The organism is Pseudomonas putida, assembly GCF_001976065.1.
Classification (GTDB): Bacteria; Pseudomonadota; Gammaproteobacteria; order Pseudomonadales; family Pseudomonadaceae; genus Aquipseudomonas; species Aquipseudomonas serbica.
In genome coordinates this window covers 112,800-225,852 of record NZ_MNAH01000009.1, presented here as the reverse complement: position 1 = coordinate 225,852, position 113,053 = coordinate 112,800, and the positions used below count along the sequence as shown (strand labels likewise).

Annotated in this window: 108 protein-coding genes, 4 tRNA genes and 2 pseudogenes (2 of these 114 only partly in view); 52 read left to right on the top strand and 62 right to left on the bottom strand. The window is 60.2% G+C overall.

Features of this window, described 5'->3' with window-relative positions:
• The 3 genes in view from BKX96_RS26310 to yacG are tightly spaced (each overlapping or abutting the next) and all read left to right on the top strand, a layout consistent with a single transcriptional unit that may run on beyond the window.
• Window positions 1-368 carry the end of a prepilin peptidase gene (locus tag BKX96_RS26310; protein WP_077185860.1) on the top strand. The gene continues 505 nt to the left of window position 1, outside the view, so 368 of the gene's 873 nt are visible here — the last part of the coding sequence; its start codon lies beyond the left edge, outside the window; it ends in the stop codon at window positions 366-368.
• Window positions 365-988, top strand: coding sequence for a dephospho-CoA kinase (gene coaE / locus BKX96_RS26305; protein ID WP_046815690.1), 624 nt, complete (start codon window positions 365-367; stop codon window positions 986-988). Before BKX96_RS26310 ends, coaE begins: the two co-directional genes overlap by 4 nt.
• Window positions 985-1,185: a DNA gyrase inhibitor YacG gene (yacG, locus tag BKX96_RS26300; RefSeq protein WP_007970539.1), complete on the top strand. Its 201-nt coding sequence runs from the start codon at window positions 985-987 to the stop codon at window positions 1,183-1,185. Before coaE ends, yacG begins: the two co-directional genes overlap by 4 nt.
• 37 nt (window positions 1,186-1,222) lie before the next feature.
• Here the strand turns inward: yacG and BKX96_RS26295 are convergent, their stop codons facing one another.
• Complete coding sequence (locus BKX96_RS26295) at window positions 1,223-1,912, bottom strand: energy-coupling factor ABC transporter permease (protein WP_077185859.1); 690 nt, start codon at window positions 1,910-1,912, stop codon at window positions 1,223-1,225.
• Between the two features lie 74 nt (window positions 1,913-1,986).
• Complete coding sequence (locus BKX96_RS26290; RefSeq protein WP_046815692.1) at window positions 1,987-2,919, bottom strand: LysR family transcriptional regulator; 933 nt, start codon at window positions 2,917-2,919, stop codon at window positions 1,987-1,989.
• A gap of 115 nt (window positions 2,920-3,034) precedes the next feature.
• On the opposite strand from BKX96_RS26290, the gene BKX96_RS26285 reads away from it, so the two are divergent.
• Window positions 3,035-3,277 (top strand): DUF2790 domain-containing protein, encoded by a 243-nt coding sequence (locus BKX96_RS26285; protein WP_046815693.1) that lies wholly within the window; start codon window positions 3,035-3,037, stop codon window positions 3,275-3,277.
• 13 nt (window positions 3,278-3,290) lie between these two features.
• Here the strand turns inward: BKX96_RS26285 and BKX96_RS26280 are convergent, their stop codons facing one another.
• The 3 genes from BKX96_RS26280 to BKX96_RS26270 are packed head-to-tail and all read right to left on the bottom strand — an operon-like array spanning window position 3,291 to window position 7,144.
• Window positions 3,291-4,559 carry an OprD family porin gene (locus tag BKX96_RS26280; protein WP_046815694.1) on the bottom strand — a complete coding sequence of 423 codons (1,269 nt, stop codon included), beginning with the start codon at window positions 4,557-4,559 and terminating at the stop codon, window positions 3,291-3,293.
• Between the two features lie 17 nt (window positions 4,560-4,576).
• Complete coding sequence (locus tag BKX96_RS26275) at window positions 4,577-5,797, bottom strand: benzoate/H(+) symporter BenE family transporter (RefSeq protein WP_077185858.1); 1,221 nt, start codon at window positions 5,795-5,797, stop codon at window positions 4,577-4,579.
• A 3-nt stretch (window positions 5,798-5,800) separates the two neighbouring features.
• On the bottom strand, window positions 5,801-7,144 hold the full coding sequence (locus tag BKX96_RS26270; protein ID WP_077185876.1) for an aromatic acid/H+ symport family MFS transporter: 1,344 nt from the start codon (window positions 7,142-7,144) through the stop codon (window positions 5,801-5,803).
• A gap of 220 nt (window positions 7,145-7,364) precedes the next feature.
• Here BKX96_RS26270 and BKX96_RS26265 point away from each other — a divergent pair, with 220 nt between their 5' ends.
• From BKX96_RS26265 to BKX96_RS26250, 4 genes are read left to right on the top strand one after another with little or no spacing between them, the layout of a single operon-like run.
• Window positions 7,365-7,991 carry a DUF1780 domain-containing protein gene (locus BKX96_RS26265; protein WP_007970534.1) on the top strand — a complete coding sequence of 209 codons (627 nt, stop codon included), beginning with the start codon at window positions 7,365-7,367 and terminating at the stop codon, window positions 7,989-7,991.
• Window positions 7,988-8,515, top strand: coding sequence for an MOSC domain-containing protein (locus BKX96_RS26260; RefSeq protein WP_077185857.1), 528 nt, complete (start codon window positions 7,988-7,990; stop codon window positions 8,513-8,515). Before BKX96_RS26265 ends, BKX96_RS26260 begins: the two co-directional genes overlap by 4 nt.
• A gap of 51 nt (window positions 8,516-8,566) precedes the next feature.
• A complete protein-coding gene (locus BKX96_RS26255; protein WP_007996394.1) occupies window positions 8,567-8,740 on the top strand; it encodes a DUF3094 family protein in 174 nt (57 codons plus the stop codon).
• Between the two features lie 60 nt (window positions 8,741-8,800).
• Window positions 8,801-10,099, top strand: a complete 1,299-nt coding sequence (locus BKX96_RS26250; protein ID WP_046815698.1) for an NAD(P)/FAD-dependent oxidoreductase — start codon at window positions 8,801-8,803, stop codon at window positions 10,097-10,099.
• A gap of 174 nt (window positions 10,100-10,273) precedes the next feature.
• Here BKX96_RS26250 and BKX96_RS26245 read toward each other — a convergent pair.
• The 7 genes from BKX96_RS26245 to rluD form a co-directional block, all read right to left on the bottom strand.
• Window positions 10,274-10,350 (bottom strand) — tRNA-Pro (locus BKX96_RS26245).
• Between the two features lie 95 nt (window positions 10,351-10,445).
• Window positions 10,446-10,521: transfer RNA gene (locus BKX96_RS26240), tRNA-Lys, on the bottom strand.
• A 5-nt stretch (window positions 10,522-10,526) separates the two neighbouring features.
• A tRNA-Pro gene (locus tag BKX96_RS26235) sits at window positions 10,527-10,603 on the bottom strand.
• A 9-nt stretch (window positions 10,604-10,612) separates the two neighbouring features.
• Window positions 10,613-10,688: transfer RNA gene (locus BKX96_RS26230), tRNA-Asn, on the bottom strand.
• 300 nt (window positions 10,689-10,988) lie between these two features.
• Window positions 10,989-13,553, bottom strand: a complete 2,565-nt coding sequence (gene clpB, locus BKX96_RS26225) for an ATP-dependent chaperone ClpB (RefSeq protein WP_046815699.1) — start codon at window positions 13,551-13,553, stop codon at window positions 10,989-10,991.
• A gap of 130 nt (window positions 13,554-13,683) precedes the next feature.
• Window positions 13,684-14,409, bottom strand: coding sequence for a peptidoglycan editing factor PgeF (gene pgeF / locus BKX96_RS26220; protein WP_077185856.1), 726 nt, complete (start codon window positions 14,407-14,409; stop codon window positions 13,684-13,686).
• Window positions 14,406-15,368 carry a 23S rRNA pseudouridine(1911/1915/1917) synthase RluD gene (rluD, locus tag BKX96_RS26215; protein WP_008058321.1) on the bottom strand — a complete coding sequence of 321 codons (963 nt, stop codon included), beginning with the start codon at window positions 15,366-15,368 and terminating at the stop codon, window positions 14,406-14,408. The genes pgeF and rluD overlap by 4 nt, the downstream gene beginning before the upstream one ends.
• A gap of 151 nt (window positions 15,369-15,519) precedes the next feature.
• Here rluD and BKX96_RS26210 point away from each other — a divergent pair, with 151 nt between their 5' ends.
• The 4 genes from BKX96_RS26210 (at window position 15,520) to BKX96_RS26195 (ending at window position 19,821) form a co-directional block, all read left to right on the top strand.
• Window positions 15,520-16,542, top strand: a complete 1,023-nt coding sequence (locus BKX96_RS26210) for an outer membrane protein assembly factor BamD (protein WP_046815701.1) — start codon at window positions 15,520-15,522, stop codon at window positions 16,540-16,542.
• Between the two features lie 135 nt (window positions 16,543-16,677).
• Window positions 16,678-16,911, top strand: coding sequence for a PP0621 family protein (locus BKX96_RS26205; protein WP_077185855.1), 234 nt, complete (start codon window positions 16,678-16,680; stop codon window positions 16,909-16,911).
• The gene (locus BKX96_RS26200; RefSeq protein WP_077185854.1) at window positions 16,901-18,487 is read left to right on the top strand and encodes a sensor histidine kinase; all 1,587 of its coding nucleotides are present in this window, start codon (window positions 16,901-16,903) and stop codon (window positions 18,485-18,487) included. The genes BKX96_RS26205 and BKX96_RS26200 overlap by 11 nt, the downstream gene beginning before the upstream one ends.
• Window positions 18,488-18,489: 2 nt before the next feature.
• On the top strand, window positions 18,490-19,821 hold the full coding sequence (locus BKX96_RS26195) for a sigma-54-dependent transcriptional regulator (RefSeq protein WP_077185853.1): 1,332 nt from the start codon (window positions 18,490-18,492) through the stop codon (window positions 19,819-19,821).
• A gap of 11 nt (window positions 19,822-19,832) precedes the next feature.
• Here the strand turns inward: BKX96_RS26195 and thiO are convergent, their stop codons facing one another.
• From thiO to BKX96_RS26160, 7 genes and pseudogenes are all read right to left on the bottom strand, one after another.
• Window positions 19,833-20,933 (bottom strand): glycine oxidase ThiO, encoded by a 1,101-nt coding sequence (gene thiO / locus BKX96_RS26190; RefSeq protein WP_046815704.1) that lies wholly within the window; start codon window positions 20,931-20,933, stop codon window positions 19,833-19,835.
• 55 nt (window positions 20,934-20,988) lie between these two features.
• Entirely contained in the window at window positions 20,989-21,390 is a 402-nt protein-coding gene (locus BKX96_RS26185) for a type IV pilin protein (protein WP_046815705.1), read from the bottom strand.
• A gap of 14 nt (window positions 21,391-21,404) precedes the next feature.
• Window positions 21,405-23,246 (bottom strand): annotated as a pseudogene (locus BKX96_RS26180) (pilus assembly protein); the annotation flags it as partial.
• A 97-nt stretch (window positions 23,247-23,343) separates the two neighbouring features.
• The gene (locus BKX96_RS26175) at window positions 23,344-23,814 is read right to left on the bottom strand and encodes a pilus assembly PilX family protein (RefSeq protein WP_046815707.1); all 471 of its coding nucleotides are present in this window, start codon (window positions 23,812-23,814) and stop codon (window positions 23,344-23,346) included.
• Window positions 23,815-23,825: 11 nt separating this feature from the next.
• Complete coding sequence (locus BKX96_RS26170; RefSeq protein ID WP_077185851.1) at window positions 23,826-24,539, bottom strand: PilW family protein; 714 nt, start codon at window positions 24,537-24,539, stop codon at window positions 23,826-23,828.
• Window positions 24,536-24,985, bottom strand: a complete 450-nt coding sequence (pilV, locus tag BKX96_RS26165) for a type IV pilus modification protein PilV (protein WP_046815709.1) — start codon at window positions 24,983-24,985, stop codon at window positions 24,536-24,538. The genes BKX96_RS26170 and pilV overlap by 4 nt, the downstream gene beginning before the upstream one ends.
• Complete coding sequence (locus BKX96_RS26160) at window positions 24,982-25,455, bottom strand: GspH/FimT family pseudopilin (protein ID WP_046815710.1); 474 nt, start codon at window positions 25,453-25,455, stop codon at window positions 24,982-24,984. Before BKX96_RS26160 ends, pilV begins: the two co-directional genes overlap by 4 nt.
• Window positions 25,456-25,540: 85 nt before the next feature.
• Here BKX96_RS26160 and BKX96_RS26155 point away from each other — a divergent pair, with 85 nt between their 5' ends.
• Entirely contained in the window at window positions 25,541-26,053 is a 513-nt protein-coding gene (locus BKX96_RS26155; RefSeq protein ID WP_046815711.1) for a GspH/FimT family pseudopilin, read from the top strand.
• A 4-nt stretch (window positions 26,054-26,057) separates the two neighbouring features.
• Here BKX96_RS26155 and ispH read toward each other — a convergent pair whose 3' ends face one another.
• The 6 genes from ispH to murJ form a co-directional block, all read right to left on the bottom strand.
• Window positions 26,058-27,005 carry a 4-hydroxy-3-methylbut-2-enyl diphosphate reductase gene (gene ispH, locus BKX96_RS26150; protein WP_046815712.1) on the bottom strand — a complete coding sequence of 316 codons (948 nt, stop codon included), beginning with the start codon at window positions 27,003-27,005 and terminating at the stop codon, window positions 26,058-26,060.
• A gap of 141 nt (window positions 27,006-27,146) precedes the next feature.
• Window positions 27,147-27,584, bottom strand: coding sequence for an FKBP-type peptidyl-prolyl cis-trans isomerase (gene fkpB, locus BKX96_RS26145; RefSeq protein ID WP_178134270.1), 438 nt, complete (start codon window positions 27,582-27,584; stop codon window positions 27,147-27,149).
• Between the two features lie 7 nt (window positions 27,585-27,591).
• The gene (gene lspA / locus BKX96_RS26140; protein ID WP_046815714.1) at window positions 27,592-28,104 is read right to left on the bottom strand and encodes a signal peptidase II; all 513 of its coding nucleotides are present in this window, start codon (window positions 28,102-28,104) and stop codon (window positions 27,592-27,594) included.
• Window positions 28,097-30,928, bottom strand: coding sequence for an isoleucine--tRNA ligase (ileS, locus tag BKX96_RS26135; protein ID WP_077185849.1), 2,832 nt, complete (start codon window positions 30,926-30,928; stop codon window positions 28,097-28,099). Before ileS ends, lspA begins: the two co-directional genes overlap by 8 nt.
• Window positions 30,929-31,879, bottom strand: a complete 951-nt coding sequence (gene ribF / locus BKX96_RS26130) for a bifunctional riboflavin kinase/FAD synthetase (protein WP_046815716.1) — start codon at window positions 31,877-31,879, stop codon at window positions 30,929-30,931.
• Window positions 31,880-32,008: 129 nt separating this feature from the next.
• The gene (gene murJ, locus BKX96_RS26125; protein WP_046815717.1) at window positions 32,009-33,547 is read right to left on the bottom strand and encodes a murein biosynthesis integral membrane protein MurJ; all 1,539 of its coding nucleotides are present in this window, start codon (window positions 33,545-33,547) and stop codon (window positions 32,009-32,011) included.
• Between the two features lie 252 nt (window positions 33,548-33,799).
• Here murJ and rpsT point away from each other — a divergent pair, with 252 nt between their 5' ends.
• A complete protein-coding gene (rpsT, locus tag BKX96_RS26120) occupies window positions 33,800-34,078 on the top strand; it encodes a 30S ribosomal protein S20 (protein WP_020798646.1) in 279 nt (92 codons plus the stop codon).
• 183 nt (window positions 34,079-34,261) lie between these two features.
• Here rpsT and BKX96_RS26115 read toward each other — a convergent pair whose 3' ends face one another.
• The 5 genes from BKX96_RS26115 to rplU all read right to left on the bottom strand — a co-directional run bounded on the left by BKX96_RS26115 (window position 34,262) and on the right by rplU (window position 38,020).
• Complete coding sequence (locus BKX96_RS26115; RefSeq protein ID WP_007970921.1) at window positions 34,262-34,726, bottom strand: CreA family protein; 465 nt, start codon at window positions 34,724-34,726, stop codon at window positions 34,262-34,264.
• Window positions 34,727-34,737: 11 nt separating this feature from the next.
• Complete coding sequence (proB, locus tag BKX96_RS26110; protein WP_033041014.1) at window positions 34,738-35,856, bottom strand: glutamate 5-kinase; 1,119 nt, start codon at window positions 35,854-35,856, stop codon at window positions 34,738-34,740.
• 137 nt (window positions 35,857-35,993) lie between these two features.
• Entirely contained in the window at window positions 35,994-37,217 is a 1,224-nt protein-coding gene (cgtA, locus tag BKX96_RS26105) for an Obg family GTPase CgtA (protein ID WP_077185848.1), read from the bottom strand.
• 195 nt (window positions 37,218-37,412) lie between these two features.
• On the bottom strand, window positions 37,413-37,670 hold the full coding sequence (gene rpmA, locus BKX96_RS26100; RefSeq protein WP_003281574.1) for a 50S ribosomal protein L27: 258 nt from the start codon (window positions 37,668-37,670) through the stop codon (window positions 37,413-37,415).
• 35 nt (window positions 37,671-37,705) lie between these two features.
• On the bottom strand, window positions 37,706-38,020 hold the full coding sequence (gene rplU, locus BKX96_RS26095) for a 50S ribosomal protein L21 (protein WP_003176051.1): 315 nt from the start codon (window positions 38,018-38,020) through the stop codon (window positions 37,706-37,708).
• Window positions 38,021-38,259: 239 nt separating this feature from the next.
• On the opposite strand from rplU, the gene BKX96_RS26090 reads away from it, so the two are divergent.
• The 3 genes from BKX96_RS26090 to BKX96_RS26080 all read left to right on the top strand — a co-directional run bounded on the left by BKX96_RS26090 (window position 38,260) and on the right by BKX96_RS26080 (window position 40,159).
• A complete protein-coding gene (locus BKX96_RS26090) occupies window positions 38,260-39,228 on the top strand; it encodes a polyprenyl synthetase family protein (protein WP_046815720.1) in 969 nt (322 codons plus the stop codon).
• Between the two features lie 125 nt (window positions 39,229-39,353).
• Window positions 39,354-39,695: a zinc ribbon domain-containing protein YjdM gene (locus BKX96_RS26085; RefSeq protein ID WP_046815721.1), complete on the top strand. Its 342-nt coding sequence runs from the start codon at window positions 39,354-39,356 to the stop codon at window positions 39,693-39,695.
• A gap of 206 nt (window positions 39,696-39,901) precedes the next feature.
• Window positions 39,902-40,159, top strand: a complete 258-nt coding sequence (locus BKX96_RS26080; protein WP_046815722.1) for a PA4570 family protein — start codon at window positions 39,902-39,904, stop codon at window positions 40,157-40,159.
• A 131-nt stretch (window positions 40,160-40,290) separates the two neighbouring features.
• Here the strand turns inward: BKX96_RS26080 and bamJ are convergent, their stop codons facing one another.
• The 3 genes from bamJ to BKX96_RS26065 form a co-directional block, all read right to left on the bottom strand.
• Window positions 40,291-40,908, bottom strand: a complete 618-nt coding sequence (gene bamJ / locus BKX96_RS26075) for a BamJ family beta-barrel-assembly machinery protein (RefSeq protein ID WP_077185847.1) — start codon at window positions 40,906-40,908, stop codon at window positions 40,291-40,293.
• Between the two features lie 120 nt (window positions 40,909-41,028).
• Window positions 41,029-41,319, bottom strand: a complete 291-nt coding sequence (locus BKX96_RS26070; RefSeq protein WP_046815724.1) for a DUF6482 family protein — start codon at window positions 41,317-41,319, stop codon at window positions 41,029-41,031.
• A gap of 136 nt (window positions 41,320-41,455) precedes the next feature.
• On the bottom strand, window positions 41,456-41,944 hold the full coding sequence (locus BKX96_RS26065) for a TIGR00645 family protein (protein WP_046815725.1): 489 nt from the start codon (window positions 41,942-41,944) through the stop codon (window positions 41,456-41,458).
• A 159-nt stretch (window positions 41,945-42,103) separates the two neighbouring features.
• Between BKX96_RS26065 and BKX96_RS26060 the strand changes: the two genes are divergently transcribed.
• Window positions 42,104-43,933 carry a hypothetical protein gene (locus BKX96_RS26060; protein WP_077185846.1) on the top strand — a complete coding sequence of 610 codons (1,830 nt, stop codon included), beginning with the start codon at window positions 42,104-42,106 and terminating at the stop codon, window positions 43,931-43,933.
• A gap of 5 nt (window positions 43,934-43,938) precedes the next feature.
• Here the strand turns inward: BKX96_RS26060 and BKX96_RS26055 are convergent, their stop codons facing one another.
• Complete coding sequence (locus BKX96_RS26055) at window positions 43,939-44,280, bottom strand: PA4575 family protein (protein ID WP_046815727.1); 342 nt, start codon at window positions 44,278-44,280, stop codon at window positions 43,939-43,941.
• Window positions 44,281-44,597: 317 nt separating this feature from the next.
• The gene (locus BKX96_RS26050; RefSeq protein ID WP_046815728.1) at window positions 44,598-47,036 is read right to left on the bottom strand and encodes a Lon protease family protein; all 2,439 of its coding nucleotides are present in this window, start codon (window positions 47,034-47,036) and stop codon (window positions 44,598-44,600) included.
• Between the two features lie 279 nt (window positions 47,037-47,315).
• On the opposite strand from BKX96_RS26050, the gene BKX96_RS26045 reads away from it, so the two are divergent.
• From BKX96_RS26045 to BKX96_RS26035, 3 genes are all read left to right on the top strand, one after another.
• On the top strand, window positions 47,316-47,804 hold the full coding sequence (locus BKX96_RS26045; protein ID WP_020798660.1) for a DUF3015 domain-containing protein: 489 nt from the start codon (window positions 47,316-47,318) through the stop codon (window positions 47,802-47,804).
• A gap of 95 nt (window positions 47,805-47,899) precedes the next feature.
• Complete coding sequence (locus BKX96_RS26040; protein ID WP_077185845.1) at window positions 47,900-49,753, top strand: Lnb N-terminal periplasmic domain-containing protein; 1,854 nt, start codon at window positions 47,900-47,902, stop codon at window positions 49,751-49,753.
• Window positions 49,754-49,862: 109 nt separating this feature from the next.
• Window positions 49,863-50,357, top strand: a complete 495-nt coding sequence (locus BKX96_RS26035; protein ID WP_077185844.1) for a GreA/GreB family elongation factor — start codon at window positions 49,863-49,865, stop codon at window positions 50,355-50,357.
• Here BKX96_RS26035 and gdhA read toward each other — a convergent pair.
• Together gdhA and ettA are read right to left on the bottom strand one after the other, a co-directional pair.
• Window positions 50,354-51,691, bottom strand: coding sequence for an NADP-specific glutamate dehydrogenase (gene gdhA / locus BKX96_RS26030; RefSeq protein ID WP_046815731.1), 1,338 nt, complete (start codon window positions 51,689-51,691; stop codon window positions 50,354-50,356). The two genes, BKX96_RS26035 and gdhA, sit on opposite strands and share 4 nt — an antisense overlap.
• 329 nt (window positions 51,692-52,020) lie before the next feature.
• Complete coding sequence (gene ettA, locus BKX96_RS26025; protein WP_046815732.1) at window positions 52,021-53,685, bottom strand: energy-dependent translational throttle protein EttA; 1,665 nt, start codon at window positions 53,683-53,685, stop codon at window positions 52,021-52,023.
• Window positions 53,686-54,030: 345 nt separating this feature from the next.
• On the opposite strand from ettA, the gene BKX96_RS26020 reads away from it, so the two are divergent.
• From BKX96_RS26020 to BKX96_RS25995, 6 genes are all read left to right on the top strand, one after another.
• Window positions 54,031-57,819 carry a sensor domain-containing protein gene (locus BKX96_RS26020; protein WP_143512476.1) on the top strand — a complete coding sequence of 1,263 codons (3,789 nt, stop codon included), beginning with the start codon at window positions 54,031-54,033 and terminating at the stop codon, window positions 57,817-57,819.
• A gap of 223 nt (window positions 57,820-58,042) precedes the next feature.
• Window positions 58,043-59,296 carry a serine hydroxymethyltransferase gene (gene glyA / locus BKX96_RS26015; RefSeq protein ID WP_077185842.1) on the top strand — a complete coding sequence of 418 codons (1,254 nt, stop codon included), beginning with the start codon at window positions 58,043-58,045 and terminating at the stop codon, window positions 59,294-59,296.
• Between the two features lie 192 nt (window positions 59,297-59,488).
• Entirely contained in the window at window positions 59,489-60,052 is a 564-nt protein-coding gene (locus BKX96_RS26010) for a hypothetical protein (protein WP_248686992.1), read from the top strand.
• Between the two features lie 253 nt (window positions 60,053-60,305).
• Window positions 60,306-61,619, top strand: coding sequence for a C4-dicarboxylate transporter DctA (locus BKX96_RS26005; RefSeq protein ID WP_046815736.1), 1,314 nt, complete (start codon window positions 60,306-60,308; stop codon window positions 61,617-61,619).
• A 64-nt stretch (window positions 61,620-61,683) separates the two neighbouring features.
• Complete coding sequence (locus BKX96_RS26000) at window positions 61,684-62,388, top strand: FadR/GntR family transcriptional regulator (protein ID WP_046815737.1); 705 nt, start codon at window positions 61,684-61,686, stop codon at window positions 62,386-62,388.
• Window positions 62,389-62,413: 25 nt separating this feature from the next.
• The gene (locus BKX96_RS25995) at window positions 62,414-63,103 is read left to right on the top strand and encodes a GntR family transcriptional regulator (protein WP_077185840.1); all 690 of its coding nucleotides are present in this window, start codon (window positions 62,414-62,416) and stop codon (window positions 63,101-63,103) included.
• Here BKX96_RS25995 and yjiA read toward each other — a convergent pair.
• The 3 genes from yjiA to BKX96_RS25980 form a co-directional block, all read right to left on the bottom strand.
• Window positions 63,100-64,071 carry a GTPase gene (gene yjiA / locus BKX96_RS25990; RefSeq protein ID WP_046815739.1) on the bottom strand — a complete coding sequence of 324 codons (972 nt, stop codon included), beginning with the start codon at window positions 64,069-64,071 and terminating at the stop codon, window positions 63,100-63,102. The two genes, BKX96_RS25995 and yjiA, sit on opposite strands and share 4 nt — an antisense overlap.
• A 122-nt stretch (window positions 64,072-64,193) precedes the next feature.
• Window positions 64,194-64,391 carry a YbdD/YjiX family protein gene (locus BKX96_RS25985; RefSeq protein ID WP_008052036.1) on the bottom strand — a complete coding sequence of 66 codons (198 nt, stop codon included), beginning with the start codon at window positions 64,389-64,391 and terminating at the stop codon, window positions 64,194-64,196.
• 15 nt (window positions 64,392-64,406) lie between these two features.
• A complete protein-coding gene (locus BKX96_RS25980; protein ID WP_077185839.1) occupies window positions 64,407-66,473 on the bottom strand; it encodes a carbon starvation CstA family protein in 2,067 nt (688 codons plus the stop codon).
• Between the two features lie 152 nt (window positions 66,474-66,625).
• Here BKX96_RS25980 and BKX96_RS25975 point away from each other — a divergent pair, with 152 nt between their 5' ends.
• Window positions 66,626-66,994 carry a PilZ domain-containing protein gene (locus tag BKX96_RS25975; RefSeq protein ID WP_046815740.1) on the top strand — a complete coding sequence of 123 codons (369 nt, stop codon included), beginning with the start codon at window positions 66,626-66,628 and terminating at the stop codon, window positions 66,992-66,994.
• 8 nt (window positions 66,995-67,002) lie between these two features.
• On the opposite strand, the gene radA is transcribed toward BKX96_RS25975, so the two are convergent.
• On the bottom strand, window positions 67,003-68,370 hold the full coding sequence (radA, locus tag BKX96_RS25970) for a DNA repair protein RadA (protein WP_046815741.1): 1,368 nt from the start codon (window positions 68,368-68,370) through the stop codon (window positions 67,003-67,005).
• A gap of 644 nt (window positions 68,371-69,014) precedes the next feature.
• On the opposite strand from radA, the gene mscL reads away from it, so the two are divergent.
• Complete coding sequence (mscL, locus tag BKX96_RS25965; RefSeq protein ID WP_046815742.1) at window positions 69,015-69,428, top strand: large-conductance mechanosensitive channel protein MscL; 414 nt, start codon at window positions 69,015-69,017, stop codon at window positions 69,426-69,428.
• Between the two features lie 33 nt (window positions 69,429-69,461).
• On the opposite strand, the gene BKX96_RS25960 is transcribed toward mscL, so the two are convergent.
• Complete coding sequence (locus BKX96_RS25960) at window positions 69,462-70,238, bottom strand: ferredoxin--NADP reductase (RefSeq protein WP_077185838.1); 777 nt, start codon at window positions 70,236-70,238, stop codon at window positions 69,462-69,464.
• Between the two features lie 341 nt (window positions 70,239-70,579).
• Between BKX96_RS25960 and BKX96_RS25955 the strand changes: the two genes are divergently transcribed.
• Both BKX96_RS25955 and BKX96_RS25950 read left to right on the top strand, forming a co-directional pair.
• On the top strand, window positions 70,580-71,311 hold the full coding sequence (locus BKX96_RS25955) for a helix-turn-helix transcriptional regulator (RefSeq protein WP_077185837.1): 732 nt from the start codon (window positions 70,580-70,582) through the stop codon (window positions 71,309-71,311).
• A 165-nt stretch (window positions 71,312-71,476) separates the two neighbouring features.
• Window positions 71,477-72,601, top strand: a complete 1,125-nt coding sequence (locus BKX96_RS25950; RefSeq protein WP_077185836.1) for a methyltransferase — start codon at window positions 71,477-71,479, stop codon at window positions 72,599-72,601.
• Window positions 72,602-72,664: 63 nt separating this feature from the next.
• On the opposite strand, the gene BKX96_RS25945 is transcribed toward BKX96_RS25950, so the two are convergent.
• The 3 genes from BKX96_RS25945 to BKX96_RS25935 all read right to left on the bottom strand — a co-directional run bounded on the left by BKX96_RS25945 (window position 72,665) and on the right by BKX96_RS25935 (window position 75,368).
• On the bottom strand, window positions 72,665-72,832 hold the full coding sequence (locus BKX96_RS25945; RefSeq protein ID WP_077185835.1) for a DUF2474 domain-containing protein: 168 nt from the start codon (window positions 72,830-72,832) through the stop codon (window positions 72,665-72,667).
• An 88-nt stretch (window positions 72,833-72,920) separates the two neighbouring features.
• Entirely contained in the window at window positions 72,921-73,928 is a 1,008-nt protein-coding gene (gene cydB, locus BKX96_RS25940) for a cytochrome d ubiquinol oxidase subunit II (RefSeq protein WP_046815746.1), read from the bottom strand.
• Window positions 73,929-73,931: 3 nt separating this feature from the next.
• Window positions 73,932-75,368 carry a cytochrome ubiquinol oxidase subunit I gene (locus BKX96_RS25935; protein WP_046815747.1) on the bottom strand — a complete coding sequence of 479 codons (1,437 nt, stop codon included), beginning with the start codon at window positions 75,366-75,368 and terminating at the stop codon, window positions 73,932-73,934.
• A 401-nt stretch (window positions 75,369-75,769) separates the two neighbouring features.
• Between BKX96_RS25935 and BKX96_RS25930 the strand changes: the two genes are divergently transcribed.
• The 3 genes from BKX96_RS25930 (at window position 75,770) to BKX96_RS25920 (ending at window position 77,672) form a co-directional block, all read left to right on the top strand.
• Window positions 75,770-77,008 carry an MFS transporter gene (locus tag BKX96_RS25930; RefSeq protein ID WP_046815748.1) on the top strand — a complete coding sequence of 413 codons (1,239 nt, stop codon included), beginning with the start codon at window positions 75,770-75,772 and terminating at the stop codon, window positions 77,006-77,008.
• A gap of 84 nt (window positions 77,009-77,092) precedes the next feature.
• Complete coding sequence (locus BKX96_RS25925) at window positions 77,093-77,371, top strand: type II toxin-antitoxin system RelE/ParE family toxin (protein ID WP_046815749.1); 279 nt, start codon at window positions 77,093-77,095, stop codon at window positions 77,369-77,371.
• 13 nt (window positions 77,372-77,384) lie between these two features.
• Window positions 77,385-77,672: a HigA family addiction module antitoxin gene (locus BKX96_RS25920; RefSeq protein ID WP_046815750.1), complete on the top strand. Its 288-nt coding sequence runs from the start codon at window positions 77,385-77,387 to the stop codon at window positions 77,670-77,672.
• A gap of 6 nt (window positions 77,673-77,678) precedes the next feature.
• Here the strand turns inward: BKX96_RS25920 and BKX96_RS25915 are convergent, their stop codons facing one another.
• Both BKX96_RS25915 and BKX96_RS25910 read right to left on the bottom strand, forming a co-directional pair.
• Window positions 77,679-78,230, bottom strand: coding sequence for a DJ-1 family glyoxalase III (locus tag BKX96_RS25915; RefSeq protein WP_046815751.1), 552 nt, complete (start codon window positions 78,228-78,230; stop codon window positions 77,679-77,681).
• 68 nt (window positions 78,231-78,298) lie between these two features.
• Window positions 78,299-78,748: a DUF4879 domain-containing protein gene (locus BKX96_RS25910; RefSeq protein WP_077185875.1), complete on the bottom strand. Its 450-nt coding sequence runs from the start codon at window positions 78,746-78,748 to the stop codon at window positions 78,299-78,301.
• 221 nt (window positions 78,749-78,969) lie between these two features.
• Between BKX96_RS25910 and BKX96_RS25905 the strand changes: the two genes are divergently transcribed.
• The 5 genes from BKX96_RS25905 (at window position 78,970) to BKX96_RS25885 (ending at window position 83,925) form a co-directional block, all read left to right on the top strand.
• Window positions 78,970-80,265, top strand: coding sequence for an NCS2 family permease (locus BKX96_RS25905; protein WP_046815752.1), 1,296 nt, complete (start codon window positions 78,970-78,972; stop codon window positions 80,263-80,265).
• Window positions 80,262-81,341, top strand: a complete 1,080-nt coding sequence (gene trmA / locus BKX96_RS25900) for a tRNA (uridine(54)-C5)-methyltransferase TrmA (RefSeq protein WP_077185834.1) — start codon at window positions 80,262-80,264, stop codon at window positions 81,339-81,341. The genes BKX96_RS25905 and trmA overlap by 4 nt, the downstream gene beginning before the upstream one ends.
• Before the next feature lie 234 nt (window positions 81,342-81,575).
• Window positions 81,576-82,487 (top strand): LysR family transcriptional regulator, encoded by a 912-nt coding sequence (locus tag BKX96_RS25895; RefSeq protein ID WP_077185833.1) that lies wholly within the window; start codon window positions 81,576-81,578, stop codon window positions 82,485-82,487.
• 137 nt (window positions 82,488-82,624) lie between these two features.
• Complete coding sequence (gene aroQ, locus BKX96_RS25890; RefSeq protein ID WP_046815755.1) at window positions 82,625-83,071, top strand: type II 3-dehydroquinate dehydratase; 447 nt, start codon at window positions 82,625-82,627, stop codon at window positions 83,069-83,071.
• Entirely contained in the window at window positions 83,071-83,925 is an 855-nt protein-coding gene (locus BKX96_RS25885) for a shikimate dehydrogenase (RefSeq protein WP_077185832.1), read from the top strand. Before aroQ ends, BKX96_RS25885 begins: the two co-directional genes overlap by 1 nt.
• A gap of 60 nt (window positions 83,926-83,985) precedes the next feature.
• On the opposite strand, the gene BKX96_RS25880 is transcribed toward BKX96_RS25885, so the two are convergent.
• Both BKX96_RS25880 and quiC read right to left on the bottom strand, forming a co-directional pair.
• The gene (locus BKX96_RS25880) at window positions 83,986-84,666 is read right to left on the bottom strand and encodes a TetR/AcrR family transcriptional regulator (protein ID WP_046815757.1); all 681 of its coding nucleotides are present in this window, start codon (window positions 84,664-84,666) and stop codon (window positions 83,986-83,988) included.
• 102 nt (window positions 84,667-84,768) lie between these two features.
• Entirely contained in the window at window positions 84,769-86,670 is a 1,902-nt protein-coding gene (gene quiC, locus BKX96_RS25875) for a 3-dehydroshikimate dehydratase QuiC (protein WP_077185831.1), read from the bottom strand.
• A gap of 577 nt (window positions 86,671-87,247) precedes the next feature.
• Here quiC and BKX96_RS25870 point away from each other — a divergent pair.
• Window positions 87,248-88,585, top strand: coding sequence for an MFS transporter (locus BKX96_RS25870; protein WP_046815759.1), 1,338 nt, complete (start codon window positions 87,248-87,250; stop codon window positions 88,583-88,585).
• Between the two features lie 203 nt (window positions 88,586-88,788).
• Window positions 88,789-88,861, top strand: a pseudogene (locus BKX96_RS33640) (hypothetical protein); the annotation flags it as partial.
• A gap of 164 nt (window positions 88,862-89,025) precedes the next feature.
• Here the strand turns inward: BKX96_RS33640 and BKX96_RS25855 are convergent.
• The 4 genes from BKX96_RS25855 to BKX96_RS25840 all read right to left on the bottom strand — a co-directional run bounded on the left by BKX96_RS25855 (window position 89,026) and on the right by BKX96_RS25840 (window position 92,824).
• Window positions 89,026-89,904, bottom strand: a complete 879-nt coding sequence (locus BKX96_RS25855; RefSeq protein WP_046815761.1) for a DMT family transporter — start codon at window positions 89,902-89,904, stop codon at window positions 89,026-89,028.
• Window positions 89,905-89,940: 36 nt separating this feature from the next.
• The gene (locus BKX96_RS25850) at window positions 89,941-90,759 is read right to left on the bottom strand and encodes a sugar phosphate isomerase/epimerase family protein (protein WP_046815762.1); all 819 of its coding nucleotides are present in this window, start codon (window positions 90,757-90,759) and stop codon (window positions 89,941-89,943) included.
• 2 nt (window positions 90,760-90,761) lie between these two features.
• Complete coding sequence (locus BKX96_RS25845) at window positions 90,762-91,817, bottom strand: Gfo/Idh/MocA family protein (RefSeq protein WP_046815763.1); 1,056 nt, start codon at window positions 91,815-91,817, stop codon at window positions 90,762-90,764.
• 230 nt (window positions 91,818-92,047) lie between these two features.
• Window positions 92,048-92,824, bottom strand: coding sequence for an IclR family transcriptional regulator (locus BKX96_RS25840; RefSeq protein WP_046815764.1), 777 nt, complete (start codon window positions 92,822-92,824; stop codon window positions 92,048-92,050).
• Between the two features lie 173 nt (window positions 92,825-92,997).
• Between BKX96_RS25840 and BKX96_RS25835 the strand changes: the two genes are divergently transcribed.
• The 5 genes from BKX96_RS25835 to BKX96_RS25815 all read left to right on the top strand — a co-directional run bounded on the left by BKX96_RS25835 (window position 92,998) and on the right by BKX96_RS25815 (window position 98,574).
• A complete protein-coding gene (locus BKX96_RS25835; protein ID WP_077185829.1) occupies window positions 92,998-94,740 on the top strand; it encodes an FAD-dependent oxidoreductase in 1,743 nt (580 codons plus the stop codon).
• Complete coding sequence (locus BKX96_RS25830) at window positions 94,724-95,557, top strand: aldo/keto reductase (protein WP_077185828.1); 834 nt, start codon at window positions 94,724-94,726, stop codon at window positions 95,555-95,557. Before BKX96_RS25835 ends, BKX96_RS25830 begins: the two co-directional genes overlap by 17 nt.
• 148 nt (window positions 95,558-95,705) lie before the next feature.
• Window positions 95,706-96,575 carry a KPN_02809 family neutral zinc metallopeptidase gene (gene ypfJ / locus BKX96_RS25825; protein ID WP_046815767.1) on the top strand — a complete coding sequence of 290 codons (870 nt, stop codon included), beginning with the start codon at window positions 95,706-95,708 and terminating at the stop codon, window positions 96,573-96,575.
• 148 nt (window positions 96,576-96,723) lie between these two features.
• Complete coding sequence (ypfJ, locus tag BKX96_RS25820) at window positions 96,724-97,617, top strand: KPN_02809 family neutral zinc metallopeptidase (protein WP_046815768.1); 894 nt, start codon at window positions 96,724-96,726, stop codon at window positions 97,615-97,617.
• On the top strand, window positions 97,618-98,574 hold the full coding sequence (locus tag BKX96_RS25815; RefSeq protein ID WP_077185827.1) for an alpha/beta fold hydrolase: 957 nt from the start codon (window positions 97,618-97,620) through the stop codon (window positions 98,572-98,574). It begins immediately after the preceding gene.
• Window positions 98,575-98,584: 10 nt separating this feature from the next.
• On the opposite strand, the gene BKX96_RS25810 is transcribed toward BKX96_RS25815, so the two are convergent.
• The 3 genes from BKX96_RS25810 to BKX96_RS25800 form a co-directional block, all read right to left on the bottom strand.
• Window positions 98,585-99,178 (bottom strand): HAD family hydrolase, encoded by a 594-nt coding sequence (locus BKX96_RS25810; protein ID WP_077185826.1) that lies wholly within the window; start codon window positions 99,176-99,178, stop codon window positions 98,585-98,587.
• On the bottom strand, window positions 99,175-100,044 hold the full coding sequence (tesB, locus tag BKX96_RS25805) for an acyl-CoA thioesterase II (protein ID WP_046815771.1): 870 nt from the start codon (window positions 100,042-100,044) through the stop codon (window positions 99,175-99,177). The genes BKX96_RS25810 and tesB overlap by 4 nt, the downstream gene beginning before the upstream one ends.
• A 106-nt stretch (window positions 100,045-100,150) precedes the next feature.
• On the bottom strand, window positions 100,151-100,720 hold the full coding sequence (locus BKX96_RS25800) for a GNAT family N-acetyltransferase (protein ID WP_046815915.1): 570 nt from the start codon (window positions 100,718-100,720) through the stop codon (window positions 100,151-100,153).
• Window positions 100,721-100,797: 77 nt separating this feature from the next.
• On the opposite strand from BKX96_RS25800, the gene BKX96_RS25795 reads away from it, so the two are divergent.
• Both BKX96_RS25795 and BKX96_RS25790 read left to right on the top strand, forming a co-directional pair.
• Entirely contained in the window at window positions 100,798-101,718 is a 921-nt protein-coding gene (locus BKX96_RS25795; protein WP_046815772.1) for a histone deacetylase family protein, read from the top strand.
• Between the two features lie 189 nt (window positions 101,719-101,907).
• Entirely contained in the window at window positions 101,908-103,149 is a 1,242-nt protein-coding gene (locus BKX96_RS25790) for a TIGR03862 family flavoprotein (RefSeq protein ID WP_179092182.1), read from the top strand.
• 117 nt (window positions 103,150-103,266) lie between these two features.
• Here the strand turns inward: BKX96_RS25790 and rhlE1 are convergent, their stop codons facing one another.
• Window positions 103,267-104,607 (bottom strand): RNA helicase RhlE1, encoded by a 1,341-nt coding sequence (gene rhlE1, locus BKX96_RS25785; RefSeq protein WP_077185824.1) that lies wholly within the window; start codon window positions 104,605-104,607, stop codon window positions 103,267-103,269.
• A gap of 78 nt (window positions 104,608-104,685) precedes the next feature.
• On the bottom strand, window positions 104,686-105,615 hold the full coding sequence (gene yedA, locus BKX96_RS25780; RefSeq protein WP_077185823.1) for a drug/metabolite exporter YedA: 930 nt from the start codon (window positions 105,613-105,615) through the stop codon (window positions 104,686-104,688).
• A gap of 164 nt (window positions 105,616-105,779) precedes the next feature.
• On the opposite strand from yedA, the gene BKX96_RS25775 reads away from it, so the two are divergent.
• Complete coding sequence (locus tag BKX96_RS25775) at window positions 105,780-106,232, top strand: Lrp/AsnC family transcriptional regulator (protein ID WP_046815776.1); 453 nt, start codon at window positions 105,780-105,782, stop codon at window positions 106,230-106,232.
• Between the two features lie 131 nt (window positions 106,233-106,363).
• Here the strand turns inward: BKX96_RS25775 and BKX96_RS25770 are convergent, their stop codons facing one another.
• From BKX96_RS25770 to BKX96_RS25760, 3 genes are all read right to left on the bottom strand, one after another.
• The gene (locus BKX96_RS25770) at window positions 106,364-106,975 is read right to left on the bottom strand and encodes a 3'-5' exonuclease (RefSeq protein WP_046815777.1); all 612 of its coding nucleotides are present in this window, start codon (window positions 106,973-106,975) and stop codon (window positions 106,364-106,366) included.
• Window positions 106,976-106,997: 22 nt separating this feature from the next.
• Window positions 106,998-107,489, bottom strand: a complete 492-nt coding sequence (locus tag BKX96_RS25765; protein WP_178134372.1) for a LabA-like NYN domain-containing protein — start codon at window positions 107,487-107,489, stop codon at window positions 106,998-107,000.
• Between the two features lie 116 nt (window positions 107,490-107,605).
• Window positions 107,606-108,373 (bottom strand): DUF2076 domain-containing protein, encoded by a 768-nt coding sequence (locus BKX96_RS25760; RefSeq protein ID WP_077185822.1) that lies wholly within the window; start codon window positions 108,371-108,373, stop codon window positions 107,606-107,608.
• A gap of 177 nt (window positions 108,374-108,550) precedes the next feature.
• Between BKX96_RS25760 and BKX96_RS25755 the strand changes: the two genes are divergently transcribed.
• Window positions 108,551-109,225: a YciC family protein gene (locus tag BKX96_RS25755; RefSeq protein WP_046815779.1), complete on the top strand. Its 675-nt coding sequence runs from the start codon at window positions 108,551-108,553 to the stop codon at window positions 109,223-109,225.
• Between the two features lie 66 nt (window positions 109,226-109,291).
• Window positions 109,292-110,368: an endonuclease/exonuclease/phosphatase family protein gene (locus BKX96_RS25750; protein ID WP_077185821.1), complete on the top strand. Its 1,077-nt coding sequence runs from the start codon at window positions 109,292-109,294 to the stop codon at window positions 110,366-110,368.
• Window positions 110,369-110,377: 9 nt separating this feature from the next.
• Here BKX96_RS25750 and hrpB read toward each other — a convergent pair whose 3' ends face one another.
• Window positions 110,378-112,897 (bottom strand): ATP-dependent helicase HrpB, encoded by a 2,520-nt coding sequence (gene hrpB / locus BKX96_RS25745; protein WP_077185820.1) that lies wholly within the window; start codon window positions 112,895-112,897, stop codon window positions 110,378-110,380.
• A gap of 109 nt (window positions 112,898-113,006) precedes the next feature.
• Between hrpB and pmcY the strand changes: the two genes are divergently transcribed.
• Window positions 113,007-113,053 carry the start of a periplasmic Zn2+ metallochaperone PmcY gene (gene pmcY, locus BKX96_RS25740; protein ID WP_077185819.1) on the top strand. It continues 373 nt past the right edge of the window, so 47 of the gene's 420 nt are visible here — the first part of the coding sequence; its start codon is at window positions 113,007-113,009; its stop codon lies off the right edge, out of view.

Here is a 113,053-nt window from a genome sequence, read left to right as displayed (position 1 = left end):
TCATCAACAGCCTCGATCTGTTCGTGCCATTGCCTGAGGCGTTGTGGGGCGCCATTGCCGGCTACATGGCCCTGTGGGCGGTGTTCTGGGTGTTCAAGCTGATCACCGGCAAGGACGGCATGGGTCATGGCGATTTCAAGCTGCTGGCGATGTTTGGCGCCTGGGGCGGCTGGCAGATCCTGCCGCTGACGATCGTCCTGTCGTCCCTGCTGGGCGCGATCATCGGTGTGATTTACCTGCGCCTGCACAAGGCGCAAACATCGACGCCAATCCCTTTCGGCCCCTATCTGGCCATTGCCGGCTGGATTGCCCTGCTCTGGGGTGGTCAAATAACCGACTTCTATTGGCAGTTTGTCGGTCTGAAATGAATACCCCTGTGGAAAAACCCTGGATTCTCGGCTTGACCGGCGGCATCGGCAGCGGCAAAAGCGCGGCGGCCCAACACTTCATCGACCTGGGCGTGCACGCGGTCGATGCCGATCATGCCGCTCGCTGGGTGGTGGAACCCGGTCGGCCGGCGCTGGCGAAGATTGCCGAACACTTCGGCCCAGGCGTGTTGCTGGCCGACGGGCAACTGGACCGCGCCGCATTGCGCAAACTGATCTTCGAAGTACCAGAGCAACGCCTCTGGCTGGAAGCCTTGCTACATCCGCTGATCGCCGAAGAGATTGCCCATCACCTGGCGCTGGCAAAATCACCTTATGCGATCCTGGTTTCGCCGCTCCTGATCGAATCCGGCCAGTACGCCATGACCCAACGGGTCCTGGTGATCGATGCCCCCGAACAGTTGCAGATCGAACGCACCCTGCAGCGCGACCAGACCAGCGAGCAGCAGGTCCAGGCGATCCTCAAGGCCCAGTCCAGCCGCCAGGATCGCATAAGCCATGCCGACGACGTGGTGGTCAACGACCGCGATCTCGCCTGGCTGCACAGCGAGGTCGAACGCCTGCATCACTTTTACCTTACTTTGCGTGGAGGCCAGTCATGAGCCAACCAACAACCGTCGAATGCCCAACCTGTGGTGCCCCCGTGGAGTGGACAGCCGAGAGCAAATTCCGGCCATTCTGCTCTGATCGCTGCAAACTGATCGACCTGGGCGCCTGGGCGTCCGAAGAACACAAGATCCCAGTGGCTCCCGATGCCGAGGACGAGATGTTCAGCGGCGACTTCGACCCGCGTCACTGATTCACGATGGCGTCGACGATCTCAAGCATGCGCTGCATCAAGGCTTGGGATCGTCGTCTTTCCAGGGCGCCGACAGATAACGCGTACGGTTGAAGGTCTCCAGCCATTCCGGGCAGAACACCACCAACGCGCTGACGACCATGCCGTTGATGAACGCCTCGGGAAAAATGATCAGCCACAGGTAACCGACAAAATCCTCCAGCCAGTACGGCATGGCGAATCGTTCGTCGTACCACAACAACGTCAGCGCCAGCACCAGGCACAGCAACGCTGAAAGGGCTGCGGCAAAGAAACCGGAAACGAAGATGTACACGAAGAGATTTCGTGGCTGCGCGCGCTCCACCAGAATCGCACAGCATTCGGTGATCAACACTGGCAACAAAATGAACAGCGCGCCATTGACCCCCATGGCCATCAGGTCCTGACGGCCCAGCAGCACCAGGCCTGTTTGCGCCACCAGACCGCCGACGATCGCCAGCGGCCAGTCCAGCAACAGCGTCACCGCCGTCATGCCGATAAAGTGATAGGACACGCCGGTATCAAAGTCCCGACGCACCAGCCACAGCATGAACAGCGCAAACACCGTACCGAACAGCAGATGCTGGCGACGACTGTCGGTGAACAACTCGACCCAGGGTGCGCGCACAACGGCCCAGAGCAATACCGGTAGGTAGATCAACCACCCCACGTTCAGGGTCTGGGATGACAACAGCTCGACACCGATCATGGCTGGGCGCACTCCCTGTCTTGCCGAAAGAGAAAGAACCTCAGTCTACACCGCACTTCGCCGGCCCTTCGACCTCATGCCCAATGCCGTGGATCGTTCATCACCGCGTCATGTTCGGCAAACATTTTTGGAAGCTCTGCCTTGAGAAAATCCACCCAGGTACGCACCTTGGCATCGAGAAAACGCCGCGACGGATACAGCGCATAGACATTGCGCTCACGCAGGCGCCAGGCCGGCAGTACACGCAACAAGGTGCCATCGCTCAAGGGCCGAGTGGCGGTGTGGAACGGCAGCAGGCTGATGCCCATGCCAGCCTCCGAGGCCTTGACCATCGACTCGGCGACATTGCACTGGAAGGTCTTGGCCGGACTGATGGCATGTTCGCCGTGTTCGTCCTGGAATATCCACGGGTCGCCATACATGGGATCAAGCAGGCGCAGGCATTGATGCTCGTTCAGCGCCAGCGGCTGCTGCGGAATACCCCTGCGCCGCAGGTAATCCGCTGAGGCGCAAGGTACGCTGTAGATCTGCCCGATGGCCTGGGCGACCAATTGCGAGTCGGCCAGTTCGGGGGCGATCGAAATCACCACGTCGTGCCCTTCCTCCAGGGGATCGGGATTGCGCTGCGACAAAGTCAGTTCGAACACCACTTCGGGATAAAGCTCACTGTAGCGGGCGATCAGCGGCGTAATCAGCACGCCCAGGCCAGTCATGCTATGCACCCGCAGACGCCCGGCCGGGTTGATATGTGCGCCTCGGGCCTCGGCCGTCGCCTCGTCCATTTCTTCGACAATCTGCCGGCTGCGCAACAGGAAGCGCTCGCCCGCTTCCGTCAGGCTCAACCGTCGCGTGGTGCGTTGCAGCAGGCGTGCCTGTAGATGTACTTCCAGATCCGCGACCAATCGGGACACCTGTGCCGTCGACAGGTCCAGCGTGTCGGCCGCGGCGGTGAAACTGGCGCAGTCCACCACACGGATGAACACGCGCAAGTTGTTAAGCAAATCCATAATCCCCCCTCGGACTATTACATTATCCGTAACGCTGCATCAGCCGCTGGCCCCTTTATCCCCGGGTGGCGAAGACTAAAATCAATACATCAAAAACCACCCGGAGCACGCCAGCATGAAAACGTTGATCAGCCTGTTTCTGACCGTCATCGCCACCTCGGCGATGGCCGCTGACAACGAGCCGCTCGCTGTCTTGTACAACCCGGCGCAGCCGCTGGACATCGCCAAGGTGGTGTCTGTGTCGGACACCGCGACCGCCTGCGGGGTTGTGCCGGCGACCATGGTGTATGTGGATCATCAGGGCCAGACCCGCCGCGTGACGTACAACGTGATCGGCGATTGCACCAGCAACCTGTAATTGGCCGCTGCACTCACAGCAGGGTCCAGGTGTAACTGAGGATCAGGCGGTTTTCATCGATATCACTGCGGTAATTGGACCGCGCCATCGCGTTACGCACGCGGATGCCCAGGCCTTTGAGGCTGCCGCTTTGCAGCACATAGCCGATGTCCAGGTCACGCTCACGATCCTTGCCCTCATACCCCTTGCCGGTATCGACATTGTTGCCGCGGATGTAGCGCAGGGTACTGGTCAAGCCCGGTACACCCAGGGCCGCGAAGTCGTAGTCGTAACGCGCCTGCCAGGAACGCTCATCGGTGTAGGCGAACTCGTAGGTCGGCACCTCGTTACCCAGTGGTGAGATGTTGGCGAATACCCGCGGGAACGCGCTGTCGCCGAACATCCCCTGATAGCCGACATAAAAAGTGTGACCACCACGTTTGGCCGATAACAACGAATAGAACGCCTGGTTGTCGATGTTGCCCAGCAGTTTTTTGCCGTCTTCGCGCGAATCGAAGTACCCGAGGTTGGCGCCCAGGACCCAGTCACCCAAGGGTTCGCTGTGTTTAAGGCCCAGAAAGCGCTGGTTGTAGATGTCCTCCAGTTGCCCGTACCAGGCGCTGACCGAGGTGCGCTTGTCGTTGAAGGCATAATCGCCACCGGCAAAATTGAACCCGTCACTGCTGACCTGGCGCTGCGGCACATGCCCGAGCATGGCCTGCATTTTTTCGTCGCCAGCCTCGTTGCGCAGGCTGGTTGAACTCAAGTGTCCGCCCTGCAAGGTCAGGCCATTGATCTCGCTGGAGCTGATGCTCGCCCCCTGGTAACTCGGCGGCAGCAGGCGAATGTCACTGAACACCAGCACCGGCAGATTGGGTTGCAACTCGCCGACTTTCAGCTCGGTTTTCGAGTAACGCATCTTCAACGCGCCTTCCAGACGGCTGTAATTGTCCGCCGCGCGACCGTCATCCTGCACCGGCAGCAAACCGGTATTGACCCGGTCCGGGCTGCTGTCGAGCTTGAGGCCGAGCAAGCCGATGACATCCACACCAAAACCGACGGCACCCTGGGTGTAACCGGACTTCACGTTGAGGATGAAACCTTGGGCCCACTCCTGCGCCTTCGATTGTTGGTTGGCGCCGACGATGTCGGAATAGTCGCGGCTGAAGTAGTAATTGCGCGCCTGCAACGTCGCGGTGGTGTCTTCGATAAATCCACTCTCGGCGGCCATTGCGCCGGTGGAAAAACCCGAGACGACAGCCAGGGACAACGCCGAACCGGTTGTTGGAAGAATCTGTTTCATCGGTTTTTCTCTTATTGTTATTGATCGACAGGTTGAACAACTTCAGTCGCAGTGGATGTGTGAAGGGGAACGGGCCGACGCGCGTTTAACAGCACATGGGTGACCATGCCGAAAATCAGACCCCAGAAGGCAGCGGACAAGCCGAACAGCGACATGCCCGAAGCCGTGATCAGAAATGTCACCAGAGCGGCTTCACGGTCGCTCGGCACCGCCATCGCCCCCGTCAGCGCCCCGGCGATGGCGGCAAACAGCGCCAGCCCTGCCAACGCCGCAATCAGCTCCTTGGGGAATGCCGAAAACAGCGAAACCAGGGTGGCGCCGAAGATGCCCAGGACCAGGTAGCACAGGCCCCCTACCACGCCTGCGACGTAGCGTTTGCGCGGATCCTCGTGGGCTTCCCGACCGGTGCAGATGGCCGCCGTGATCGCGGCCAGGTTCAGCCCATGACAACCAAAGGGGGCCAGTAGCGCAGTGCCCAATGCACTGCTGGCGATGATCGGGCTCGCGGGCGTCGGGTAACCGCTGGCGCGCAGCACGGCCATGCCGGGCACGAACTGGCCGGTCAGCGCCACCATCACCAGTGGCAAGGCGATGTTCAGCGTCGCGCCCAGGCTGAACTCGGGCGTGATCCACACCGGAGTAGCCAGGCCGATCACCAATTCCTCGCGATGCAAATCACCGCTGAGTGCGGCAATCGAACAGCCCGTCAGCAGCACCAGCAACACCGCGTAACGCGGCATCAGCCGTTTGCCGATCAGATAGACAGCAAACATCGCCAGCACCAGCAACGGCTTGTGTTGCATGGAGACGAACAACCCGGTGCCGAAGCTGAACAGGATCCCGGCCAGCATCGCCGCCGCAATCGCGGCGGGAAGCTTGCTGATGATCCGGTCAAAAGCCCCCGAGACCCCAACCACAAAGATGATCAGGCTGCTGACCAGATAAGCCCCCACCGCTTCTGCCATGGAAATATCAGGCAACAACGCCACCAGCAACGCCGAGCCCGGTGCCGACCAGGCGATGATCACCGGTACCCGATAGCGCAGGCTCAAACCGATGCCCAGCACCGCGCTGCCGATGGAGATCGCCCAGATCCAGGACGACAGCAGTTCCCGCGGCAGATGGGCCGCTTGCGCCGCCTGAAAGATGATCACCAACGGCCCGGCATAGGAAATCACCGTGGCGATAAATCCGGCGACAGCGGCTGACAGGGAGAAGTCCTGGAAAAAAGCCCTCATGGCTCAGGCGCCCGTTGGCGACAGCGCCGGGCTGACGGCCATGGCGCTGCGTCGGTTGCTGATGGCGAACACCGTCATGGCGATGGCCGCTACGGCACCGGGCAAGGCGAATGCCATGAAGTTCAGTTGCAGCGGCAGGCTGATGCCAAGCAAGGCGCCGCCCAGCAGAGGACCGACGATGGCACCGTTGCGTCCGATGCCCGACGCCCAGCCAAGGCCAGTGGAGCGAATGGTCATGGAGTAGAACTGGGCGGCGCAGGCGTACAGCAGAATCTGCGAGCCGATGGTGGTGGCGCCAGCGATGGCAATCAGCAGGTACAGCACCGGCATCGGGCTGTTGAAGCCCAACAGGGTGATCGACACTGCCGCCATGGCGAAGAACACCGACAGCACACGCGGCAGGTTGAGCTTGTCACCCAGCACACCGCCGCCGACTGCACCGAAGATCGCCCCGAAGTTCAGCACCAGCAGGAACGACAGGCTGGAGCCCAGGCTGTAGCCGGCGTTGGCCATCAGTTTGGGCAACCAGGAACTCAAGGCGTAGACCATCAGCAGGCAGCAGAAAAACGCCAGCCACAACATCAGCGTGCGCAGTGCACGCCCCTCGCGAAACAACTGCAGCACCGGGGTGCCCGTGCCCTTCACTTCACTCATGTGCAACTGATCATCGGCCTGCGCGACATACACCGGGTCAATCCGCTGGAGAATGTTGCGGGCTTCTTCATTGCGCCCCTGGCGCAGCATGAAACCCACCGACTCGGGCAGGAAGTACATGATCAGCGGCAACAGCAGCAGTGGCAGGGCCGCCACGTAGAACACCGACTGCCAGCCGAAACTCGGAATCAGTACGATGCCCAGCCCGGCAGACAGCATGCCGCCCACCGAGTAGCCGCTGAACATGATTGCCACCAAGGTGCTGCGGATTTTTTTCGGCGCATATTCGTTCATCAACGCCACGACATTGGGCATCACACCACCAATGCCCAGGCCGGCAACGAAACGACAAAGACCAAATTCGGTGGGGTTGCGAGCGAAACCGTTGAGCACGGTGAAACCGCTGAAGAGCATCACGCAGATCGTGATGGCTTTCTTGCGTCCGATCTTGTCCGACAGCGGTCCGAAGAACAGTGCACCGAACATCATGCCGAACAGCGCATAGCTGCCCAGTGCTCCGGCTTGCAGAGGACTGAGCCCCCACTCTTTCATCAGCATCGGCAAGACCACGCCGTAGATCACCAGGTCGTAACCATCGAAAATGATGATCAGGGCACACCAGAACAGCACCATCCAGTGAAAGCGGTTGAACCGAGCGTTGTCGATAACCTCGTGTACGTCGATCTTGCGCATGGCATTCATCTCTTGTTGTTGTTTTTCCAGGAGCAGCGGTAGCACGGCTTACGTCCGTACAGCCGAGGGTAGAGTCACCAGGCGCGGGCCAATATCCGCATTGCGCAGACCACTATCCGTTTTGTGCAGCGCTCTGAATCGGGCTGGGGAGCGAGAGGTTTTGCCCCTCTCCGATAAACTGTCTTCTTTGCAATCACATTTGAGCGCTAAGCTTGGGCGTATGGATGATTCAGATTACTTACGCCTGCTGACCATTGCGGCCGAGCAAGCCAACGCGTTCCTTTCCAATGCCCGCAAATGGGAGCGGGAGCGTTGGGTTTGCCAACGCCTGCTGCAAGGCTTGAACATTCCCTACCGCGCCGACGAATTCGCCCCGGCCGGTGAGCCGCCGGACGTGTTGTTTCGCGACGCCAGTTTCGAGGTCTTCTTCGTGCTCGACGAAGGCCGCCGCCTCAATGATGAATGGCGCGACGAACTGCAGAGGCGGCGCAGCGCGTTTTCCTTGAGCCAGCTGGTACGGCGCGAGGCCAAGCCCCGGCGCATACCGGCCAACGAGTTCTTGCTGCGCCTGGCGCCGACCTTGCGTAAAAAAGCGCACAACTACAAAGAACGCGGCATGGATCTGGGCGAGCTGGACATCATTGCCTTCGCCAGCCTCAAGCGCGAAGTGCTGGACCTCAACAGTCATTTCCCGCCGCCCACCGAATACCTGCGCCAAGGCTGGCGCTCGCTGTCGCTGGTGGGCCCGACCTTCGCCCGCGTGCTGTTCGCGCATCCCGATGCACCGGACTTCCTGCGCAGTAACCTGGGACGCAGCATCGTGTTCGACGTCGGGATCAGCCTGTGAGCCCATTGCAGGAACTGATTGCCGAAGTCCCGCAAACCGGCCGCGTACGCTGGATCGGCGTGCGCCCGGAACGTCACGTGGCAATGATCGAACTGGATGCCGTGGAAGCGCGGCTCGAGGCCGGCCTGACGGGCGATCGTGCCCGACCCGGCATTCGCAATGCGCGTCAGGTAACACTGATTCAGTGGGAGCACCTGGCAGTGATCAGTTCGCTGATGGGCCGCCCGGACGATCAACCGGTCAAGCCTGAAGATTTGCGCCGCAATCTCGTTATCAGTGGGATCAATCTGTTCAGCCTCAAGGGCCGGCGCTTTCGCATCGGCAAGGCGATTTTCGAAACCACCGGCTGGTGCCAACCCTGCGCACGGCTGCAAGCCAACCTGGGTCCCGGAACGTTTCAGGCGGTGCGTGGACATGGCGGAATCACCGCCCGGGTGTTACAAAGTGGCATCATTCGCCTGGACGACACGGTGAGCGTCGAGCCCATTCCGGACAGCGGCTATGCTCCGTTCAACGTTCGTTGAATCAGCCTGTAGCTTCAACACCTTCAGCAACGTCTACCTGACGAGGCCTTTATGACCAGCCGCCTGAACCCCGACGACCAAAAGCATGTCGAAGAGTACCTGCAGTTGTCCCAGCACCGAGTCGAGCGCCGGCCTTTCCGGCCGTGGATGCTCCTGGTGCTGGTATTGGCAGTGACCATTGGTCTTGGCCTGTTGAGCCGACTTATCAGTTACCTGACGCTATGAGCTGCCTCGCGCTCGCTTGGGTAACCACATCGATTTCCTTTAGCCTTGCGAGTTATCCCCATGTCCCATCGTATTGTCATTGTCGGCGGCGGCGCCGGCGGTCTGGAGTTGGCTACCCGTCTGGGTAAGACTCTGGGCAAACGCGGCACGGCCAGCGTGATGTTGGTCGACGCTAACCTGACCCACATCTGGAAACCGCTGTTGCACGAAGTCGCTGCCGGGTCGTTGAACTCGTCCGAAGACGAACTCAACTATGTTGCCCAGGCCAAATGGAACCACTTCGAGTTCCAACTGGGACGCATGAGCGGGCTTGATCGCGCCAATAAAAAAATCCAGCTGGCCGCCACTTATGATGAAGCAGGCCTGGAACTGGTGCCCGCCCGGGAAGTGCCATACGACTCACTGGTGATTTCCGTCGGCAGCACCACCAACGATTTCGGCACCCTGGGCGCGGCGCAGCACTGCCTGTTCCTCGATACCCGCAAACAGGCCGAGCGCTTCCATCAGCAGTTGCTCAACCACTACTTGCGCGCGCACGCCGGGCAGACCGACAAGATCGAGCAGATCAGCGTCGCCATCGTCGGTGCCGGTGCCACCGGGGTCGAACTGGCCGCCGAGCTGCATAACGCCGCCCATGAACTGGCGGCCTACGGGCTGGACCGGATCAAACCGGAAAACATGCACATCACCCTGATCGAAGCCGGTCCACGGGTGCTGCCGGCCCTGCCGGAACGGATTGGCGGGCCTGTGCATAAAACCCTGGAAAAACTCGGGGTCAACGTCATGACCAATGCTGCGGTCAGCGAGGTGACCGCAGACAGCCTGATCACCGCGGATGGCAAAGTGATCAACGCCAGCCTGAAAGTCTGGGCTGCCGGGATTCGTGCACCGGCGTTCCTCAAGGACATCGATGGCCTGGAAACCAACCGCATCAATCAACTGCAAGTGCTGCCGACCCTGCAAACCACCCGTGACGAGAATATCTTCGCTTTCGGTGACTGCGCGGCCTGTCCGCAACCAGGCACTGACCGCAATGTGCCGCCGCGCGCCCAGGCTGCGCATCAGCAGGCGTCGTTGCTCGCAAAATCGCTGAAACTGCGGATCGAAGGCAAGGCGCTGCCGGAGTACAAGTACACCGACTACGGTTCGCTGATCTCGCTGTCGCGCTTTTCGGCTGTGGGTAACTTGATGGGTAACCTGACCGGGAGCGTCATGCTGGAAGGCTGGCTGGCGCGGATGTTCTATGTGTCGTTGTACCGGATGCACCAGATGGCCCTGTACGGGCCGTTTCGCACGGCGATGCTGATGCTGGGCAGCAAGATTGGTCGCGGCACCGAGCCGCGCCTGAAGCTGCACTGATGTAAAAACCTGTGGGAGCGGGCTTGCTCGCGAAAGCGGTGTGTCATTCAACTTTTATGTCGACTGACACACCGCTTTCGCGAGCAAGCCCGCTCCCACATTGGTTTTGCGCTATTGCAGGTTTCTCGCGGGCAAAAAAAATCCCCGTATCTTTCGACACGAGGATTTTTAATATGGTCGGGGTAAGGGGATTCGAACTCCTGACATCCTGCTCCCAAAGCAGGCGCGCTACCGGACTGCGCTATACCCCGGTAAAAAAAAGGCACCTTTTAAAGGCGCCTTCTGCGAACAGAGCTTTTGGCGTCTGATCTTAAGATTCGATTCCAGCGTTAACTGGTTTCAAAAATGGTGGGTCGTGTGGGATTCGAACCTACGACCAATTGGTTAAAAGCCAACTGCTCTACCAACTGAGCTAACGACCCAAAAATGGTCGGGGTAAGGGGATTCGAACTCCTGACATCCTGCTCCCAAAGCAGGCGCGCTACCGGACTGCGCTATACCCCGGCTTGAAATTGGCTCCGTGACCAGGACTCGAACCTGGGACCCAATGATTAACAGTCATTTGCTCTACCGACTGAGCTATCACGGAACTACACATTTCAATTTACAACTTTGTAGCTTTACTGCGTTCTCTTCGACCCGTTCGCATCGCTGCGTTCGTGTGTCTGAGGCGCGCTATTCTACAATTTCTACAACCTCTGTCAACCCCCTAATTTGCTTTCAAGTTAATGATTTGCAACTTATTTTAGATTCCTGCTTGTTAGCAGAAACCCTGGCGGGTGACTTACTGCGGGGCGCACTTTACAAGCCTTTTCCTTTGAGTTCAACAGCCTGAATGAAAAAAAGGCCTCGCAATGCGAGGCCTTTTCGATTTTGCTGTTGTTATGGCTCAGACGAAGACGATTTCGTCGTTCTCCACCACGCCATGAGCGGTGTCGCCCGGCATGAATCGACCCGAAAGGATCAACTGCGCCAACGGGTTCTCGATCCAGCGCTGTATGGCCCTCTTGAGCGGCCGTGCGCCGTATACCGGGTCGTAACCGACCGCGATCAGCTTGTCCATGGCCTCGGGGCTCAGTTCCAGCTTCAGTTCCCGCTCGGTCAGGCGACTGCGCAGGCGGCCCAACTGGATCTCGGTGATGCCAGCGATCTGATCCCGCGCCAATGGCTCGAAGATCACCACTTCGTCGACCCGGTTGATGAACTCCGGCCGGAAGTGGGTGGAGATCGCATCCATCACCGCCGCGCGCTGTGCCTCACGATCACCCACCAACTCCTGGATCTGCACCGACCCCAGGTTGGAGGTCATGACAATCACGGTATTCTTGAAGTCCACCGTGCGGCCGTGGCTGTCGGTCAGGCGACCGTCTTCCAGCACTTGCAGCAAGACGTTGAAGACATCCGGGTGCGCCTTTTCGACTTCGTCCATGAGGATCACCGAGTAAGGCTTGCGACGTACCGCCTCGGTCAGGTAACCGCCCTCTTCGTAACCGACGTAGCCTGGTGGTGCACCGATCAGGCGAGCCACGGAATGTTTCTCCATGAACTCGGACATGTCGATCCGCACCATCGCCTCTTCGGTATCGAAGAGGAATTCAGCCAGCGCCTTGCACAGCTCGGTTTTACCGACACCGGTCGGGCCGAGGAACATGAACGAGCCGCTCGGGCGATTCGGGTCGGACAAGCCGGCACGGGAGCGCCGTACCGCATTGGAAACGGCCACCACCGCTTCGTCCTGGCCGATCACACGCTGGTGCAACAGGCTTTCCATCTTCATCAATTTTTCGCGCTCGCCTTCGAGCATTTTCGACACTGGAATACCGGTCCACTTCGAAACGACTTCGGCGATCTCTTCTTCAGTCACCTTGCTGCGCAGCAACTGGTTTTCGGGTTTGCCATGCTGATCGACCATTTGCAGGCTGCGCTCCAGGTCCGGGATCACCCCGTACTGCAACTCGGCCATGCGGTTCAGGTCACCTTTGCGGCGAGCGGTTTCCAGCTCCTGGCGTGACTGCTCGATCTTCTGCTGGATTTGGGCAGAACCCTGCACCTCGGCTTTTTCCGAGTTCCAGATTTCTTCCAGGTCCGAGTACTCACGCTCAAGACGGGCGATTTCTTCCTGGAGTTTTTCCAGGCGTTTCTTCGCCGCGTCGTCGCTTTCTTTCTTCAGCGCCTGGGACTCAACCTTCAGTTGGATCAAGCGACGTTCCAGGCGGTCCAGTACTTCCGGCTTGGAGTCGATCTCCATACGGATGCGGCTGGCAGCCTCGTCGATCAGGTCGATGGCCTTGTCGGGCAACTGGCGGTCAGTGATATAGCGATGGCTGAGCTTGGCCGCCGCAATGATCGCGCCGTCGGTGATCGCCACTTTGTGGTGGACCTCGTAACGCTCTTTCAGGCCACGCAGAATGGCGATGGTGTCTTCTTCGCTCGGCTCGTCCACCAGGACTTTCTGGAAGCGTCGCTCAAGGGCGGCGTCCTTCTCAATGTATTGGCGGTACTCGTTGAGCGTAGTGGCACCGACGCAGTGCAGCTCGCCACGTGCCAAGGCCGGCTTGAGCATATTGCCCGCATCCATCGAGCCCTCGCCTTTACCGGCGCCGACCATGGTGTGCAGTTCGTCGATGAACAGAATGATCTGCCCTTCCTGCTTCGACAATTCATTGAGCAGGGATTTCAGGCGCTCCTCGAACTCGCCACGGTACTTGGCACCGGCAATCAACGCCCCCATGTCCAGGGAGAGCAAGCGCTTGCCCTTGAGGCCGTCCGGCACTTCGCCGTTGATGATGCGCTGGGCCAGGCCTTCGGCGATGGCGGTTTTACCAACGCCAGGCTCGCCGATCAGTACCGGGTTGTTCTTGGTGCGGCGTTGCAGCACCTGGATGGTCCGGCGAATTTCATCGTCGCGGCCGATCACCGGATCGAGCTTGCCGTCTTCGGCACGCTTGGTCAGGTCGACGGTGTATTTATCCAATGCCTGGCGCGCTTCCTCGTGGTTAGGGTCATTGACCGCCTCACCGCCACGCAGGTTGTTGATCGCGTTTTCCAGGGCTTTCTTGCTCACGCCCTGACCGAGCAACAGTTTGCCGAGCTTGCTGTTCTCGTCCATGGCGGCGAGCAGCACCAGTTCGCTGGAAATGAACTGGTCGCCCTTTTGCTGGGCCAGGCGATCGGCCTGGTTGAGCAGGCGCGCCAGATCCTGCGACATATTTACGTCGCCGGTCGGGTTCTGGATCTTCGGTAGCTGGTCAAGTTCTTTGGTCAGCTCTTTTCGCAGGCTGTTGACGTCGAAGCCCACCTGCATCAGCAGGGGCTTGATCGAGCCACCCTGTTGCTCGAGCAGGGCTTGCATCAAGTGCGCCGGTTCAATGGCCGGATGATCGAGACCGACGGCCAGGGATTGGGCATCGGACAACGCTAACTGCAATTTGCTGGTTAAACGGTCTATACGCATGGGTCACCTTCCTTTTGAGCAGGCCGGACCTATAAAACATCCTGAATGAAGAAACCTGCCAGATAGCACAATAGATGTGGTCGATTCTGGGAGTTTCAAGCGTCGAGAGGTTGATGCAGATCAGACAAGTCTAGCGTTCGAGCCAGATAAGGGAGGCAAATCGGCCAGTGCGGGAGGCACGGCGATAGGAAAAGAAGCGTGGATCGGAGACGGTGCAGAATCCGCCGCCATAAACAGCGGTTACACCCTGAGCTGCCAGACGCAAGCGCGCCAGCATATAAATGTCCGCCATGAACTTGCCGGGGTTTTGACTCGGCGCAAAAGCCTGAGCAGCTCCAGGCAGTTGCTCGACGAAGGTTTCCCGTACTTCGGGGCCCACTTCAAAGGCTTGCGGGCCAATCGCCGGGCCGAGCCAGACCAAAACCTCGGCAGGTGGCACCGCCAGGCTGTCAAGGGTTGCTTCCAGCACGCCCGCCGCCAACCCGCGCCAACCGGCATGGGCCGCCGCGACACGAGTACCGGCACGGTCGCAAAACAGCACAGGCAGGCAATCGGCAGTCATCGCCGCACAGGCAATGCCCGGCGTAGAAGTCCAACTGGCATCGGCAATGTCCACCCGGCTCGGGTCGGCATGCGCCACGACGATGCCGTGAACCTGCTGCAACCAGGCCGGCTGTATCGAAAAATGGTCAGTCAGACGCCGGCGATTCTCGGCGACGGCCTCAGGGCTGTCGTCGACGTGATCGCCAAGATTGAGGCTGTCGAACGGCGCCAGGCTGACGCCGCCCGCACGGGTGGTGACGCAGGCTTTGACCCCGGCCGGCGCGGGCCAGTCAGGAATCAGCCAGTCACTCATCCGACAAATGCCTCACGGTCTTGCTTGAGCAGGGTCAGCAACCAGACGAAGTCTTCCGGCAGCGGCGATTCCCAGCTCATGCGAACACCGGTGGTCGGATGATCCAGCTCGAGGAACCGCGCATGCAGTGCCTGGCGCGGGAAGTTCTTCAGCGATTCAACCATGGTCGGGTTGGCTGCCGGCGGAATCCGGAAACGACCACCATAGGCAGGATCTCCGACCAACGGGAAGTTGATGTGCGCCATGTGCACACGAATCTGGTGTGTACGACCGGTTTCCAGCTTCACCCGCACGTGGGTGTGGGAACGGAAACGCTCGAGCACGCGGTAGTGGCTGACGGCTTGCTTGCCACCTTCCATCACGGCCATGCGCTGGCGTTGCTGGCCGTGACGACCGATCGGCGCATTGATCTTGCCGCCAGCGGTTACCACGCCGATCACGATGCACTCGTAGATCCGGCTGACGCTGCGGCTCTGCAACTGAGTCACCAGCTGTGTCTGCGCCTGAATGGTCTTGGCCACCACCATCAGACCGGTGGTGTCCTTGTCCAGGCGATGCACGATGCCGGCGCGGGGCACATTGATGATGTCCGGCACGTGGTGCAGCAAGGCGTTGAGCAAAGTGCCATCAGCGTGGCCGGCAGCCGGGTGAACCACCAGGCCCGCGGGCTTGTTGATCACCAGGATGTCGTCGTCTTCATAGACGATGTCCAGGGCGATGTCTTGAGCGACCCATTCGCCCTGAGCTTCCTGCTCGGCAGTGAGTTCAAGAATGGCGCCACCGTGAACGATGTCTCGCGGGCGGACAACCGCCCCATCCACAGTCAGGCGGCCGTCTTTGATCCAGGCGGAAAGGCGCGAGCGCGAGTGCTCAGCGAATAATTGTGCGGCGACTTGATCGAGGCGTTGGCCGCCCAATTCGGACGGCACCTCTGCGCGGAGTTCAATTTTATCGGACATGCTCAGACTAGGCGTCGGCACAGCTTTTGGTTTCGGCTGCGCGCTTGTGGTTAAATACGGCGTCTTTTGCCCCGAGGCTATTCAACGGGGCGCTCATCATAACAGGACGGCCTCGCCCAAGACAGCGGCCGTCATAGGGACGCAAGCCGCCATGCAAGTGAAACACCTGCTGCTGATCGCCATCCTCGCATTGACCGCTGCTTGCTCTTCGAAGGAAGTCGTAGACGAAAACCTGAGCGAAGTCGAGTTGTACCAACAGGCTCAAGCCGATCTGGACAATAATAGCTACACCAGCGCCACTGCCAAGCTGAAGGCTCTGGAATCACGCTATCCGTTCGGCCGCTATGCCGATCAGGCCCAGTTGGAGCTGATCTACGCCAACTACAAGAACGCCGAACCGGAAGCCGCCAAGGCTGCTGCCGAGCGCTTCATTCGCCTGCACCCACAACACCCGAACGTCGACTACGCCTACTACCTCAAGGGCCTGACTTCTTTCGACCAGGACGTTGGCCTGCTGTCGCGTTTCCTGCCGCTGGACATGACCAAGCGTGACCCGGGTGCCGCTCGCGACTCCTACAACGAGTTCGCCCAGCTGACCAGCCGCTTCCCCAACAGCCGTTACGCGCCGGACGCCAAGCAGCGCATGATCTACTTGCGCAACCTGCTGGCGGCCTATGAAATCCATGTGGCCGACTATTACCTGACCCGTCAGGCCTACGTCGCCGCCGCGAACCGCGGTCGCTACGTGGTGGAAAACTTCCAGGAAACCCCTTCGGTCGGCGACGGCCTGGCGGTGATGACCGAGGCCTACCAGCGCCTGCACCTGGACGAACTGGCTGCCACCAGCCTCGAAACCCTGAAGCTCAACTACCCGAACCACCCAAGCCTGGTGGACGGTCAGTTCGAGCCATCGGTGGCTGAAGCCGACAACCGGTCGTGGCTGAGCAAGGCCACCCTGGGCCTGATCGAATCCCGTCCACCGCTGCCACCGGGAGAAACCCGCGCCAACCAGGACGTGCAGAAGCAGTTCCAGGAAGCCAAGGACGCGATTCCGAGCGAGCTCAAGCCTAAGGACAGCGACGGCGATGTGATCGAAGAAGAGGATCACGAGGCCGAAGGCAACAATGAAGACCGCTCGTGGTTCAGCTACATGACCTTCGGCGTGTTCGACTGATACGACCGTATTGCAGAAAGGGAGACGCTTGAGTCTCCCTTTTTTATTGCGCCATTTTTAAGCAGCGCGAATACGCTGTGCGGCTGTCATGTCCTTGGCTAAACTGGCGGCTCATCCGTCATAAAGCAGCCCGCCATGCTTCGTTTATTATTCTGGATCGCAGTGATTGCCGCCGCTGTTTGGTTATGGCGCAAGTACAAGGGCCAGGTTTCCGCACCCAAGTCCTCCGCCGAGCGGGAAGCGGCGCCCATGGTCCGCTGCGCCCATTGCGGCGTGCACCTGCCCCGCGATCGTGCGCTGAGCCTCCAACAACAGTGGTATTGCAGCCAGGCTCACCTTGAGCAAGGCCCAGGTTCCAGTGGTCGCTGAGACGTCCAGTCCCGGCGACAAACAGGCCCAGCGACTGCTGCGCCTCTATCACCTCTACCGTTTGAGCATCGGCATCACCCTGGTGCTGCTGATTTCCAGCAACCTGGACAACCGGTTGCTGACGTCCGCCAATGACGACCTGCTGCGCTACGGCAGCGGGTTGTACCTGGTGCTGAACATCCTGCTGGTGGTGTTCTTCCAGAACACCCGCCGCCCAGCCCAACTGTTCAGCCTGGCACTGGTCGACGTCGCGCTGCTTTGCGTGATGTTCTACGCAGGTGGCGGAGTGGCCAGCGCCATTGGCAACCTGCTGATCGTATCGGTGGCCATCAGCAATACCTTGCTGCGAAGACGCATCGGCCTGCTGATTGCTGCCATTAGCGTGCTGGGCATCCTGGGTTCGAGTTTCCTGCTGAATGTCAGCCATCCCGCCAGCCCCAATGATTACTTGCAGGTCGGCACGCTCGGCGTCCTGTGTTTCGCCGCCGCATTGCTGGTCCAGGTCCTGGTCAGACGACTGGAAGTCAGCCAGACCCTGGTGGAGCAGAAGGCCAGCGAAGTCATGGGCCTGGAAGCCCTCAACGCACTGATCCTGCAACGCATGCGCACCGGCATCCTGGTGCTTGACGACCAACGGCGTGTGCAACTGGCCAATCACAGCGCCTTGACCCTGCTCGGCTGCGAGCATCTCGAAGGCCGACGGATTGACGAACATGCCCCGGCCTTGGTCGAAGACCTGCAACTGTGGATCGAAAACCCGATGCGGCGCCCGCCAAGCCTGAGAATCGCCAGCAGCGGCCTAGAACTGCAGCCGAGCTTCATTGCCCTGGCCCCTGGCCCGCATCACCAGACCCTGGTTTTTCTCGAAGACCTCGCCCAGATCACCCAACAGGCTCAACAACTGAAACTTGCCGCCCTGGGCCGCTTGACCGCCGGTATTGCCCATGAAATCCGCAATCCATTGGGCGCCATCAGTCACGCAGCGCAGCTATTGCGAGAGTCGGAGGAACTGAATGCCGCGGACCGACGTCTGACGCAGATTATTCAAGACCACTCTCAGCGAATGAATCGGGTTATCGAAAACGTCCTGCAACTGTCCCGTCGCCAGCAAACCGCAACGCAACGTCTCGACCTGAAGCTGTGGCTGGAACAGTTTGTGACAGATATCCGCGAGCAGGCGACCGAGCGCCAAAAGATCCATCTGCGCATTGCTCCCGGTGACTACAGCACCTTGATGGACCCGAATCAGCTGGAGCAGATTCTCGACAACCTGATACGCAATGCATGGCGCCATAGCGCCCTTGACCACGACCAGGCACAGGTCTGGCTCGAGTTGTTCACCGATCCCGACAGTCAGCTACCGACCCTCGAGATCCTCGACGACGGCCCCGGCGTGGCCCCGGACCATCAAGCGCAATTGTTCGAGCCTTTCTTCACCACCAGCCACCAGGGCACTGGCCTGGGGCTCTACCTGTCCCGCGAGCTGTGCGAATGCAACCAGGCCCGCCTGGACTTCAGATCACGCCAGGGCGGCTGCTTTCGCATCACCTTTGCTCACGGACGAAAACAAGGTTGAACATGAGCCCACGGTCAAAAGTCCTGATCGTCGACGACGAGCCGGACATCCGCGAACTCCTGGAAATCACCCTGGGACGGATGAAGCTCGATACCTACTGCGCCCGCAACGCTGGCGAGGCCCTGGCCCTGCTCCAGCGCGAGCCATTCGACCTGTGCCTGACCGACATGCGCCTGCCGGACGGCAGCGGCCTGGAGCTGGTGCTACACATCCAGCAACACTACCCACAAGTCCCGGTAGCCATGATCACGGCTTTCGGCAGCCTCGACACAGCAATCAATGCGCTGAAGGCCGGTGCGTTCGATTTCCTGACCAAACCGGTGGACCTGACCCGATTGCGAGAACTGGTGACCAGCGCCTTGCTGCTACCCGTTCCTGGTAGCGCCATCGATCGTCGCTTGCTGGGCGAGTCACCGCCCATGCGCGATCTGCGCAAACAGATCGAAAAACTGGCTCGCAGCCAGGCACCTGTGTACATCAGTGGCGAGTCTGGCAGTGGCAAGGAGCTGGTCGCCCGCCTGATTCATGAGCGAGGACCACGGGCCAGCCAACCTTTTGTCCCGGTCAATTGCGGTGCGATTCCAACTGAACTGATGGAAAGCGAGTTTTTCGGCCATCGAAAGGGCAGCTTCAGCGGCGCCATCGAAGATAAACCCGGTTTGTTCCAGGCGGCGCACGGCGGCACCCTGTTTCTCGACGAAGTGGCAGACTTGCCTCTGCCGATGCAGGTCAAATTGCTGCGAGCCATCCAGGAGAAAGCGGTACGCAGCGTCGGTGGGCAACAGGAGGTGGTGGTCGATGTGCGGATACTCTGCGCCACCCACAAGGACCTTGGCGCCGAAGTCGCTGCCGAACGCTTTCGCCAGGATCTGTACTACCGCCTGAACGTGATCGAGCTGCGGGTTCCGCCGTTGCGCGAGCGCCGTGACGACATCGAGCCTCTGGCCAGCCACATGCTCAAGCGCCTGGCTGCAGACAGCGGGCAGCCCGCAGCAAAACTCCACCCGAATGCGCTCGACACCCTGAAAAACTACCGTTTCCCGGGCAATGTGCGCGAACTGGAGAACATGCTCGAACGGGCTCATACGTTATGCGAAAACAAGCTGATCGAGGCCAGCGACCTGCGCCTTGCCGAGGGTAACTGTGCTGCCGAAGGGGGCGCGCCGGACCTCACGCAGATCGATAACCTGGAGGCGTACCTGGAAAACGTTGAACGCCAACTGCTTCTCCAGGCACTGGAAGAGACCCGCTGGAACCGCACGGCAGCGGCTCAGCGGTTGAATCTTTCATTCCGGTCGATGCGTTATCGACTCAAGAAGCTGGGCCTGGATTGAGGAAACTGGTTTCAGATCCGCCCGGTTGGCGCATACGGCGCCGGATCGATGATCGGCGCCCTGCCCAGCATCACATCGGCAAACAACTGGCACGACGCAGGCGCCAGCACCAACCCATTACGGTAGTGCCCGCAGTTGAGCCAGAGCCCATCAAAACCTGGCACCGGCCCAATATAGGGAATGCCCTGCGGCGAGCCTGGCCGCAAACCGGCCCAATGCCCCACCACCTCGGCGTCGGCCAGCGCCGGAATCAACTCCACGGCCGAGGCCTTGAGGCTTTCCAGGGCCGAATCGGTAGGCGTCTTGTCGTAGCCTTCATGCTCCAGGGTACTGCCAATCAGGATGTGCCCATCGCGCCGCGGAATGGCATAACGCCCCTTGGCCAGGACCATGCTCGGCAGGAAGTCCGCTGCGCACTTGTAGAGGATCATCTGCCCCTTTACCGGTTCGACCGGCAACTCAAGGCCCAGGCTCTTGAGCAGATCACCGCTCCAGGCGCCGGCGGTCAGCACCACTTGATCGCCTTGGATCGCACCTGTGGAGGTCTGCACGCCGACTATTTTTTCGTCTTGCCGAATAAACCCGCTGACTTCGCACTGCTCATGAATCGTCACGTTCGCCAGCGCCTGCAATGCCGCCTTGAGCGACTTCACCAGACGCGGATTGCGCACGTTGGCCACGTCGGCCATGTAGATCGCCCGGGAAAAACCACCGCCCAGCACCGGCACCGCATCGTGGGCCGCCGAGATATCCACAGCCCGCAGCGGCCGGCCCTCGCGCGCGGCCCAGGCCAGCGCCTCGGCCTCATCGTCCAGGTCCAGCCAGTACAGGCCGGTGGTATGCACCTCGGGATCGATTCCGGTGGCCGCAAACAAGCGCTCGCCCAGCTGTGGATAAAAATCCTGGGACCAATGCGCCAGCGCGGTCACCGCCGGGCTGTAACGCCAGGGATAGAGCGGCGAAACGATGCCACCACCGGCCCAGGACGATTCCTGGCCGACGTTCGATCGATCCAGCAGCACCACACTCTGCACCTGGGACGCGAGATTGAATGCGGTCAGCAGCCCGATTACCCCACCACCGACGATCACCACTTGCTGTTGCCTGGTCATGTTCTGATCCAACCGTTCAATAGACAGGGGCGCAAAGGGCGCCCGAAAAGGAAACTCAGCGACCCCAGCAATCCTTGGTGGTCAGGCCGTCCGCCGCATTGACCATGCTTCTGACGCCGGTGTTGGTAAGGGTGAAATCACCACACTTGTCCGTGGCCATGCCCGTGCCAGGTTTGCGCACTGCCGTCAGCAGGAAGGTCTGATCCGTCAGGGTCGGGGAAATGCTGTAGTAATCATTGCCGGCACTCAGGTCGGTGGCATTGGTGTAGACGTTATTCTTTGAATAGAAGCGCTCGAGGATCTGCGCCTGTTCCGAGAGCAGACCGGCGACTTCAGTGCGACGCCCCTTGTTCACGTACTCGGTGAGGCTCGGATAGCCAATGGTGATGACGATCCCGATGATCGCAATCACGATCATGATTTCAATCAGGGTAAAACCGCGGTTGGATCTGCGCATGCCTAAACTCTCACTTACTGTATTTGTCGCCACATGATGCGACGGCTGCCGCCGCCGGATTTTTCCACCAGCGTGGAGATACCGCCACTGGAATCGTTCACGATCTTGCGTGTCGCGCCATTGACGATGGCGTTCAGGGTCGGCATCCCGCCGGTAAAGACCACGCCGCTGGACAGCGTGTCGGTGCTGTCGACCACGGCGTCGCCGTTGGTGTCGAGCACTGCGTAATTGAGCATCTTACCGCTGAACGCATCGAGTTCGACCAGTTTGCCGCTACCGAAGCCGGCGCAAGGGTCGGAGGTGTCCACGCTGGCCGTGGTAAACACGATCCGTCCGAGCACCAGGCTGGCCTGGCTGATCACCCGCTCACCGGTCAGCGCGTTGTTATACCGCAGTGGCAAATACCAACCCTTTTGCGTCGGGTAGGTCACCTCGTTCTGGCTGGTGGTGATGGACTGCCCCGATTCTCCCGAAACCACCCCGGTCACTGCCTGGGCCTGCAGGCTGGAGGGAGTGATCTGTCCGGAGCCACCCTCCGCGTCCCACACCGCGTAGAACGCTTGCAGCTCCTTGTTGGTCCTGTCCGTCGTCTCGTTGAATTTACCGGTGCCGAAAAACACCATCTTGCCACCCCGGGCGTTGTCTGCCAGCAATGGCTGTGCGGTGATGGGCTGGGTAGCGCCGCCGGCGGTGGTGAACAATGGCTGGCCGGAGAATGCGATGCCCCAGGCGTTCGGGGTGGCGCCACTGAGGTCAAACTTCCAGAGCCGCCCCTTGAGGTCGCCGCCATAGGCGGCCTGCACCACATTCTGCGAGTTCACCCTGAGCTTCACCGAAGACAAACCGTTAGTGGTTTCGCTGCTGTCGACCACGACTTTCTTGATCAGGCTGCCGTCGCGAATGTCCACCACGTACAACGCCGCCACCCCGGAGTAACTGCCATAGCCGTTGGCAATGAACGCAGCCCAGCGCCCATCCGCCAAGCGTGCCACCTCCGGACGGGCGTAGGCATAACCCAGGTCATTAAAAGCGTTCGCTGCACTGGCAGAGGCCGGCGCGCTGATTTCCCACAGGGCCTTCACAGCATTGCCCGCCGATGCGTCGAACAACTGCAGTGCATAGAAGGTTCGCCCGCCCGCCCCCGTTCCGCCCAGGGCGAGGGTCTTCCAGGCACTGTTCAGCTGGGCATCGAACACGCCCACCTGCCCATCCACCAGGAACTTGTGGCCGACGCCGTTGATGTACGCGGGATCGGCGATGTAATGCAAGGACGGCAGCACACTGGCAGGCATGTAGGCGTAGCGCCGGGCACCGTTGGCGGTATTGATGATGCTGACGAAACCGTCGTTGGCGTTGACCACGAGGCTGGCATGCATATTGGCTGCCTTGGTCGCCAGGTACGTGCTGTAGGAGGTATCCCCCGACAAATCCGCTGCGGTTTGATCCGAAGGCGCCGCCAGCACCAGCGGCGAGTTGACGATGTCGCCCAGCAATACAGGGCGCACTTTCAGGCCGGCCTTGTTGCTGCCCTTGCTCCACTCCAGCAAATCGCTGCCCGTAAGGCCGCTGGGCAAGCCCAGGCTGAGAACGCTTTGCTGGTCCGCAGACACGTTGGCGAAGGCCAATGTCACGGCGCTGTGGGTCTGGCTGTTCCATGATTGATAGGCCGGTGCCGTAGCGCCCAGCACGATCGCCGTATCGGTGGACCACAGCACCGAGGCGGTATCGACCGCGCCACTGGCGGTGAAGCCGTAAGCCTTGATGGTGCCACGCCAGTCCTTGGGGTCGTAGCTGGTCTGGAAATAACGCGTGGCGCTGGCGACACCACTGCCGCCGGAGCCGGACTTGGTGCACAACAAGGGCGAATCCGCAGGCGTGAAGGCATAGGCTGGAGCGGCCAGGAACAAGGTGCAAACGGCCCTGCTCAACAACCGCCAGCGCTGCGTGCGGCGTTCAATATTTCGCATAAATGCTCTCCACCACACTGCGCGAGCTGCCCGCAATGCCCACGGCGGTGATCCGGTACAAAGTCGCCGAGGTGTTGCTCGGCACGTTCACCGCTGCCACGCTGGTGCCAATGTTCTGCACGCCATAGAACCCGTTGCCGGATGCGATCCAGGTCACCCCTGAGTTGGAATTGAACCCGGCCGCCTTGAGGGTCGCCGATTCGGCAGGCGGGGCGCACCGGGCAGTGCCGCTGCACACGGGCAACGAATAACTATCGAGCTGCACCGCGCTTTCACCTACGCGCAACACCGCTTCGGCAAGCTGGAACGACTGATTGCGCAAACCCAGGCTACCGGCCATTTTTTCCTGCAGGGTGGCGTTTTGCATCGATGAAATGCCGATCAGCGTCAGCAGCAACAGGAACACCAGGCTGACCAGCAGCGCCATGCCGCGCTGGGCGCAAGGTGCAACGCTCATAGACCCACTTTTCATGGCAAGCGGTTGCGCAAAGCGGCAACCACATTGAAGGTCTGGTCGCTCACCCGATTGTTCGGGTCAGTGAGGCTCAGGCTCAGGCGTACGCTGCGGATGCGTGTCGGGTCCGACGGGTTGCTGCTGTAACTGGACACCGCCGAATCGGCAGCCGAGCTGGCGAGGCCGAAGCTGACGTCGAAAGCACTGACGTTATCCACCAGCACTTGCTCGAGCGGCTGATCCCTGCCGACACCCATCTTCAGCTCACCGTTCTTCAAGCTGTAGATCAAACGGCGGATGGGAAATGCCAGTTGCCCCGCAGCAGGTGCATGCCAGTCGGAATACGCCGTCGCGCTGCTTCGGCAATCGGACACCACTGTCCAGGCCGGCGTCCCGCCATTACTGCCGATGTCCGCCGTAACCAGGGTCAACTTGCGACCGGCGTTGTCCCAGCTGATCGGCGTTAGATGGCTGGCATTGAAGTCACCCGCTTTGCTGGCATCGGTGATAGGCCCCAGGCAGCCGAACATGCCGACCATGCGGATTTCCTGGATCATTTTGCTCAGCACGAAACGCGCGTCCTCCTGCATGGCTGCCGCGGCGTTCTGGCTGATGTAAGTATTTTTTGCGGCAATGAACACCTGCACCACCCCCAGCACCACGACCAGGCTCAAGGCCAGGGCGATCAGCAACTCGACCAGGCCGAAGCCGCGGTTGGAGCGGCTCATGGCCTCGCCACCGGGTCGACGGTCGCGCGGCTGGTGAGGACGAAACTGCGCCGTGAGTCTGCAGCGTTGGCGGCCCGCGAGTCGTCCCAGGTGATGGTGATGGTGTACACCCGCTGGTTCAGGGAGATGCTGCCGGTCGCCGTTTCGCCACCAAAACCGGCAATGTTACGGGTGAAATCGTAGAGGTCCTGGTCCCGGGCGACTTTCGGATTGCCCGAGGTAGGCGGTGTCACGGTGTAGTCGGCGGCAGCATTGGCGCGTATGCGATCCATCATGTCGTAGGCGATAAAACTGGCCTGGCTGGTCATGCGCGCACTGTCGGTGTACTTCAAGGCATTCAATTGAATCGCCGCCGCGCCCAATAGCGCCACGCCCAGGAGCAGCAACGCCACCAGTACCTCGATCAGCGTCATGCCCTCCTGGGCACGCTTGCTCCATGGTCTCATCCGCAACTTCCACCCAATAGAATTCGTCCGTTCAAACACACATTCAGCGTCCTGCTTTGTGTTCCGAGCACATAGCTGATCACCACTGCCGTGGAGGGTGACGACAGCCCGCCCAGGTTATTGAAATCGATGGCCGTCACTCCGGAGGGTAGCGTCAGAGTCGCCCCGCTGCTCATCGGTGGAACAACCCGCAACACATTGGCCGGGGTGTCCGTACCGTCATACACCGACAACTCCCCGGTCCACACACTCGCGCCCGCCGTGGGTCGCAGCCGCGTGGTCAGGCCTCGGTCGATGGCTTCCATTCGGGCATAGTTCAGGGCACGTCGCAGATCACCCATCTCGGTGTCGGCCCTGGTGCCTTGTGTCGATCGGATGAACGCCGGGACCGCCAGGGTGATCAGGACCAGGAAGATCGCCAACCCCACCAGCAACTCAATCAGCGTGAAACCTTTTGAACGATGATCCACCGTTGCCCTTCGTTGCCGTCGGCTATACCTGCTTCTACTGGCGCAGGGATCGCGCGAGGCAGCATATTCCAGGGAGGGAGATTTCATGCGTGAGCAAGGTTTCAGTCTGATCGAATTGCTTATGGGACTCGCGATTGTCGGGATTGTTCTGCTCCTGGTCAGTCCGGCCTATGCAGGACTTAAAGAATCGAACCATCGCGAGGAGTCAGCCAAGTCACTCGTCAGCGGTTTGCGCAGTGCAAGGAGTGAAGCGATAGCCCGCGGCCAGGTCGTGATCATTCACGCCATCGAGGACGACTGGAGCCAGGGCTGGCGGATCATTCTGGATGTCAGCGGCAAGGGCCATGAGGACCCCGACAATCCGCTGCTGATTGAGCGCCGTAGCAGCATGGGCGTGGCGATCATCGGCAATCTGTATGTCGGGACGGCCGTACGCTTCGGCCCACTGGGTGGGCCGGTGGCCGGTGGTTTTCAAGCAGGGACATTGCATGTGTGCGCGGCACGCGAAGCGCAGAGCCAGCACCAGGTGGTACTGGCTTCGAACGGTCGCATCAGCCTGCGCAGCAAACGGACCGCGCAGGCCTTATGCCCGGGGTGAAGGCTCAGAGCAGCGAACGGACCCGCAGTTCCTTGGGCATGGAGAACGTGATGTTCTCTTCACGACCGGCCAACTCATCGGCACCGGTAGCGCCCCAGGCCTGCAATTGCTGGATCACGCCACGCACCAGGACTTCCGGAGCGGAAGCGCCGGCGGTGATGCCGATGCGCTCGACGCCGTCGAACCAGCTTTTTTCCAGGTCTTCGGCACCATCGATCAGGTAGGCCGGGGTCGACATGCGTTCTGCCAGTTCGCGCAGGCGATTGGAGTTGGAGCTGTTCGGACTGCCCACCACCAGCACCACATCGCACTCGTCGGCCAGTTGCTTGACCGCGTCCTGGCGGTTTTGCGTGGCATAGCAGATGTCGTCCTTGCGCGGGCCACCGATGGCCGGGAAACGCGTACGCAAGGCGTCAATGACGCGACTGGTATCGTCCATGGACAAAGTGGTCTGAGTGACGAACGCCAGTTTTTCCGGGTTGTGCACCTGCAGTTCGGCGACATCCTTTTCGTCTTCGACCAGATAGATCGCACCACCGTTGCTGCCATCGTACTGGCCCATGGTGCCTTCGACTTCCGGGTGACCGGCGTGGCCAATGAGGATGCATTCGCGGCCGTCGCGGCTGTATCGGGCGACTTCGATGTGCACCTTGGTCACCAGCGGACAGGTGGCGTCGAACACTTTCAGGCCACGGCCGGCGGCTTCGGTACGTACGGCCTGGGACACACCGTGGGCACTGAAGATCACGATCACGTCGTCCGGCACCTGATCCAGTTCTTCGACGAAGATCGCCCCGCGGTTACGCAGGTCTTCGACGACGAATTTGTTGTGGACCACTTCGTGGCGGACATAGATCGGCGGCCCGAACACTTCCAGGGCGCGGTTGACGATTTCGATCGCCCGGTCCACACCGGCGCAGAAGCCACGGGGATTGGCGAGTTTAATTTGCATGCTGTGCCTCGTGTCTTGCGCGCGAAATTTCAGATCGTTACAACTCACTGTAGGAGCTGGCTTGCCAGCGATGAGGCACTTGGACTCACAGCAAGGCTTGAAGGCCTCTTCGCCGGCAAGCCGGCTCCTACAGAAAGGCGATTACAGCGCTTTGACTTCGATGATCTCTACGTCAAAGGTCAGCGTCTTGCCAGCCAGCGGATGGTTGAAGTCGATGGTCACTTGCGCATCATCGAACTCTTTGACCACACCCGGCAATTCAGTATTGGCCGCATCGTTGAAGATCACCAGCAAACCGGGCGACAGCTCCATGTCCTGGAACTGCGAACGCGGGATGATCTGCACGTTTTGCGGGTTTGGCTGGCCGAAAGCGTTTTCCGGCTCGATGCTCAGAGTACGCTTGTCGCCGGCCTTGAAACCGAACAGCGCCGCTTCGAAACCTGGCAACAGGTTGCCATCACCGACCTTGAAGGTCGCCGGGGCCTTGTCGAAGGTGCTGTCCACCGTGTCGCCGTTCTCCAGGCGCAATGCGAAATGCAAGGTGACTTCCGTGTTCTGGCCGATGCGTTGCTCAGCCAATACCTGTTCAGTCATGAACGGCTTCTCCGGTTTTTTTACTTTTGAACATATCCAGTGCCAGCATGACAGCGCCTACAGTGATTGCGCTGTCGGCAAAATTGAACGCCGGGAAGTGGTGGCGGTTCTGCCAGTGCACCAGGATGAAATCGATCACATGGCCCAGGGCAATGCGGTCATACAGGTTGCCCAGCGCGCCGCCGAGCACCAGTGCCAGCGCAACCGCCAGCCAGGTCTCGTTACGCCCCAGACGCTTGAGCCAGACCACCAGCACCGCGCTGACCACAATTGCAATCAGGGCAAACAACCAGCGCTGCCAGCCGGAGCTGTCAGCCAGGAAGCTGAATGCAGCGCCGGTGTTGTAGGCCAGGGTCCAGCTGAAGTAGTCGGGGATCACCACGATCTGCTGGTACATCTCGAGCTTGCCTTCGAAGTAGAACTTGCTGGCCTGGTCGATGACCAGAACCAGCAGGCTCAACCAGAGCCAGCCCAGCCGCCCGAAGCGGCCAACGGCATTAGGCATAGTGACGAACCTCGCCAGCGCCGCTGATGTTGTCGACGCAACGACCGCAGATTTCCGGATGCTCAGGGTTCACACCGACATCTTCACGGCAGTGCCAGCAACGGGCGCACTTGGCGTAGGCCGACTTGACGATCTTCAGCTTCAGGCCGCTGACTTCGGTAACTACCGCGTCGGCAGGAGCCTGTACAAACGGCGCAACGCTGGCGGTCGAAGTGATCAGCACGAAGCGCAGTTCGTTGCTCAGCTTGGCCAGGTCGGCGCTCAGGGCGTCTTCGGCGAACAGCGTCACTTCGGCTTGCAGGTTGCCACCGACGGCCTTGGCCGCGCGCTGGATTTCCATCTCCTTGTTGACCGCAACTTTCACTTCCATGATGCGATCCCAGTAGGCGCGACCCAGCTCGAAACCTTCCGGCAATTCGGTCAGGCCTTCGTACCAGGTGTTGAGCATGACGGATTCGTTACGCTCGCCCGGCAGGTACTGCCACAATTCGTCAGCGGTGAAGGCCAGGATCGGCGCGATCCAGCGCACCAGCGCCTCGGAGATGTGGAACAGCGCGGTCTGGCACGAACGGCGAGCCTTGCTGTCGGCGCCAGTGGTGTACTGGCGGTCCTTGATGATGTCGAGGTAGAAACCACCCAGCTCCTGCACGCAGAAGTTGTGGATCTTCGAGTAGACGTTCCAGAAGCGGTATTCACCGTAGTGCTCTTGCAGCTCGCGTTGCAGCAGCAGGGTGCGGTCTACAGCCCAACGGTCCAGTGCCAGCATTTCTTCGGCTGGCAGCAGGTCGGTGGCCGGGTTGAAGCCGGTCAGGTTCGAGAGCAGGAAGCGCGCGGTGTTACGGATACGCCGGTAGGCGTCCGCACTGCGTTGCAGGATCTGCTCGGACACCGCCATTTCGCCGGAGTAGTCGGTCGACGCGACCCACAGACGCATGATGTCGGCGCCCAGGGTGTCGTTGACTTTCTGCGGAGCAATGACGTTGCCCAGCGATTTGGACATCTTGCGGCCAGACTCGTCCACGGTGAAACCGTGGGTCAGGAGCTCGCGGTACGGCGCGTGGTTGTCGATGGCGCAACCGGTCAGCAGCGACGAGTGGAACCAGCCACGGTGCTGGTCGGAACCTTCCAGGTACAGGTCGGCACGCGGACCGCTCTCGTGGCCCATCGGGTGCGAACCGCGCAGGACGTGCCAGTGCGTGGTGCCCGAATCAAACCAGACGTCCAGGGTGTCACTGATCTTGTCGTACTGCGGCGCTTCAGCGCCAAGCAGTTCGGCCGCGTCCAGCTTGAACCAGGCTTCGATGCCTTCGACTTCGACGCGCTTGGCAACTTCTTCCATCAGTTCGACGGTACGCGGGTGCAGCTCGCCGCTTTCCTTGTTCAGGAAGAACGGGATCGGCACACCCCAGTTGCGCTGGCGGGAAATGCACCAGTCCGGACGGTTGGCGATCATCGAGTGCAGGCGTGCCTGGCCCCAGGCCGGAACGAACTTGGTGTCTTCGATGGCCTTGAGCGAGCGCACACGCAGGGTGTCACCCGTGGTCGGCTGCTTGTCCATGCCGATGAACCACTGCGCGGTGGCGCGGTAGATCAGCGGGGTCTTGTGGCGCCAGCAATGCATGTAGCTGTGTTCGATGACGGTGGTGTGCATCAGCGCACCGACTTCGGTCAGCTTGTCGACGATGGCCGGGTTGGCCTTCCAGATGAACTGGCCGCCGAAGAATTCCAGCGAAGTCGCGTAGACGCCGTTGCTTTGCACAGGATTGAGGATGTCGTCGTTGACCATGCCGTATTTCTTGCAGGTCACGAAGTCGTCCACGCCGTAGGCCGGGGCAGAGTGAACCACACCGGTGCCGGCGCCCAGCTCGACGTAGTCAGCCAGGTACACAGGCGACAGGCGATCGTAGAACGGGTGACGGAAGTTGATCAGTTCCAGTTCTTTACCGGTGGTAGTCGCGATGACCGAACCTTCAACGCCATAGCGCGTCAGGCAGGCTTCAACCAGCTCTTCAGCCAGCACCAGCAGCTTGTCGCCAATATCAACCAGGGCGTAGTTGAATTCCGGGTGGACGTTCAGCGCCTGGTTGGCCGGGATGGTCCACGGGGTGGTGGTCCAGATCACGATCGAGGCAGGCTTGCCCAGCGATGGCAGACCGAACGCGGCGGTCAGCTTGGCCTCGTCAGCGATCGGGAAGGCCACGTCGATGGTCGAGGACTTCTTGTTCTCGTACTCCACTTCCGCTTCGGCCAGGGCCGAACCGCAGTCGAAGCACCAGTTCACCGGCTTCAAGCCCTTGAACACGAAACCGCCCTTGACGATTTCGGCGAGCGCGCGGATTTCACCGGCCTCGTTCTTGAAATCCATGGTCTTGTACGGGTTGGCGAAGTCGCCCAGCACGCCCAGACGGATGAATTCGGACTTCTGCCCTTCGATCTGTTCGGTGGCGTAGGCTCGGCACAGTTCGCGGGTCTTGTCCGCGCCCAGGTTCTTGCCGTGGGTCACTTCGACTTTGTGTTCGATCGGCAGGCCATGGCAGTCCCAGCCCGGAACATAAGGCGCGTCGAAGCCCGACAGGGTCTTCGATCGGATGATCATGTCCTTGAGAATCTTGTTCAGTGCGTGACCGATGTGAATCGTGCCGTTGGCGTACGGAGGACCGTCGTGCAGGACGAACTTCGGACGATCCTTGCCAATTTCGCGCAACTTTCCGTACAGGCCAATGCTGTCCCAGCGCTGCAGAATCTGCGGTTCGCGCTGAGGCAGGCCGGCCTTCATTGGGAAGGCGGTGTCCGGAAGGTTTAGCGTGGCTTTATAGTCGGTCATTTAAGGCTCTTCATTAGCGATTGGCGCTAGGTGCGACAGGGCACGGGCGGCGGCGACATCCGCATTGATCGCCGTCTTAAGCGCCTCCAGAGAGGCGAAACGCTGCTCTTCACGCAGCTTGTGGTGGAAAACCACCGTCAAACGCCGGTCATACAGATCGCCGGCAAAATCTAAAAGATGGACTTCGAGGTGGGCTTTGCCATCTCCCTGGACCGTGGGGCGAACGCCGATATTGGCGACGCCTGGCCAGGTCTTGCCGTCGATGTCGACGTTGACCAGGTAAACCCCGGTCAGCGGCACGCGACGACGCTTGAGTTGAATGTTGGCGGTGGGCGTACCCAACTGCCGCGCCAGCTTCTGGCCGTGCAGCACGCGACCGGCGATCCGGTACGGGCGACCCAGCAGCCGCTCGGCGAGGGCAAAGTCAGCAGCGGCCAGCGCATTACGCACCTGGGTGCTGCTGACGCGAATGCCATCGAGCTCGACGGTCTGCGCCGCTTCCACGGTAAAGCCCTGCATCACGCCAGCCTGTTGCAGGAAATCGAAATCCCCTACCCGGTCACAGCCGAAACGGAAGTCGTCGCCGACTTCAAGGTGTTGCACGCCGAGCCCATCAACCAGGATGGTATCGACAAATTCACTGGCGCTGAGCTTGCTCAGGCGCTGGTTGAAGGCCAGGCAAAGGACCCGGTCGACCCCTTCGGCGGCCAACAGCTGCAATTTGTCACGCAACCGGGCCAGACGGGCCGGTGCCGTGTCCGGGGCGAAGAATTCCCGTGGCTGCGGCTCGAAAATCACCACGCAGCTGGGCACACCCAACTCGAGTGCACGCTCGCGCAGCCGCGCCAGGATAGCCTGGTGACCACGGTGCACACCGTCAAAGTTGCCAATAGTGGCGACACAGCCCCGATGCTGGGGGCGCAGATTGTGGAGGCCTCGAACCAGCTGCATAACGCGCTTCTTGCTCATAAAGTGGTCGATTATAACCACACCCGGCGGCCGACGACAGGCAACACCGTATCCCAAAGTCATCGAGCCGACAAAAACGCCGACTCGCCCGTGTTTATCACTGCCCCGGCCTCAGCCAAGCGTCCTGCGGTTAAAGTCGCGCAACCGAAAGCCCATCAACACTAACATGCCGAAATACGCCACCACACCGGCAATCACCAAAGCGCCCAGGCGCAGGAAACGCTCAAGCATCTGGCCATCGCCCCAAGCAGGCATGAAGTGCATCCCGGCCAGCAATACCGCGGACATCACCGCGACCGCGACCACCAACTTGGCGCCGAACTTCGCCCAGCCCGGTTGCGGCTGATACATCTGTTGCTTGCGCAGTTGATAGAAGAGCAGCCCGGCATTGAGGCAGGCCCCGGCACTGATGGCAAGCGCAAGGCCGGCATGGGCCAGCGGGCCGATCAAGAGCAAGTTGAACAACTGGGTGACCACCAGGGTAAAAATCGCAATCTTCACTGGCGTGCGGATGTTTTGTTGCGCATAAAAGCCCGGCGCCAGCACTTTGATCACGATAATCCCGAGCAAACCGACCGAATAGGCAATCAGAGCACGCTGGGTCATGGCCGCATCATGGGCATCGAATTGACCATACTGGAACAGTGAAACCGTCAGCGGCTCGGCCAGGATTCCCAACGCCAGGGCACAAGGCAATACCAGCACGAAACACAGGCGCAGGCCCCAATCGAGGATTCGCGAATATTCCTGGCGATCCTTGCTGGCGTAGGTCTTGGCCAGGGTCGGCAGCAAAATCGTGCCCAGGGCCACGCCCAGCACACCGGACGGCAACTCCATCAGGCGATCGGCGTAGTACATCCAGGACACCGAGCCGGCCACCAGGAACGAGGCAAAGATGGTGTTGATGATCAGCGAGATCTGACTCACCGACACCCCGAGAATCGCTGGCAGCATCTGTTTCATCACCCGCCAGACGCCGCTGTCGCGCAGATTCAGGCGCGGCAGAACCAGCATGCCGATTTTTTTCAGATGCGGCAGCTGGTAGAGCAATTGCGCCAGACCACCCGCCAATACCGCCCATCCCAGGGCCATCACCGGTGGATCGAAGTACGGCGTCAGGAACAGCGCAAAAATGATCATGCTGACGTTGAGCAGGGTCGGCACAAAGGCCGGCACCGAAAAGCGATTCCAGGTATTGAGGATCGCTCCAGCCAACGAAGACAGGGAAATCAGCAGGATGTAAGGAAAGGTCACGCGCAGCAGACTCGTGGTCAGCTCGAACTTTTCCGGTGTATCGGCGAAACCCGGTGCAGTCACCCAGATCACCCAAGGTGCGGCCAGGATGCCCAACGCCGTGACAAACGCCAGCACCAGCGTCAGCAGGCCAGAAACGTAGGCAATGAAGGTTCGCGTCGCCTCATCGCCCTTCTGACTCTTGTATTCGGCAAGAATCGGCACGAATGCCTGGGAAAACGCCCCCTCGGCAAAAATCCGCCGCAACAGATTGGGCAGTTTAAAGGCGATGAAGAAGGCGTCGGTCGCCATTCCCGCACCGAATGCACGCGCAATGAGGGTGTCACGAACAAACCCCAGAATCCGGGAAAGCATCGTGATAGAGCTGACGGCGGCCAACGATTTGAGCAGATTCATTGAAAGAGTTTGTGCCTGTCGATAAACAGCAGGCGAACTACGCGCCTACTTATGCGATACTCCGCGCCGCAACAGCACAGAGCCAAAGCTCGCGAGTTTACAGGTCGCACGCTGGAAAGAAATATCCAGAGGTGTAGTACCTACCACTTAGCGGAACGTCTCAACCGCCCTTGACAAGACCTCAACTCATCGGCATGATTCGCGGCCTATTTTGTTTGCTATTTCCTAAAAAGTCTTTCGAGGAGCTCGACGGTGGCCAACTCACCTTCCGCCAAAAAACGTGCAAAACAGGCTGAGAAGCGTCGCAGCCACAACGCCAGCCTGCGTTCCATGGTTCGTACCTACATCAAGAATGTAGTTAAGGCCATCGACGCAAAAGACGCTGAAAAAGCTCAAGCTGCATACGTTCTGGCTGTGCCAGTTATCGACCGTATGGCCGATAAAGGCATCATCCACAAGAACAAGGCTGCTCGCCATAAGAGCCGCCTGAATGGCCACGTAAAGGCCCTGAACGTTGCCGCTGCTGCCTAAGCGACTCGTTCATTAAAAAGCCGACCTCAGGGTCGGTTTTTTATTGCCCACGATTTGATGGGCACGCAAAAAAAACTGCGGGAGTGGGCTTGCTCGCGAATGCGCAGCGTCAGTCGACCTCAATATTGACCGACACGCCGCCTTCGCGAGCAAGCCCGCTCCCACAGTTCTGATTGTGTGAAATTACTGAGCGTGAGCCCACGGCAAGATTGGAATCGCCGTCACCGCGTTCTGCGGACTGCCCTCGATCAAGCGATCGCTGTAGACCAGATACACCAGCGTATTGCGCTTCTTGTCGAGGAACCGCACCACCTGCATGGTCTTGAATACCAGGGACGTACGCTCCTTGAACACCTCGTCGCCGTCCTTGAGCTCACCCTTGAAGCTGATGGGCCCGACCTGGCGACAGGCGATGGACGCCTCGGCGCGATCCTCGGCCAATCCAAGCCCACCCTTCACGCCACCGGTCTTGGCCCGCGACAGGTAGCACGTCACTCCCTCGACCTTGGGATCATCAAAGGCCTCGACCACGATGCGATCGTTCGGGCCGACAAACTTGAACACCGTCGACACCTGGCCAATTTCCTCGGCCGATACCAGCAACGGCATCGCCAACAGCAACCCCAATAATCCTTTTGCCACGCGCATCAGGTATTCCTTCAGACCAGGATCAGGTTATCGCGATGAACCAGTTCCGGCTCCGCCATATAACCCAAGAGACCGACAATCGCCTCAGACGACTGACCGATGATTTTTTGTGCTTCCAGCGCACTGTAGTTGGCCAGCCCACGGGCAATTTCACGACCGTCGGGCGCCACGCAGACCACCATTTCGCCGCGACGGAAGCTGCCTTGGACCAATTTGACCCCAACCGGCAGCAGGCTCTTGTTGCCCTGGGACAACGCCGTCACCGCCCCCGCATCCAGCACCAGGGTGCCACGGGTTTGCAGATGCCCGGCCAGCCATTGTTTGCGCGCCGCCAGCATGCCGCGCTCAGGCGAGAGCAAGGTGCCGATGCGCTCACCCGCCTTGAGGCGATCCAGTACACGCTCCAGGCGACCACCGACGATGATCGTATGCGCACCGGACCGCGCCGCCAGGCGCGCCGCCCGCAGCTTGGTCTGCATGCCGCCACGCCCCAGCGCACCGCCGGTACCACCGGCCACCGCATCGAGCGCCGGATCATCGGCGCGCGCTTCGTAGATCAGCTGGGCATCAGGGTTATTGCGCGGATCAGCATCAAACATGCCATCGCGATCCGTCAGGATCACCAGCAGGTCAGCCTCGACCAGATTGGCCACCAGTGCCGCAAGCGTATCGTTGTCGCCGAAACGGATTTCGTCGGTAACCACGGTGTCGTTCTCGTTGATCACCGGGATGACCTTCAACTCGACCAGCGCGCGCAAGGTGCTGCGCGCATTCAGGTAGCGCTTGCGATCAGACAGGTCATCGTGGGTGAGGAGAATCTGCGCAGTGTGCCGGCCATGCTCGGCAAAGCTCGATTCCCAGGCCTGCACCAAGCCCATCTGGCCGATTGCAGCAGCGGCCTGGAGCTCGTGCATCGCACTGGGTCGAGCAGTCCAGCCCAGACGGCTCATGCCGGCCGCCACCGCCCCGGAGGACACCAGCACCAGCTCGACACCCGCCTCATGCAAGGCCACCATCTGTTCAACCCAGACACCCATTGCCGCGCGATCCAGGCCCTTGCCGTCCGCCGTCAGCAAAGCGCTGCCGATCTTCACGACCCAACGCTGCGCACCTGTCACCTTGCTCCGCATCATCTTCAACCTTAGCTTGAGGGCAGCGCGACCTGGCACTGCCCATGACGTTATTCGTGGTTATTCGTGACCAACGATCGATTTCCGGATACTAAAACGCCGCTCGATTGAGCGGCGCTTAAGTCTATCGCAACGAATCAGTCACGCACGTAAATGATTTCCGGACCGTCTTCGTCATCCACATCTTCTTCATCCCAATCATCGTCACCGATGTCGTGGACCGACTTCACGCCGCTGCGACGCAGTGCACGCTGATCGTCCAGCGCCTGCAACTGGGCACGGGCTTCATCCTCGATACGCTGATCGAGGTCAGCCAACTCTTCCTTGTAAGCCGGGTCGTTAGCCAGTCGATCAGCACGATCTTCCAGGTAACGCATGATGTCATGACACAGGCGCTCGGTGTTCTGCTTGGCGATGGCCGAGATCACATAGACTGGACCGGTCCACTCGAGGCGTTCGACGATTTCCTTGACGCGCTCGTCGTGCTCTTCCTCGAGGATCTGGTCGCACTTGTTCAGGATCAACCAACGATCGCGCTCAGCCAGGGACGGGCTGAACTTGGTCAGCTCGTTGACGATGACTTCGGCAGCGTCCGGAGCACTGGTATCGTCCAGCGGGGCCATGTCGACGAGGTGCAGCAGCAGGCGGGTACGCGACAAGTGCTTGAGGAAGCGAATCCCCAGGCCGGCGCCGTCGGAAGCGCCTTCGATCAACCCCGGAATGTCCGCGACCACGAAGCTTTTCCAGCGATCGACACTGACCACACCCAGGTTCGGCACCAGGGTGGTGAACGGATAATCGGCGACTTTCGGCTTGGCGGCCGAGACCGAACGAATGAAGGTGCTTTTACCCGCGTTCGGCAAGCCCAGCAGACCCACGTCCGCCAGCACTTTCATTTCCAGCTTGAGGTCACGCTGCTCGCCCGGCTTGCCCGGCGTGGTCTGGCGTGGCGCACGGTTGGTACTGGATTTGAAACGAGTGTTACCCAGACCGTGCCAGCCACCATGAGCCACCAGCAGTTTCTGGCCAGCCTTGGTCAGGTCGCCAATCACTTCCTGGGTGGCAGAGTCAATCACTGTGGTACCAACCGGCACACGCAGGATCAGATCCTCACCCTTCTTGCCGGTGCAGTCGGTGCTGCCGCCGTTGGAGCCACGCTCGGCATCGAAGTGCCGGGTGTAACGGTAGTCGACCAGGGTGTTGAGGTTCTCGTCGGCCATCATATAGATGGAACCGCCATCACCACCATCACCGCCGTTAGGACCACCGTTTTCGATGAATTTTTCGCGACGGAAGCTCATGCAACCGTTGCCGCCGTCACCGGCTTTTACTCGAATCGATACTTCATCAACAAACTTCATAACAAACGCCTCTCGCCATACGGACGAGCCGAAAAACAATCAAGACATAAGACTCTTGCAAAAATGAGCGCAGCGACCCCAAACCACGATACCTACATCGTACGCCGACAGCCCATACAAACAGCTTTGCAAGAGACTCACCCCACAAACGAAAAAGCCCCGTCGCGAGACAGGGCTTTTCCAGCGATCGCGCAATTAAGCCGCGACTACGCTCACGTAACGACGACCGAAGGCGCCTTTTACTTCGAACTTGATCACGCCTTCGACTTTAGCGAAGAGAGTGTGATCTTTACCCATGCCAACGCCGTAGCCAGCGTGGAATTGGGTGCCGCGCTGACGCACGATGATGTTGCCTGCTTTGATAGCCTGGCCGCCATACATCTTCACGCCAAGGCGTTTGGCTTCTGAGTCGCGACCGTTACGGGTACTACCACCAGCTTTTTTGTGTGCCATGAGTTCAATTCTCCTAGTGAGGAATTAGGCTGTAATTAAGCCTGAATACCGGTGATTTTGATCTCGGTGTACCACTGGCGGTGGCCCATACGCTTCATGTGGTGCTTACGGCGACGGAACTTGATGATGCGGACTTTATCGTGACGACCTTGGGAGATCACTTCAGCCACAACGGTAGCGCCAGCAACAACTGGAGCGCCGATATTCACGTCGTCGCCATTGGCAACCAACAGAACGCGATCAAAGGTAACGGATTCGCCGGTAGCGATTTCCAGTTTTTCGATCTTCAGGTATTCACCTGGGGCGACTTTGTACTGCTTGCCGCCAGTAACGATTACTGCATAAGACATGGTATTTCTCCGATAATCCTGCTCACCCAGCTCTTTATAAGAAGAGGTATTGGCTGGCATGGCTGCATGGGGCTGGAGGCCCACTTGCAATTGCGTAAGGCAGGTGCTGCCCAGGAAGTTCAGGGTGCGCGATTGTACGCAAGGCACGAGCGCCTTGCAATAGGCCGTCCATCGCGCCTTGACACCTGCAGGCGTGGGTCCTAGCATGCCGCGCAACCCTTCTGGAGCAACTGTCGCTGATGCAACCCCAAGCTTTCTACCGCGCGGTGGCGGACGATTTTAGCGCCGTCGACGGCATCATCAAGAAGCAGCTGACTTCCCGAGTGCCGCTGGTATCGAAAATCGGCGATTACATTACCTCGGCCGGCGGTAAACGCCTGCGTCCATTGTTAGTGCTGCTGTGTGGCAAGGCCCTTGGCCGTGAAGGCGACGACCTGCGCCTGTTGGCCGCGACCATCGAATTCCTGCACACCGCCACCCTGCTGCATGACGACGTGGTCGACATGTCCGGCATGCGCCGTGGCCGCTCGACCGCCAATGCCATGTGGGGCAATGCGCCGAGCGTGCTGGTGGGCGACTTCCTGTATTCGCGTTCCTTCGAAATGATGGTCGAGCTGGGCTCCATGCCGGTGATGAAAATCCTTTCGCAAGCCACGCGCATCATCGCCGAAGGCGAGGTATTGCAGCTGTCGAAGGTCCGCGACGCCAGCACCACCGAAGAAACCTACATGGAAGTCATCCGCGGCAAGACCGCGATGCTCTTCGAGGCCTCGACCCACAGTGCGGCCGCCCTGGCCGGTGCGACGCCTGAGCAGTGCGAAGCGTTGCGCACCTTCGGTGACCATCTGGGGGTGGCCTTCCAACTGGTCGACGACCTGCTGGACTACAAAGGCGATGCCGAGACCCTGGGCAAGAACGTCGGTGACGACCTGGCCGAAGGCAAGCCGACCCTGCCGCTGATCTACACCATGCGCGAAGGTACGTCGGAGCAGGCTGCACTGGTGCGCAAGGCAATCCAGAAAGGCGGCATCGAGGACCTGGAGAACATCCGCGAAGCCGTGGAAGCCTCCGGCTCGCTGGAATACACCGCGCAACTGGCCCGTGATTACGTGGCCCGTGCGATCAAATGCCTCGATGCGCTGCCTGCCAGCGAGTATCGCGATGCATTGGTCGAACTCAGCGAGTTCGCAGTAGCCCGCACCCACTGACAACGAACTTCCCCTGTGGGAGCGGGCTTGCTCGCTCCCACAGGTTTGTCAGCACTACGCCCTCTCCCGCCTAAAACCCTATATAATGTGCGCTTTTTAGCGATCCTGAATCCAAAGGAGCCTTAGTGAGCACGTTGCCACCCTGCCCGAAATGCAATTCCGAATACACCTACGAAGACGGCGCCCAACTGATCTGCCCCGAGTGCGCCCACGAATGGTCCGCCAGCGGTGAAGCCGAAGCCGTGGCCGATGACGCCGTGAAAAAGGATTCGGTCGGCAATGTCCTGCAGGACGGTGACACCATCACCGTGATCAAGGATCTCAAGGTCAAGGGCACGTCGCTGGTGGTCAAGGTCGGCACCAAGGTCAAGAACATCCGCCTGTGCGACGGCGATCACGACATCGACTGCAAGATCGACGGCATCGGCCCGATGAAGCTCAAATCCGAATTCGTCAGAAAAGTCTGATTCAGCTGTATGCCAGCCCACGCCTTGTCGCGGGCTGGCGCTACACCCTACCCCGCCTCCCCGGACACCTCCCCGCAATAGCCAAACGCCAGCCGTTTTGACCTTACGCAATCTTTACCCTGAAAAAAGCCCAAAGCGGTCATAGGCCCTTGCTATTTATTGAATAGGAATTATTCTCATCAATCTCAATCAACGGAGATGAGAACATGACTTATTTGATCGATGCCTGGCTGGACCGCCCACACCCCTACCTCAGGATCCTGCATCGGGAAACCGGGGAAGTCTGTGCCGTGCTGGAAGAGGAAGCCTTGAACGAACTGCAGGATCAAGGTGACCTGGACGTCAATGGGTTGAGTTCCAGCGAGCCGGTAGTGCTCAAGGAAGTGGTGCGCAACCTGTTCCTGTTCTGCTATGCCCGGGCGTTGCGCCCGACCAATGAGCTGCAGCACAAGATCGAAATATGAAAATCGTTAAACCTGCAGGAGCGGGCTTGCCAGCGAAAGCGGTGTGTCAGGCAACGTATTTGTCGACTGAACCAACGCCATCGCGAGCAAGCCCGCTCCCACATTAGCCCGAGGTCATATCGGGCCGGGCATTACAGAACGTCCAGCAGCTCGACGTCGAACACCAGTACGCTGTGCGGCGGAATGCTGCCAACGCCTTGAGCGCCGTAAGCCAGTTCGCTCGGCACGTACAGGCGCCATTTGCTGCCGGCATTCATCAGTTGCAGGGCTTCGGTCCAGCCAGCGATCACGCCACCAACCGGGAATTCCGCAGGCTGGCCACGCTCGTAGGAGCTGTCGAACACAGTGCCGTCGATCAGGGTGCCGTGGTAGTGGGTACGCACGGTGTCTTCAGGGGATGGCTTGGCGCCTTCACCGGCAGTCAGTACTTCGAACTGCAGGCCGGAAGCCAGGGTGGTGATGCCCTCACGCTTGGCATTTTCAGCCAGGAACGCCAGGCCTTCGCCAGCGGCCGCTTCAGCCTTGGCTGCAGCTTCGGCCTGCATGATTTCGCGAATTACCTTGAAGCTCGCGGACATTTCTTCCTGGCCAACACGGCTTGGCTGACCGGCAAACGCGTCGGTCAAGCCTGCCAGGATGGCGTCCAGGCTAACGCCCGGTGGCGGGTTGTCGCGCAGCTGGTCGCCCAGCTGACGGCCAATGCCGTAGCTGACGCGGGTTTCGTCGGTGGACAGATTTACTTCGGACATGACACTGCTCCGCTGTGCGGACGCCTCGAAACAGGCCGTGCGTGCACAGCGCGTCCCGGAGCGCCCGAAACCAAAAGGGCCAGCAGACTAGCACAGTTGTCGTGGCGTTGATCAGAGGCGTCAGGCGATCGGCACCTTCAGGTTTTCCTCAAGATCGGCAACCAACCCGCACATTTCGTCATGAACCACGGTATGCACCAGGTTGAAGTGCAACTTTGGAAAGGAACGCAGCACATCCCGGGCATGCTCCACGGAGCGCAGACTCATCGTTTGGCCATGCGCATCGTTCAATGGATACGCCGCGCCATGCATACGCGCCTCCAGCAGGTAGATCCCCCCCTCCATCGAGATCAGGTTCAGCTCATCGACCTTTCCGGCGACGGCATAGGCATTCAACTCTTGCAGGTTCATGAACGCACCTCACACAGTGGCGAGCCAACACCTTTACAGGGATATGCCTCGGCGCCTCAAAGCACAAGCCATAAACAACGCCGCCCGTCTGTTTTGCAACAGACGGGCGGCGTGCGAGGTACAGGTCAGCCGTGGCTTAGTGCTTGGTCAATTTATCCAGGTAACCCATGGCGAATGCCGACACTACAAAGGTCATGTGGATGATGACATACCACTGCAAATGCTCGGGATCGACGTTCTTGGCGTCCATGAAGATGCGCAGCAGGTGAATGGACGAGATCGCTACGATCGAGGCGGCCACCTTCATTTTCAGCGACGACGAGTCCATGGTGCCCAACCAGTTGAGCTTCTCCTTGTTGTCGTCGATGTCCAGTTGAGAAACGAAGTTCTCATAACCGGAAATCATCACCATCACCAGCAAACCGCCTACCAGCGCCATGTCAATGAGCGACAGCAGCACCAGGATCAGGTCCGATTCGGCCATCGAGAAGACGTTGGGAATGACGTGGAAGACTTCCTGGAAGAATTTCAGCGCCAGTGCCAACAGCCCCAGAGACAAGCCGAAGTAAATCGGCGCCAGCAGCCAGCGCGAGGCGTACATTGCATTTTCGATAAAGCGTTCCATTAAATCTCACATATGGACTGGAAATGGCCGCAAGTATAACAGCGGCTTGTAACACTCAGAAACCATCGGTAAATCCGCAACCTGCGCGTGTGTGTCAATTTTTTTCTGCTAGTGTCCAAACCATTGACAGCAAAATGACATCGGACAGGAAGACGGGAAATGGATGGGCGATTGCCTTTAACGAGTGCCGGGATTTGCCTGGCTTTGCTACTCAGCGCGTGCTCGCCCAGCGACGAGAAGCGTCAGGTCAGCCTTGAAGAAAAGACTGCGCAGTTCGAGAAGTCCCTGGACGCCATCGAGGACCCGAAGCTCAAGGATGCGGTAGCCCAGCTGGGTGGCTCGTTGCTGTTACTCGAGCGTGCACAACTCAAACTCGACAGCAAACCTGTGGAAACCGAATACGGCGAAGACGCCCTCGCCGTGCTCAAGCACTACCCAACGCCACAGGCCTTGGTCGACACCTACATCAATGGCCTGTTCGTCCTGCACAAGGAATCCAGCTCCGACTACCTGACTGACCTGCAGCCGGTGTTCCCCTTCAACTTCAGCATCCCGGCGGCGTTCCTGTTTCCCCATGGCCTGCAATGGCAGTCGGTTACCCTGAGCAACAAACGGGTCATCGCCTTCCAACCGGAATGGTCGGAAACCGACCCCGGCATTCAACTGAGCCCGTCGAGCTCAAACCTGACCAACCCTGACGACCTGACGGTGACCTATCCGTTCATCGAAGGCCTGGACGTCGATATCAAGAACCAGCCACGACCGGTGAGCCTGCAAGGCCAGGTGGAAGTCATTGCGCCGCGCCGGCTCTACAGCTTCGACCTAACGAAAAAGGACATCGGCCAAACCCGCACCAACGACAACCTGAGCGTCACCTTGGTGAATCTGGCGGAGAACTACGCCGAAATCGAGTTCAGCAACAGCGCGCCGCTGGCGCCCGAAATCGCAGAAACACCGCTAAACCCGCTGATTGTCCAGGCCAGGGACGCCACCGGGCAGTTTCTCTCGCGCTCAGGCTCGATCAATGAGACCGCCGCACAAATTGCCTTCTACCAGAAACAACTGGCGAAGATGCAGCAACAGAAGCTCTGGAGCGAGTCGCTGGAAAAACAGCTCGATGAAGAGCAACAAAACTTCGAGAAACAACAGAAACGCCACTACTCCAAGGTTTATTTCAACGGGCCGATCGAAACTCTTGAGGTCAGCCTGCTGGATTTCTCGAGCGTTACGGTAACCCGCAAGGACTTGAACCTGCCGGTCCTGCGCTTCGACCGACGCACCACGGCGAAAACCATCCAGCCGCTGAACTTGCCGGTGGTGGTCTATGACGACAACGCCCCGACCTGGCTCAAGGGTGCGACGCTGACAGAGGAACAGCTGAAAAAAGGCGTCAGGATCAATCAATCGGTCGAGGACCCAAGCGCTGCACGCGTCGAGTTCACTCACCTGCGCACCTTCAATGATGAACTGCTCGGCACCTCTTTCAACCCTGGCGACAGCCCGGTCAGCTTCTTCACCGAAGACAGTAGCGGCAAGCGCGATGAGCCGATCGAATTGCCACCAGAGGCTTATGAGGTCGACCCCCTGCGCGGCACCATCACCTACGATCTGAATCTGTTTCCACAAACGCCTGCCTTTGTGGTCGGTTCCATCCCATTGTTTCTGGCCACCGTCGACAAGCAGACAGTCGAAGCCCATCACTTGCCCAAAGGTCTTGAACTCAAGGGCAATGCACTGGTGGTGGATTCCAAAGTATTTCCCGATCAGGACTGGCGTTTCTTCGCCAAGGATGACAGCGGCAATTACCTGAAGGAAATTCTTGCGGTCAGCCATGACGCGAGCACAGAAGGCCCTGCGTTATTCGCCGTGCATTACTTCTACGGGCAACCCACGCGCCTGGAAACCTATCAACGAACAGACCTCGCCACCGTGCAATACGGTTTCGAGGTCAAACTCGACAAGGCAGACATGTCCAGCCAGCCCCAATAGCGTTGTCAGTGCTCAGGCCGGAACTCGAAGCCACCCACGTTACGACAACGGCCACCATTGATTTCCCGTAACTGGGCTTGCAGATGCAGGCACCAGATCTGCGGGTCATCGGCCAGTTCATAGCCATGCAGGGTCAGGCTTTCAACGATGGTATCGAGGATGGACTCGGCCACGAAAGGGCCATGAAACGGGCCTTGGGCTTTGATGGCTGAAGGCTGTTCACCGGCCATTCCGGCGGCGAAGAGCAAGGTCCACATGCCCGTATCGCCAGCCAACGGCTTGATGGCGCATTCGATACGGGTCACAAGACCCAGGCATTGACGGGTGAGACAGAGGTTGCGCGACATGGCGGCGACCCTCGGTAGATCCGGTATTCAGCCTCCACGGGAAGGCTGTCTCGATCCAGTGATACTGTCGATATCCTTGAGCAGAGAATAGAGGAAAAGTCTGACTAGCACGTCAAGTAAGACCAGAAGGCGCCGAATGGTCATAGTGTGAATATTGGCGCCAGAGTGATGGCACTTTATTGAAATTCACAGAAGCAAATGTGGGAGCGGGCGTGCTCGTGAAAGCGTCGTGCCAGACAACATCAATGTTGAATGTCAGACCGCCTTCGCGAGCAAGCCCGCTCCCACAGTGGATCGGGTGAAGCCTCAGTTTGGTGTCAGGCCGGCTTGGCCTCCACCAGCGCCTCGACCGCCATTTCCTTTTCGGCCTCTTTCAGATCCTCCTCGCTGATCATCTCCGCGATCACCCGCAGGCGCTCCACCACCCGTGCGTTGACGCTGCCTTCAGGGAACTCGCCATTCTCATCGGGTTCGCCCGCCGGCTCGCCCACCAAAAGGCTCAGCGCCTCGTCAGCCTGGCGCACGGCATAGACATGGAACTGACCGGCGCGCACCGCCGCCAGCACCTTCTCATCGAGCATCAGCGTGGCGACGTTGGCATGAGGAATGATCGCGCCCTGCTCGCCAGTCAACCCGCGGGCTTCACAGAGCCGGAAGAAGCCTTCGATCTTCTCGTTGACGCCACCCACGGCCTGCACTTCACCAAACTGGTTGATCGAGCCGGTAATTGCAAAACACTGCTTGAGCGGAGTTTTCGACAAGGCCGATATCAAAGTGCACGCCTCGCCCAGGGAAGCACTGTCACCATCGACGTAGCCGTAGGACTGCTCCAGCGCGATACTCGCGGAGATGGCCAGCGGAAACTCCTGGGCATAACGACTGCCCAGGTAACCGGTGAGGATCATCACCCCTTTGGAGTGGATCGGCTGGCCGAGGTTGACCTCACGCTCGATGTCGACGATGCCGCTGCCGCCCGGATACACCGTGGCGGAAATCCGCGCCGGTACACCGAAGGCCGAGTCGCCGACTTCCAGCACGGTCAGGCCGTTGCACTTGCCGACCGCCGCGCCTGCGGTGTCGATCAGGATGATCCCCGCCAGCATGTCGTCGAGAATCCGCGCCGACACGCGCCCGGTACGGGTGGCCTTGGCCTTGAGCGCACGCTCGATGTGACCGGCGTCGGTCATTTCATCCGAGGCCAGGTGACGAATGAAGTCCGCCTCGCTGACCAGCTGGAACAGATCGCCGATGCGCGCCGACAACCGTCCCTGGTGCTCGGCCAGGCGTGCGCTGTAGGTCGCCAGGCGTGCCACCGCATCGGCCGTCAACGGCGCCATGCCCTCCTCGGAAGTACGGGTCTTGAGCAACTGGGCGAACTGCTCCAGGCTCTCGTCGACCATCGGGATGTCTTCATCGAAATCCACCAGGACGCGAAACATTTCCTGGAAGTCCGGATCGAGGTCTTGCAGCGTGTAGTAGAGCTGGCGGGCACCGATGATGACGACCTTGACCTGCAAAGGAATGTGCTGCGGCGTCAGGGTGACGGTAGCAAAACGGCCCATCTCGCCCAGGGGCGATTCCATTTTCAGTTTGCGCGATTGCAGGGCGCGCTTCAGCGCATCCCACACGAACGGCTCGCTGAGCATTTTATCCGCTTCAAGGATCAGGAAGCCGCCGTTGGCCCGGTGCAACGCACCCGGTCGCAGTTGCCGATAGGTGGTGTAGAGCGCGCCCTGATCGGTGGTGTACTCGATACGACCAAACAGATTTTCGTAGGTCGGGTGCGGCTCAAAGACCACTGGCGCACCGCCGCTGAACGGATGACCGACCACCAGGCTCGGCGCGTATTGCTCCTCCAGCAGCTTGCGGGCGACAGCATCGGTCTTGCTGTCGTCGACCAGTTGCTCGACCACGGTCTTGAGCAAATACACTTGCATCGCTTGCAGGTAGCCGCACACCGCAGCGTTCTCGGCGTATTTCTCCGACAACGGCGACAGCAATGGCTGCAGGGCCAGGGTAATGGTTTCCTCGTTGAGATGGCGCAGTTGATTGCTCGACTCACGCTTCCATTGCGGCAGGCTGGCGAGCTCCTCGTTCAGACGCTCTTCGAGGTTGGATATATCCTCGTGAAAGCGCTCGCGCTCGGCTTCCGGCAACTGGGCGAATTCCGCCTCGTCCAGCGCCTTGCCTTCGAGCATCGGCGTGAAGGCAATGTTGCTGCTGTCGCGGTACAACGCGACCTCTTTTTCCAGCGCCAGCCGCTCGATCACGTCCAGCGCCTTGTCGTAGCGCTGGTTGAACGCTCGGTCGATGGCGCTTTTTTTCTGCTGGTAGGACGGGTGCTCGAACACCGCCGGAAAGGTCGCCAGCAGGTTGTCGATCAAACCGTTGATGTCGCCGATGAAGGCACCGGCGGTGCCCGATGGCAACTCCAGGGCGCGGGGTTCGCGCGGCTCATCGAAATTATTGACGTAGACCCAGTCCGCCGGGGTCTGCAGGCGCTTGCCTTCGGCCTTCAGGTAACGTTTGACGAACGAGAAGCGACCGGTGCCAGGCTCGCCCATGACGAATACGTTGTAACCGGGGCGTGGCATGGCCACACCGAACTGCAAGGCTTCGACCGCACGTTCCTGGCCAAGCACACCGCGAAAGGGCTCCAGATCATTGGTGGTAGAGAAGCTGAACTGTTCAGCGGAAAACGGACGGGTCAGCGCTTCAGGCGCTAGACGCAAGCTGGCAGCAACAGGATCAGGCATCGGGCTTCCTTAACAATCAGGCGGGGCAGATAGCGGCATTCTGGCGCTGCCCATACCTCACTTGCAAGGCGCGCCTCATGGCAAAGCATAGACAAACCATCTGAGCCAGGCGGGCCGGGGTCAAATCAAGGTTTGCACTGAATATTCAGCAAAAAATCACGGAACCCCGGGAACGTGCCTAAACTCCAAACTGCGCGGCTGGACTAATAACCGGCCCAACTGGCATCAGATAGGCGCCAGCACCCTTGTCCATTGGTATGCACACAAGAGAATAAAGCTATGAAACGGATTCTTCTCGGTACTCTCTTCACCGCTGTATCCATCAACGCCATGGCTCAGGCGCCAGGCGGCCCGGATTGCGGTTGGGGCAACATGCTGTTCGAAGGCCAGCGTGGCACCCCGGCTCACTTCCTGGCATCCACCACCAACGGCACCTCCGGCAACGCAACGTTCGGTATGACTTCTGGTACCAACGGTTGCTCGACCAACGCGTCGCTGACCTATGGCGGCAAATCCTGGTTTGCCATGAATGGCATGATGAACGAGCTGTCCGAAGACATGGCTAAAGGTCAGGGCGAAGCGCTGACCACCTACGCCGTGGTACTGGGCGTGGCGCCGGAAGACCGCGCGCACTTCGCCGCCGTCACTCACGAGCACTTCCAGCAGATCTTCAGCAAGGCTGACGTGACCGCGGAAGATGTGCATACCAACACTCTGGCCGTTCTGAAGAGCGATCCTCGTCTGGCCAAGTACGCCACTCAGGCATAAGCTCGACCCGCCCGCTTCTTTCGGGAAGCGGGTTTTTATTTTTTTGACCCCGCCCTGCCTTGGGTCTTTGTTTCTTTCGACTTAAGTTGCCACTTATGCTCAAACGCCTTTCCTGGCTGGCGCTCTGTGTCTGCGCCCCGCTGTCCGCCGCGCCTCATATCGATCCTCAACGTTTGCAGCAGCTGGCCAACGACCCCTTCTGGATTTCCCTGGGTCATTACGAAACCGCCAAGCTCGGTGGCTGGCGCAGCTATGTCAGCGACAAAAAATTCTTTCTCGCCGCCGATGGCAACGAACGTCCAGACCATGAACTGGCGGCCACCGTGCAGGCGTTGTATGCCCCGGCCAGTGCAGGTGAACAGCATGCACAGTGCGTCTACCCGGCACGAACCCGCTGGCTGAAATCGCAGCTCAACCTGACCGACCTGCCGGCGCTTCCCTGCGCCGAGTTCAAGCAATGGTTCAAGGACGTCTCGCCCCACAGCGCGGTGATGATCTTTCCGGCGGCCTACCTGAACAGCCCGTCATCGATGTTCGGCCACACCCTGCTGCGCATCGATCAGGCCGATGTACAGAGCGACAAGACCTCGCTGCTCAGTTACGCGATCAATTTCGGCGCCTACATCGAGGGCTCGGACAACAGCATCCTGTACGCCTGGAAAGGCTTGATGGGTGGCTATCCGGGACTGTTTGCGCTGGTGCCCTACCAGGAAAAACTCTCGGAATACCGCAGCCTCGAAAACCGCGACTTGTGGGAATACCGCCTGAACCTGACCCAGCAGGAAACGGCGCGCATGGTCGAGCATGTCTGGGAACTGAAGCAGATTCAGTTCGACTATTTCTTCTTCGACGAAAACTGCTCCTACCGCCTGCTGGAACTGCTGCAAGTGGCGCGCCCGAGCCTGCGCCTGACCGAGCAGTTCCCCCTGACCGCCATCCCCACTGACACTGTAAAAGCCGTGAAAGAAGCCGGGCTGGTGGAGTCCATCCAGTACCGTCCTTCGCGCGAACGCGAACTGCTAAGCCGTGCCGAGCCCCTGACCGATGAAGAACAGCAGTGGGTACTGAAAGTCAGCGCCGACCAGAAACAACTGCAAACAGCCGAGTTCAAGGCACAGCCCCGCGATCGCCAAGCACTGATCATCGATGCGGCCTATCGCCTGGAACGTTACCGCGCCAACGGTCAGGAGCGTGATCCGCAACGGGCGCAGCGCAGCTTTGAATTGCTTCGGGCGATCAACCAGAACCCCGCACCGGAACTGGACATCCCGCAGCCTGGCCTGCCCGAGGATGGCCACGAATCGCGGACCTGGCAGGCCGGTCTCGGCACCCGCGGCGACCGTGCCTTTGGCGAGTACGGCCTGCGCATGGCCTATCACGACCTCAACGATAACGCCGAAAGCTTTCCTCTCGGCGCACAGATCGAAATCCTGCAGCTGAAACTGCGCCAGTACGAAGGCAATGACTGGCAAGTGCAGCAATTGGACCTGGCGACGATACGTTCCCTGACCCCGCGCAACGAGCTGCTGCAACCGCTGTCCTGGCAGGTCACCGGTGGCCTGGAGCGGGTGCCGGGCAAGCATGACGATGAAACCCTGGTCAGCCACGTCAATGGCGGCGGCGGTGGCACCTGGCAACTGGCCGACGACACGCTCGGTTTTGCCTTGGGCACCGTGCGCGTGGAGCACAACAATGACTTCGCCGAGTTCATCTCGCCGGCGGCGGGTTTCAACACAGGCCTGCTGTGGAAAAACCCGCTGGGCAATTTGAGCCTGGAGGCAAAGGGCGACTTCTTCACCAACGGTGAAGTGCGCCGCAGCCTGAGCTTGAACCAGCAGTGGGAACTGTCGCGCAACCTCGGTCTGCGCCTGAGTGCCCAGCGCGAATTCAGCCACCTGGCCACGCCCGAAAATGAAGTGATGCTTGAGCTGAAGTGGTATCACTACTGACGCCTGTAGGAGCCGCGAGAGGCCTATCGCTCGCAATAGGTCGCTTCCAGACATCCAGTGAAACCAAATGCCTGCCAGCATGGCCAAAACCCTATTACGGGAGAAAACCATGAGCCGGGCATTCGTCAATGAAGATAACGCCGCTGCGCAAGCCGATCAGCCGGTCGAGCGGCAGGTCAGCACGCAGCCCAACTATGTCACTCCATCCGGCCTGAGCCAGTTGCAGGACAAAGTCGTCGAGTTGCAAACCCTGCATGCCGAGCAATTGGCCAAGGGCGACCAGGCAGACAAGCAGCGCCTGGCCGACCTCGAACGTGACTTGCGCTACTTCAAGCAGCGACTGAGCAGCGCCCAGGTGGTGCCCGCCGCCACTTCGACCGAGACCGTGCAGATCGGTAGCTGGGTGACTTTCGTCGATGAGAATGGCACCGAACACCGAGTGCAACTGGTGGGTGAGGATCAGGCCGATGCAGCCCGTGGCCTGATCAACTGGAGCTCACCGCTGGGTCGGGCATTGCTGGGCGCACATCGGCACGATGAAGTGCTCTGGCAACGCCCCGCCGGCAATCAACGGATAGAAGTGATGCGCATCGAAGCGGCTTAAACCACGCCCTGGGCAAGCATGGCGTCGGCAACCTTGACGAAACCGGCGATGTTGGCACCCTTGACGTAGTTGACCTGACCGTTTTCTTCCCCGTAGTGCACGCAAGCATGGTGGATCGACTGCATGATCGCGTGCAGCTTGCTGTCCACTTCACCACCGGTCCAAAGCAGGCGCATGGCGTTCTGCGACATCTCCAGGCCGCTGACGGCAACTCCACCGGCATTGGACGCCTTGCCCGGCGCGAACAGGATGCCGGCCTCGATGAACAGGTCGACGGCTTCGAGGGTGGTCGGCATGTTCGCGCCTTCCGCCACACAGATGCAGCCATTGCGCAGCAATGCCCGTGCGGCATCGGCATCCAGTTCGTTCTGCGTGGCGCACGGCAGCGCGATGTCGCAGCTCAGCCCCCAAGGGTGCTGGCCGGCCAGGAACTCCAGGCCAAAACGACCTGCCAGTTCACTGATGCGTCCGCGCTGGACGTTTTTCAGTTCCAGCACGGCCTGCCATTGCGCCTCGGTCAGCCCGCTTTCGCAATATAGCGTGCCTTCGGAGTCAGACAGCGAAATCACTTTACCGCCCAGGTCCATGACCTTGCGCGCGGCGTATTGCGCAACATTACCGGAACCGGAGATCGCCACGCGCTTGCCTTCGACGGTGGCACCGCGACGCTTGAGCATTTCCTCGGCGAAGTACACGCAACCGAAGCCGGTGGCCTCAGGACGAATCAGGCTGCCGCCGTAGCTCGGGCCCTTGCCGGTCAACACGCTGGTGAACTGGTTGCTCAGGCGCTTGTACTGACCGAACAGGAAGCCGATCTCACGGGCACCGACACCGATGTCGCCAGCCGGCACGTCGACATCGGCGCCGATGTGACGGTACAGCTCGCTCATGAAAGCCTGGCAGAAGCGCATGACTTCGGCGTCGCTCTTGCCTTTGGGGTCGAAATCCGAACCACCCTTGCCACCGCCCATGGGCAGGGACGTCAGCGAGTTCTTGAAGGTTTGCTCGAAGGCGAGGAACTTCAAGACTCCCAGATTCACCGACGGATGGAAACGCAGCCCACCCTTGTACGGGCCGATGGCGCTGTTCATCTGGATACGGAAACCGCGATTGACCTGGACCTTGCCGTGATCGTCGACCCAGGACACGCGGAACACGACGGCCCGCTCAGGCTCGCAGATGCGCTCAAGAATGCCGGAGCTCAGGTAATGCGGATTGGCTTCAAGAAAGGGCCACAGGCTACGCAGCACTTCTTCGACGGCCTGATGAAATTCAGGCTGGTCCGGGTCGCGTTTTTTCAGGCGGGCAAGGAAGGAGTCGACGGATTCGATCATGGAAAAAGTCTCGGCAAATTTATTGTCGTTGGAATAATTGAGCCGGACTTTAACAAACCAATCGCGCACAGGAACAGCGCAGAATGTCGCATTTGTGAAATTAAATGGTGCACAGGATATAAATCAACCCTGTTTTCGCGGTGTTTTTGCACCCAAACAGGGATGCCAAATTCGAGTTTTGCACCATCAGTTAGCCCGCTTCCACAGGGGAACGCATTTCAAATGTGGGAGCGGGCTTGCTCGCGAAGGACGCGACTCGGTGTCACTGAATAGACGCACACAAAAAACGGAGCCCGAAGGCTCCGCTTTTTCATGCAACCAACCTAAAATCAGGCCAGTTTCTTGTGGCGTACCCGGTGCGGCTGGGCAGCAGCTTCGCCAAGACGCTTTTTGCGATCGGCTTCGTACTCGGTGTAGTTACCTTCGAAGAACACCGCTTGCGAGTCGTCTTCGTACGCCAGGATGTGAGTCGCGACGCGGTCAAGGAACCACCGATCGTGGGAGATCACAATGGCGGCGCCCGGGAAGTCGAGCAGGGCTTCTTCCAGGGAACGCAAGGTTTCGACATCGAGGTCGTTGGACGGTTCGTCGAGCAGCAGGACGTTGCCGCCCTCTTTCAGGGTCAGGGCCAGGTGCAAGCGACCCCGCTCACCACCGGACAGGTCCTTGACGAACTTCTGCTGGTCGCCACCCTTGAAGTTGAAGCGACCCACGTAGGTGCGCGACGGAATCTCGTAGTTGCCGATGCGGATCTGGTCCGAACCGTCGGAGATCTGCTGGAATACGGTCTTGCTGCCGTCCAGGTCTTCGCGGCTCTGGTCGACGCAGGCCAACTGCACGGTTTCGCCGACTTCGATGCTGCCCGAATCCGGTGTTTCCTTGCCCATCAGCATGCGGAACAGGGTCGATTTACCCGCACCGTTACCGCCGATCACACCCACGATGGCGCCTTTAGGCATGGAGAACGACAGGTTGTCGATCAACACGCGATCGCCGTAGCCCTTGCTGACGTTCTTGAACTCGATGACCTTGTCGCCCAGGCGCGGACCGGCCGGGATGTAGATCTCGTTGGTTTCGCTGCGCTTCTGGAATTCCTGCGATTGCATTTCTTCGAAGCGTTGCAGACGTGCCTTGGATTTCGACTGGCGGGCCTTGGCGCCTTTGCGCACCCACTCCAGTTCTTCCTTCATGGCTTTTTCGTGGGCCGACTGCTGCTTGGATTCCTGGGCCAGACGATCGGACTTGGCTTCCAGCCAACCCGAGTAGTTGCCCTCGTAAGGAATGCCAGCGCCGCGGTCGAGTTCCAGGATCCAGCCAGCGACGTTGTCCAGGAAGTAACGGTCGTGCGTGATCGCTACCACGGTGCCCGGGAAGTCGTGCAGGAAGTGCTCCAGCCATGCAACGGAATCGGCGTCCAGGTGGTTGGTCGGCTCGTCGAGCAGCAGCATGTCGGGTGCGGACAGCAGCAGACGGCACAGGGCCACACGACGCTTTTCACCACCGGAGAGGTGTTCGACCTTGGCATCCCAGGCCGGCAGGCGCAGCGCGTCGGCGGCAACTTCCAGCTGACGCTCCAGGTTGTGGCCGTCGCTGGCTTGCAGGATGGCTTCGAGCTTGGCCTGTTCGGCCGCCAGCTTGTCGAAGTCGGCATCCGGGTCGGCGTAGGCCGCGTAGACCTCGTCCAGGCGCGCCTGGGCGTCCTTGATCACGCTGACCGCTTCCTCGACCACTTCACGCACGGTCTTGGTCGGGTCCAATTGTGGTTCTTGCGGCAGGTAGCCGATGTTCAGGTCCGGCATCGGACGGGCTTCACCGTCGAACTCGGTGTCGACGCCGGCCATGATTTTCAGCAGGGTGGACTTACCCGAACCGTTGAGGCCGAGCACGCCGATCTTGGCGCCCGGGAAGAACGACAAGGAGATGTTTTTCAGGATTTCCCGCTTCGGCGGAACAACTTTACCCAGCCGATGCATGGTGAATACGTATTGAGCCATGGAGAACCTAGGGTCAGTGACTGATGAATGATTAGGGTGCAGGCGATGCCTGGCCAGACTGTGCGCGTCGTCCGCTTGAATTGCTTCAATGCGTGCGCGCTGAAAAAGCCTGATTCTAGGAGCTGGAACGCTCCCGCGTAACCGGCAAAGCTACCTTAATGACAGATGGCAGTCCAGCCGAGCGGGACTGGCACTTTGCCACAACTCAAGGCATGCTAGCCGCCCTTCGGGCGTCCGGCTTATAGTGCACGTCGCGCCAGTCCAGCCAAACCGCAGGATTACAGTTTGTCCAGTGTCCCTCCGTCCCTGATCACCCGTGCACCGACTGTTGCACCTGGCTCGCCCATGCGCGGCACACTCAAGGGCGCGTTGGCGATGCTCGTGTTACTGCTATTGGCATTGCTGTTCTGGCAACTCCTGGATCAATTGCGCGAAACCCAGAAGAACCAGCGCCAGACCACCATCGACTACACCGCCGACCTCGCCGCGCAAGTCAGCCTGAACATGGCGCTCAACGCGCAGATCGCGCTCAACCTGCTACCGATTGTCGAGCAGCCGCAAAGCACCGACGAGCTGCAGGACCTGCAGCGCAAACTGCAAAAGTCCCTGCCCGACCTGCTGAGCCTGGCACTGCTCAGCCCCTCGGGAAGAATCCTCAGTGACACCGCCAGCGCCAGCGACGATGCCAACTATCTGGGGGAACTGGTCCGCCGCAGCCGCGCCCAGCCTCACTATTACAGCAACGCCATCGACGGCTCGCGGGTGGATCTGCTGTTGCATCAAACCAGCGGCAGCAACCGCGGCTATTGGGCTTTGCGCTTCAAGCCGACGTTCTTCGCATCGTTGACCCAGCTGAACGATTCAGGGAATGCTCCGCTGTGGCTGGTGGAAAATCGCATCAATCACCAGATCATCAGCCGCGATAAGGCGCTGCCGCAGGTCAACCCGGGCACCTTGACCCAGGACGATGTGGCCAACAGCGTGCTGACCGTTGCGCTGAGTGGCAGCGACTGGCAACTGCGCGGGTTGTTCGATCGCCAGCGAGTGCTCGAAGAACTGCTGCCGGCCTTCATCGGCAAATGCCTGCTGGGCCTGGCCTTCTCCATGCTGCCGTTCATCGTCCTACTGAACATGCGTCGTCGTCAGCGCCAGCTGCACGAGGGTCGCCGACGCTACCAGGAGATATTCGAAGGCACCGGCGTGGCCCTGTGCGTACTCGACATGTCGGGACTGCGCAGCCTGTTCGACAAGGCCCAGCTGCGGCACGACGAGCAACTGCAAGCATGCCTGACGAACCCGGAACAACGCCGGCAGTTATTGCAGGAGTTGCGCATCACCGAGATCAATCAGGTCGCCTTGCAACTGCTTAACGTCAATACCTGCGACCAAGTCTGGAACCTGCTGATCGATGGCAACCCGGTTGAGGGCAGCGCCATCGGCAATCAGGTACTCGAAGCAGTGCACAGGCAACAGCAACAGCTTGAGCTGGAAATCAAACTCCAGGACGCCAGTGGTCGTGACCAGCACCTGTGGCTGGTGTTGCGCCTGCCGCAAAACCCTGACGACTTCAAGGCAGTGATCCTGAGCATCACCGATATCACCAGCCGCAAGCTCATCGAGCTGTCGCTGCAGGAGCGCGAAAGCTTCTGGTCCGACGTCGTGCGGACCGTGCCCGATCACCTTTACGTGCAAGACGTGATCAGCCAGCGAATGATCTTCAGCAACCACCATCTGGGCCAGACACTGGGCTACAACCGTACCGAACTGCAGCAGATGGGCGAGTACTTCTGGGAAATCCTCCTGCACCCTGAAGATGCCGACTACTACCGCCGTTCACGCAAGAGCCAGCGGCAAGACGGCTACAGCCAGTTGATGCAGTGCCAGCTGCGCTTTCGCCACCGTGACGGCGAATGGCGGCGTTTCGACATTCGCGAGCAGGCACTGGCCAGGGACAAGCACGACCAGGTCACCCGCATCATCGGCGTGGCCAAGGACGTGACCGAGCAGATCGAAGCCAGTGAGTCGCTGCGCGATAGCGAGCAGCGCTACAGGATGCTCGCCGAAAGCATCAGCGATGTGATTTTCTCCACCGACAGTCGCATGGTGCTCAACTATGTCAGCCCTTCCGTGCAGTCGGTGCTGGGCTACGAAGTCGAGTGGATTTTCCAGAACGGCTGGCAATCGACCATCGCCAATCCGCAACAGTTGAGCGGCATTTACCTCCTGATGGATCGCGTCAGCAAGGCGCTCGATAAACCCGAACAACTGGCCCTGTTACGCAGCCAGGTGCAGACCCAACTGTTCCTGTTCGACTGCCTGCGGGCCGACGGACGCAAGATTCCTATCGAACTGCGACTGGTCTTGGTCTGGGACGAGCACGGCGCGTTCGAAGGCGTGTTGGGGGTAGGTCGCGACATCAGCCAGCAACGCCGGGCCGAGAAAGACCTGCGAATGGCCGCCACGGTATTCGAACACTCGACCTCGGCGATCCTGATCACCGACCCGGCCGGCTATATCGTCCAGGCCAACGAAGCCTTCAGCCGTGTCAGCGGTTATGCCGTGGAACAGGTACTCGACCAGTTGCCGAACATGCTCACCGTCGATGAGCAGCAGGAAGCCCACTTGCGCTACGTGCTCAAGCAGTTGAACCAGCACAGCACCTGGGAAGGCGAAGTATGGCTCAGGCGCCGCAACGGCGAGCATTATCCGGCCTGGGTCGGCATTACTGCGGTACTGGACGACGAAGGCGACCTGGCCAGTTACGTGTGTTTCTTCAGTGACATCAGCGAACGCAAGGCCAGTGAGCAACGGATCCACCGCCTGGCTTATTACGACGCCCTGACCCACCTGCCCAACCGCACGTTGTTCCAGGATCGCCTGCACACGGCGTTGCAAGCGGCCGAGCGACAGAAGTCCTGGGTGGTATTGATGTTCCTCGACCTGGACCGCTTCAAGCCGATCAACGATTCCCTGGGCCATGCCGCGGGTGATCGCATGCTCAAGGAAATGGCCACGCGCCTGCTCGGCTGCGTCGACGACGACGACACCGTGGCGCGCATGGGCGGCGATGAGTTCACCCTGCTCCTGCAACCGCGGGCCAACCGTGAAATCGCCCTGAACCGCGCCATTCACGTGGCTGAGCAGATTCTCGCCAGCCTGGTAAAACCCTTCGTGCTCGAAGGTCGCGAGTTCTTCGTCACGGCCAGTATCGGCATCGCGCTGAGCCCTCAGGATGGCAATGAACTGAGCCAGTTGATGAAAAATGCCGATACCGCGATGTACCACGCCAAGGAGCGCGGCAAGAACAACTTCCAGTTCTATCAGGCAGACATGAACGCCAGCGCCCTGGAGCGCCTGGAACTGGAAAGCGACTTGCGACATGCCCTGGAACAGAACGAATTCGTGCTGTATTACCAGCCGCAGTTCAGCGGCGATGGCAAACGCCTGACCGGCACCGAAGCCTTGCTGCGTTGGCGTCATCCGCGCCGCGGCCTGGTACCGCCGGGGGATTTCATCCCGGTGCTCGAAGAGCTCGGCCTGGTAGTGGATGTCGGCGACTGGGTGATCAGCGAGGCCTGCCGGCAGCTCAAGACCTGGCACCAGGCCAAGGTGCGCGTGCCGAAGGTATCGGTGAACATCTCCGCCCGGCAGTTTTCCGACGGCCAACTCGGCACACGGATCGCCACCATCCTCAAGGAAACCGGCCTGCCGCCGGCGTGCCTGGAACTGGAACTGACCGAAAGTATCCTGATGCGCGAAGTCAGCGAAGCCATGCAGATTCTCGCCGGGTTGAAAAACCTTGGCCTGAGCATCGCGGTCGATGACTTCGGCACGGGCTACTCATCGCTCAACTACCTCAAGCAATTCCCGATCGACGTCCTGAAGATCGACCGCACCTTCGTCGACGGTTTGCCGTCGGGTGAACAGGATGCGCAGATCGCCCGGGCGATCATCGCCATGGCCCACAGCCTCAACCTGGCGGTGATCGCCGAGGGTGTGGAAACCCAGGAGCAGCTGGATTTCCTGCGTGAACATGGTTGCGACGAGGTTCAGGGGTACCTGTTCGGTCGGCCGATGCCGGCCGACACCTTTGAAGCGCAGTTCAGCAATGATGCGTTGTTCATGTTTGACTGAAATCTTCAGGTGAAGCGAGCGACGCCTTCGCGAGCAAGCCCGCTCCCACAGGGGACCGTATTTCAAATGTGGGAGCCGGCTTGCTCGCGAAGGCGCCGGCACAATCACCGCTGATCCCGTCATGAAGCCCACTTGTCTGCGACATGATGTCGTTTCATATGCCTTCCAAAACCCATTGGGTTAGAATGCCCCCCTTTTCCGCCCCCGATCCTTGAGGACCGCCATGTTCAGCCGTGATTTGACTATTGCCAAGTACGACGCCGATCTCTTTGCCGCCATGGAGCAAGAAGCTCAGCGCCAGGAAGAGCACATTGAGCTGATCGCTTCGGAAAACTACACCAGCCCTGCGGTGATGGAAGCTCAAGGCTCGGTACTGACCAACAAGTACGCCGAAGGCTACCCGGGCAAGCGCTACTACGGTGGCTGCGAGTACGTTGACGTCGTTGAGCAGCTTGCAATTGATCGTGCAAAAGAACTGTTCGGCGCTGATTACGCCAACGTTCAGCCACACGCCGGTTCGCAAGCCAACAGCGCCGTTTACCTGGCCCTGCTGTCGGCTGGCGACACCATCCTGGGCATGAGCCTGGCCCACGGCGGTCACCTGACCCACGGCGCCAGCGTTTCGTCCTCGGGCAAGCTGTACAACGCCATCCAGTACGGCATCGACGCCAACGGCCTGATCGACTACGACGAAGTCGAACGCCTGGCCGTTGAGCACAAGCCAAAAATGATCGTGGCCGGTTTCTCTGCCTATTCGCAGATCCTCGACTTCCCGCGCTTCCGCGAAATCGCTGACAAGGTCGGCGCGTACCTGTTCGTCGACATGGCCCACGTGGCCGGTCTGGTCGCCGCTGGCGTCTACCCGAACCCGGTTCCATTCGCTGACGTGGTGACCACCACCACCCACAAGACCCTGCGTGGTCCACGTGGCGGCCTGATCCTGGCTCGCGCCAACGCCGACATCGAGAAGAAGCTGAACTCCGCAGTATTCCCTGGCGCCCAGGGTGGCCCGCTGGAGCACGTGATCGCCGCCAAAGCGATCTGCTTCAAGGAAGCGCTGCAGCCTGAGTTCAAGGCTTACCAGCAACAAGTGGTGAAAAACGCCAAGGCCATGGCCGGCGTATTCATCGAGCGCGGTTTTGACGTGGTTTCCGGCGGTACTGAAAACCACCTGTTCCTGCTGTCGCTGATCAAGCAGGAAATCTCCGGTAAAGATGCCGACGCCGCCCTGGGCAAGGCGTTCATCACCGTGAACAAGAACTCCGTGCCAAACGACCCACGCTCCCCGTTCGTCACTTCCGGCCTGCGCTTCGGCACCCCGGCTGTGACCACTCGCGGCTTCAAGGAAGCAGAGTGCAAGGAACTGGCCGGCTGGATCTGCGACATCCTGGCTGACCTGAACAACGAAGCGGTGATCGACGCCGTTCGCGAGAAGGTCAAGGCGATCTGCAAGAAGCTGCCGGTATACGGCGCTTAATCAGCCCGCTAAACCGTAGTTAAAAAACCGGCCAGCGATGGCCGGTTTTTTTTCGCCTGGATTAATTGCCCACTGCTACGCCCGCTCAAACTCTTGCAACACAGACAAACATCAACTAACCAAAAAATCACTTAACCTGAAGCCGACTCCATTGCGCGAGTTACTAAATAAATAAACGAAAAGGACTTCAGCGTGAACAGTGATATTGAAAAATCTTTTACCGCCACACTTCAAATGTTTGACCACAAACTCAATCTGCTTGAACTGCTCCACGAAAAACCGGCGATGGCCACCGTGGGCCTGTTCAGCGGCGGTTTCTTTACCGGCAGACCGCAAACCTTCGACCACTCACACCTGCTTGGCATCCGCCCCAATGCGCAGGCCGGCGTGGTCAAGCCCTTGAAACTGCACTTTCGGCACACGGCGGATGGTTATCTACTGTCAATCAAGAACCCCGGCGAATATTACAATCGCTTGATAAGTCAAAGTTGGCAGGAAGTGTTGGGGGCCATGAATTCAGGCATTGATGATCCGACAGTTTTTACCCTGATCAATCATCAGGGCAACCCGGTAACGCTCGCCGACATCGCCTCCCAACACTCGCCCATCTCGCTCATGACTGAAGACAAACGTTACTTGGGTGGACGTAAAGTAAAGAGCTCGCCTTATATCTATCTTGCGAAGACCGAAGAACGTTCAAAAATCACTTTCATCCTGAGTATTCTCGAACGGAAAGTTGCGCACACGACGAAATGATCCAAAAAGCGCGTCGGCTTGCTCATCGGAGCCGATGCGTTTTTTTCGATAACCCTCTAACCGCTCAAGATCGGGCCTCGCCCCTCAACTGGTATGACCGGTCATGCCAATTCTCAATTTTTTACTTGCGATCACCCAAAAACAGCGCCTAGACTGCGCCTGCACTGGACATACCGGTAAGACCACAATAATTAAGTCCTGAATCTGATGCGCGCAGCGCACGGCAGCCAGGACACCGACCAGGATTCCTCCCATGCTCAGATGGTGCTCGCGTTCAATCTTCCTCCAAGTGGTTCTCGGACTGGTGCTCGGCATCGTCTGCGGGCTGACCCTTCCCGAATACTCCGCTCAGCTCAAACCCCTCGGTGACGGGTTTATCAAGCTGATCAAAATGCTGATTGGCCTGATCGTGTTCTGCGTGGTGGTCAGCGGCATCAGCGGTGCCGGTGACCTGAAAAAGGTCGGTCGCATCGGTCTTAAATCAGTGATTTATTTCGAAATCCTGACCACCATCGCCCTGGTGATCGGCCTGGTGTTCGCCTTCAGCACCGGTATCGGCAGTGGCGCGAACATTCATCTGGAACAGCTTTCCGCAGCCGACATGGGCGATATCGCCCAGCGCGGCCAGCACATGCACACCACCACGCAGTTCCTGATGGATTTGATTCCGACCTCGGTGATCGGCGCATTTGCCGATAACAACATCCTGCAAGTCCTGCTGTTTTCGGTGCTGTTCGGCAGCGCCCTGAACCTGGTGGGTGAGGCGGCGTCGGGCATTTCCCGACTGATCAACGAACTCAGCCATGTGATCTTCCGCATCATGGGCATGATCGTGCGCCTGGCACCGATCGGGGTATTCGGCGCCATCGCCTTTACCACCAGCAAATACGGCCTCGACTCGCTGCAGCATCTGGGCAGTCTGGTCGGCCTGTTTTACCTGACCTGCGTAGCCTTCGTAGCGCTGATTCTCGGCCTGGTCATGCGTCTTTCGGGCCTGAAGATGTGGCCGTTGCTCAAGTACCTGCGCGAAGAACTGCTGATCGTCATGGGCACCGCCTCGTCCGACGCCGTGCTGCCACAAATCATGCGCAAGCTTGAGCATCTGGGCATCGGCAGCTCGACGGTCGGCTTGGTGATTCCCACCGGCTACTCGTTCAACCTCGACGGTTTCTCGATCTACCTGACCCTGGCCATCGTGTTCATCGCCAATGCCACCGGCACGCCGCTGGCCATGACCGATCTGCTGACGATTCTGTTGGTGTCGTTGATCACCTCCAAAGGCGCGCACGGCATCCCGGGATCGGCCCTGGTGATTCTGGCGGCCACCCTGACGGCGATCCCGGCGATTCCAGTGGTCGGCCTGGTGCTGGTGTTGGCCGTGGACTGGTTCATGGGAATCGGCCGGGCCCTGACCAACCTGATCGGCAACTGCGTGGCAACCGTGGCGATCGCTCGCTGGGAAAAAGACATCGATGTGGAGCGGGCGAACAAGGTGCTTTCCGGCCAGGTGGGTTATACCTTCCAGCCGAGAAAACCCGTGGCCCCGGCCCATCAGCAGGAATTTTGAATGAACGCCGTGCCTGCTCCCGGGCAGGCACGGCCAACAACGTTTAAAGCTCATGGAGCGAACAGTGATTACCTCGTCGACCGTTGTAAATTCAGTCGTAGAAAAACTTCGGGCCGCGCTGGCCCGCGGTCAGTGGCGTTCCGGCGACATGCTGCCGGGGCAACGCGAGCTGGCCGAACAATTGGGCATCAGCCGCCCCAGCCTGCGTGAAGCCGTCACCGTGCTCGAAACCCTCGGCCTGGTGCGTTCCATGCCCGGTAAGGGCGTGGTGGTGCTGGAGGCCAATCTTGCCGACAGCCAACAGCACGACAGCGCGGTGGCCGCGGCAAGCCTGGAAGATGTTCTGCAGCTGCGCTACACCCTTGAGCCGTTCATCGTGGGCTTGGTGGCGCAATCGATCAGCAGCAAGGAAGTCGGGCAACTGCGCCTGACCCTGATGGACATGCGCGAAGCCCTGGAGGCCAACGACAGTGAAGCCGGAGTGAGCGCCTACATCGCGTTCCACGAAGAACTCTTCACCCTGACCTCGAACCCGATCTTCCAGAGCGTGGTCCAGCAGACCAGCAATGCCCTCAAGCAAAGCGCCCAAGTGCTGCGCAACTCCCCGGAGCATCTGGCTGAACGCCTGGAAGAAAATGAAGCGGTGGTACGGGCGATCCGCAGCAAGAACAGCGCCCAGGCCAGTGCCGAGATGCGTCGGCACATTCTTCGCGAAGGCCAGCGGATGGGCATTGAACTGAACATCCCGGAAGACAACCTCGGCAGTTGAACCCTCTTTGAACCGGAGAAAGGCCATGAACAGCTTCGTTTCAGCGCAAACGCTTACCACCCTGCCCTTTCCACCGGCGGCGGATGATCTGTACTCGCGGGTCCTCGACGCCATTCTTGAACAGCGCATCCATGAAGCCAGTCGTTTTACCGAGGAAAGCCTGGCGCAAATGTTCGGTGCCCGACGCAGCGACATTCGCAACGTGCTGACGCGACTGTCCCATCAGCAGATCATTATTTTGCGGATCAATCATCGTCCCCGCGTCGCGGCGCTCGGTGTCGATCAGGTTCGGCAAACGCTGCATGCCCGGCGACTGACCGAACTCATGCTGGTGAGGCTGACCTGCCAGAGGCCCTGCACGCATGCCTTGAAGCGCCTGCGCACGCTGGTCGATAGTGAGCGTCAATGCGCCGAGCGTGGCCGGGCGATTCGTCTGTCGGGGGAGTTTCACCTGCAGCTGGCAGAAATGGCGGGCAACGCTCCGTTGGCGCATTTTCTCGGCAGTCTCGTGCCTCTGACCTCCTTGGCGATTGCGCAGTTTGATGCATGCGTAGAGAACAATTGCGGCTGGCAACTTCACGAGAAAATAGTGGACGCGATAACGCGCATGGATACCGCGATGGCCTTGGCACTACTGAATCGTCATCTGGACCATCTGGAGGCGGCGTTGCTGAGCGCTCGACCGCTACCCCGTCAGGATCGTATTGCCGGTTAGCTCGCTGCCACTCGGGCGAACCCCTGGCGAATCTTGTCCTGCGGCAAATCATCGGCAATGAACACAATCACGCTTTCACGGGTTTCATCGGCAGCCCACTCCGTGTCCCAGTCGAAACCGTAGAGCTTCAGCACCCCCTGGAACACCATGCGGCGCGGCTCGCCGAGAATGTTCAATACACCTTTGTAGCGCAACAGTTGCTTGCCGTGCTCCTCCAGCAGCTCGTTCATGAACTCGCTGAGCTTGTCGATATCCAGCGGTTTGTCGGTGCGCAGCACCAGGCTGGAAATACGGTCGATGGACGGGGCCTGGCTGACCGGGCGCAAACTCACGCCGCCGCCCAGGTCGGCGTTGAGATTGAAACCACGCACGTCGAGCAGTTCGGCCAGGTCGATCTTGCCGTGATCGACCACGCGGATGGGCGCTCGGCGATTGATACGGGTCAGGCGTTCGCTCAATGCCGTGAACGCAGGTTCGTCCACCAGATCACGCTTGCTCACCAGCAGCCGATCGGCAAAACCGATCTGCGCCTGGGCGATGGTCTGGGCCAGATGCTGTTCAGCGTGCGCCGCATCCACCAAGGTGATGATGCCGTCGAGGATGTAGCGCTCGCGCAGCTCCTCGTCGATGAAGAAGGTTTGCGCCACCGGAGCCGGGTCCGCCAGGCCGGTGCATTCGATCACCAGCCGGTCGAAGGCGATGTCTCCACTGTCGAGGCGCTCGAGCAACAGATACAGGGCCTTGGTCAGATCGGTGTGGATGGTGCAGCAGACGCAACCGTTGGACAGCGTCATGACCTGTACCGGTTCGTCACCCAACAGTTGGGTGTCGATGCCGGCGTCGCTGAATTCATTTTCGATCACGGCGATTTTCAGGCCGTGCTCGGCTTTGAGCAGGTGGCGCAACAGCGTGGTTTTGCCGGCACCGAGGAAGCCGCTGAGGATCGTTACGGGGATTGGGGCTGACAAAATAAGGTCTCCCGGACGCAAAAAAAATTGTAGGAGCCCGGCTTGCCGGCGAAGGCGTCCTGAAGATCGCTTCCGCCGGCAAACCGGCCTCCTACAGTGGTGTGTTGCCTAGGCGTGGTGCATCAACAACACTTCGGCCCACCCTTGCCACCGTAACGAGCCTCCTGGCGTTCCCGAAAGAACATCTCGTAGCTCATCACCGGTTTGTCAGGGTGCTTGCTTTGCATATGCTCGACGTAGTTGTCGTAGTCGGGCATGCCGACCATCAGGCGCGCGGCCTGGCCGAGGTATTTACCGAGGCGACTCAAGTCATTGAACATGCTGCAATCCTCTGGTTACGCATCCGGCAGCACCTGGAAAGGCGATTCTTTGTCCGTACGATCTTTTGTACCCCAGGCGGCAATACCGACCTTGAGTGCATAGAACAGGATGCTGAACACCACGAACAGGAACAGCGCAGTCAGCGTGGCGTTGGTGTAGGCATTGAAGATCACGTGCTGCATCTGGGTGATGTCCTTGGCCGGGGCGAGGATCTGGCCGTTGGCCAAGGCATCGCTGTATTTTTTCGCCAGCGACAGGAAGCCGATCGCCGGGTTGGCGTCGAACAGCTTGATGAAGCCCGCTGTCGTGGTGCAGATCAGCAGCCACAACGCCGGCAACAGGGTGACCCAGACATAACGCTGGCGTTTCATCTTGATCAGCACCACGGTGCCGAGCATCAGCGCGATACCGGCCAGCATCTGGTTGGAAATACCGAACAGCGGCCACAGGGTATTGATACCACCCAACGGATCGATCACACCCTGATACAGCAACCAGCCCCACATGGTCACGCAGCCGGCAGTGGCGATCAGGTTGGCGGTCCAGGATTCGGTGCGCTTGAGCGATGGCACGAACGAGCCGAGCAAGTCCTGCAGCATGAAACGCCCGGCACGGGTGCCGGCGTCCACCGCGGTCAGGATGAACAGCGCTTCGAAGAGGATCGCGAAGTGGTACCAGAACGCCATGGTGTTTTCACCCGGCAGCACACTGTGCAGGATCTGCGCGATACCGACCGCCAGGGTCGGTGCACCGCCGGCACGGGCCAGGATGGTGGTTTCACCGATGTCGTGGGCCACCGCCTGCAGCGCTTCCGGGGTGATTGCAAAGCCCCAGTTGCTGACTGCGGTCGCCACCGCCACCACATCACCGCCAACGACGGCGGCCGGGCTGTTCATCGCGAAGTACACGCCTGGCTCGATCACCGACGCCGCGACCATGGCCATGATCGCCACGAAGGACTCCATCAACATGGCGCCGTAACCGATGTAACGGGCATTGACCTCGTTATCCAGCAGTTTCGGCGTGGTGCCGGAGGAAATCAGTGCGTGGAAACCCGAGACCGCGCCACAGGCGATGGTGATGAACAGGAACGGAAACAGCCCGCCCTTCCACACGGGGCCAGTGCCGTCGACGAATTGGGTCAGCGCCGGCATTTTCAGCTCGGGCATGGTCACCAGGATGCCGATGGCCAGTGCGACGATGGTGCCGATCTTCAGGAAAGTCGAGAGGTAGTCACGGGGCGCCAGGATCAGCCACACCGGCAACACCGCGGCGACAAAGCCATAGCCGACCAGCATCCAGGTGATCTGGATACCGGTGAAGCTGAAGGCCTTGGCCCACACCGGATCAGCGGCAATTTGCCCGCCGAGCCAGATGGAACCCAGCAGCAACAGCACGCCGATCACCGAGATTTCACCGATGCGTCCCGGGCGGATGTAGCGCATGTAGATGCCCATGAACATCGCGATCGGGATGGTCGCCATCACCGTGAAGATCCCCCATGGACTCTCGGCCAGGGCCTTGACCACGATCAGCGCCAGCACCGCAAGGATGATGATCATGATCAGGAAGCAGCCGAACAGCGCGATGGTGCCGGGAATGCGGCCCATTTCCTCACGGACCATGTCGCCCAGCGAACGGCCGTTGCGGCGGGTGGACATGAACAGGACCATGAAGTCCTGCACGGCACCGGCCAGCACCACGCCGGCAATCAGCCACAGCGTGCCGGGCAGGTAGCCCATCTGCGCCGCCAGTACCGGACCGACCAGGGGCCCTGCGCCGGCGATGGCCGCGAAGTGGTGACCGAAGAGGATATGCTTGTTGGTCGGGACATAATCCAGACCGTCATTGTTGAGCACGGCGGGGGTAGCCCGTCGCGCATCGAGTTGCATGACATTATTGGCAATGAACAGACTGTAGTAACGATACGCAACGAGATAGATGGCCACGGCGGCGACCACAATCCACAACGCGTTGATCGCTTCACCTCGGCGCAGTGCCACGACGCCAAGGGCGCACGCCCCAACGATTGCCAGCAGCAGCCAGGGTAAGTGGCGTAGCGGGCTATTATTATTTTTCATTTTATTATTCCAGCCAGAGTGGACAAGAAAGACAACCACCTCGAGTTTAGCTCGCCTGACAGCAAAGGCCATACCCTGACAACGGTCTGGACGCCTGGCAGCGTTTCGCGATGGCGGTCTATAGTCAGCGTACATTTCCGAGGATCGTGCCAATGACCGAGCGCCCTGCCGAACGTCGCCGCTTCAAACGTATTGCGTTCGATGTCAGAACCGAGCTGGGCCAGGAGGCGTTCATCTGGCCGGTGAAACTGATCGACCTGTCGCTCAAGGGCTTGCTGATCGAGCGACCGGAACCCTGGCTGGGGGATCCGCAGAAGGATTTTTTTGTCCACATTCATCTGAGCGAAGGCGTCGATATCGACATGGATGTGCAGTTGGCCCACGAAGACAACGGGCAGCTCGGCTTCGAGTGCAGGCATATCAGCCTGGAATCCATTGAATGCCTGCGGCGATTGATTGAGTTGAACCTGGGAGATCCGCAGGAGCTTGAACGGGAGCTGGGCGCCCTCATCGAAATCTGAACCCGGAGTTATTCGAAGAGAGCGTCGAGGGCCTGTTCCAGGCGCGTCACCGCGATGATCTGCAACCCCGGCGGCGCCTCTTTCGGCGCATTACCCTTGGGCACGATCGCCCGCTTGAAGCCGTGCTTGGCCGCTTCTTTCAAGCGCTCCTGGCCGCTTGGCACCGGGCGCACCTCCCCGGACAGACCGACCTCTCCAAACACCAGCAGATCATGGGGCAGCGGCCGGTTACGCAAACTCGACATGACAGCCGCCATCAAGGCCAGGTCAGAGGCTGTTTCCAGTACTTTCACCCCACCAACCACGTTGAGAAACACGTCCTGATCGTGGGTGGGAATGCCCCCATGCCGGTGCAAGACAGCCAACAACATCGCCAGCCGGTTCTGGTCCAGCCCCAGCGTCACCCGGCGCGGATTGGCCAGGTGACTGTCATCCACCAGCGCCTGGACTTCCACCAGCATCGGCCGTGTGCCTTCCCATGTCGCCATGACCACGCTGCCGGGGACTTCTTCCTGTGCACGGGTCAGGAAAATGGCCGAAGGGTTGGAGACTTCTTTCAGGCCCTTGTCGGTCATGCCGAACACGCCCAGTTCGTTGACCGCGCCGAAACGATTCTTTACCGCCCGCAACAGGCGCAGGCGCCCGTCTGATTCGCCTTCGAAATACAATACGGTGTCGACCATGTGCTCCAGCACCCTAGGCCCCGCCAGCGCGCCTTCCTTGGTCACATGTCCCACAAGGAAAATCGCGGTGCCACTCTGCTTGGCGTATCGCACCAACAGTGCCGCGCTTTCGCGAACCTGGGACACGCCACCCGGCGCCGATTGCAGTTGCTCGGTGAAAATCGTCTGGATCGAGTCGATCACCATGACCCGGGGTTTTTCCAGCCGGGCGGTGGCAATGATGGTTTCTATGCAGGTCTCGGTCATGACCCGCAACTGATCCTGGGGCAGCCCCAGGCGTCGGGCACGCATGGCGACCTGTTGCTGCGACTCTTCACCCGTGACATACAGCGCCGGCATGCTCTTGGCGAGATTGCAAAGGGTTTGCAGCAGAATGGTGGATTTGCCGATACCGGGATCACCGCCAATCAGCACCACCGAGCCGTCCACCAGGCCGCCACCCAGCACCCGGTCAAGCTCACCGGAAGCCGTGGAGAAACGCGGGACTTCCTCGACACTGACCTCAGCCAGGGTCTTGATTTGCGCCTGCTGGCCGGTCCAGCCGGTGCGACCGCTGGGCGCCGCTGCGCCGCCGCTTTCCACCATGGTTTCAGTGAGCGTGTTCCAGGCGCCGCACTCGCCACATTGTCCGGCCCACTTGGGAAAGGTTGAGCCGCACTCGGTGCAGCCGTACATGCGCTTGGCCTTGGCCATCGGAACTCCCGGCAAAAACCGCGATGATAGCTCAGGTCAGCTGTCTTGGTACCTGGCGATTGATGCCATTAATCTGCAGTAACGAGTCACATCTGACACTTCAAACATCACCCAACAGAACTTAAACAAAAACTCACGAACTACCCATACAATATCCACCAGCACCTTGATAATTATTTGTACACCAATGGACCAACTACCCAACCATCGCAAACACCCATTGAAAAAAACCTATACGAAAATTAACCAACAACTCGCCATGCGTATAACAAAAGCCCTTTTCTAAAAAGTCATACAAATAAAAAACACCAATTCGCATGGCAACAGCGTTGAATGATAGATCGACAACACTGACCAAGAAAAATCCAGGACAACCTGCTGGAATGATTACTGGCCGACGGTGTAAACGCTCAAATCACAGCGTGCAATCCGTAGTGTTTTCTCGCCTGCCAATTGCTCCCTTGCCAAGGGTCAAGACGCCGCTGCGAGGCAAAGTTGTCGCCGAGAAGTGAGTCATTTTGTAAACTTTTCACCGCAGGATCAGTCGATTGCAAGCCAACCCCACACGCAGTCGTATCGGGCAGGATGCGATTTGCTGATTTACACTGCGTTCACCAACCTCATCTGTAACAAGGAAATGACCTATGGGCGTGATAAGCGAGTTCAAGGCCTTCGCCGTCAAAGGCAATGTGATCGACATGGCCGTCGGTATCATCATCGGCGCGGCTTTCGGCAAGATCGTGACGTCGTTTGTCGGCGATGTGATCATGCCCCCAATCGGCTTGCTGATCGGCGGGGTGGACTTCAGTGACCTGGCCATTACGCTCAAGGCCGCCCAGGGCGATGTCCCGGCGGTGGTCCTGGCGTACGGTAAATTCATTCAGACCCTGATTGATTTCGTCATCGTAGCGTTCGCGATTTTCATGGGCGTCAAGGCCATCAACCGCCTCAAGCGCGAAGAAGCCGCCGCACCGACCCTGCCGCCGGTTCCGACCAAGGAAGAGGTGTTGCTCGGTGAGATTCGCGACTTGCTCAAGGCCCAGAACACTCGACCCTGAATCAAACGGCGCCTCCATGGCGCCGTTTTTGTTTCACCAGAAGTTCTCCACAGCCACCTGACCGGGCCGCCGGCTGAGGCTCAAGTGCATGTCTCGCTGCTTGAGCAATTTGCGCGTGTCATCGATCATCTGCGGGTTTCCGCACAACATCACTCGCGAATGCTCAGGGGTCAGCGCCACGCCAGCCGCCCGCTCCAGCTCGCCATTTTCAATCAGGGTGGTGATCCGTCCGTTCAGCGCGCCGGGGTGCCGCTCGCGAGTCACGGTGTTGATGAGCTGCAACTTGTGGCCAAACGCCTGCAAATAGTCGCGCTGCGCCAATCCGGCAATCAGCGCCTGATAAGCCAGCTCCTTGGACTCGCGGACGCTATACACCAGTATGATCCGCTCGAATTTTTCCCAGACCTCGAAGTCCTGCAAAATCGATAGAAAAGGTGCCAGGCCTGTACCGGTGGATAACAGCCACAAATCACGGCCGTCGACGAAGCGGTCGAGTGTCAGGTAGCCATACGCCTGCCGATCGACCAGCAGCGTGTCGCCAACACCCAACCGGCTCAGCTCGCTGGTGAATTCGCCGCCAGGCACGACGATGGAAAAGAACTCGAGAAACTCGTCGTAGGGTGAAGACACCATGGAATAGGCACGCCACACCGTACTGCCGTCCGCCTTGACTACACCCAGCCGGGCGAATTGCCCTGCGCGAAAGCGAAAGCCTGCATCCCTCGTGGTGCGCAGGGTGAACAGGTTCGGCGTCAACGGTTCGACGTCGAGCAAGGTCTGGCGGGTAAATTTCTCTTCACTGGCGGTCATGGGGTGCTCCCTTCAACACATGACCGCAGTGTCTCGCAAAGCGAACCCCATAAACACCGGTGATTTGTAGTGTCTTTAGCGATCATAATCGAATGCATGACACTCCCAACCTTCTCACACCCTTTTAACTAATCAGTTACCCCGATAACAATACCGACAATCATATTAAAATCGACATTTAATACCTGCTTTTAACTCAATCACATTAGAACCATAAACCCGTTTTATAAATTCAAACAAAACAAAAAATTCTCACCCCCGTGTGTGAAACATCCTACAATCCGTGCGTACTGGACATTGGACCCATACACGTCGGAGCCAATATAAATTGGAGCTCAAAGATGGAAAGGTGGAAGGAATTACAACTCAGCCAGTTAGCCAGCGCCAAGGAGATTGATACCGCCTATCAGGTAGCGCTGCGTTTCGCGAAAAATATCGGATATAAATTTTTCGAATTTTCAGTCGCTTACAAAATCAGATCGGAGCAATTGAATACACTTAGACTCAACAATTACCCTGCAAGCTGGAACAACGAATATGAACAAAAAAAGTTCAGGGACATCGATCCGATAGTGGCACATTGCAATCAAACAATGCTGCCGGTGCTCTGGAGTGAAGAGCTCTTTTGCAAAGTCCCTTCGATGTGGGACGCGCTGGAAACACAGGGATTCCAGCATGGCTGGTCGCAATCGGTGCATGACGACGAAAGCGGTCTGTGCAGCATCCTGAGCCTGGCCAGGAGCCATTGTCCGATCAGCTCGTTCGAGCTGTACGAGAATCTCGGTTTCTCCGTCTTCATGGGACAGCACCTGCATGCACTGGCCGTACGATCACTGCCAAAACACCCGGCAAAATTGGCTTCGCCGCATCTGTCGCTGCGGGAAGTCGACGTGCTGAAACTCGCAGCCGATGGCAAGACGGCCTACGAGAGCGCCAGGATTCTCAATCTCAGTGCCCGCACCGTCAATTTCCATGTGCAGAGTGCGATCGAGAAACTGGGCGTCAACAACAAGATTTCGGCCGTCATTGCCGCGGTAAAAGGCGGTTATCTGGGGAGCGACGCGCTGCGCTGATCACAAAACCTGCGAGTAATCCAAAAGAAAAAATCGTACCATTTGCATCCCTCTCGAGTGATGACGTGTAAAACATCATGCCGCATTTCACTCGGACGGTCCCGCCCGCAACAACGCCCCAGGGCCGCGGAACATCCTCGTCCATCTATCAGAGCCTCCTGCCCGATGCCCTTGCTCGAAACCCCGTTCGCCCAGCTCGACCTGATCCGCCAGCCCGAACAGCAGAACGAACCGCTGCAAGCCTTTGACGCTGCAGATGAGTACCTGCTCAATCACCTGGCTGAACAGCGGCCCACGGTGGACACGCGGGTGCTGGTGCTCAACGACAGTTTTGGCGCATTGGCCGTCAGCCTGGCAGGCAAGGTCAATGTGACCAGCAGTGGCGATTCATTCCTGGCCTTGCAGGGGTTGGAAAAGAATCTGGTCCGCAATGGCCAGGCGTTTGACGCCGTGCCCTACGTACCGGCCAGCGAATCCTTCGCGGGGCCGTTCGACCGGGTGCTGATCCGGGTGCCAAAGACATTGGCATTGCTGGAAGAACAGCTGATCCGTCTGCAGGGCCAATTGGCTCCCGGTGCCCAGGTGATTGCCGGGGCAATGGTCAAGCATCTGCCGCGCGCTGCGGGCGATCTGCTTGAGCGTTATGTCGGCCCGGTGCAGGCCTCATTGGCGGTAAAAAAAGCCCGGTTGCTGATCGCCACGGCTCAAGCCAAGGCTGGCGTCGCGTCCCCCTACCCGACCCGCTATCGACTCGATGAACCGGCGATCGAGCTGCTCAATCACGCCAACGTGTTCTGCCGGGAAGGTCTGGACATCGGCACGCGAGCCTTCTTGCCGCACCTGCCCAAGAACCTCGGCAGCGCCAGGGTCGCCGATCTCGGTTGCGGTAACGGCGTGCTGGCGATTGCCAGTGCCCTGCAAAACCCCGAAGCCCGCTACACGCTGGTAGATGAGTCTTTCATGGCGGTGCAATCGGCCGCCGAAAACTGGCGCGCCACGCTGGGCGAGCGGGAGGTGATCGTACGGGCGGGCGATGGCCTGGCCGGGCAGGAACCGCAATCGCTGGATGTCGTGCTGTGCAATCCACCGTTTCACCAACAACAGGTGGTCGGCGACTTCCTCGCCTGGCGGATGTTCCAGCAAGCCCGGGAGGCGCTGGTGGTGGGCGGTGCGCTGTACATCGTCGGCAACCGTCATCTGGGCTATCACAGTAAGCTGGCGCGTTTGTTCCGCGGGGTCGAGCAAGTGGCGGCCACGCCTAAATTCGTGATTCTCAAAGCGCGTAAGTAACACGCAAGAAAAAACCCTCCAGATGGAGGGTTTTTTTATGCCAAAGGCTGGATATCGATTCTGTCAGTGAGTGGTAAGGCCTGCGGCATTCATGAACATCCGCATCAGGCTGGCCACGATGAACAGCGCACCGACGCTGCCAGCCCAGATCAAGGCCAACCAGCCGATCCGTTGCCACAGCGGTTTTTTCTCAGCTTCTTCAATGTCGTGCAGGGAGTGTTTGCCGGGCATGACACATCCTCCAATCAAGGTTGGATGGCGCCGGTAATGACGCCATCGTCGCAACGCCGCCCTTAGTCGGCTGGCGCCCACAGGAGTCCTAGTGATAACCATCCTCGTGGGTGACCTTGCCGCGGAACACGTAATAGCTCCAGAAGGTATAACCCAGGATGAACGGGATGATGAACAGCGTCCCTACCAGCATGAATCCTTGGCTTTGCGGGGGCGCGGCGGCGTCCCAGATCGAGATCGACGGCGGCACGATGTTCGGCCACAGGCTGATCCCCAGGCCGCTGTAACCGAGGAAGATCAGCACCAATGTCAGCAGGAATGGCGTGTAGTGCGCATTGCGGGCCACGGCACGCATCAAGCCATACAACGTCACCAACACCAGGATCGGCACCGGCAGGAACCAGAACAGGTTCGGCAAGGTGAACCAGCGGGCTGCGATCTCGGCGTGGGCCAGAGGTGTCCAGATGCTGACGATACCGATCACCGCCAACAACACGAACGCCAAGGGTCGCGCCAGGTCGTGCATCTGCTCCTGCAACTTGCCTTCGGTCTTCATGATCAGCCAGGTGCAACCGAGTAATGCGTACGCCACGACCAGCGCCGCGCCGCAGAACATTGTGAAGGGTGTCAGCCAATCCAGCGAGCCGCCGGCAAACTGCCGATCGACCACCGGCAAGCCATCGATGAACGCCCCCAGCGCCACGCCCTGGAAAAACGTTGCCGCAATCGAACCGCCGATGAAGGCCTTGTCCCACAAGTGACGCTTGTCATCCTTGGCCTTGAAGCGGAACTCGAACGCCACGCCGCGGAAAATCAGCCCGACGAGCATGAAAATCAGCGGCAGATACAAGGCTGAGAGCACCACCGAATAGGCCAGCGGGAAAGCCCCGAACAACGCCGCACCGCCCAGCACCAGCCACGTCTCGTTGCCGTCCCAGACCGGGGCCACGGTGTTCATCATCACATCGCGGTCGGTCTTGCCGGGAATGAACGGAAAGAGAATGCCGATACCGAGGTCGAAGCCATCCATGACCACGTACATCATGATGCCGAAGATGATGATCACGGCCCAGATCAGCGGAAGATCAATACCCATGATTCAAATCTCCTTGGTCACGATGTGGTCGGCATCCGCGGGTTCATCGTCGGCGGCGGACAAAGGACGCGCCGGGGTGCGTTTCTGGCCGGGGCCGCCTTCGTTGGTTTCCTTGCCTTCGTCGATCTTCGGCCCTTTGCGCACCAGGCGCATCATGTAGCCGAGGCCGGCACCGAAGAGTGCGAAGTACACCACCACGAACAGGATCAAGGTGATGCTCATCTGCATGAAGCTATGGTTGGAGGATGCATCCGCCGTGCGCATCAGGCCGTAGACCACCCAGGGCTGACGACCGATTTCTGTGGTGAACCAACCGGCGAGGATCGCGATCAGCCCGGACGGCCCCATCCACAATGCCAGGTAGAGGAAAGGCCGTGAGGTGTACAGCCCGTCGCGCTTGCGCAGCCACAGGCTCCACAGGCCGGTGAAGATCATCAGGAATCCGAGGCCGACCATGATCCGGAACGACCAGAACACAATGGTCGAGTTGGGCCGGTCCTCGGGCGGGAACTCCTTGAGCGCCGGCACTTGCTTGTCCAGCGAGTGGGTCAGGATCAGGCTGCCCAGGTACGGGATCTCGACGGCGAACCTGGTTTTCTCTTCTTTCATGTCCGGCCAGCCGAACAGGATCAGTGGCGTCGCCTCGTCGCCTTTGTTTTCCCAGTGGCCTTCGATCGCGGCGATCTTGGCCGGCTGGTGTTCCAGTGTATTGAGGCCATGGAAGTCGCCGATGACGGCTTGGATCGGCGCGACGATCAAGGCCATCCACATTGCCATCGACAGCATCTTGCGAATGGCCGGGTTATCCTTGCCGCGCAGCAGATGCCAGGCTGCCGAGGAGCCAACGAAGAACGCCGTGGCGACAAACGCCGCCGTCGCCATGTGCATCAGGCGGTACGGGAACGACGGGTTGAAGATCACCGCCAGCCAGTCGGTGGGAATGACCTGGCCGTTGATGATTTCAAAGCCCTGGGGCGTTTGCATCCAGCTGTTGGAGGCGAGGATCCAGAAGGTCGATATCAGCGTGCCAATGGCCACCATGACCGTGGAAAAGAAGTGCAGGCCGCGCCCAACCTTGTTCCAGCCGAACAGCATGACGCCGAGGAAGCCGGCTTCGAGGAAGAATGCCGTGAGCACTTCATAGGTCAGCAACGGACCGGTGACCGAGCCGGCGAAGTCCGAGAAGCGGCTCCAGTTGGTGCCGAACTGATAGGCCATGACCAGGCCTGAGACCACCCCCATGCCGAAGTTGACGGCAAAGATCTTCGACCAGAAATGGTAAAGGTCTCGGTAGGTGTCGTTATGGGTTTTCAGCCACAAGCCTTCGAGCACCGCCAGGTAACTCGCCAGGCCGATGGTGATGGCTGGAAACAGGATGTGGAACGAGATGGTAAACGCGAACTGAATTCGGGCGAGATCAAGTGCCTCTAAACCGAACATAAGTCTTCCTCTGTCAGGTAGTACGGCTGCGGGCTCGAAGCCTGCACCCACGGCCCCCACGGATATGGAGTGTGGCGAATCTCTGTTTGTTCTTTTTTTGTACGCATCACAACGCAGGGAGTCTGGCCTCACGGCCGCCGGATCAATTCCTTTTGCCGGTCTTGATCTGGATCAATCAACGATGAAAGAGTAGTCCCATTTGCGCGGATGAACCGCGTGGCCTTTTGCCGCGTGACAAGTTGCCTCACGGTTTCAGTCACAGGTTGAAACGGAATCACCGGAAGGAAGTGGGCCATCAGCCAGTGAAATCGATGCTTGGCTAACGAAATTTTCCCGCCTCGCAACTTCCTGTTACAGCTTGGTGATAATCTCGCCCTTTCCCTCCCCAGACTTGCCTTCAAATGCCCAGCCATGAGCCCTTGCTGTTACGTCACCATCGCCCTTTCATCGCTTTCTGGCTGGCCCGGGTCTTCACCGCCAGCGGTTTTCAGATGCTCACCGTGGCCATCGGCTGGAATCTCTACCAACTGACCGGCAACGTGCTCGACCTGGGCCTGGTCGGGCTCGTGGAGTTCGCGCCGCGCGTGCTGTTCATGCTGCACACCGGGCATGTCGCCGATCGCTACGACCGGCGCAAGGTCGCGGCCATCTGCCAGTCGCTGCAAGCGCTGATCGCCCTGTCGCTGGCCATCGGCAGCGCGACAGACCATGTCACCCGGGAAATGATCTTCATCCTCGCGTTCCTGCTCGGCGCCGCGCGCTCGTTCGAAATGCCCACCACTCAAGCCTTGCTGCCGAGCATCGTGCCCAGCGCACTGTTTCCCCGGGCCGTGGCCGCCGCACAATCGGCCCAGCAATCGGCGACCATCGTCGCCCCGGCCCTCGGTGGCTTGCTCTACGCCTTCGGCAGTGTCTGGGTGTATGGCCCGACGGTGATCCTGTACCTCATCGCCTGCGCATTGATGCTGAACCTGCCCGCCCGGCAAACGCCTCTGAACAAGGGCAAGGCCACGCTGGATTCACTCTTGGCGGGCATCCGTTTCATCCGCAGTCGCCCGGATATCCTCGGCGCCATTTCCCTCGACCTGTTCGCCGTCCTGCTGGGGGGTGCGACGGCGCTGCTGCCGGTGTTCGCCAAGGACATTCTGTTGACAGGCCCGTGGGGCCTGGGCCTGCTGCGTTCAGCACCAGCGGTGGGTGCGCTGCTGATGTCGCTATTCCTGGCGCGGTTCGCCGTGGAGCGCAATGTCGGGCGGGTCATGTTCACCGCCGTGGGTGTGTTCGGCGTGGCGACGATCGCCTTCGGCCTGTCGACCTCGTTCTGGTTTTCGTTGGCCGTGCTGGTGGTCCTGGGCGCGGCCGACATGATCAGCATGGTGATCCGCGCCTCTTTCGTGCAACTGGAAACCCCGGACGAAATGCGCGGGCGGGTCAGTGCCGTGAACGGTCTGTTCATTGGCGCGTCGAATCAACTGGGGGAATTCGAATCCGGCCTGACCGCCCACTGGTTCGGCACCGTGCCGGCAGTGGTCATGGGCGGTATCGGCACGCTGGTGGTTACCGGGACCTGGATCAAACTGTTCCCGACCCTGGCCAACCGCGACCGGATGCATGTGCCGGTGGAAGAGGTGAAGGCTTGAGGCCGCTGCCGATCACAAATTTGCCGACCAGGTGCAATACATAGTTAACGCATAGAGTGTAATGTATCGCCTTACACTTCCCCCATGATCAGATCCTTTCAGCACAAAGGCCTTCGTGGCTTCTATGAAACAGGCTCGACTCGGGGAATTCGCGCAGATCATGCGAAACGTCTGGGCCGTATGCTGCAATTCATGGATCGCGCAGCGGTACCCGGCGACCTCGACCTTCCAGGGTGGCGGTTACATCCACTCAAGGGAGAGTTGGCCGAGTACTGGTCACTGACCGTTTCCGGAAACTGGCGGATCATTTTTCGATTTACCGGATCGGATATCGAACTGGTCGACTATCTCGATTATCACTGACAGGAGGCAGGACATGCCCATGCACAACCCGCCGCACCCTGGTGAAACACTGTTGATGGATGTATTGCCTGAACTGGGTATCAGCGTCGCGGAACTCGCCCGGCACCTTGGGTTTGCGCGCCCGCATCTGTCGCGGGTGCTGCATGGACATGCACCAGTCAGTCCGGATTTGGCCGTGCGTTTGGAACGCGCAGGGATCGGCAAGGCCCGCATGTGGTTAGGGGTACAGACCGATTATGATCTGTGGCAAGCGGAGCACCGTGAGCAACCGCCCATCAAACCCATCGCCGCTCACGCCTGACGCCGTCTATACCAACAACTCCCCCGCCACCATCGCCCGCGTGGCTTTACCGCACAGCTGTTCCACCAGCGTCAGCGCAAATGCCAAGGCGCCACCCGAGCCTTGGGCGGTGATGCAATTGCCGTCGACCACCACCGGTTGATCGACGAAGTTGCAACCCGACAGTTGATGGCTGGCCGACGGCAGGCAAGTCATGCGTCGCTGGCGCAGCACGCCGAAGGTTTGCAGTGCTACCGCGGGCGCTTCGGCGATGCCGGCGAACAGGCGGCCCGCCGCGGCCTGGTCCTTGACCAGTTGTTGCAGGGGTTGATGAGCGGTCAGGTGCTGCGCCCCTGTGGCGCCGCCAGGCAGGACGATCAGATCGAACGGCTGGGCCAGTAGATCCACCAGCATCGCATCGCACGTCAAGCGCGTGCCTCGGGCACAGGTGAGCATGCGCCGCCCCTCGATGCTGGCGACCACGACCTCGACCTTGGCGCGGCGCAATACATCGATCAAGGTCACTGTCTGCAGGTCATCGGCGCCCTCGGCGAGGGTAATCAAGGCTCGAAAAGTCATGGGAACAATCCACAGAAGGGTCCTTAGAGCGTAGTCAGCTTTCCTGTCCCCTGTTCGAGCCGCCGTCGTTACTTGATGTAAAGCTGGGTCGACAGCGTGTTGCCCGGCGCGTTGATCGAAGTATTACTGAAGGTGAACGTACCTTCCTGCCTACCCGCCAGATTGAAAATGTACAGGTTGCCGACGACCTTGGTCCTTTGCGCGCAATCGGTCAGGTTGCCGTTCTCATAAGCGCACACCGGCGTGCGGGTGCCGTCCACTTCGAAGCCATCGAGCGTGACATGGGGCTGGCTGCGGCCGTAGCCCACTTCCAGCACATAGATCCTGATGTTCGGGCCCGCGTGGTCGCAGCGGGTCTGAGCCTGTCCTTCCTCAATCGTCTCAAAACCACAGCCTGGCGATTCGACCTTGAGCACTTTTACCTGGGTCAATGGGGGGGCCGATGCCGCTGAAGCGGATTGTGCCGCCAGCGCCAACGCCATCAAGACACCGGACATGATCGTCAGCCACTTTTTCATCCAAATTGCCACCGCAAAAAACCAGCGCGCAGTATGGCTGGTTTGGACTGAACACAAAACATCGACGACGATCACCGCCATAAGCAGCCATAACCCCACGCTGCTGGTATGATGCGCGGCTTTTTCCGGCCCACAGTAATTTCCCAGGCGCGTTCAGCGGTCTGTGCTTTGCTGTTGAGGTCGATACATTCACGGCGCCGGGCGCGCCACGGGGAGCAGACATGCTGGAAAGGCTGTTTCAACTCAAGGCACACAACACCAACGTGCGGACCGAGATTCTGGCGGGCGTCACGACTTTCTTGGCCATGGCCTACATTCTGTTCGTCAACCCGAGCATCCTCGGCGAGACCGGCATGGACAAGGGCGCGGTGTTCGTCGCCACCTGCCTGGCGGCGGCCATCGGCTCAACCACCATGGGCCTGATCGCCAACTACCCGATCGCGCTTGCGCCGGGCATGGGCCTGAACGCCTTCTTCACCTACACCGTGGTCCTGCACATGGGCCATACCTGGCAAGTGGCGCTGGGTGCGGTATTCATCTCGGCGGTGTGTTTCTTCCTGCTGTCGATCTTCCGCATCCGGGAATGGATCATCAACAGTATTCCGCTGCCGCTGCGCTCGGCGATTGCCGCCGGTATCGGTCTGTTCCTGGCGCTGATCGCCCTGCACAACGCCGGTATCGTGGTCAGCAACCCGGCGACCATGGTCGGCCTCGGTGACCTCAAGCAACCGGCACCGATCCTCGCCACCCTCGGTTTTGCCCTGATCGTCGCCCTGGAAGCCCTCGCCGTGCGTGGTGCGGTGCTGATCGGCATTCTGGTGGTGACCATCGCTTCTATCGTCATGGGCTTCACCCCGTTCGGTGGCGTGGTGTCGATGCCACCATCGCTGGCCCCGACCTTCCTGCAACTGGACATCAAGGGCGCACTGGACATCGGTCTGGTCAGCGTGATCTTCGCTTTCCTGTTCGTCGACCTGTTCGACAATTCCGGCACCCTGATCGGCGTCGCCAAGCGCGCCGGCTTGATGGGCAAGGACGGTCACATGCCAAAAATGGGCCGTGCGCTGATCGCCGACAGTACCGCCGCAATGGCCGGCTCCCTGTTGGGCACCTCGACCACGACCAGCTACATCGAATCCGCCGCAGGCGTGAGTGCGGGCGGCCGTACCGGCCTGACCGCTGTCGTCGTGGCGATCCTGTTCCTGTTGGCGCTGTTCTTCTCGCCGCTGGCCGCCAGTGTTCCCGCGTTCGCCACGGCCCCGGCACTGCTGTTCGTCGCCGTGCTGATGACATCCGGCCTGGCCGAAATAGACTGGGACGACATCACCGTCGCCGCACCGGTGGTAATCACCGCGCTGGCCATGCCGTTCACTTATTCCATCGCCAATGGCATCGCCTTCGGTTTCATTGCCTGGACCGCCATCAAGCTGATGTCCGGTCGTGGCCGTGAGCTGAACCCGGCGCTGGTGATCCTGTCGATTCTGTTCGTGATCAAGCTCGGTTGGTTCAACGCATGACTTTTGATTCCCAGGCCTACACCGTCCAGCTCGAAGACAAGGTCACGCGCCTGCGCGACCTGCTGGCCCCGTTCGACGCACCCGAGCCGGTGGTCTTCGACTCGCCGCTGCAGAACTTCCGCCTGCGTGCCGAATTCCGCCTGTGGCGCGAAGCCGGTGAGCGCCACTACGCGATGTTTTCCCAGGAAGACAAACGCACGCCGATCCTGATCGAAGAATTCCCGATCGCCAGCCTGCGCATCAATCAGTTGATGCCGCAGCTCAAGGCCGCCTGGCAAGCCAGTGCGCCCCTGAGTCACAAGCTGTTCCAGGTGGAGTTCCTGACCACCCTGGCCGGCGATGCGATGATCACCTTGTGTTATCACCGCCCGCTGGACGAGCATTGGCATGCAGCGGCGAGCAAACTGGCGGCCGACCTGAACGTCAGCATCATCGGCCGCTCCAAGGGCAAGCGCGAAGTCATCGGTCACGATTATGTGGTCGAGAAACTGGAAGTTGGCGGCCGCACGTTCAGCTATCGCCAGCCTGAAGGCGCATTCACCCAGCCCAACGGCACCGTGAACCAGAAGATGCTCAACTGGGCATACGATGCGCTTGGTGATCGCTCCGACGATTTGCTGGAGTTGTACTGCGGCAACGGCAACTTCACCCTGCCGCTCGCGACCCGCGTGCGCAAAGTGCTGGCCACCGAAATCAGCAAGACCTCGGTTAACGCGGCTTTGAGCAACCTCAGCGAAAACGCCGTGGATAACGTCACGCTGGTGCGCTTGTCCGCCGAAGAACTGACCGAAGCCTTGAACGAAGTGCGCCCGTTCCGTCGCCTGCAGGGCATCGACCTGAAAAGCTACGAATTCGGCAGCGTCTTCGTCGACCCGCCCCGCGCCGGCATGGACCCGGATACCTGCGAGTTGACCCGCCGCTTCGACAACATCCTCTACATTTCCTGCAACCCGCAAACCCTGGCGGCCAACATTGCCCAGCTGCACGACACCCACCACATCACCCAATGCGCGATGTTCGACCAGTTCCCGTGGACGCATCACATGGAATCCGGGGTGTTGTTGACCCGCCGGTGATTGCAGAGGCCACAAACAAATCAGCCGTCATCACGACGGCTTTTTTGTGGGCGTTGGCAGCGCTGCCGAGCCTTCGCAAGGACGGCTGTCTTGCAAGGGGGCCTGCCGCATGCCGGCGGCCAAAGGCAGGCTGCTTCCCCTGCTCGCTCGAAAAGTAAGGCTGACGGTATCTGTGTGCGGGCATTTGATAAATACTGACTTACAGACTTCATTTGATCCCCGGTGTAATCAATCATGCAGCGACAATTCGACGATCTTCAACTGGGCAGTATCGAACTGTTTTGCCTGGCCGCCGAAGCCGGCAGCTTCACTGCCGCCGCGCTGGTGGCGGGCGTCACTCCAGCCGCGGTGAGCCGCTCGGTGTCGCGCATGGAAGAACGTCTCGGCGTGCGCCTGTTTGCGCGCACCACCCGCAGCGTCAAGCTGACCGACAGCGGTCGGCGCTATTACGAAGAATGCCGCCAGGCACTGGCGCAATTGGTGGAAGCCCAGCGCGAGGTCATGGGCCAGCAACAGGTGCCTTCAGGAACCCTGCGCATCAGCATTCCCACCACTTATGCCCATCACCGCATCCTGCCGTTGCTGCCGGCCTTTCGCGCGCGCTTTCCGGCGGTTAAGGTCGAGTCGCATATCAGTAACCGCAACATCGATTTCGTCGGTGAAGGTTATGACATGGCCATCCGCGTGCGCGCCATTCCGGATTCCGGCCTGATCGCCCGGCAACTGGAAGACGCTGCGCTGGTAATGGTTGCCAGCCCCGACTACCTCAAGCGGGCCGGCACACCTCAGACCCTCGACGACCTGCAACAGCACGAATGCATTCAGTACGAACTGCCCAGCAGTGGCCGCCGCATTGCCTGGTTGTTCAACGACAATGGCGTGCAGTGCGAAATTCTCGCCGAGGGCAATTTCAGCTGCTCCGACGACGTATTGGGTGGCGTGACCCTGGCGAAACACGGTGCAGGGTTGTTCCAGACCTATCGATTCATCGTCGAGAAGGAACTGGCCGAAGGCTCGCTGGTGGAAGTGCTCAAACCTTATGGGGGACGCTCGCGACCGTTCACTCTTCTCTATCCGCAAAGTCGTCACATGCCCCTGCGATTGCGGGCGTTTATCGACTTCCTGGTGGAGCAGTTGCCGCGCTGAAACGAAACCGTCCGATCACCGCACACAAACGGACCGTAAGCGGGCGGCACAATTGACCAAATTAACTATCCGGTACATTTTATCTCCACAGGCTGAAACCTCGGCCAACGCCAAAAATAATAAGTGGAGAAACCTTGATGCCCCCTATCATTCTGGTGCTCAACGGCCCGAATCTGAACCTGCTTGGCACCCGTGAACCGGCGACCTACGGCCACGAAACCCTGGCTGATATTTCCGCCATGTGCGGTCGTGCCGGCGAAGAGTTCGGCCTGGCGGTGGAGTTTCGCCAGACCAACCATGAAGGCGAACTGCTCGACTGGATCCATGCAGCCCGCGGCCGCTGTGCCGGGATCGTGATCAACCCGGCCGCCTGGACGCACACCTCGGTGGCAATCCGCGATGCGCTGGTCGCCAGCGAACTGCCGGTGATCGAAGTGCACCTGTCCAACGTCCATGCCCGTGAAGCGTTTCGGCATCACTCCTTCGTCTCGGCCATTGCCACTGCGGTGATGGCGGGCTTTGGCAGCCATGGCTATCGCCTGGCACTGGAACATTTCGGTCAACGTCTGAAGGGGTGCGCGTGATGAGCAAGAATCAAACGGTACTGGCCGGCCTGATCGGCGCCGGCATCCAGGCTTCACGCACGCCTGCCCTGCACGAGCATGAAGGCGATGCCCAGGATTTGCGTTATCTGTATCGCCTGATCGATCTCGATCAACTGCAACTCGACAGCAACGCCCTGCCCGAACTGCTGCTGGCAGCCGAGCGAATGAACTTCACCGGCCTCAACATCACCTTTCCATGCAAGCAGGCGATCATCCCGCTGCTCGACGAATTGTCGCCAGAAGCCCGCGGCATTGGCGCGGTCAACACCGTGGTGCTGAAGGACGGCAAACGCATCGGCCACAACACCGATTGCCTGGGATTTGCCGAGGGCTTTCGACGTGGCTTGCAGGGCGTTGCCGTTGAGTGCGTGGTGCAAATGGGTGCCGGTGGCGCCGGTGCGGCGGTGGCTCACGCGTTATTGAGCGAAGGCGTACGGCAACTGAGCATTTTCGATGTGGAAATCAGCCGCGCCCAGAGCCTGGCGGACAATCTCAATCAACATTTCGGCAGTCACCGCGCGGTGGCCGGCCTCGATCTGGCATTGACCCTGGCCGAGGCGGATGGCCTGGTCAATACCACGCCCATGGGCATGAAAAAACTGCCCGGCATGCCGGTGCCGGTCGAGTTGCTTCGAGCCGAGCTGTGGGTGGCGGAGATCGTTTACTTCCCGCTGGAAACCGAACTGCTGCGCAATGCCCGCGCGCTGGGATGCCGGACGCTCGATGGCGGCAACATGGCGGTGTTCCAGGCGGTGAAGGCGTTCGAATTGTTCAGCGGCGTGGTGCCGGATGCCAAGCGAATGCTTGAGCACTTCCAAAGCATGAATACTTGATGCGACTTATTGGAGCCGGCCGGCTGGCTGGCTCCTACAAAGGCAATTCACACAGCTGGATTATGCCTGCAGGTATCGCAAGACCGACTCGCAAATCATCTCCCGATGACGCTGCTTGATGCTTTCATCCGGCAAGTCGATCTGAAAGATTTCGCCGAAGGTGTGGCGGTTCGACACGCGATAGAAGCAGAACGAACTGATCAGCAAATGCACATCCAGCGGGTCAAGGCCGGTACGGAACAAACCTTGCTCGGCACCGCGACGCAGGATCTCGCCCAGTGAATCGAGAATGGTGTTGTTCATGGCCTTGATCGCATCGGAGCGTTTCACGTATTCGGCGTTGTGAATGTTCTCGATGCTGACGATGCGCACGAAATCGACGTTGCGGTCATGGTGATCGAAGGTGAACTCCACCAGCCGCCGAATCGCCTCGACGGGCGGCAGTTCAGCCAGGTGCAGCCGGTTTTCGGTATTGCGGATATCGCCGTAGAGCTTCTCCAGCACCTCGACGTAGAGCTGTTCCTTACTGCCGAAGTAGTAATAGATCATGCGCTTGGACGTGTGGATGCGCTCGGCGATGGCATCGACGCGAGCCCCGGAAAGCCCTTGCTGAACGAACTCGACAATTGCCTCCTGCAGGATGTTCTCGCGGGTTTTTTCCGGATTGTTCTTGCGACTCTTGCGCGGTTCGGCAGCCGGTTGATCGGGTGCTGCTGCGGAGAGTTCTGAAGTCATTGTCATTGCGGGCTCACGGCCATCACTGCACAGGTGGGCGATTATGAGCCGCGCCGCACAGTGAAGGAAGCCGTGCGGCAGCGGTTTGTCAGCGTAGTTACGATTTTCCTACAACTTTGCCTGACGCACGGCACCGCTGCGGGATTTGGCCATGGCTGCCAGGCGCACCGCCACGTTGGCCGCACCGTAACCGGCATATCCATTCTTGCGCTGAATGATTTCGAAGAAGAACCGCCCCTCGAACGGTTCGGTGTACACATGGAACAGCTCACCACCCTGGGCATCACGGTCGTACAGCACGTTGTAATAAGCCAGTTCGCTGAGAAACTCGTCGTCGAAATCGAAGCGTGCTGCCAGGTCATCGTAGTAGTTGAGCGGAATATCCAGCAACGGGACGCCCGCCGCCTTGGCGCGACTGACTTCGGCAAAGATATCGTCGCAATCGAACGCGATGTGGTGCACGCCGGAGCCGCGATAACTCGACAAGGCGTGTGAGATCGCGGTGTTGCGATTCTCGGAAATATTCAGCGGCAGGCGGATCGAACTGTCACGGCTGCGCAGTGCACGGCTCTTCACCAAACCATAGGGATCAGGCAGGACCACTTCGTCATCGGCCTCGAAGTCCAGCAGGCTCTTGTAGAACAACACCCAACTGTCGAGGCTGTCGGCGGGCAGCGCCATGGCCATGTGGTCGATGCGCTTGAGGCCGCCACCGGTCACTGCGGCTGGCTGCAGGTTGAAGTCGGTACCGTAGACATCGGCATCCTCGTCAACGAGGTAAATCAGGCTGCCATCCGGCGCGCGCACGGCGGCCAGTTCCAGTTCATTGGGGCCAACCAATCCGCGATACGGCTGGCCTTTGTAGGCCACGGCCCGGGCCAGCGCACTGGCACTGTCCTTGACTCGCACGGCCGTGGCGCAAAGGGATGGACCGTGCGCCTCGAAGAAACTGTGGCCGAACGAGTACGGTTCGGAGTTGAGGATCAGGTTGATTTCGCCCTGGCGCAGCAGGCTGACGCTCTTGGAGCGATGCTGCCCGGCCTTGACGAAACCCAGCCGCTCCAGCCAATGGGAGAGCTTGGCGCCGAGGCTTTCGTCCACGGCGAATTCGAGAAACTCGATGCCGTTGTATTCGCTGGCCTTCGGCGTCTCGAACAGAATCTCGGGGTTGGCCGTTGGCTTGGCTTCCTGGGCCAGGCGCTCGCGGGTTTTCTCTTCCAGGTACAGCAACGAGCGCAGACCGTCAGCAGCGTTGGCCCGTGGCGGTGCGGCGCGGAAACCGTCGTTGAAGATTTCCAGCGACAGCGGCCCGGTGTAGCCACTCTTGATGATCGGCGCGAGGAAGCCCGGCAAATCGAATTCGCCCTGGCCCGGGAAGCAGCGGAAATGCCGGCTCCACTCCAGCACGTCCATGGCCAGGATCGGTGCATCGGCCATTTGCACGAAGAAAATTTTGTCGCCGGGAATCTCGGCGATGGCGCTCGGGTCACCCTTGAGCGACAAGGTGTGGAAACTGTCGAGCAGTACGCCGAGGCTCGGATGATCGGCCTGGCGGACAATGTTCCACACCTGCTGCCAGGTATTGACATGACGACCCCAGGCCAGCGCTTCGTAACCGATACGCAGGCCCCGCGCGCCGGCGCGTTCGGCCAGCAGGCGCAAATCGTCGACCAGAATCTGTTCATCACCGATGGAGTCGGCCGAGGCGTTGCTGCACACCAGCACCAGGTCGGTGCCGAGCTCCTGCATCAGGTCGAACTTGCGCTCGGCCCGCTCCAGATTGCGCGACAGACGGTCACGGCGGCAGCCTTCGAAGTCGCGGAATGGTTGAAACAGCGTAATGGCGATCCCGAGATCGGCGCACATCTGTTTAATTTCTCGCGGGCTGCCGTCGTAGTAGAGAAGGTCGTTCTCGAAGATCTCCACGCCGTCGAAACCGGCGGCGGCAATGGCTTCGAGTTTTTCCGGCAGGGTACCGCTCAAGGACACGGTGGCAATGGAACGCTGCATATTTCGACTCCCGGTGGTGGAGGCAATCTTGTTAGGACATCGCACGCTTGTTGCAGGGCCCGGCTGCCAGCGATGGCGATCTCGCGGACGCCATCGCCGGCAAGCCGGGCCTCTACAGGGATTGCGTTTAGCTTTGATTGAATTATTGGCCTGGTGATTCCTCACGGCAATTCAAAGTGTACTATCCAGTTAGTTTTTCGTGCGATTATCGAACAGAATGGCTGTTAGCGAATTGACGATTTTTCGTCCACTGCGCAACATCAACACCACATTGGGTCCGGTCATTAATCATCGGTTCCAGTTAACAAGACCCTGAACACCACATAAAAATTTCAAAAAACGGGTATACGCTCATGCGCTCCTTCAACGCCTTGCTCGATTACACCACTGTCATTACGCCTTGCCTGGCGTCCATCCGAACCCCGCGCACCCCTGGCACCCACGTGCCGCTTGCTGAATAGCTCGTCAGCCGACGAACACAGCCGATCAGTCCAACCGCGCCCGTCGCCCTCGATTGATCACGCGCCCTTGAAGCCTCGACGAGCTTCGCTTGTCAGTCATTGAACGGATGGCCCACATGAATCCTACACATAGCTCACGCATGGCTCCGGCCATGAGCGCTGCCACTGGCGGCATCGGCGACAAGATCCGCGGCGCCATGGCTGTCGGCAAAACCCGTTGGGGCATGCTGGCGCTGGTGTTTTTCGCCACCACCCTGAACTACATCGACCGCGCCGCCCTCGGCGTCATGCAGCCCATCCTGGCCAAGGAAATGAGCTGGACGGCGATGGACTACGCCAACATCAACTTCTGGTTCCAGGTCGGCTACGCCATCGGTTTCGTGCTGCAAGGCCGCCTGATCGACCGGGTCGGCGTCAAGCGCGTGTTCTTCTGCGCCGTTCTGCTCTGGAGCCTGGCGACCGGCGCCCACGGCCTGGCCACGTCGGCGGTCGGCTTCATGGTCTGCCGCTTCATTCTCGGCCTGACCGAGGCCGCCAACTACCCGGCCTGTGTGAAAACCACCCGCCTGTGGTTCCCGGCCGGCGAGCGTGCCGTGGCCACCGGTATCTTCAACGCCGGGACCAACGTCGGCGCGATGTTCACGCCGATGCTGCTGCCGCTGATTCTCCATGTGTGGGGCTGGCAGGCGGCGTTCCTGTGCATGGCGGCACTGGGCGGGATCTGGTTGGTGTTCTGGGGCCTGAAATACTTCAACCCGGAAGATCACCCACGCGTCAAACAGTCGGAACTGGACTACATCCAGAACGAAGTGGAGCCGGAACAAGCCCGCGTACCCTTCTCGAAAATCCTGCGCATGCGCGGCACATGGGCCTTCGCCCTCGCCTACTCGATCACAGCACCGGTGTTCTGGTTCTACCTGTACTGGCTGCCTCCGTTCCTCAATCAGCAGTACAACCTGGGCATCAACGTGACCCAGATGGGTATCCCGCTGATCATCATCTACCTCACCGCCGACTTCGGCAGTGTCGGTGGCGGGATCCTGTCCTCGTTCCTGATTGGCCGCGGCGTCAACCCGATCAAGGCGCGCCTGATGTCCATGTTCCTGTTCGCCTGCTGCATCATCGGCGTGATCATGGCAGCCGGCTCCAGCAACCTGTGGGTCGCGGTGGCCGCCATTTCCCTGGCCATTGGTGCACACCAGGCCTGGACCGCGAACATCTGGAGCCTGGTGATGGACTACACGCCCAAGTACATGATGAGTACGGTGTTTGGCTTCGGCGGCATGTGTGCGGCGATCGGCGGGATGTTCATGACCCAGTTGGTCGGCCACATCCTGACCGTTACCAATAACAACTACACCGTGCTGTTCACCCTGATCCCGGCGATGTACTTCATCGCGCTGATCTGGATGTACTTCATGGCACCGCGCAAGATTCCGAAAGTAGAAGACTGATGTTCCCTCGGCGCAGGTCCGGTTTACGGGCCTGCGCTTTTTTGTGCCTGCGTTTCATGAATCCGTGAATGTTCGCTCATTGCCAAGGAGGTCCCACCATGTCGCCAGGTCACCTGAGCATCGCCGCCGATGCAGGCCATGAGCGCCGATGCCGGCACGTCCCTGCAACAGGTGCAAAAACCCTGGCCGAGCAATACCGGGAAATCGGCAAGGTGCTGGACGTGATTCGCCATCGCCGAGCTGACCAACCTGCTGGCGCTCAATGCCGCGATCGACCCGGGAAATTGAACAGATGATCGGCCGCGTCCAGGGCGATACCGAGAGTGTGGTGCTGGCGATGCATGTCAACAGTCAGCGCGTCGCCCAAACCCTGTCGATTGCCGAACAGCCCGGGATTGCACTGGCAAAACCTGGTGCTGCGTTTCAGGTTCTGAGTGACTTCAGCGCCGGCTTTGTTGCCATGCCGCCGCCAGGCCACTGCAGCAAATCACGGCGATCCCGACGACGGTGGTCAGGGTCGGCGTGTGGGAAAACAGCAACCAGCCCAGTAGACCCGCAAACACAATCTGGCAATAACTGAAAGGCGCCAGCAAGGCTGGCGCCGCATGGCGGAAGGCCTGGGTCAGAAACAGGTGCGCCGTCATCCCGCAGGCGCCCAGCGCCAGCATCATTGCGCCATGCAGCAAGGTCGGCACCTGCCAGAAGAATGGCACCAGCGCACTCATGACCAGGGTGTTGCACAGCCCGGCGAAGAAGTTGCTGGTGGTCGGGCTGTCGATCTCACTGAGCTTGCGGGTCAGCAGTTGGTAGAAGCAGAAAAACAACGCCGAGCACAGCGGCAGCAACACCGCCGGGGTGAACAAATCCCCCCCGGGGTGAACGATGATCAGCACCCCGATAAAACCGCAAATCACCGCCAGCCATTGGCCACGGGTGACTTTCTCCCCCAGCAACGGTACCGACAGCGCGGTTACCAGCACCGGCGCCAGGAAGTTCACCGACGTCGCCTCCGCCAGCGGGATGTACATCAGACCCGTGGTAAAAAACAGGCTGGTGCCCAGCAGGCACAAGGCGCGAATCAGTTGCAGCAACGGCCGCTTGGTACGCAGCACCCGCAGCCCGGACTGCGGCAGGAATATCCCGGCCATGAGCAGGGTGTGCACCACATAACGCGCCCAGACCACCATGACAATCGGATAGAACCCGGAAAGGTACTTCGACAGGGCGTCATGGCTGGAAAACAGGAAGGTTGCGACAACGATCAGCAGGATCCCTTTGAAGGGCTGATTGACGCCGGAAAGCGGAGTGCTGACGGTCATGGGGTTCCTTTCTCATAGTCAAAAGCCTTGCGGGACCTATGTCAGCCGCGCCAGCAATTCACGGGTTTTGCTCAATGCCATCTGCGCCCGATCCAGCCCACTCACGCCCTGCTCCAGCAGTTGCACGGTGGGAATTTCCAGGCTCAATGGAATGTTAGCCGGCAAACATTGCAACAGCCCCGGCAGATCACAATCACCATCGCCGGGAAAACGCCGCTCATTACGCGCCTGCCGCAAGATCTCTGCCATGTCTGCAGGCCTGGCCCCCGCCACGTCGCACAACTGCGCATACCGTAACCGCGAGGGGTCGACCCTGGCCAGATCTTCCAGCCGCGAGCCGGAGCGATCGAAGTGAAAAGCGTCGACCAGCACCGCCGCGTTTGCACGCTCTGCCCGTTCAACGATGCGCACCGCTTGCTGCAGATCGCGTGCGTCGGTCCAGGGCATGAACTCCAGGTGCGGGTGTAGCCCGTATGGCGCCGCCAGATCACACAGCCTGGCGAAGTTTTCCGTCAGCCGCTGCTCGTCAGGATCGTTGCCGGCCACCAGCAATTCACTGGCACCGAACTCGGCTCCCACTGCCAGCACGTGCTCGAATTCGGCAACCACGGTGTCCGGTTTCAGCCGCAGGATTTCAACATCCAGGACACGTATGCCGGTATCACGCAGGCGCTCCAGGGTCTGGCGCCGCAAATCGGCATCCGCCACCAGCGCGAAATGGTGCTCCTGCGGCGTCGCTGGTATCAGGCGCAAACCGACATGACTGTAACCGGCCCGCGCAGCGACCTCGACCATGTCCGGCGGTGACAATTCCAGCACTGTCAGACTGGCCAGGGAAAAGATTCGTTCACTCATGCTCAATCCTCGATCAAGGCCGGTGCGCAGGCGCGACCGGTTTCAGCGGCCTGGCGAATCGCCTCGACCAGCGCCAGGGTGCGCGCTGCATCGGCGGCGCTCACCAGCGGTTCGACCTCCCCGCGCGCAACGCGCACGAAGTGCTGCAACTGCAAGCGCAGCGCGGGTTCGTCACTGAACGGTTCGTTGGTCACCGCCAGCGGTTGATGCCATCCGCCGTCCGCTTGCGTGTAGTGCCAGTGCTTGAGCTGCGGGATGCTGAGCGCCCCGGCGGTTCCCGCCAGCAAATAGCACGGTTGGTCGGCCTGGCGTGGATACACCGGGTTCTCCCCGGAGCCCAGTTCCCAACTCCAGGGTGCCGCCACCGCATCGGACCCGGTCAGACTGCCCAGCGCACCATTGTCGAATTGCAGCAACACGGCCGCGCAATCCTCGTTGGCAAACCCGCGCACGGCATTGCTGGTGATGGCCTGCACCTGGCGGACTTCACCGCACAGATGACGGAGCAGGTCGAGGTCGTGGATCAGGTTGGTCAACAACATGCCCGCACCGGGCTCGCGGCGCCAGGCCGTTTCGAAATAACTATCGGGTTTGCGCAGCTGCCAGAGCGCAGTGACGGTGCTCAACCGGCCCAACGCGCCGCTGTGGACCCGCTCATGGGCGCGGGCGATCAACGGGTTGTGGCGTCGATGATGACCGACCAACACCGCGACGCCGCTCGACTTCGAGGCAGCCACCAGCTCACGGGCCTCATCCAGGTGCACACCCACCGGCTTTTCCAGCAACACAGGCACACCGGCAGCCAGGCAATCGAGCGCAGTGCTTACATGCAGCGCATTGGGGTTGGCGATAATGACGGCCTCTGGCTTCGCCTGATCCAGCATCTGACGATGATCGGCGAAATATCCCACGCCCCATTCCTTGGCGAGGCTCGGCGCTTGCGGACCGGGGTCGGCCACAGCGCACAAGGTCGCTTCAGTCAGGGTTTTCAGATGCTGGTAGTGCTGCTGGCCCATGATGCCAGCACCGATCAGGGCTATACGCAGTGGTGAACTCAAGGTGCGGTCCTCTTGTGGTTATTGTTGGAAGGTGAATTTCAACAATTTAGAACCTGGTTCCAGATTCTTACACAGACGCGCATTGAAAGTGTTCGAACAGCGCACAGCTTTAGCAAGCTCACCACCAACTGATAGGTGGGAGCGGGCTTGCTCGCGAAAGCGGTGTGTCATGCAATTTCGATGTCGACTGACACGCCCTCTTCGCGAGCAAGCCCACTCCCACATGGGATTTAGGAGAATAACTCCGACGCCAGACTCGCCGCCGACAACTCATCGGTAAACGCCAACAGTAACGGCGCCAGTTCATGCAACCGCGCCCCCGGCATCCGCGCACTCGGCCCGGCGATGCTGAGCACGCCGATCACCCGGCCATCACCGGGATGGCGCACCACCGCAGCAATCGCCGAGGTGCCCACCGCCGAACTTTCCTCGACACAGGCATAGCCCTGCTCCCGCGCCAGGCGCAGGCGTTCCAGCAGTTCAATATTGGACCTCGGGGCATTCGGGCCCAGCTCCAATGGCCGGTCCGCCGCCTGGCGTTCCACTAGCGACAAGGCTTCGGCATCGCTCATGCTGGCCAGCCAGGCATGCCCCGAGGCGGTGTAGAACAGCGGCGCATCACGGCCCATGTCCGGGTCGTAACGCAGGCCGGAACGAGCTCCCTGGGACTTGGCGATCCAGGTCTGGCGCTCGCCTTCAATGACCCCCAGGCGCACCAGTTCGCCGGTTTCCTGCGCCAGCCGGTCGAGCACCGGCTGCACGATATCGGCACCGCTGCTCGACAGATAACGGAAACCCATCGCCACCAGGCGGGTCGACAAGTGATAACGCAAGTTCTCCGGATTCTGCCGCACATAGCCGAGCCGGATCAGCTCTGCAAGCAGGCGGTGGGTGGCACTCTTGGGGATACCCAATTGCTCCGCCAGCACCTGCATCGGCAGGCCACGAGGGTCGCTGGTGAGGCTTTCAAGCACACTGAAAACACGTTCGATCTGACTGCCGGCCATGGGGGTATCCACGCAAAATTTGCTCGATTCTAGAAGACAACCTGAGTAATGCGAAATCTGGAACTGATCGTCCGATAATCGCCCGTTTTGATCGGTATCGTCTTGCCGGCTCATACCAGGACTCTTATATTTTCTGGAATCAGATTCCAAAAAACCAATACCGGAGTTCACACATGCCTGCCCAAGCCCTTCCCGACATCGACTGTGATGTACTGATCGTCGGCTCCGGCGCGGCCGGGCTGGCAACCGCCGTGACAGCGGCATGGCATGGCCTGAAGGTGATAGTGGTAGAAAAAGACCCGGTGTTGGGCGGCGCCACCGCCTGGTCCGGTGGCTGGGCATGGGTACCGTGCAATCCCCTGGCCCGGCGGGCCGGCATCGTCGAAGACGTTGAACAACCACGCACTTACTTGAAACACGAATTGGGTGATCGGTATGACCCGGCGATGATCGATGCCTTCCTTGAGGCCGCTCCTCGCATGGTGGCGTTCTTCGAACAACACACCTCGCTGCAATTCGCCGACGGCAACGCAATTGCCGACATTCATGGCGACACGCCGGGCGCCGGTACGGGTGGGCGTTCAGTGATCGCCGCCCCCTATGACGCACGCAACGTGGGCAGGCTGCTCAAGCGCTTGCGCAAAACCATGCGCGAAACAGCCTTCATGGGCATGCCGATCATGGCGGGCGCCGACCTCACCGCGTTTCTCAACCTGACCCGCTCGTGGTCGGCAGCCTGGCACGTTACAAAACGCTTTACTCGCCATTTGCTCGACCTCGCCGTGCATGGTCGGGCGATGCAACTGGTCAACGGCGTGGCGCTGGTGGCACGCCTGGCGAAATCCGCCGACGATCTTGGCGTGTTGTTGTGGGAGTCGGCACCGGTCACTGAGTTGCTGCGCGAGAACAATCAGGTAAAGGGCGCGGTCGTTCACACCGCCAAAGGTTCGATTCGCATCAAGGCTCGCAGGGCGGTGGTGCTCGCGGCCGGCGGCTTCGCCAATGACATCGAACGACGCAAGGCCCTGTTCCCGCGCACACCGACCGGACACGAACACCTGGCACTTCCGCCCCTGGGCGTGTCCGGCGATGGTCTGCGGCTGGGCGAGAGTGTCGGGGCCCGAGTCGACACCAACCAGGCATCGCCTGTCGCCTGGGCGCCCGTTTCACGCGTGCCCTACCAGGATGGCAGCAGCGGCCACTTCCCGCACATCATCGAACGCGGCAAGCCGGGGATCATCGGCGTGCTGAGTAACGGCCAGCGCTTCGTCAACGAAGCCAACGGGTACTACGACTATGTGACGGCCATGGTCGCCAGCGCCCCGCCCGACGAAGAAGTGGCCTCCTGGCTGATCTGCAGCCATGGCTTTCAGCGACGATATGGCCTGGGTATTTCCCGGCCGTTTCCGGTACCGCTGTCATCCTTTATCCGCAGTGGTTACCTGAAAACCGGCAAGACCCTGGAGGAATTGGCACAGGCCTGCGGTATCGACCCTAACGGCTTGCGCACCACCGTGGCGGACTACAACCGACACGCTCGCAACGGCCAGGATCCTCAGTTCGGCCGTGGTTCAACGCCCTACAACCGCAAACAGGGTGATGCTCTCCACCAGCCCAATCCTTGCGTCGCACCGATTGAGCAGGGGCCGTTCTATGCCGTGAAAGTCGAACCGGGCTGTTTTGGCACCTTCGCCGGGCTCAAGGTCAATCACCATGCCCAAGTCCTCGACGACTCAGGGCAGGCCATCAGTGGCCTGTACGCGGCGGGAGGCGACATGGCCAGCATCATGGGCGGCCACTACCCCGCCGGCGGCATCAACCTTGGGCCGGCGCTGACGTTCGGCTACATCGCCGCACGCCATATCGCCGGCGTCACCGCTTATGAAAAGGAGATCGACCATGCAGCACATCGTTAATGCCCAGGGCTTGAACATGCCCAAGCTCGGCCTCGGCACCTGGCCAATGCTCGGTGAAGCATGCACCCGAGCCGTGGAACAAGCCTTGGCGCTGGGTTATCGACACATCGATACCGCGGCGGCCTACAACAACGAGGACGCTGTCGGTCAGGCACTGGTGAACAGTCATACACCCCGTGAACAGATCCACGTCACCAGCAAAGTCTGGTGGGACCAGCTGCAACCCGACGCCATGCGCTATTCCATGGACCGCAGCCTCAAGGCTTTGCACAGTGATTACATCGACCTCTTCATGATCCATTGGCCCAGCACCGATTGGGACTTGCCAAGGACGATCGAAACCCTGGTGTCATTCAAGGAACAGGGGTTGGCGCGCAACATCGGCGTGGCGAATTTTCCGCTGCCCCTGCTGCGTAAAGTCGTCGAGGAACTGGGCGCACCACTGTCAGCCATTCAGGTCGAGTACCACGTGCTGCTCGGACAAAATGCGCTGCTGGACTACGCCCGCCGGCACGACCTGGCACTGACGGCTTATTCGCCGCTGGCACGCAACAAGGTCTCGGACATTCCGGCTATCCAGCAAATCGCCGTCAAGCATGGGGTATTGCCGACCCAGGTCGCACTCAAGTGGCTGCTGGATCAACCGAACGTGGCCGCCATCCCCAAAGCCAGCAGCGAGGCCAACCAACTGGCCAACCTGGCAGCGTTCACTGTCAACCTGGATGATCAGGATCGGGCGCTGATTGCGGGCTTGTCCAAACGCGAGCGTCAAGTCAGTCCGGACTTTGCGCCCGTGTGGGACGCGTTCGATCGTTAACCGCGAAAAGGCCACTTTTCATGTACGACACCTGTCGCAATGACTGTGGCTTACCAAACCTTACACATTTCACCCACACGCCTTTGCCAGTGCGGTTATTCATAGACCCGGCGCTACACGCCCCATCAATCTATGAGAGACCGTCAACATGCAATGGACCAAGGCAAGACGCAGCAAAAACGTGAACGACACACGTGAGGGCAAGGACGCCCGCATGCTTACGGGGACAACACTGGCTGCCGGAATGGCCGCCGTCGCCCTGGCCAGTGCGGGACTTTATTCAACACTGGACACACCAACAGACGTCACTCCGATCGCCCCCTCGTACACCTTGAACCGTCCCCTTCCTCACCCATCGGTCGAGCCGCAGGAAGATCTGCAACTGATGTTTGTGCAGTCGGTGCTGGGCGACACCGAAGACACATGGCAGCAATTGTTTTCGCAAATGGGCCGACACTATCCGCAACCCACCCTGACGCTGTTCGACAACGGCGTCGTCTCGGGCTGTGGTTTCGCCAGTTCCAGCAGCGGCCCGTTCTATTGCCCGAGCAATCAGCAGGTGTATCTCGACCTCGAGTTTTTCAGCAAACTGGAACAGCAGTTTGCAGTGGTCGGTGACTTCGCGCGGGCCTACATCATTGCTCACGAAATCGGACATCATGTGCAGCTGGAACTGGGGCTTTCCGAATCCTTCGAAAAAGCCTTGCTCGAGCGCCAACCCGTCAGCGGCGACGGTGGACTGGAGGTTCGCGCAGAGTTGCAGGCCGATTGCCTGGCCGGCGTCTGGGCGCACCATGCACAACAACGCCTGGACTGGCTGGAGCCGGGTGATATTGATGCCGCCCTGCATGCCGCGGCAATGTTTGGTGACGACCATCTGCAAAGTTCGCGAAATGCCCAGGTTCGACCAGAGACCTTCAGCCACGGCACTTCCCGCCAGCGCGTGAACTGGTTCAAGACAGGATTTGCCACAGGCCTGCCGGAGTCCTGTGACACCTTCACCGCCGAGGCCCTGTGATACCCGCCCGTCAATGAGGCCTCCAATCTCGCGGCCTGGATAGAACCGCCGTCGCTCCCGGCTGTCTGACGACCGGACTGGCGCCGCTCCTACTCAGCAGCAACACTCATCGCACGGTTCTTTACCCGCAACATCAGAGGATTCCCACATGCTATGGAAAAAAGGCCGACGCAGCGACAACGTGGTCGATGCCCGTGGCGATGATGTCGGCGGCGGTGGCGGCGGGATGCGTTTTGGTGGCGGCAAGGGCCTGAGCCTGACGGCGATCCTGCTGATCGTAGGCATCGGCTGGATCACCGGCCAGGATCCGCTGCAGATTCTCGGACAATTGACCGGGCAGATGGGTGAACAATCGGCGCCGACCACGACCCAAACGCGCAAGGCGCCACCGGCCAATGATGAAGGGGCCGAGTTCGTCCGCTCGATTCTCGGCGATACCGAGGATACCTGGCGCCAGATTTTCCAGCAGGCGGACCGGCAATATAAGGATCCGACCCTGGTGCTGTTCAGCAACCGGGTCAATTCGGCCTGCGGACTGGCCACCTCGGCGACCGGTCCCTTCTATTGCCCCGCAGACCAGAAGGTTTACCTGGACATGGGCTTCTTCCAGGAAATGTCCCAACGCTTTGCTGCCGCGGGCGATTTCGCCCAGGCCTACGTGATCGCTCACGAAGTCGGACACCATGTACAAACCTTGCTCGGTGTTTCGGCGAAGATCCAGGCTGCCCGCCAGCAGGGCCGGCAGATGGAAGGCGATGGCGGCTTGCTGGTGCGCCAGGAGTTGCAAGCCGACTGCCTGGCCGGGGTCTGGGCCAACAATGCGCAGAAGCGTCTGAACTGGCTGGAACCCGGCGATATTGAAGAAGCGCTAAACGCGGCGAACGCCATTGGCGACGATCGCTTGCAGCAACAAGGCCAGGGCCGTGTGGTGCCTGACTCGTTTACCCATGGTACGTCAGCGCAACGAGTGCGCTGGTTCAAAACCGGATTCGCCCAGGGCCAGGTTGGCCAGTGCGATACCTTTGCGGCGAAAAATCTGTAGATGAAGAAGTGGTGGTTAGTCGTACTGTTCACATGCACAACGTCCCAGGCCGCCGAGCATGGGGTCAAGGAACTCAGTCCCGGGCGCCTGCTGTTGAAATCCGGAGAAATCGCGGTGGGCATCAGTCGGGCCCCGGCCAAAATCGAACGGGTATTGATCATCGTCCATGGTCGCTTGCGCAATGCACAAACCTATCTGCAGAGCGGCGAGCACGCCGTCGAACTGGCTGGGCAAGGCGCTACGACCCTGGTGATTGCCCCGCAGTTCCTCAATGAAACCGACGTTGCACAGCACCAGGTGGCAGACACCGTCCTGCGCTGGCAGGGCAATGAGTGGATGGCCGGCGGTGAATCCACAGCACCCTTTCGTATGAGTTCCTACGATGCGCTGGACGAAATCATCGCCCGCCTGGGCGATCGCCAGCAGTTTCCGGATGTGAAGCAAATCATCATCGCCGGTCACTCGGGAGGCGCTCAAGTGGTTCAGCGCTACGCCTTGCTGGGCAAGGATCAGACGGCCCTGGAAGCCGCCGGCGTGCAGCTGCGCTATGTGATCGCCAACCCCTCGTCCTACACCTACTTTGATGAGCGTCGGCCAGTGGCTTTCAGTCATGCCGGTTGTCCACAATTCAACCGCTGGAAGTACGGGCTGACAGATTTGCCGGCCTACGCGGAAGGACAGGCTGCCGCGCTGCTGCAGCAAAAGTACCTCAAGCGCGACATCGTTTATCTGCTGGGGCAGCAGGACGTGGATCCGAACCATCCGGCACTGGATAAAACCTGTGAGGCAAAGGCTCAGGGGCCGAATCGACTGGCCCGTGGGCGCTATTACTTCGCTTATCTGAAGCGGCTGCAACCCCAAGGGTTGCAGCAGCAACTGATTGAAGTACCCGGAGTCGGGCACAACGGGGAAGGGATGTTTACATCGCCCCAGGGGCAGCAGGCATTGTTTCCGTAACGAAGGGCGCTCAAGCCGACAGCATCTGCCGCAACTCGACACAATCCGCCGCATGCCAATCGGTCAACTCCGGCCACGGATTGTCCGGCAGGTTGACCAACACCGTCCGGGCTCCCGCCGCGCGACCGCAATCCAGGTCAAAACGGTAATCACCGACCATCACCATCTCGCTGGCCGACACCTTCCAGGCTTCGGCCAGCTTGAGCAAGCCGCCAGGATGCGGCTTGGGTGGCGCCTCATCGCGCCCCAGCACATCCTCCACCGCGAAGCAGTCGGCCAGGCCGATAGCTTCCAGCGTGACATGCGCCAGTTCGCGGGCATTGCGCGTGAGAATGCCCAGGCGATAACCACGACCAGCCAATTCACGCACCAGCTCCACCGCTCCCGGTGCCGGTTTCGAGCCCAGCGCCAGATCGCGCTCGTGTTCGAGCAGCCAGGCATGTTTGGCGTTCGCTTCTTCGGCCGGCAGTGCCGCCAGATGCGTCAGGATGTCGTCTTCAGGCGGGATCGCCAACGCTACACGGATCGCCGCGAAATCATGCACAGCCACCGTCAGGGTGCCGTCCATGTCGAACACCCAATGGCGTACGTCCGCCAGGCTCATGCCCAATCCTTGCGATAGCGAATCAGGCCTTCCTGAGTGACCGAGGCCACCAGTTGCCCGGCACGGTTGAACACGCTGCCGCGGGAGAAGCCGCGGGAATTGCCGGCCCATGGGCTGTCCATCGCATACAACAACCAGTCATCGGCGCGCAGGTCGGCGTGGAACCACAACGCGTGGTCAAGGCTGGCGACCTGCATGTCCTTGTGCCAGACCGATTTGCCGTGGGGCAGCATCGAGGTGGTCAGCAGACCGAAGTCCGAAGCATAGGCCAGCAGGTACTTGTGCAATGCCGGGGACTCGGCCAAGGCGCCGTCGGCGCGAAACCAGACGTATTTGACCGGATCGCTGGCTTTCGGGTTGTAGGGATCTTCCTCGGTAACCGGGCGAAATTCGATCGGTTTCGGGCACAGCAGTTTTTCACGCATGTGCTCGGGGATCAGGTGCGCGCGTTGCTGGGTCAGCTCCAGTTCCGATGGCAGGTTTTCCGGCCCGACCACTTGCGGCATTTCAGTCTGGTGCTGGAAACCTTCTTCGTCATACTGGAACGAAGCGCTGCAGGTGAAGATCGGCTGGCCCTTCTGGATCGCCGTCACCCGACGCGTGCTGAAACTGCCGCCGTCGCGCACCCGGTCAACGGAATAAACCACTGGCAACTTGGCATCGCCCGGACGCAAGAAATAGCCATGCATCGAATGCACATGACGCGCCTCTTCAACGGTCTGACTGGCCGCCGACAGGGACTGCCCGAGTACCTGGCCTCCGAACAGCTGACGAAAGCCCAGGTCCTGGCTGCGGCCACGGAACAGGTTTTCTTCGATCGGCTCCAGGCTCAGCAGGTCGACCAGATCATCCAACACTTGGCTCATTCAGACTCTCCTCACACAACGCAATGCCGCGCAGTCCTGGCTGCGTCGGTCGATTCAGTTTCTGGCCAGTGCCAACATTGGGATCATTGTAAACGTCCATGCTCGGTTATCCATGCAAGGTTTGCAGCCATTGTTCACGACTGATGCGATACAGCACGTGGCGGCGCAGGGGATGATCGGGGGCCAGCCGCGGATGATCGAAGTCATCGGCGGGATCGTGATGCATGCCGATCGCCTGCATGACCTTCTGCGATGGCAGGTTGCTGACTGAGGTAAAGGACACGACTTCGCTCAGCACCAGGCGGTCAAATCCGCAGCGCAGAGCGGTCCAGGCCGCTTCGCTGGCATAACCCAGGCCCCAGTGCTCGCGCGCCAGGCGCCAGCCGATTTCAATGGCCGGGCTGAACGGCGCATCGAAACCGACTACGCCCAGACCGGTAAAACCGATGAACTGGCCGGTATCCTTGCGCTCCAGCGCCCAGAGGCCAAAGCCATGCTCGGCAAAGTGGTCGCGAACCCTGCCGATCAACGCTGCACTTTCGGATCGGCTCAAGGGCGCCGGAAAATAACGCATAACCTGCGGATCGGCGCACATCGCGGCAAATTCCGCCAAGTCCCCATCACGCCATTGCCGCAACAGCAACCGCGCGCTCGCCAGTTCCAGTATCGGCTCCATCATCCCCCTCCCCCATTTCCATGCTGCCAGTCTACAACGCTGGTAGGATCCTTCACTCATTCCGAAACGAAAACACCATGCCGCTGCCGCTGATCTACCACGAAGACTACAGTCCCGAGTTCCCGGCGGATCACCGCTTCCCCATGGACAAGTTTCGCCTGCTGCGCGATCACCTGGTGGACAGCGGCCTGACTCGCGATGCCGACCTGCTGCGCCCGCAGTTGTGCCCGCCGCAGATTCTTGCCCTCGCCCATGACCCTTCGTATATCGAACGCTACATGAGTGGCGATTTGTCCCGCGAGGACCAGCGACGCCTCGGCCTGCCCTGGAGTGAAGCCCTGGCCCGGCGCACGGTACGGGCGGTCGGCGGTTCGCTGCTGGCGGCGGAGCAGGCGCTGGAGCATGGCCTGGCCTGCCATCTGGCTGGCGGTACGCATCATGCGCATTACGATTTCCCCGCTGGTTTTTGCATCTTCAATGACCTGGCGGTGATCAGCCATTTCCTGCTGGAAAGTGGTCGGGTGAATCGTGTGCTGATCTTCGACTGCGATGTACATCAGGGCGACGGGACTGCACGTATCCTGCACAACACACCGGAAGCGGTGACCGTTTCCCTGCACTGTGAGAAAAACTTCCCTGCACGCAAAGCCGAAAGTGACTGGGACATCCCGCTCCCCAACGGCATGGGCGATGCCGATTACCTGAAAGTGGTAGACGATGCGCTCAACTATTTGTTGCCGCTCTATCAACCAGACCTGGTGCTGTATGACGCCGGTGTCGATGTGCACAAGGACGACGCACTCGGTTACCTGAAGCTGACAGACCAAGGCGTCGCCGCCCGCGATGAAGCCGTCATGCGCCATTGCCTGGGTCGGGATATTCCCGTTGTCGGCGTGATCGGCGGCGGCTACAGCAAGGACCGCCGGGCCCTCGCCCGCCGTCACGGCATCCTCCATCACAGCGCGCAACGGGTCTGGCAGTCATCAGGCTGTCACTGAGTTGTGGATGCTTTACCCACAATGCCTGTGGAACTGCCTGTGGATAACCTGCGGGCAAGGGACTGCAGGCCATGCGCCGTCTAGGCTACAGCGCGGCGGTTGTTTTTTGATCAGTGCTTGAATACAGCGCTCCACAGGGTTTGGACTGTTAGAATGCCCGCCCTCTTCCGCAGATCCGCAGCGCACGCCATGACCCAGCACTCCGCCTCTTCCCCTTCTACTGTCGCCATCATCGGCGGCGGCCCCGCCGGTCTGATGGCGGCTGAGGTATTGAGCCAGGCCGGGATCAAGGTCGACCTGTACGACGGCATGCCTTCGGTGGGGCGCAAATTCCTCCTGGCCGGCGTCGGCGGCATGAACATCACCCACTCCGAAGCCTACCCGGCATTCCTCTCGCGATACGCCGAAAGGGCCCCGCAGATTGCGCCGCTGTTGCGCGCCTTCGGTGCCGATGCGTTATGCCGGTGGATACATGAGCTGGGCATCGACACCTTTGTCGGCAGCTCCGGGCGGGTCTTTCCCACCGACATGAAGGCCGCGCCCCTGCTGCGCGCCTGGCTCAAGCGCCTGCGCGACAGTGGTGTAGTTATCCACACCCGTCATCGATGGCTCGGTTGGGACGATCACGGCGGTTTGCGCATCGACAGCCCCGACGGCGAAAAAACCGTTCACGCCGATGCCACCCTGCTGGCCCTCGGCGGCGGCAGTTGGTCGCGCCTGGGTTCGGATGGCGCATGGATGCTGCCACTGGAGAATAAAGGTGTAGGACTGGCGCCGCTGCAACCGAGCAATTGCGGCTTCGAGGTGCAGGCCTGGAGCGACTTGATGATCAGCAAGTTCGCCGGCGCGCCGCTGAAAAACATCGCCATCGGCCTCAATGACGACGTGCCGAGGCTCGGTGAATGTGTGATTACCGCCACGGGGATTGAAGGCAGCTTGATCTACGCCTTGTCGGCACCGATCCGTGAAGCGATCAACCAGCACGGCTCGGCGACCATTCATCTGGACCTACTGCCGGGCCGACCTGTGGATAAAGTCCAGGCTGCATTGAGCAAGCCGCGCGGCTCACGCTCAATGGCTAAACATCTGCACAGCCAGTTAGGTATCGATGGGGTGAAAGCGGCGCTATTGCGTGAGCTGACATCTGCCGACACCTTTACCGACATGGCATTGCTGGCCAAGGCGATCAAGGCGTTGCCGATGACACTGGTGAAAACCCGTCCGCTGGACGAAGCCATCAGCAGCGCGGGCGGTGTGTTGTTCGAGGCGATGGATGAGCGATTGATGCTCAAGCAGATGCCCGGGGTTTTCTGCGCGGGCGAGATGCTGGATTGGGAGGCGCCGACGGGCGGCTATCTGCTGACCGCGTGTTTCGCCAGTGGGCGGGCGGCGGGGTTAGGAATTGTTGAGTGGTTGCAGCGTAAGCGCTGAAGAGCGAGGCGCGCCCTTCGCGAGCAAGCCCGCTCCCACAGGGGATTTGTGAACAACACAGATCCAGTGTGGGAGCGGGCTTGCTCGCGAAGGCGGTTTAACAGACGCCGCCGTTAATCAAGGTTTGCGCTTACGCGGCCCAGTGTTGAACACCGGCACCTTGCGCACAGGCTTGATCGAAGGCTCCGCCGGCGCCACTTCCCCGCTGTCCACCCACTTGCCCAGGTTGCGTTTACCACCGCCACCACCCGACGCCTTGGGTTTCTTCGGTTTCTTCGGCTTCTTGATCACCTGGCCACTGGCATCGGTGTCCGGCACGCGGTGCTCAGGTTCGAAGTCCGGCTCGCTCTGACGCTTGAGCGTCTGGCGGGTCAACATCTCGATGGCTGACAGCAGATTCACTTCATCGGCGCACACCAGGGAAATCGCCTCGCCGGTCGCGCCCGCACGCCCGGTACGACCGATGCGGTGGATGTAATCCTCGGCCACGATCGGCAAATCGAAGTTGACCACCAATGGCAGGTCTTCAATGTCCAGGCCCCGGGCCGCGACGTCGGTGGCAACCAGGATCTGCACTTCGCTGAGTTTGAAGCGGTCCAGCGCACGCTGACGGGTCGCCTGGGGCTTGTCGCCGTGGATGCCATCGGCGTTGATGCCAAGGCCCTGGAGTTTTTCCACCAGCGCATCCACGCCATTGCGGGTCTTGGCGAACACCAGCACTTGCTTCCACTTGCCCTTGCGCATCAAGTGCACGAACAGCTCCGGCTTGCGCTTCTTGTCCACGGTCACGATCCATTGCTTGACCGTATTGGCGGCGACGTTGCGCGGGCTGACTTCGATGCTCAGCGGGTCATTGAGCATCTGCCCGGCCAGCAGGCGGATGTCGTCGGAGAAGGTGGCAGAGAACAGCAGCGTCTGGCGCTTCTTTGGCAAGGCTTTGTAGATATTCGCCAGTTCCTCGGAGAAACCCAGGTCGAGCATGCGATCGGCTTCGTCCAGTACCAGGGTTTGCAGTTGATTGAACTTCAGGGCGTTCTGGCGGAACAGGTCGAGCAAGCGGCCCGGGGTCGCCACCAATAGGTCGACGCCGCTGCGCAGCTTCATCATTTGCGGGTTGATGCTGACGCCACCGTACACCGCGTAGGTGCGCAGTGGCAGGTTTTCGGCATATTGGCGCACCGCTTCGTGAACCTGCTCGGCCAGCTCCCGGGTCGGGACCAGAATCAGCGCACGCACCGAGTTGGCGGCGACTTTCGGCCCTTCCATGGCCAGCAACTGCAGGAGCGGCAGGGCGAAACCGGCGGTCTTACCGGTGCCGGTCTGGGCAGCGGCCATCAGGTCGCGACCGGCCAGCACTGCCGGAATGGCTTGCGCCTGAACCGGCGTCGGAGTCTGGTAGCCGAGCGTCTCGAGGGAGCGCAGCAAGGGTTCGATCAGGCCAAGGGTGGCGAAAGTCATGGGAATACCGTAGGAAAATTCAGCGCGGGTTGTTCAAAACAAGTGTGCAAAAGGAGATGCAATGCCGCGCAGTTTACCCTAATTCACACGGGATTCTGTTGGCACAGCCTTTACCACTGGCCGTTGCGGTGTACGGCGCCACTGCGGCAGGCCGATCAGCACCACGGCACTGATGATCACCAACATGGCCAGTGCCTCCTCGATGCCAATGGTTTCTCCGACAAACACGATCCCCAGCAACACGGCCACCGCCGGGTTGACGTAGGCATAACTGGTGGCGGCAGCCGGACGCACATGCTTAAGCAGGTACATGTAGGCGTTGAAGGCAATGATCGAACCGAACACGGTCAAGTACGCCAGCGCCGCCCAGCCCTCGATGGGCGGGACCTTCTCCAGGTGTTCACCGCTCACTGCGCTACCGATCAGCAACACCACGCCGCCCACCAGCATTTCCACGGCACTGGCCATGGCGCCTTGAGGCAACGGCAAATGTTTGCTCCACACCGAGCCGAACGCCCATGTCGCCGCGGCAAAGATCAGCAATGCCGCACCCAGCGGACTCGATTGCAGGTTGGAGCCGAGGTTGAGCATGGCAATGCCGATCATGCCGAGCGCAATCCCGGCCCATTCGAGACGGGTATTACGCGCGCCCCAGAAATATCCACAGAGCAGGGTGAACAGCGGCACCGTCGCCACGGCCAGTGCCGCGACACCGGAGGCCACCCCCGTGTGTTCGGCCAGGCTGACCCCGCCATTACCGCAAGCCAGCAGCAACACCCCGATGATGCCGGCGGCTTTCCATTGCGCCCAGGTCGGTGCCGGCGCCCCGCGCCAGCGCAGGAAGGCATACATCAAAGTCCCGGCGATCACGAAGCGAATTCCCGCCAGCAGCAATGGTGGCCAGTACTCCACGCCGATGCGGATCACCAGGTAGGTCGAGCCCCAAATCACGTACAACGCGAAAAAGGCAGCGATTAACGGCAAGGGAAAACGACGTAGACCAGGCATGGCGGGCAGCTCACAGGCAAGACAAGTGAACGGCTATTTTAGAAAGGCTGGTGCAGGAAAATAAGTTACAAAACCTGTTTAAAGCATCGGTACACTTTTCAAAACACGGAGTTCAGCGCTATAAACCATGTTTTCGAAAGTACGTGATTTTGAGGAGTTCGACCATGGACAAATACGACCGCATGCTGCTCAGCGCCCTGCTGGAAAACGGTCGCGCGTCCTACGCGGACCTGGCGCGCAAGGTCAACCTCTCTGCCCCGGCCGTGGCCGAACGCGTGGCCAAACTCGAATCCAGCGGGGTGATCACCGGTTACCAGGCGAAAGTCGACATGGCCAAGCTCGGCCTGCCGATCCAGTGCGTGATCGAATTGCGCCTGAACCAGCATGGCAATCAGAAAGCCTACGACGACCTGATCAAGATCCCGCAGCTGACCGAATGCCACCGAGTGACCGGTGACCCATGCGTGATCATGCAGGCGGCGGTGGGTTCGATGCCGGAGCTGGAAGAGCTGATCAACCGGATTGCCACGTTTGGCTTCAGCAAGACGTCGATTGTGCTGTCGAGCGCGATAGAGAAGCGCGTGCCGTTGGGGCATATCGAAGGGAATGGCAGGTAAATCCGAGGTTACAAAAGATCCAAATGTGGGAGCGGGCTTGCGCGCGAAAGCGCCAGTCCAGTCAACATCAATGTTGAATGACATACCGCTTTCGCGCGCAAGCCCGCTCCCACAGGGGATTCGTGCTGCTTTCAGAATCCGCGATAGCGCTTGAGGTGTTCGCCCACCTTCGCTGCCGGGACCTTCTGCAACGTGCACAGCAAGTCATGGGACAACTCGCGCAATCCGTGTTTCTGCCGTAACTCCCCGGCCAGGTGCGTCATCAGGTTGGCCGCCATCTCGGCATCGGCCATGGCCCGGTGAGCCTTGCCGGTGTGGGGCAGGTTGGCGAAGGCGGTCAGGGTGCCGAGCTTGTGGTTCGGTGCCGCGGGCATGAGGCGACGCGCCAGTAGCAGCGAGCAGGCAAAGTTCTGCAAGCGCGTACGCTTGATTCGCCCAAGCTCGAAATCCCAGAACTTCTGGTCAAACGCCGCGTTGTGCGCCAGCAGAGGCGTGGTGCCGACGAACTCGTTGACCTCGTTCATTACCTGCTCGGCCGAAGGCGCGGTGCGCAGCATGGCGTTGCTGATACCGGTCAGTTGTTCGATAAAACCCGGGACGCGCACGCCGGCGTTCATCAGGCTCTGGTAACGCTCGACGATGCGTCCTTGCTCAAGGATCACTACGGCAATTTCCGTGGCTCGGCAGCTGCTGCTCGGAGAGATCCCGGTGGTTTCAAAGTCGATGACTGCTATGCGTTCCAAACCTGTTTCAACTCCGTAAAAATCAATTCTTGAGCAGCAACGCGCCTTCGATCGGCACATAGCGGCTGGCGGCGCGGATCAGCGAGTTGGCCGTCAGGCCCGGCACCCCATAGGCCACCGCTTGCACGCCATGCTTGCTGATGATGCGCTCCAGCAGCATGTCGAAATCACCGTCGCCGGAGGCCAGTACCACTTCATCGACATGGTCGGCGGCGTCCATGATGTCGAGGGTGATGCCCACATCCCAGTCGCCCTTGGCCGAGCCATCGCTGCGCTGGATATAGGGCTTGAGCTTCACGGTGAAGCCGAGGTTGCGCAGGATCTGCTGGAACTGCTGCTGTTTACTGTCGCCACGATCGATCGCGTAGGCGTAGGCCTCGACGATCTCGCCTTGCTTGCTGATGTCGGCCCACAACGCGGCATAGTTGAAGTGGCAACCATAAGCCTGGCGCACGGTGTAGTAGAGGTTCTGGACATCGGCGAACACTGCGATTTTTTTCACCGGACACCTCATTAGCGCGCAGGCAGGATCAGGCACCAGGCCCGAAAAGTCGCCCAGTATGCCAGCCAAAAGGTGGGTTTCGCGAATAATCGGCCCGGAGCGCCGCAGCGCCCCGGACGAATGGCGTATCAGACGAAGGAGTCGTCGTCACCGCCGAAGAACGATGAGCTGTCATCGCTGTAGTCGGCGTCGGCAAAACCGCCTTGATCGTTGGCATAGCCATCATTGCCGGCCATGCGCTGATCATCGCCCCAGCCATTGTTACCCTGGTCGTTGACCTGGGCCGGTTCTTCCTTGATGACCTCGACGATTTCCTGCGCCGGCTGATTGTGGTGGAACAGACTGCTGATGCCTTGTGCCAGCATCACGCCACCGGCCACGCCGGCCGCTGTTTTCAGCGCTCCGCCGAGGAAGCCGCTGCCCGCCGCCGGGGCCTGTTGCTGGGGTGCATAGCCCTGCTGTGGAGGTGCACCGAAGTTCTGCTGCGGTGGTTGCGCGTTGAATGACGGACGCGCCGGCTCACGCCAGCCGCCACCACTCGAAGACGCCGGTTGCGCAGGCGCAGGCTGCGGATCACGGCTATTGCCACCAAAGATGCTCGACAGGAAGCCACCGCTGCTCGCTGCCGGCGCGGACGTTTGCGCCTTTGCCTGTTGCAGCTCGGCCTGCAATTGCTGGATTTGCGCAGTCAGTTGTTTGTTCTGTCCGTCGAGGCTCTTGATCGCTGCCTCTTGCACCAGAATGGCCTGGGTCATGAAATAACCTGCCGCCGGTTGGCGTGTCAGGTGCTCCTTGATCCGCGCCTCGGCCTGGGCGTCGCGCGGGGCTGAGTCCGTTTCGGCCTGTTGCAGCCGGGAAAACAGTCCATCGATCAGGGTTTGTTCTTCGCTGTTCATGGCGACCTCGTAGATTGCCGGGAAAATCGTGCCTGTATCCACAAAGGATAAGGTGCCCGACCTTAATGGAGGCTGAAACAAGTTGTTTCAATGAGCTTTACCCAACGTTTACGTTTGCGCCCTCCGGCACATCATCGGTTAAAGTGTGCCACTGCTTTCAACCTGCGATACCAACTGATGAATCCGTTCGATGTACTGCGCGACTCCTTGTACTTCTTCAAACGCAATCTGGGCCAGATCGTGCAGTTGTGCCTGCCGCTGGTGATCATCGAGGCCCTTTTGCAACAAGTGGTCGACCACTCCACCGAGCCGGACAGTTTCCCCGGCATCAGTGTGATCGTCGGCTTGCTGGTCTATCCGCTGTACACCGCCGCGCTGATCCTGTTCCTCGACGCCCGCAGCCGTGGCGAATCGCCAAGCAATCGCGAGCTACTGTCGAGGTCTGCCTATCTGTGGCCGCGTTTCGCCTTGTTGACCGCCCTGAACACCCTGCTGATCCTGCTTGGCCTGTCGCTGTACTTCCTGCCGGGCATCTGGCTGATGGTGACCCTGGCCTTCGGCGAGTACCTGCTGGTGCTGCGCGGCCTGGCGCCGCTTGCAGCCATGAAGGAAAGCCTGCGCCTGACCCGCGGTCATTTCATGCGCATCCTGGTGTGCATCCTGTGTGTGATGGCCCCTTTGTGGCTGCTCAAGGGCGCCACATTGGCGGCGTACCCCGAGCCGCAGAACCCAGTGATCTCGCTGCTGATCGACAGCGCCCACAGCTTCCTGCAGCTGTTCACCAGCGTGGTGCTGTTCCGCCTGTTCATGTTGATCAGCGAAGTGCCGGAAAAAATCGATGGTCCACGTTGACCGTGGGCGACCGCTCGTCAGTCGGGTATGCTCGGGGTCAACTTCCGTAACGCGATAAGCCGAGCCATGACCCGACTGCTGCGCTACACCTTGCTGGGTTTGTTGATCGTCATCGGCTTGGCCGGCGTGGCGGTCTACAGCCTGACCTGGCGACCCGAGGCCAGGGAAACAGCGCCAGTCAGCTGCACCCAGGCGCCCACCCTGGCACCGGGCCAGGCACTGAAGGTCATGACCTGGAACGTCCAGTACCTGGCGGGCAAGCGCTATGTGTTCTGGAATGACCTGGCCGCCGGCGCCGACGACTCCCCCACGCCGGAAGACATGGCCTTCAGCCTCGATGAAGTGGCGCGGGTGATCCGCGACGAGCAACCGGACGTCGTGCTGCTGCAGGAGCTCGATGACGGCGCCAAGGCCAGCGACTACCAGAACCAGCTCAAGCTGCTGAAGGAGCGGCTCGCCGACCTGTATCCGTGCAGTGCCCATGCCTTCGACTGGAAGGCTGACTTCGTGCCGAACCCGCACATTTTCGGCAGCGTCGGCCGGCAACTGGCGACCCTGAGCCGCTATCAGATCGAACACGCCGAGCGTCTGCAATTGCCGATCACATCGGCCAACCCGATCAGTCGCCAGTTCCAACCGAAAAACGCCTTGCTGGTGACGTACCTGCCCTTGAGCGACGGCGCCCAGCTCGCGGTCCTCAACACCCATCTGGATCGTGCGAGCCAACCCGACGAGACGCTGCAGGCGCAGGTCGCGGCCGTGGCCAAGGTCCTCGACAAGTTCGAAAGCCGCGGCACGCCCTGGCTGATCGGTGGCGACTTCAACCTGCTGCCGCTGGGCCAATACCAACGCCTGCCCGGCGAGCAGCGCACGCCCTACTCCGCCGACAGCGTCCTGCATCTGTTGTGGGACAAGTACCCGATGATCCCCACCAACAACGAATCCGGCGGGATCGACCGCGCGCGCTGGCTGACCCATTACCCGAACGATGCCGCTTTGAACGGCCCGGACCGGACCGTCGACTACCTGTTCTACAGCCCGCGGATCAAACGGGTCGAGGCGGTGGTCCGGCAGGACGATACCCTGCGCATCTCCGATCACCTGCCGGTAATAGCACGCTTTCTGCTGCCCGCCGCGCCCTAGCCTGGCGAGTCATGGCTTGCGCGGCTTGATCCGTGCCGTGGCTTCGGCCACCAGCGGGTCGTCCGGCCAGTAATGTTTCGGGTAGCGCCCCTTCAAGTCTTTCTTCACCTCGGCGTAGGTGCTGCGCCAGAAGTTCGCCAGGTCCTGGGTCACCTGCACCGGCCGCCGCGCCGGGGACAGCAAATGCAGCTTGACCACCTGCCGGCCACCGGCGATGCGCGGGGTTTCAGCCAGGCCGAACAGTTCCTGCAGGCGCACCGCCAGGATCGGCGGCTGTTCACTGTAGTCCAGGCGAATAGATGAACCCGACGGCACGCTCAAGTGGTGCGGAGCCAATTCGTCCAGGCGTTGCGGCAGTGGCCATGGCAACAGGTTGTGAACGATGCTCGAGAGGTCGAGGTTGGCGAAATGACTGAGCCGAGAGACTTTGCCCAGGTACGGCATCAGCCAGTGCTCAAGGTTATTAAGCAGCGCAGCGTCGCTGACATCCGGCCAATCGCTTTCACCCTTGCTGCCCAGGTCCAGCTGGCGCAACAACGCCACCCGCGCCTGCCACTGGCGCAACTCCGGGGTCCACGGCAACAGCTCCAGGCCTTTGCGGCGCACCAGATTGACCAATGCCTGGCTGCGGGCACTTTCATCAAGGCCGGTCAGCGGCTCGCGGCTGAGAATGAGCTCGCCGACCTTGCGCTGGCGCTCGGCCCGCAGCACACCTTCGCGCTCATCCCAATCCAGTTGATCGACGCATCGCACCTGCTCGGCCAGTACCGATTCGAACAGCGCCGGGTCGAAATCCGCCGCCAGGTAAATCCGCTCTTCACGCTGACCCTGACGGCTGCCGAGATCGGCGATGACCAGCCAAGGCTGCTTCATCAGGCTGTCGGCTTCGGCAAACAGCGCAGCACGACCGTTGGCCAGGCGATACTCGGCGCCGCCGGCACGGCGTTGTTGGGCGACGCGGTCGGGATAGGCCAACGCCAGAAGCGCGCCGAGCCAGCGCGGATGATCGACGTCGCTGACCGGCTCCGACGCCTTGCCGCGCAAATAGCCGCGATATTGCCGCGCCAGTTGACGGGCGCGTTGCACGCCGCCTTGGGCACCACGAGCGGCGCGCTCTTCCCCGGACAGCAGCGCCAAGCGGCTGTGCAAGTCGGCACCCGCGCCACGCAAGATGTCGCGCTCGCCAAGCAACGCCGCAACATCGCACGCCATGTCGGCCAGGCCGAGCGCCTGTCCTCGCAACAACAGATGCGCGATACGCGGATGCGCCGGCAGTTCGGCCATGGCCTGGCCGTGACGGGTCAGCGCTTCGCCATCCAATGCACCAAGGCGCACCAGCAAGTCCTGAGCCTGTGCATAAGCCGCTGCCGGTGGTACATCAAGCCAAACCAGCTGACCCGGTGTCACACCCCAACGACCAAGCTGCAGCGCCAAACCGGCCAGATCCGCCGAAAGAATTTCCGCGCTGCCATAAGCCGCCAATTGTTCGTGCTGATCCTGCGACCACAAGCGATAGCACACACCCGGCTCCAGTCGCCCTGCCCGGCCCGCACGCTGGGTGGCGCTGGCCTTGGAAATTCGCTGGGTGTCGAGGCGGGTCATGCCGCTGCCGGGATCGAAACGCGGCACCCGCGCCAACCCGGCATCGATCACCACGCGCACGCCGTCGATGGTCAGGCTGGTCTCGGCGATGTTGGTGGCCAGCACCACTTTGCGCTGGCCCGGCGGCGCCGGATCGATCGCCGCCCGTTGCGCGGCGAGGTCCAGCTCACCGTGCAACGGGCAGAGCAGGACCTGAGGGTTATCGCCCAGCGCATCCGCCAATTGTTGATGCACGCGACGAATCTCGGCTTGCCCAGGCAGGAACACCAGCACGCTGCCGGCTTCGTCGTTCAAGGCTTCGAGGATGGTCTGCACCAGCCGTGGCTCGATAAATTCACCGACCTGGAACGGCCGGCCCCAGCGCATCGCCACCGGGTACATACGGCCTTCGCTGCGCAGGATCGGCGCGTCGTCCAGCAACCCCGCCAGCCGTTCGCCTTCCAGGGTGGCCGACATCAGGAGGATCTTCAGCGGCTGATCGTCACGGAACAGCTCGCGGCCATTGAGGCTCAGGGCCAGCGCAAGATCGGCGTCGAGGCTGCGCTCGTGGAACTCATCGAAGATCAACAGGCCCACGCCCTCCAGCGCCGGATCGTCCTGCAAACGCCGGGTGAGAATGCCTTCGGTGACCACCTCGATACGGGTGTTGGGCCCCACCTTGCTGTCCAGGCGAATCCGATAGCCCACGGTTTCCCCGACCTTCTCGCCAAGCTCACTGGCCAGGCGCTCCGCCGCCGCCCGCGCAGCCAGCCGGCGCGGCTCGAGCATCAGGATGGTCTGCCCGGCCAGCCACGGTTCGTTGAGCAAGGCCAGGGGCACCCGGGTGGTCTTACCGGCGCCGGGCGGTGCTTCAAGCACGGCTTCGTGGCGTCTCGCCAGGGCTTCACGCAGGGCGGGTAAAACTTCATCAATCGGCAAAGAAATCATGCTGGCTCCCAAACAGAGGCGCGAGTATAACGGCGAACTGCCCAGTGTTCGTTGCGGTCCTAATTCATATCGACGACGCTTCGTTTTGAGATTACCCAGGAGATTTCATATGCGTGTTCCCTTTCGCCTGATCGGCGGTGTTCTGGTCGCGACCCT

Excerpts from the sequence above, each read along its gene's own strand:
- coaE (WP_046815690.1), top strand. The coding sequence starts at position 365 with ATGAATACCCCTGTGGAAAAACCCTGGATTCTCGGCTTGACCGGCGGC.
- yacG (WP_007970539.1), top strand. The coding sequence starts at position 985 with ATGAGCCAACCAACAACCGTCGAATGCCCAACCTGTGGTGCCCCCGTG.
- BKX96_RS26295 (WP_077185859.1), bottom strand. The coding sequence starts at position 1,912 with ATGATCGGTGTCGAGCTGTTGTCATCCCAGACCCTGAACGTGGGGTGG.
- BKX96_RS26290 (WP_046815692.1), bottom strand. The coding sequence starts at position 2,919 with ATGGATTTGCTTAACAACTTGCGCGTGTTCATCCGTGTGGTGGACTGC.
- BKX96_RS26285 (WP_046815693.1), top strand. The coding sequence starts at position 3,035 with ATGAAAACGTTGATCAGCCTGTTTCTGACCGTCATCGCCACCTCGGCG.
- BKX96_RS26280 (WP_046815694.1), bottom strand. The coding sequence starts at position 4,559 with ATGAAACAGATTCTTCCAACAACCGGTTCGGCGTTGTCCCTGGCTGTC.
- BKX96_RS26275 (WP_077185858.1), bottom strand. The coding sequence starts at position 5,797 with ATGAGGGCTTTTTTCCAGGACTTCTCCCTGTCAGCCGCTGTCGCCGGA.
- BKX96_RS26270 (WP_077185876.1), bottom strand. The coding sequence starts at position 7,144 with ATGCGCAAGATCGACGTACACGAGGTTATCGACAACGCTCGGTTCAAC.
- BKX96_RS26265 (WP_007970534.1), top strand. The coding sequence starts at position 7,365 with ATGGATGATTCAGATTACTTACGCCTGCTGACCATTGCGGCCGAGCAA.
- BKX96_RS26255 (WP_007996394.1), top strand. The coding sequence starts at position 8,567 with ATGACCAGCCGCCTGAACCCCGACGACCAAAAGCATGTCGAAGAGTAC.
- BKX96_RS26250 (WP_046815698.1), top strand. The coding sequence starts at position 8,801 with ATGTCCCATCGTATTGTCATTGTCGGCGGCGGCGCCGGCGGTCTGGAG.
- clpB (WP_046815699.1), bottom strand. The coding sequence starts at position 13,553 with ATGCGTATAGACCGTTTAACCAGCAAATTGCAGTTAGCGTTGTCCGAT.
- pgeF (WP_077185856.1), bottom strand. The coding sequence starts at position 14,409 with ATGAGTGACTGGCTGATTCCTGACTGGCCCGCGCCGGCCGGGGTCAAA.
- rluD (WP_008058321.1), bottom strand. The coding sequence starts at position 15,368 with ATGTCCGATAAAATTGAACTCCGCGCAGAGGTGCCGTCCGAATTGGGC.
- BKX96_RS26210 (WP_046815701.1), top strand. The coding sequence starts at position 15,520 with ATGCAAGTGAAACACCTGCTGCTGATCGCCATCCTCGCATTGACCGCT.
- BKX96_RS26205 (WP_077185855.1), top strand. The coding sequence starts at position 16,678 with ATGCTTCGTTTATTATTCTGGATCGCAGTGATTGCCGCCGCTGTTTGG.
- BKX96_RS26195 (WP_077185853.1), top strand. The coding sequence starts at position 18,490 with ATGAGCCCACGGTCAAAAGTCCTGATCGTCGACGACGAGCCGGACATC.
- thiO (WP_046815704.1), bottom strand. The coding sequence starts at position 20,933 with ATGACCAGGCAACAGCAAGTGGTGATCGTCGGTGGTGGGGTAATCGGG.
- BKX96_RS26185 (WP_046815705.1), bottom strand. The coding sequence starts at position 21,390 with ATGCGCAGATCCAACCGCGGTTTTACCCTGATTGAAATCATGATCGTG.
- BKX96_RS26175 (WP_046815707.1), bottom strand. The coding sequence starts at position 23,814 with ATGAGCGTTGCACCTTGCGCCCAGCGCGGCATGGCGCTGCTGGTCAGC.
- BKX96_RS26170 (WP_077185851.1), bottom strand. The coding sequence starts at position 24,539 with ATGAGCCGCTCCAACCGCGGCTTCGGCCTGGTCGAGTTGCTGATCGCC.
- pilV (WP_046815709.1), bottom strand. The coding sequence starts at position 24,985 with ATGAGACCATGGAGCAAGCGTGCCCAGGAGGGCATGACGCTGATCGAG.
- BKX96_RS26155 (WP_046815711.1), top strand. The coding sequence starts at position 25,541 with ATGCGTGAGCAAGGTTTCAGTCTGATCGAATTGCTTATGGGACTCGCG.
- ispH (WP_046815712.1), bottom strand. The coding sequence starts at position 27,005 with ATGCAAATTAAACTCGCCAATCCCCGTGGCTTCTGCGCCGGTGTGGAC.
- lspA (WP_046815714.1), bottom strand. The coding sequence starts at position 28,104 with ATGCCTAATGCCGTTGGCCGCTTCGGGCGGCTGGGCTGGCTCTGGTTG.
- ileS (WP_077185849.1), bottom strand. The coding sequence starts at position 30,928 with ATGACCGACTATAAAGCCACGCTAAACCTTCCGGACACCGCCTTCCCA.
- ribF (WP_046815716.1), bottom strand. The coding sequence starts at position 31,879 with ATGCAGCTGGTTCGAGGCCTCCACAATCTGCGCCCCCAGCATCGGGGC.
- murJ (WP_046815717.1), bottom strand. The coding sequence starts at position 33,547 with ATGAATCTGCTCAAATCGTTGGCCGCCGTCAGCTCTATCACGATGCTT.
- BKX96_RS26115 (WP_007970921.1), bottom strand. The coding sequence starts at position 34,726 with ATGCGCGTGGCAAAAGGATTATTGGGGTTGCTGTTGGCGATGCCGTTG.
- proB (WP_033041014.1), bottom strand. The coding sequence starts at position 35,856 with ATGCGGAGCAAGGTGACAGGTGCGCAGCGTTGGGTCGTGAAGATCGGC.
- cgtA (WP_077185848.1), bottom strand. The coding sequence starts at position 37,217 with ATGAAGTTTGTTGATGAAGTATCGATTCGAGTAAAAGCCGGTGACGGC.
- rpmA (WP_003281574.1), bottom strand. The coding sequence starts at position 37,670 with ATGGCACACAAAAAAGCTGGTGGTAGTACCCGTAACGGTCGCGACTCA.
- rplU (WP_003176051.1), bottom strand. The coding sequence starts at position 38,020 with ATGTCTTATGCAGTAATCGTTACTGGCGGCAAGCAGTACAAAGTCGCC.
- BKX96_RS26090 (WP_046815720.1), top strand. The coding sequence starts at position 38,260 with ATGCAACCCCAAGCTTTCTACCGCGCGGTGGCGGACGATTTTAGCGCC.
- BKX96_RS26080 (WP_046815722.1), top strand. The coding sequence starts at position 39,902 with ATGACTTATTTGATCGATGCCTGGCTGGACCGCCCACACCCCTACCTC.
- bamJ (WP_077185847.1), bottom strand. The coding sequence starts at position 40,908 with ATGTCCGAAGTAAATCTGTCCACCGACGAAACCCGCGTCAGCTACGGC.
- BKX96_RS26070 (WP_046815724.1), bottom strand. The coding sequence starts at position 41,319 with ATGAACCTGCAAGAGTTGAATGCCTATGCCGTCGCCGGAAAGGTCGAT.
- BKX96_RS26065 (WP_046815725.1), bottom strand. The coding sequence starts at position 41,944 with ATGGAACGCTTTATCGAAAATGCAATGTACGCCTCGCGCTGGCTGCTG.
- BKX96_RS26060 (WP_077185846.1), top strand. The coding sequence starts at position 42,104 with ATGGATGGGCGATTGCCTTTAACGAGTGCCGGGATTTGCCTGGCTTTG.
- BKX96_RS26055 (WP_046815727.1), bottom strand. The coding sequence starts at position 44,280 with ATGTCGCGCAACCTCTGTCTCACCCGTCAATGCCTGGGTCTTGTGACC.
- BKX96_RS26050 (WP_046815728.1), bottom strand. The coding sequence starts at position 47,036 with ATGCCTGATCCTGTTGCTGCCAGCTTGCGTCTAGCGCCTGAAGCGCTG.
- BKX96_RS26045 (WP_020798660.1), top strand. The coding sequence starts at position 47,316 with ATGAAACGGATTCTTCTCGGTACTCTCTTCACCGCTGTATCCATCAAC.
- BKX96_RS26040 (WP_077185845.1), top strand. The coding sequence starts at position 47,900 with ATGCTCAAACGCCTTTCCTGGCTGGCGCTCTGTGTCTGCGCCCCGCTG.
- BKX96_RS26035 (WP_077185844.1), top strand. The coding sequence starts at position 49,863 with ATGAGCCGGGCATTCGTCAATGAAGATAACGCCGCTGCGCAAGCCGAT.
- gdhA (WP_046815731.1), bottom strand. The coding sequence starts at position 51,691 with ATGATCGAATCCGTCGACTCCTTCCTTGCCCGCCTGAAAAAACGCGAC.
- ettA (WP_046815732.1), bottom strand. The coding sequence starts at position 53,685 with ATGGCTCAATACGTATTCACCATGCATCGGCTGGGTAAAGTTGTTCCG.
- BKX96_RS26020 (WP_143512476.1), top strand. The coding sequence starts at position 54,031 with ATGCGCGGCACACTCAAGGGCGCGTTGGCGATGCTCGTGTTACTGCTA.
- glyA (WP_077185842.1), top strand. The coding sequence starts at position 58,043 with ATGTTCAGCCGTGATTTGACTATTGCCAAGTACGACGCCGATCTCTTT.
- BKX96_RS26005 (WP_046815736.1), top strand. The coding sequence starts at position 60,306 with ATGCTCAGATGGTGCTCGCGTTCAATCTTCCTCCAAGTGGTTCTCGGA.
- BKX96_RS25995 (WP_077185840.1), top strand. The coding sequence starts at position 62,414 with ATGAACAGCTTCGTTTCAGCGCAAACGCTTACCACCCTGCCCTTTCCA.
- BKX96_RS25985 (WP_008052036.1), bottom strand. The coding sequence starts at position 64,391 with ATGTTCAATGACTTGAGTCGCCTCGGTAAATACCTCGGCCAGGCCGCG.
- BKX96_RS25980 (WP_077185839.1), bottom strand. The coding sequence starts at position 66,473 with ATGAAAAATAATAATAGCCCGCTACGCCACTTACCCTGGCTGCTGCTG.
- BKX96_RS25975 (WP_046815740.1), top strand. The coding sequence starts at position 66,626 with ATGACCGAGCGCCCTGCCGAACGTCGCCGCTTCAAACGTATTGCGTTC.
- radA (WP_046815741.1), bottom strand. The coding sequence starts at position 68,370 with ATGGCCAAGGCCAAGCGCATGTACGGCTGCACCGAGTGCGGCTCAACC.
- mscL (WP_046815742.1), top strand. The coding sequence starts at position 69,015 with ATGGGCGTGATAAGCGAGTTCAAGGCCTTCGCCGTCAAAGGCAATGTG.
- BKX96_RS25960 (WP_077185838.1), bottom strand. The coding sequence starts at position 70,238 with ATGACCGCCAGTGAAGAGAAATTTACCCGCCAGACCTTGCTCGACGTC.
- BKX96_RS25955 (WP_077185837.1), top strand. The coding sequence starts at position 70,580 with ATGGAAAGGTGGAAGGAATTACAACTCAGCCAGTTAGCCAGCGCCAAG.
- BKX96_RS25950 (WP_077185836.1), top strand. The coding sequence starts at position 71,477 with ATGCCCTTGCTCGAAACCCCGTTCGCCCAGCTCGACCTGATCCGCCAG.
- BKX96_RS25945 (WP_077185835.1), bottom strand. The coding sequence starts at position 72,832 with ATGCCCGGCAAACACTCCCTGCACGACATTGAAGAAGCTGAGAAAAAA.
- cydB (WP_046815746.1), bottom strand. The coding sequence starts at position 73,928 with ATGGGTATTGATCTTCCGCTGATCTGGGCCGTGATCATCATCTTCGGC.
- BKX96_RS25935 (WP_046815747.1), bottom strand. The coding sequence starts at position 75,368 with ATGTTCGGTTTAGAGGCACTTGATCTCGCCCGAATTCAGTTCGCGTTT.
- BKX96_RS25930 (WP_046815748.1), top strand. The coding sequence starts at position 75,770 with ATGCCCAGCCATGAGCCCTTGCTGTTACGTCACCATCGCCCTTTCATC.
- BKX96_RS25925 (WP_046815749.1), top strand. The coding sequence starts at position 77,093 with ATGATCAGATCCTTTCAGCACAAAGGCCTTCGTGGCTTCTATGAAACA.
- BKX96_RS25920 (WP_046815750.1), top strand. The coding sequence starts at position 77,385 with ATGCCCATGCACAACCCGCCGCACCCTGGTGAAACACTGTTGATGGAT.
- BKX96_RS25915 (WP_046815751.1), bottom strand. The coding sequence starts at position 78,230 with ATGACTTTTCGAGCCTTGATTACCCTCGCCGAGGGCGCCGATGACCTG.
- BKX96_RS25910 (WP_077185875.1), bottom strand. The coding sequence starts at position 78,748 with ATGAAAAAGTGGCTGACGATCATGTCCGGTGTCTTGATGGCGTTGGCG.
- BKX96_RS25905 (WP_046815752.1), top strand. The coding sequence starts at position 78,970 with ATGCTGGAAAGGCTGTTTCAACTCAAGGCACACAACACCAACGTGCGG.
- trmA (WP_077185834.1), top strand. The coding sequence starts at position 80,262 with ATGACTTTTGATTCCCAGGCCTACACCGTCCAGCTCGAAGACAAGGTC.
- BKX96_RS25895 (WP_077185833.1), top strand. The coding sequence starts at position 81,576 with ATGCAGCGACAATTCGACGATCTTCAACTGGGCAGTATCGAACTGTTT.
- aroQ (WP_046815755.1), top strand. The coding sequence starts at position 82,625 with ATGCCCCCTATCATTCTGGTGCTCAACGGCCCGAATCTGAACCTGCTT.
- BKX96_RS25885 (WP_077185832.1), top strand. The coding sequence starts at position 83,071 with ATGAGCAAGAATCAAACGGTACTGGCCGGCCTGATCGGCGCCGGCATC.
- BKX96_RS25880 (WP_046815757.1), bottom strand. The coding sequence starts at position 84,666 with ATGACAATGACTTCAGAACTCTCCGCAGCAGCACCCGATCAACCGGCT.
- quiC (WP_077185831.1), bottom strand. The coding sequence starts at position 86,670 with ATGCAGCGTTCCATTGCCACCGTGTCCTTGAGCGGTACCCTGCCGGAA.
- BKX96_RS25870 (WP_046815759.1), top strand. The coding sequence starts at position 87,248 with ATGAATCCTACACATAGCTCACGCATGGCTCCGGCCATGAGCGCTGCC.
- BKX96_RS25855 (WP_046815761.1), bottom strand. The coding sequence starts at position 89,904 with ATGACCGTCAGCACTCCGCTTTCCGGCGTCAATCAGCCCTTCAAAGGG.
- BKX96_RS25850 (WP_046815762.1), bottom strand. The coding sequence starts at position 90,759 with ATGAGTGAACGAATCTTTTCCCTGGCCAGTCTGACAGTGCTGGAATTG.
- BKX96_RS25840 (WP_046815764.1), bottom strand. The coding sequence starts at position 92,824 with ATGGCCGGCAGTCAGATCGAACGTGTTTTCAGTGTGCTTGAAAGCCTC.
- BKX96_RS25835 (WP_077185829.1), top strand. The coding sequence starts at position 92,998 with ATGCCTGCCCAAGCCCTTCCCGACATCGACTGTGATGTACTGATCGTC.
- BKX96_RS25830 (WP_077185828.1), top strand. The coding sequence starts at position 94,724 with ATGCAGCACATCGTTAATGCCCAGGGCTTGAACATGCCCAAGCTCGGC.
- ypfJ (WP_046815767.1), top strand. The coding sequence starts at position 95,706 with ATGCAATGGACCAAGGCAAGACGCAGCAAAAACGTGAACGACACACGT.
- ypfJ (WP_046815768.1), top strand. The coding sequence starts at position 96,724 with ATGCTATGGAAAAAAGGCCGACGCAGCGACAACGTGGTCGATGCCCGT.
- BKX96_RS25815 (WP_077185827.1), top strand. The coding sequence starts at position 97,618 with ATGAAGAAGTGGTGGTTAGTCGTACTGTTCACATGCACAACGTCCCAG.
- BKX96_RS25810 (WP_077185826.1), bottom strand. The coding sequence starts at position 99,178 with ATGAGCCTGGCGGACGTACGCCATTGGGTGTTCGACATGGACGGCACC.
- tesB (WP_046815771.1), bottom strand. The coding sequence starts at position 100,044 with ATGAGCCAAGTGTTGGATGATCTGGTCGACCTGCTGAGCCTGGAGCCG.
- BKX96_RS25800 (WP_046815915.1), bottom strand. The coding sequence starts at position 100,720 with ATGGAGCCGATACTGGAACTGGCGAGCGCGCGGTTGCTGTTGCGGCAA.
- BKX96_RS25795 (WP_046815772.1), top strand. The coding sequence starts at position 100,798 with ATGCCGCTGCCGCTGATCTACCACGAAGACTACAGTCCCGAGTTCCCG.
- BKX96_RS25790 (WP_179092182.1), top strand. The coding sequence starts at position 101,908 with ATGACCCAGCACTCCGCCTCTTCCCCTTCTACTGTCGCCATCATCGGC.
- rhlE1 (WP_077185824.1), bottom strand. The coding sequence starts at position 104,607 with ATGACTTTCGCCACCCTTGGCCTGATCGAACCCTTGCTGCGCTCCCTC.
- yedA (WP_077185823.1), bottom strand. The coding sequence starts at position 105,615 with ATGCCTGGTCTACGTCGTTTTCCCTTGCCGTTAATCGCTGCCTTTTTC.
- BKX96_RS25775 (WP_046815776.1), top strand. The coding sequence starts at position 105,780 with ATGGACAAATACGACCGCATGCTGCTCAGCGCCCTGCTGGAAAACGGT.
- BKX96_RS25765 (WP_178134372.1), bottom strand. The coding sequence starts at position 107,489 with ATGAGGTGTCCGGTGAAAAAAATCGCAGTGTTCGCCGATGTCCAGAAC.
- BKX96_RS25760 (WP_077185822.1), bottom strand. The coding sequence starts at position 108,373 with ATGAACAGCGAAGAACAAACCCTGATCGATGGACTGTTTTCCCGGCTG.
- BKX96_RS25755 (WP_046815779.1), top strand. The coding sequence starts at position 108,551 with ATGAATCCGTTCGATGTACTGCGCGACTCCTTGTACTTCTTCAAACGC.
- BKX96_RS25750 (WP_077185821.1), top strand. The coding sequence starts at position 109,292 with ATGACCCGACTGCTGCGCTACACCTTGCTGGGTTTGTTGATCGTCATC.
- hrpB (WP_077185820.1), bottom strand. The coding sequence starts at position 112,897 with ATGATTTCTTTGCCGATTGATGAAGTTTTACCCGCCCTGCGTGAAGCC.